At 45.2% G+C, this 115343-nt stretch carries 114 protein-coding genes and 1 tRNA gene (1 of these 115 running past the window's edge); 69 read left to right on the forward strand and 46 right to left on the reverse strand.

The features are described 5' to 3' along the window. Positions 1 to 253 (reverse strand): hypothetical protein (locus HMPREF0980_RS18880; protein ID WP_147629794.1); only part of this gene is annotated, 253 nt, incomplete at its 3' end. Positions 254 to 421: 168 nt separating this feature from the next. Continuing rightward, positions 422 to 1039, reverse strand: a complete 618-nt coding sequence (locus HMPREF0980_RS06490; protein ID WP_049728361.1) for a recombinase family protein — start codon at positions 1037 to 1039, stop codon at positions 422 to 424. Positions 1040 to 1378: 339 nt separating this feature from the next. Here HMPREF0980_RS06490 and HMPREF0980_RS06495 point away from each other — a divergent pair, with 339 nt between their 5' ends. Beyond that, positions 1379 to 2152: a DeoR/GlpR family DNA-binding transcription regulator gene (locus HMPREF0980_RS06495; RefSeq protein WP_049728362.1), complete on the forward strand. Its 774-nt coding sequence runs from the start codon at positions 1379 to 1381 to the stop codon at positions 2150 to 2152. 12 nt (positions 2153 to 2164) lie between these two features. Here the strand turns inward: HMPREF0980_RS06495 and HMPREF0980_RS06500 are convergent, their stop codons facing one another. The 8 genes from HMPREF0980_RS06500 to HMPREF0980_RS06535 all read right to left on the reverse strand — a co-directional run bounded on the left by HMPREF0980_RS06500 (position 2165) and on the right by HMPREF0980_RS06535 (position 11060). Next, the gene (locus tag HMPREF0980_RS06500; protein WP_049728363.1) at positions 2165 to 2983 is read right to left on the reverse strand and encodes an alpha/beta fold hydrolase; all 819 of its coding nucleotides are present in this window, start codon (positions 2981 to 2983) and stop codon (positions 2165 to 2167) included. Between the two features lie 10 nt (positions 2984 to 2993). Beyond that, complete coding sequence (locus HMPREF0980_RS06505; protein ID WP_049728364.1) at positions 2994 to 3821, reverse strand: sugar phosphate isomerase/epimerase family protein; 828 nt, start codon at positions 3819 to 3821, stop codon at positions 2994 to 2996. Further along, positions 3821 to 4900 carry a Gfo/Idh/MocA family protein gene (locus HMPREF0980_RS06510; RefSeq protein WP_084002678.1) on the reverse strand — a complete coding sequence of 360 codons (1080 nt, stop codon included), beginning with the start codon at positions 4898 to 4900 and terminating at the stop codon, positions 3821 to 3823. The genes HMPREF0980_RS06505 and HMPREF0980_RS06510 overlap by 1 nt, the downstream gene beginning before the upstream one ends. A 16-nt stretch (positions 4901 to 4916) precedes the next feature. After that, positions 4917 to 6398, reverse strand: coding sequence for a xylulokinase (xylB, locus tag HMPREF0980_RS06515; RefSeq protein ID WP_049728365.1), 1482 nt, complete (start codon positions 6396 to 6398; stop codon positions 4917 to 4919). Positions 6399 to 6473: 75 nt separating this feature from the next. Further along, positions 6474 to 7352, reverse strand: coding sequence for a D-psicose 3-epimerase (locus HMPREF0980_RS06520; RefSeq protein WP_049728366.1), 879 nt, complete (start codon positions 7350 to 7352; stop codon positions 6474 to 6476). Between the two features lie 15 nt (positions 7353 to 7367). Further along, positions 7368 to 8333 (reverse strand): ABC transporter permease, encoded by a 966-nt coding sequence (locus HMPREF0980_RS06525; protein WP_049728367.1) that lies wholly within the window; start codon positions 8331 to 8333, stop codon positions 7368 to 7370. Then, positions 8330 to 9832: a sugar ABC transporter ATP-binding protein gene (locus tag HMPREF0980_RS06530; protein WP_198146204.1), complete on the reverse strand. Its 1503-nt coding sequence runs from the start codon at positions 9830 to 9832 to the stop codon at positions 8330 to 8332. Before HMPREF0980_RS06530 ends, HMPREF0980_RS06525 begins: the two co-directional genes overlap by 4 nt. 106 nt (positions 9833 to 9938) lie before the next feature. Continuing rightward, positions 9939 to 11060, reverse strand: coding sequence for a sugar ABC transporter substrate-binding protein (locus HMPREF0980_RS06535; protein ID WP_049728369.1), 1122 nt, complete (start codon positions 11058 to 11060; stop codon positions 9939 to 9941). Between the two features lie 245 nt (positions 11061 to 11305). Between HMPREF0980_RS06535 and HMPREF0980_RS06540 the strand changes: the two genes are divergently transcribed. Genes HMPREF0980_RS06540 through HMPREF0980_RS06555 form a run of 4 tightly spaced genes read left to right on the forward strand, consistent with a single transcriptional unit; the run spans position 11306 to position 14923 of the window. Continuing rightward, positions 11306 to 12340 carry a zinc-dependent alcohol dehydrogenase gene (locus tag HMPREF0980_RS06540; RefSeq protein ID WP_084002680.1) on the forward strand — a complete coding sequence of 345 codons (1035 nt, stop codon included), beginning with the start codon at positions 11306 to 11308 and terminating at the stop codon, positions 12338 to 12340. 25 nt (positions 12341 to 12365) lie between these two features. Then, positions 12366 to 13037, forward strand: coding sequence for a deoxyribose-phosphate aldolase (gene deoC, locus HMPREF0980_RS06545; protein ID WP_049728370.1), 672 nt, complete (start codon positions 12366 to 12368; stop codon positions 13035 to 13037). A 12-nt stretch (positions 13038 to 13049) separates the two neighbouring features. Continuing rightward, a complete protein-coding gene (locus HMPREF0980_RS06550; RefSeq protein ID WP_049728371.1) occupies positions 13050 to 13889 on the forward strand; it encodes a transketolase in 840 nt (279 codons plus the stop codon). Next, positions 13889 to 14923: a transketolase family protein gene (locus HMPREF0980_RS06555; protein WP_084002681.1), complete on the forward strand. Its 1035-nt coding sequence runs from the start codon at positions 13889 to 13891 to the stop codon at positions 14921 to 14923. The genes HMPREF0980_RS06550 and HMPREF0980_RS06555 overlap by 1 nt, the downstream gene beginning before the upstream one ends. Before the next feature lie 99 nt (positions 14924 to 15022). Here HMPREF0980_RS06555 and HMPREF0980_RS06560 read toward each other — a convergent pair whose 3' ends face one another. The 7 genes from HMPREF0980_RS06560 to HMPREF0980_RS06590 form a co-directional block, all read right to left on the reverse strand. Next, positions 15023 to 15928, reverse strand: coding sequence for an amidohydrolase family protein (locus tag HMPREF0980_RS06560; RefSeq protein ID WP_049728372.1), 906 nt, complete (start codon positions 15926 to 15928; stop codon positions 15023 to 15025). A 34-nt stretch (positions 15929 to 15962) separates the two neighbouring features. After that, a complete protein-coding gene (locus HMPREF0980_RS06565; protein WP_049728373.1) occupies positions 15963 to 17003 on the reverse strand; it encodes an autoinducer 2 ABC transporter substrate-binding protein in 1041 nt (346 codons plus the stop codon). A gap of 31 nt (positions 17004 to 17034) precedes the next feature. Further along, a complete protein-coding gene (locus tag HMPREF0980_RS06570; protein WP_049728374.1) occupies positions 17035 to 18006 on the reverse strand; it encodes an ABC transporter permease in 972 nt (323 codons plus the stop codon). Continuing rightward, on the reverse strand, positions 18003 to 18953 hold the full coding sequence (locus HMPREF0980_RS06575; RefSeq protein WP_198146206.1) for an ABC transporter permease: 951 nt from the start codon (positions 18951 to 18953) through the stop codon (positions 18003 to 18005). Before HMPREF0980_RS06575 ends, HMPREF0980_RS06570 begins: the two co-directional genes overlap by 4 nt. 20 nt (positions 18954 to 18973) lie before the next feature. Next, positions 18974 to 20455, reverse strand: a complete 1482-nt coding sequence (locus HMPREF0980_RS06580; RefSeq protein ID WP_049729142.1) for a sugar ABC transporter ATP-binding protein — start codon at positions 20453 to 20455, stop codon at positions 18974 to 18976. 31 nt (positions 20456 to 20486) lie between these two features. Beyond that, positions 20487 to 21890 (reverse strand): M24 family metallopeptidase, encoded by a 1404-nt coding sequence (locus HMPREF0980_RS06585; protein WP_049728376.1) that lies wholly within the window; start codon positions 21888 to 21890, stop codon positions 20487 to 20489. A gap of 82 nt (positions 21891 to 21972) precedes the next feature. Then, positions 21973 to 23034 (reverse strand): LacI family DNA-binding transcriptional regulator, encoded by a 1062-nt coding sequence (locus HMPREF0980_RS06590; protein ID WP_049728377.1) that lies wholly within the window; start codon positions 23032 to 23034, stop codon positions 21973 to 21975. A 322-nt stretch (positions 23035 to 23356) separates the two neighbouring features. Here HMPREF0980_RS06590 and HMPREF0980_RS06595 point away from each other — a divergent pair, with 322 nt between their 5' ends. After that, the gene (locus HMPREF0980_RS06595) at positions 23357 to 24439 is read left to right on the forward strand and encodes an aldose epimerase family protein (protein WP_049728378.1); all 1083 of its coding nucleotides are present in this window, start codon (positions 23357 to 23359) and stop codon (positions 24437 to 24439) included. On the opposite strand, the gene HMPREF0980_RS06600 is transcribed toward HMPREF0980_RS06595, so the two are convergent. The 3 genes from HMPREF0980_RS06600 to HMPREF0980_RS06610 are packed head-to-tail and all read right to left on the reverse strand — an operon-like array spanning position 24417 to position 26574. Then, a complete protein-coding gene (locus HMPREF0980_RS06600) occupies positions 24417 to 25148 on the reverse strand; it encodes a lysophospholipid acyltransferase family protein (protein ID WP_049728379.1) in 732 nt (243 codons plus the stop codon). The genes HMPREF0980_RS06595 and HMPREF0980_RS06600 overlap by 23 nt on opposite strands. Beyond that, positions 25148 to 25696 carry a Fe-S-containing hydro-lyase gene (locus tag HMPREF0980_RS06605; protein WP_049729143.1) on the reverse strand — a complete coding sequence of 183 codons (549 nt, stop codon included), beginning with the start codon at positions 25694 to 25696 and terminating at the stop codon, positions 25148 to 25150. The genes HMPREF0980_RS06600 and HMPREF0980_RS06605 overlap by 1 nt, the downstream gene beginning before the upstream one ends. A gap of 35 nt (positions 25697 to 25731) precedes the next feature. Next, positions 25732 to 26574 (reverse strand): fumarate hydratase, encoded by an 843-nt coding sequence (locus tag HMPREF0980_RS06610; protein ID WP_049728380.1) that lies wholly within the window; start codon positions 26572 to 26574, stop codon positions 25732 to 25734. A 223-nt stretch (positions 26575 to 26797) separates the two neighbouring features. Here HMPREF0980_RS06610 and HMPREF0980_RS06615 point away from each other — a divergent pair, with 223 nt between their 5' ends. The 5 genes from HMPREF0980_RS06615 to HMPREF0980_RS06635 all read left to right on the forward strand — a co-directional run bounded on the left by HMPREF0980_RS06615 (position 26798) and on the right by HMPREF0980_RS06635 (position 30541). Then, entirely contained in the window at positions 26798 to 27238 is a 441-nt protein-coding gene (locus HMPREF0980_RS06615; RefSeq protein ID WP_049728381.1) for a C-GCAxxG-C-C family protein, read from the forward strand. A gap of 56 nt (positions 27239 to 27294) precedes the next feature. Next, positions 27295 to 28446: a GGDEF domain-containing protein gene (locus HMPREF0980_RS06620; protein WP_242847352.1), complete on the forward strand. Its 1152-nt coding sequence runs from the start codon at positions 27295 to 27297 to the stop codon at positions 28444 to 28446. A gap of 130 nt (positions 28447 to 28576) precedes the next feature. Then, positions 28577 to 28945, forward strand: a complete 369-nt coding sequence (locus HMPREF0980_RS06625; protein ID WP_049728383.1) for a GntR family transcriptional regulator — start codon at positions 28577 to 28579, stop codon at positions 28943 to 28945. Then, a complete protein-coding gene (locus HMPREF0980_RS06630; protein ID WP_049728384.1) occupies positions 28942 to 29790 on the forward strand; it encodes an ATP-binding cassette domain-containing protein in 849 nt (282 codons plus the stop codon). Before HMPREF0980_RS06625 ends, HMPREF0980_RS06630 begins: the two co-directional genes overlap by 4 nt. A 13-nt stretch (positions 29791 to 29803) precedes the next feature. Next, positions 29804 to 30541 (forward strand): hypothetical protein, encoded by a 738-nt coding sequence (locus HMPREF0980_RS06635; protein ID WP_049728385.1) that lies wholly within the window; start codon positions 29804 to 29806, stop codon positions 30539 to 30541. Between the two features lie 52 nt (positions 30542 to 30593). On the opposite strand, the gene gyrA is transcribed toward HMPREF0980_RS06635, so the two are convergent. The 6 genes from gyrA to dnaA form a co-directional block, all read right to left on the reverse strand. Beyond that, positions 30594 to 33083: a DNA gyrase subunit A gene (gene gyrA / locus HMPREF0980_RS06640; RefSeq protein ID WP_049728386.1), complete on the reverse strand. Its 2490-nt coding sequence runs from the start codon at positions 33081 to 33083 to the stop codon at positions 30594 to 30596. Between the two features lie 10 nt (positions 33084 to 33093). Then, a complete protein-coding gene (gene gyrB / locus HMPREF0980_RS06645; protein ID WP_049728387.1) occupies positions 33094 to 35028 on the reverse strand; it encodes a DNA topoisomerase (ATP-hydrolyzing) subunit B in 1935 nt (644 codons plus the stop codon). A 10-nt stretch (positions 35029 to 35038) separates the two neighbouring features. Then, positions 35039 to 36124 (reverse strand): DNA replication/repair protein RecF, encoded by a 1086-nt coding sequence (gene recF / locus HMPREF0980_RS06650; RefSeq protein WP_049728388.1) that lies wholly within the window; start codon positions 36122 to 36124, stop codon positions 35039 to 35041. Then, entirely contained in the window at positions 36114 to 36323 is a 210-nt protein-coding gene (locus HMPREF0980_RS06655; RefSeq protein ID WP_049728389.1) for an RNA-binding S4 domain-containing protein, read from the reverse strand. The genes recF and HMPREF0980_RS06655 overlap by 11 nt, the downstream gene beginning before the upstream one ends. Positions 36324 to 36359: 36 nt before the next feature. After that, positions 36360 to 37466: a DNA polymerase III subunit beta gene (dnaN, locus tag HMPREF0980_RS06660; protein ID WP_049728390.1), complete on the reverse strand. Its 1107-nt coding sequence runs from the start codon at positions 37464 to 37466 to the stop codon at positions 36360 to 36362. A gap of 247 nt (positions 37467 to 37713) precedes the next feature. Further along, entirely contained in the window at positions 37714 to 39102 is a 1389-nt protein-coding gene (gene dnaA, locus HMPREF0980_RS06665) for a chromosomal replication initiator protein DnaA (RefSeq protein WP_049728391.1), read from the reverse strand. A 392-nt stretch (positions 39103 to 39494) separates the two neighbouring features. Between dnaA and rpmH the strand changes: the two genes are divergently transcribed. The 8 genes from rpmH to rsmG all read left to right on the forward strand — a co-directional run bounded on the left by rpmH (position 39495) and on the right by rsmG (position 46321). Beyond that, positions 39495 to 39629: a 50S ribosomal protein L34 gene (rpmH, locus tag HMPREF0980_RS06670; protein WP_049728392.1), complete on the forward strand. Its 135-nt coding sequence runs from the start codon at positions 39495 to 39497 to the stop codon at positions 39627 to 39629. A 49-nt stretch (positions 39630 to 39678) separates the two neighbouring features. After that, complete coding sequence (rnpA, locus tag HMPREF0980_RS06675; protein WP_049728393.1) at positions 39679 to 40032, forward strand: ribonuclease P protein component; 354 nt, start codon at positions 39679 to 39681, stop codon at positions 40030 to 40032. Positions 40033 to 40046: 14 nt separating this feature from the next. Then, positions 40047 to 40259, forward strand: a complete 213-nt coding sequence (gene yidD / locus HMPREF0980_RS06680) for a membrane protein insertion efficiency factor YidD (RefSeq protein ID WP_049728394.1) — start codon at positions 40047 to 40049, stop codon at positions 40257 to 40259. 39 nt (positions 40260 to 40298) lie between these two features. After that, the gene (locus tag HMPREF0980_RS06685; protein WP_084002684.1) at positions 40299 to 41369 is read left to right on the forward strand and encodes a YidC/Oxa1 family membrane protein insertase; all 1071 of its coding nucleotides are present in this window, start codon (positions 40299 to 40301) and stop codon (positions 41367 to 41369) included. 12 nt (positions 41370 to 41381) lie between these two features. Beyond that, positions 41382 to 42203: an RNA-binding cell elongation regulator Jag/EloR gene (gene jag, locus HMPREF0980_RS06690; protein ID WP_049728396.1), complete on the forward strand. Its 822-nt coding sequence runs from the start codon at positions 41382 to 41384 to the stop codon at positions 42201 to 42203. A gap of 91 nt (positions 42204 to 42294) precedes the next feature. Next, on the forward strand, positions 42295 to 43731 hold the full coding sequence (gene mnmE / locus HMPREF0980_RS06695; protein ID WP_049728397.1) for a tRNA uridine-5-carboxymethylaminomethyl(34) synthesis GTPase MnmE: 1437 nt from the start codon (positions 42295 to 42297) through the stop codon (positions 43729 to 43731). Continuing rightward, positions 43697 to 45598 carry a tRNA uridine-5-carboxymethylaminomethyl(34) synthesis enzyme MnmG gene (mnmG, locus tag HMPREF0980_RS06700; RefSeq protein ID WP_049728398.1) on the forward strand — a complete coding sequence of 634 codons (1902 nt, stop codon included), beginning with the start codon at positions 43697 to 43699 and terminating at the stop codon, positions 45596 to 45598. Before mnmE ends, mnmG begins: the two co-directional genes overlap by 35 nt. Before the next feature lie 9 nt (positions 45599 to 45607). Beyond that, positions 45608 to 46321 carry a 16S rRNA (guanine(527)-N(7))-methyltransferase RsmG gene (gene rsmG / locus HMPREF0980_RS06705; protein ID WP_049728399.1) on the forward strand — a complete coding sequence of 238 codons (714 nt, stop codon included), beginning with the start codon at positions 45608 to 45610 and terminating at the stop codon, positions 46319 to 46321. 63 nt (positions 46322 to 46384) lie between these two features. Here rsmG and HMPREF0980_RS06710 read toward each other — a convergent pair whose 3' ends face one another. Next, complete coding sequence (locus HMPREF0980_RS06710; protein ID WP_049729144.1) at positions 46385 to 47347, reverse strand: alpha/beta fold hydrolase; 963 nt, start codon at positions 47345 to 47347, stop codon at positions 46385 to 46387. Positions 47348 to 47708: 361 nt separating this feature from the next. Between HMPREF0980_RS06710 and HMPREF0980_RS06715 the strand changes: the two genes are divergently transcribed. The 9 genes from HMPREF0980_RS06715 to HMPREF0980_RS06755 all read left to right on the forward strand — a co-directional run bounded on the left by HMPREF0980_RS06715 (position 47709) and on the right by HMPREF0980_RS06755 (position 54500). Beyond that, a complete protein-coding gene (locus HMPREF0980_RS06715) occupies positions 47709 to 48470 on the forward strand; it encodes a ParA family protein (RefSeq protein WP_049728400.1) in 762 nt (253 codons plus the stop codon). A 17-nt stretch (positions 48471 to 48487) separates the two neighbouring features. Then, on the forward strand, positions 48488 to 49396 hold the full coding sequence (locus HMPREF0980_RS06720; RefSeq protein ID WP_049728401.1) for a ParB/RepB/Spo0J family partition protein: 909 nt from the start codon (positions 48488 to 48490) through the stop codon (positions 49394 to 49396). 6 nt (positions 49397 to 49402) lie between these two features. After that, a complete protein-coding gene (locus HMPREF0980_RS06725; protein ID WP_049728402.1) occupies positions 49403 to 49945 on the forward strand; it encodes a DUF4446 family protein in 543 nt (180 codons plus the stop codon). 25 nt (positions 49946 to 49970) lie between these two features. Beyond that, on the forward strand, positions 49971 to 51257 hold the full coding sequence (gene serS, locus HMPREF0980_RS06730) for a serine--tRNA ligase (protein WP_049728403.1): 1287 nt from the start codon (positions 49971 to 49973) through the stop codon (positions 51255 to 51257). Between the two features lie 25 nt (positions 51258 to 51282). Further along, positions 51283 to 52158, forward strand: coding sequence for a DUF3881 family protein (locus HMPREF0980_RS06735; protein WP_049728404.1), 876 nt, complete (start codon positions 51283 to 51285; stop codon positions 52156 to 52158). 234 nt (positions 52159 to 52392) lie between these two features. Then, positions 52393 to 52465, forward strand: a tRNA-Arg gene (locus HMPREF0980_RS06740). 287 nt (positions 52466 to 52752) lie between these two features. After that, positions 52753 to 53007: a hypothetical protein gene (locus HMPREF0980_RS06745; protein ID WP_049728405.1), complete on the forward strand. Its 255-nt coding sequence runs from the start codon at positions 52753 to 52755 to the stop codon at positions 53005 to 53007. 238 nt (positions 53008 to 53245) lie between these two features. Continuing rightward, positions 53246 to 54022 carry a hypothetical protein gene (locus HMPREF0980_RS06750; protein ID WP_049728406.1) on the forward strand — a complete coding sequence of 259 codons (777 nt, stop codon included), beginning with the start codon at positions 53246 to 53248 and terminating at the stop codon, positions 54020 to 54022. 34 nt (positions 54023 to 54056) lie between these two features. Next, positions 54057 to 54500, forward strand: coding sequence for a hypothetical protein (locus tag HMPREF0980_RS06755; RefSeq protein ID WP_049728407.1), 444 nt, complete (start codon positions 54057 to 54059; stop codon positions 54498 to 54500). Positions 54501 to 54637: 137 nt separating this feature from the next. Here the strand turns inward: HMPREF0980_RS06755 and HMPREF0980_RS06760 are convergent, their stop codons facing one another. From HMPREF0980_RS06760 to HMPREF0980_RS06805, 10 genes are all read right to left on the reverse strand, one after another. Continuing rightward, positions 54638 to 55696 (reverse strand): type IV pilus twitching motility protein PilT, encoded by a 1059-nt coding sequence (locus tag HMPREF0980_RS06760; protein ID WP_049728408.1) that lies wholly within the window; start codon positions 55694 to 55696, stop codon positions 54638 to 54640. Between the two features lie 12 nt (positions 55697 to 55708). Beyond that, a complete protein-coding gene (locus tag HMPREF0980_RS06765; RefSeq protein ID WP_049728409.1) occupies positions 55709 to 56188 on the reverse strand; it encodes a hypothetical protein in 480 nt (159 codons plus the stop codon). A 13-nt stretch (positions 56189 to 56201) separates the two neighbouring features. Next, complete coding sequence (locus HMPREF0980_RS06770) at positions 56202 to 56639, reverse strand: type IV pilus modification PilV family protein (protein WP_049728410.1); 438 nt, start codon at positions 56637 to 56639, stop codon at positions 56202 to 56204. Continuing rightward, positions 56636 to 57121, reverse strand: a complete 486-nt coding sequence (locus HMPREF0980_RS06775) for a DUF4860 domain-containing protein (RefSeq protein ID WP_049728411.1) — start codon at positions 57119 to 57121, stop codon at positions 56636 to 56638. The genes HMPREF0980_RS06770 and HMPREF0980_RS06775 overlap by 4 nt, the downstream gene beginning before the upstream one ends. Further along, positions 57118 to 57309, reverse strand: a complete 192-nt coding sequence (locus tag HMPREF0980_RS19415) for a hypothetical protein (protein WP_242847353.1) — start codon at positions 57307 to 57309, stop codon at positions 57118 to 57120. The genes HMPREF0980_RS06775 and HMPREF0980_RS19415 overlap by 4 nt, the downstream gene beginning before the upstream one ends. A gap of 165 nt (positions 57310 to 57474) precedes the next feature. Further along, complete coding sequence (locus HMPREF0980_RS06785) at positions 57475 to 58524, reverse strand: type II secretion system F family protein (RefSeq protein ID WP_049728413.1); 1050 nt, start codon at positions 58522 to 58524, stop codon at positions 57475 to 57477. A gap of 56 nt (positions 58525 to 58580) precedes the next feature. After that, positions 58581 to 59504 carry a transglutaminase-like domain-containing protein gene (locus HMPREF0980_RS06790; protein WP_049728414.1) on the reverse strand — a complete coding sequence of 308 codons (924 nt, stop codon included), beginning with the start codon at positions 59502 to 59504 and terminating at the stop codon, positions 58581 to 58583. A 19-nt stretch (positions 59505 to 59523) separates the two neighbouring features. After that, positions 59524 to 60249 (reverse strand): hypothetical protein, encoded by a 726-nt coding sequence (locus tag HMPREF0980_RS06795; protein ID WP_049728415.1) that lies wholly within the window; start codon positions 60247 to 60249, stop codon positions 59524 to 59526. Then, on the reverse strand, positions 60242 to 60832 hold the full coding sequence (locus HMPREF0980_RS06800; protein WP_049728416.1) for an RNA polymerase sigma factor: 591 nt from the start codon (positions 60830 to 60832) through the stop codon (positions 60242 to 60244). Before HMPREF0980_RS06800 ends, HMPREF0980_RS06795 begins: the two co-directional genes overlap by 8 nt. Before the next feature lie 19 nt (positions 60833 to 60851). Continuing rightward, complete coding sequence (locus HMPREF0980_RS06805) at positions 60852 to 61538, reverse strand: GGDEF domain-containing protein (protein ID WP_049728417.1); 687 nt, start codon at positions 61536 to 61538, stop codon at positions 60852 to 60854. 242 nt (positions 61539 to 61780) lie between these two features. Between HMPREF0980_RS06805 and HMPREF0980_RS06810 the strand changes: the two genes are divergently transcribed. The 11 genes from HMPREF0980_RS06810 to HMPREF0980_RS06860 all read left to right on the forward strand — a co-directional run bounded on the left by HMPREF0980_RS06810 (position 61781) and on the right by HMPREF0980_RS06860 (position 82922). Continuing rightward, the gene (locus HMPREF0980_RS06810) at positions 61781 to 69907 is read left to right on the forward strand and encodes an InlB B-repeat-containing protein (RefSeq protein WP_049728418.1); all 8127 of its coding nucleotides are present in this window, start codon (positions 61781 to 61783) and stop codon (positions 69905 to 69907) included. 21 nt (positions 69908 to 69928) lie between these two features. Further along, on the forward strand, positions 69929 to 70120 hold the full coding sequence (locus HMPREF0980_RS06815) for a hypothetical protein (protein WP_049728419.1): 192 nt from the start codon (positions 69929 to 69931) through the stop codon (positions 70118 to 70120). A 132-nt stretch (positions 70121 to 70252) separates the two neighbouring features. Next, positions 70253 to 70819, forward strand: coding sequence for a signal peptidase I (lepB, locus tag HMPREF0980_RS06820; protein WP_049728420.1), 567 nt, complete (start codon positions 70253 to 70255; stop codon positions 70817 to 70819). Positions 70820 to 70837: 18 nt separating this feature from the next. Next, entirely contained in the window at positions 70838 to 72199 is a 1362-nt protein-coding gene (locus HMPREF0980_RS06825; protein WP_049728421.1) for a D-alanyl-D-alanine carboxypeptidase family protein, read from the forward strand. 198 nt (positions 72200 to 72397) lie between these two features. Continuing rightward, positions 72398 to 74062 (forward strand): thioester domain-containing protein, encoded by a 1665-nt coding sequence (locus HMPREF0980_RS06830; RefSeq protein ID WP_049728422.1) that lies wholly within the window; start codon positions 72398 to 72400, stop codon positions 74060 to 74062. A gap of 466 nt (positions 74063 to 74528) precedes the next feature. Then, complete coding sequence (gene ileS / locus HMPREF0980_RS06835) at positions 74529 to 77678, forward strand: isoleucine--tRNA ligase (protein WP_049728423.1); 3150 nt, start codon at positions 74529 to 74531, stop codon at positions 77676 to 77678. Positions 77679 to 77688: 10 nt separating this feature from the next. Further along, a complete protein-coding gene (locus HMPREF0980_RS06840; RefSeq protein ID WP_049729145.1) occupies positions 77689 to 80151 on the forward strand; it encodes a glycogen/starch/alpha-glucan phosphorylase in 2463 nt (820 codons plus the stop codon). A gap of 2 nt (positions 80152 to 80153) precedes the next feature. Next, positions 80154 to 80750, forward strand: a complete 597-nt coding sequence (locus HMPREF0980_RS06845) for a hypothetical protein (RefSeq protein WP_049728424.1) — start codon at positions 80154 to 80156, stop codon at positions 80748 to 80750. Positions 80751 to 80790: 40 nt separating this feature from the next. Further along, positions 80791 to 81681: a SpoIID/LytB domain-containing protein gene (locus HMPREF0980_RS06850; RefSeq protein WP_049728425.1), complete on the forward strand. Its 891-nt coding sequence runs from the start codon at positions 80791 to 80793 to the stop codon at positions 81679 to 81681. Between the two features lie 46 nt (positions 81682 to 81727). Continuing rightward, the gene (locus HMPREF0980_RS06855) at positions 81728 to 82483 is read left to right on the forward strand and encodes a M23 family metallopeptidase (RefSeq protein WP_049728426.1); all 756 of its coding nucleotides are present in this window, start codon (positions 81728 to 81730) and stop codon (positions 82481 to 82483) included. A 148-nt stretch (positions 82484 to 82631) separates the two neighbouring features. Then, positions 82632 to 82922 carry a GIY-YIG nuclease family protein gene (locus tag HMPREF0980_RS06860; protein ID WP_049728427.1) on the forward strand — a complete coding sequence of 97 codons (291 nt, stop codon included), beginning with the start codon at positions 82632 to 82634 and terminating at the stop codon, positions 82920 to 82922. A gap of 36 nt (positions 82923 to 82958) precedes the next feature. Here HMPREF0980_RS06860 and trhA read toward each other — a convergent pair whose 3' ends face one another. From trhA to HMPREF0980_RS06880, 4 genes are all read right to left on the reverse strand, one after another. Next, a complete protein-coding gene (trhA, locus tag HMPREF0980_RS06865; RefSeq protein ID WP_049728428.1) occupies positions 82959 to 83621 on the reverse strand; it encodes a PAQR family membrane homeostasis protein TrhA in 663 nt (220 codons plus the stop codon). A gap of 537 nt (positions 83622 to 84158) precedes the next feature. Beyond that, entirely contained in the window at positions 84159 to 84695 is a 537-nt protein-coding gene (gene rbr / locus HMPREF0980_RS06870; protein WP_049728429.1) for a rubrerythrin, read from the reverse strand. A 100-nt stretch (positions 84696 to 84795) separates the two neighbouring features. Continuing rightward, a complete protein-coding gene (locus HMPREF0980_RS06875; protein WP_049728430.1) occupies positions 84796 to 85338 on the reverse strand; it encodes an NADH peroxidase in 543 nt (180 codons plus the stop codon). A gap of 108 nt (positions 85339 to 85446) precedes the next feature. After that, positions 85447 to 85845 carry a Fur family transcriptional regulator gene (locus HMPREF0980_RS06880; RefSeq protein WP_049728431.1) on the reverse strand — a complete coding sequence of 133 codons (399 nt, stop codon included), beginning with the start codon at positions 85843 to 85845 and terminating at the stop codon, positions 85447 to 85449. A 274-nt stretch (positions 85846 to 86119) separates the two neighbouring features. On the opposite strand from HMPREF0980_RS06880, the gene HMPREF0980_RS06885 reads away from it, so the two are divergent. Together HMPREF0980_RS06885 and HMPREF0980_RS06890 are read left to right on the forward strand one after the other, a co-directional pair. Beyond that, complete coding sequence (locus HMPREF0980_RS06885; RefSeq protein ID WP_049728432.1) at positions 86120 to 87022, forward strand: C40 family peptidase; 903 nt, start codon at positions 86120 to 86122, stop codon at positions 87020 to 87022. A gap of 460 nt (positions 87023 to 87482) precedes the next feature. Beyond that, positions 87483 to 87686, forward strand: coding sequence for a DUF1858 domain-containing protein (locus tag HMPREF0980_RS06890; RefSeq protein WP_006443542.1), 204 nt, complete (start codon positions 87483 to 87485; stop codon positions 87684 to 87686). Between the two features lie 146 nt (positions 87687 to 87832). Here HMPREF0980_RS06890 and HMPREF0980_RS06895 read toward each other — a convergent pair whose 3' ends face one another. Then, positions 87833 to 88561 carry an adaptor protein MecA gene (locus tag HMPREF0980_RS06895; RefSeq protein ID WP_049728433.1) on the reverse strand — a complete coding sequence of 243 codons (729 nt, stop codon included), beginning with the start codon at positions 88559 to 88561 and terminating at the stop codon, positions 87833 to 87835. 471 nt (positions 88562 to 89032) lie between these two features. Between HMPREF0980_RS06895 and HMPREF0980_RS06900 the strand changes: the two genes are divergently transcribed. From HMPREF0980_RS06900 to HMPREF0980_RS06925, 6 genes are all read left to right on the forward strand, one after another. After that, positions 89033 to 89296 carry a hypothetical protein gene (locus tag HMPREF0980_RS06900; RefSeq protein ID WP_049728434.1) on the forward strand — a complete coding sequence of 88 codons (264 nt, stop codon included), beginning with the start codon at positions 89033 to 89035 and terminating at the stop codon, positions 89294 to 89296. Positions 89297 to 89350: 54 nt separating this feature from the next. Then, positions 89351 to 91345 carry a glycosyl hydrolase family 18 protein gene (locus tag HMPREF0980_RS06905; RefSeq protein WP_084002686.1) on the forward strand — a complete coding sequence of 665 codons (1995 nt, stop codon included), beginning with the start codon at positions 89351 to 89353 and terminating at the stop codon, positions 91343 to 91345. 107 nt (positions 91346 to 91452) lie between these two features. Then, positions 91453 to 92133, forward strand: a complete 681-nt coding sequence (locus tag HMPREF0980_RS06910; protein WP_049728435.1) for an N-acetylmuramoyl-L-alanine amidase family protein — start codon at positions 91453 to 91455, stop codon at positions 92131 to 92133. Between the two features lie 20 nt (positions 92134 to 92153). Next, positions 92154 to 93206, forward strand: coding sequence for an L-threonylcarbamoyladenylate synthase (locus HMPREF0980_RS06915; protein ID WP_049729147.1), 1053 nt, complete (start codon positions 92154 to 92156; stop codon positions 93204 to 93206). A 20-nt stretch (positions 93207 to 93226) separates the two neighbouring features. Next, positions 93227 to 93856, forward strand: coding sequence for a uracil phosphoribosyltransferase (upp, locus tag HMPREF0980_RS06920; RefSeq protein ID WP_049728436.1), 630 nt, complete (start codon positions 93227 to 93229; stop codon positions 93854 to 93856). 30 nt (positions 93857 to 93886) lie between these two features. Then, the gene (locus HMPREF0980_RS06925; RefSeq protein WP_049728437.1) at positions 93887 to 94375 is read left to right on the forward strand and encodes a deoxycytidylate deaminase; all 489 of its coding nucleotides are present in this window, start codon (positions 93887 to 93889) and stop codon (positions 94373 to 94375) included. Between the two features lie 136 nt (positions 94376 to 94511). Here HMPREF0980_RS06925 and HMPREF0980_RS06930 read toward each other — a convergent pair whose 3' ends face one another. Continuing rightward, positions 94512 to 94748, reverse strand: a complete 237-nt coding sequence (locus tag HMPREF0980_RS06930; protein ID WP_049728438.1) for a YaaL family protein — start codon at positions 94746 to 94748, stop codon at positions 94512 to 94514. 122 nt (positions 94749 to 94870) lie between these two features. Here HMPREF0980_RS06930 and HMPREF0980_RS06935 point away from each other — a divergent pair, with 122 nt between their 5' ends. The 12 genes from HMPREF0980_RS06935 (at position 94871) to HMPREF0980_RS06985 (ending at position 104080) form a co-directional block, all read left to right on the forward strand. Next, complete coding sequence (locus tag HMPREF0980_RS06935) at positions 94871 to 95080, forward strand: pro-sigmaK processing inhibitor BofA family protein (protein WP_049729148.1); 210 nt, start codon at positions 94871 to 94873, stop codon at positions 95078 to 95080. Between the two features lie 229 nt (positions 95081 to 95309). After that, positions 95310 to 96230: a P-loop NTPase family protein gene (locus HMPREF0980_RS06940; RefSeq protein ID WP_049728439.1), complete on the forward strand. Its 921-nt coding sequence runs from the start codon at positions 95310 to 95312 to the stop codon at positions 96228 to 96230. Continuing rightward, the gene (locus HMPREF0980_RS06945; protein WP_049728440.1) at positions 96227 to 97429 is read left to right on the forward strand and encodes a TadA family conjugal transfer-associated ATPase; all 1203 of its coding nucleotides are present in this window, start codon (positions 96227 to 96229) and stop codon (positions 97427 to 97429) included. The genes HMPREF0980_RS06940 and HMPREF0980_RS06945 overlap by 4 nt, the downstream gene beginning before the upstream one ends. Beyond that, entirely contained in the window at positions 97386 to 98141 is a 756-nt protein-coding gene (locus tag HMPREF0980_RS06950) for a type II secretion system F family protein (protein WP_084002687.1), read from the forward strand. The genes HMPREF0980_RS06945 and HMPREF0980_RS06950 overlap by 44 nt, the downstream gene beginning before the upstream one ends. Beyond that, on the forward strand, positions 98078 to 99349 hold the full coding sequence (locus HMPREF0980_RS06955; protein ID WP_242847354.1) for a hypothetical protein: 1272 nt from the start codon (positions 98078 to 98080) through the stop codon (positions 99347 to 99349). The genes HMPREF0980_RS06950 and HMPREF0980_RS06955 overlap by 64 nt, the downstream gene beginning before the upstream one ends. 14 nt (positions 99350 to 99363) lie before the next feature. Then, positions 99364 to 99540, forward strand: a complete 177-nt coding sequence (locus tag HMPREF0980_RS18590) for a Flp1 family type IVb pilin (RefSeq protein WP_084002688.1) — start codon at positions 99364 to 99366, stop codon at positions 99538 to 99540. 141 nt (positions 99541 to 99681) lie between these two features. Then, positions 99682 to 100929: a DUF5702 domain-containing protein gene (locus HMPREF0980_RS06960; RefSeq protein ID WP_242847355.1), complete on the forward strand. Its 1248-nt coding sequence runs from the start codon at positions 99682 to 99684 to the stop codon at positions 100927 to 100929. A gap of 85 nt (positions 100930 to 101014) precedes the next feature. Next, positions 101015 to 101818: a TadE/TadG family type IV pilus assembly protein gene (locus HMPREF0980_RS06965; RefSeq protein ID WP_049728441.1), complete on the forward strand. Its 804-nt coding sequence runs from the start codon at positions 101015 to 101017 to the stop codon at positions 101816 to 101818. After that, a complete protein-coding gene (locus HMPREF0980_RS06970) occupies positions 101797 to 102237 on the forward strand; it encodes a prepilin peptidase (RefSeq protein ID WP_242847356.1) in 441 nt (146 codons plus the stop codon). Before HMPREF0980_RS06965 ends, HMPREF0980_RS06970 begins: the two co-directional genes overlap by 22 nt. A 1-nt stretch (position 102238) precedes the next feature. Further along, positions 102239 to 102640: a TadE family protein gene (locus HMPREF0980_RS06975; RefSeq protein WP_049728442.1), complete on the forward strand. Its 402-nt coding sequence runs from the start codon at positions 102239 to 102241 to the stop codon at positions 102638 to 102640. A 4-nt stretch (positions 102641 to 102644) separates the two neighbouring features. Next, positions 102645 to 103379, forward strand: a complete 735-nt coding sequence (locus HMPREF0980_RS06980) for a DUF6382 domain-containing protein (RefSeq protein WP_049728443.1) — start codon at positions 102645 to 102647, stop codon at positions 103377 to 103379. 74 nt (positions 103380 to 103453) lie between these two features. Next, a complete protein-coding gene (locus HMPREF0980_RS06985) occupies positions 103454 to 104080 on the forward strand; it encodes a rhomboid family intramembrane serine protease (RefSeq protein WP_049728444.1) in 627 nt (208 codons plus the stop codon). Here the strand turns inward: HMPREF0980_RS06985 and HMPREF0980_RS06990 are convergent. Next, positions 104009 to 104746, reverse strand: a complete 738-nt coding sequence (locus HMPREF0980_RS06990) for a sensor histidine kinase (protein ID WP_049728445.1) — start codon at positions 104744 to 104746, stop codon at positions 104009 to 104011. The genes HMPREF0980_RS06985 and HMPREF0980_RS06990 overlap by 72 nt on opposite strands. Positions 104747 to 104831: 85 nt before the next feature. Between HMPREF0980_RS06990 and HMPREF0980_RS06995 the strand changes: the two genes are divergently transcribed. Further along, a complete protein-coding gene (locus HMPREF0980_RS06995; protein ID WP_049728446.1) occupies positions 104832 to 105239 on the forward strand; it encodes an HIT family protein in 408 nt (135 codons plus the stop codon). Positions 105240 to 105259: 20 nt separating this feature from the next. After that, positions 105260 to 105802, forward strand: coding sequence for an RNA polymerase sigma factor (locus HMPREF0980_RS07000; RefSeq protein WP_084002689.1), 543 nt, complete (start codon positions 105260 to 105262; stop codon positions 105800 to 105802). Between the two features lie 55 nt (positions 105803 to 105857). Here the strand turns inward: HMPREF0980_RS07000 and HMPREF0980_RS07005 are convergent, their stop codons facing one another. Next, a complete protein-coding gene (locus HMPREF0980_RS07005; protein WP_049728447.1) occupies positions 105858 to 106925 on the reverse strand; it encodes an undecaprenyldiphospho-muramoylpentapeptide beta-N-acetylglucosaminyltransferase in 1068 nt (355 codons plus the stop codon). Positions 106926 to 107092: 167 nt separating this feature from the next. Here HMPREF0980_RS07005 and HMPREF0980_RS07010 point away from each other — a divergent pair, with 167 nt between their 5' ends. Together HMPREF0980_RS07010 and HMPREF0980_RS07015 are read left to right on the forward strand one after the other, a co-directional pair. Further along, complete coding sequence (locus HMPREF0980_RS07010) at positions 107093 to 107920, forward strand: DUF4367 domain-containing protein (protein ID WP_049728448.1); 828 nt, start codon at positions 107093 to 107095, stop codon at positions 107918 to 107920. A gap of 71 nt (positions 107921 to 107991) precedes the next feature. Then, on the forward strand, positions 107992 to 108474 hold the full coding sequence (locus HMPREF0980_RS07015; protein WP_049728449.1) for a DUF6147 family protein: 483 nt from the start codon (positions 107992 to 107994) through the stop codon (positions 108472 to 108474). Between the two features lie 283 nt (positions 108475 to 108757). Here the strand turns inward: HMPREF0980_RS07015 and HMPREF0980_RS07020 are convergent, their stop codons facing one another. Continuing rightward, positions 108758 to 109000: a TIGR03905 family TSCPD domain-containing protein gene (locus HMPREF0980_RS07020; protein WP_049728450.1), complete on the reverse strand. Its 243-nt coding sequence runs from the start codon at positions 108998 to 109000 to the stop codon at positions 108758 to 108760. A gap of 223 nt (positions 109001 to 109223) precedes the next feature. On the opposite strand from HMPREF0980_RS07020, the gene HMPREF0980_RS07025 reads away from it, so the two are divergent. The 6 genes from HMPREF0980_RS07025 to HMPREF0980_RS07050 form a co-directional block, all read left to right on the forward strand. Next, entirely contained in the window at positions 109224 to 109916 is a 693-nt protein-coding gene (locus HMPREF0980_RS07025; protein ID WP_049728451.1) for a 5'-methylthioadenosine/adenosylhomocysteine nucleosidase, read from the forward strand. Positions 109917 to 110046: 130 nt separating this feature from the next. Then, complete coding sequence (locus tag HMPREF0980_RS07030; protein ID WP_049728452.1) at positions 110047 to 110949, forward strand: hypothetical protein; 903 nt, start codon at positions 110047 to 110049, stop codon at positions 110947 to 110949. Positions 110950 to 111014: 65 nt separating this feature from the next. Further along, positions 111015 to 112364, forward strand: coding sequence for a glucose-6-phosphate isomerase (locus tag HMPREF0980_RS07035; protein ID WP_049728453.1), 1350 nt, complete (start codon positions 111015 to 111017; stop codon positions 112362 to 112364). 62 nt (positions 112365 to 112426) lie between these two features. Continuing rightward, positions 112427 to 113884 (forward strand): aminotransferase class I/II-fold pyridoxal phosphate-dependent enzyme, encoded by a 1458-nt coding sequence (locus HMPREF0980_RS07040; RefSeq protein WP_049728454.1) that lies wholly within the window; start codon positions 112427 to 112429, stop codon positions 113882 to 113884. A gap of 53 nt (positions 113885 to 113937) precedes the next feature. Continuing rightward, positions 113938 to 114927 (forward strand): DNA polymerase III subunit delta', encoded by a 990-nt coding sequence (gene holB, locus HMPREF0980_RS07045; RefSeq protein ID WP_049728455.1) that lies wholly within the window; start codon positions 113938 to 113940, stop codon positions 114925 to 114927. A gap of 4 nt (positions 114928 to 114931) precedes the next feature. Next, positions 114932 to 115343: the beginning of a PSP1 domain-containing protein gene (locus tag HMPREF0980_RS07050; protein ID WP_049728456.1), read on the forward strand. It continues 500 nt past the right edge of the window; 412 of the gene's 912 nt are visible here — the first part of the coding sequence; it begins with the start codon at positions 114932 to 114934; the stop codon falls past the right edge of the window.

Below are 115343 nucleotides of genomic sequence, written 5' to 3' on the forward strand. Positions count from 1 at the left end.
TTGAATTCATCCAGTTAATAATATATTCTTTTGCTTCTTTCTTTGTCTTTATTCCATCTAATACGCTTAATTCTGTGTCAGTAAGATAAGAAGTGACTTCTTTCCAATCACTGAATACATATTCATCTATATTGATGTTTTCCAGTATTTCAATGATTCGGGGTGCCCATTGCTCCTGTCTGAGCCGCAAATCCGACAGACAGTCACATCCGGCTTCTTGTGCCAGATATTCAAGAAAACTTCTCTTTTCCACACCTGTCCCTCCTTTATATGTGAAAGAATACTGTTTATAAAAGTAGACTTTATTGAACAAAAAGCTTTCATTCATTTTATTGTATATGTATTCGCAATTCTTCTGTTTCTCAACAAAATTCTCTTTTTTTACCGATAATTTTATTATATATGAAGCGTACAATAAAGTCTACTTTTTTATTCTGTCAGAAGTTCTTTCCACGTAACCACCCCATTTCATGAAGGTGGTATAAGAAACGCCAAGCTGCCTGGCCGCCTCTCTGCCGCTTATCTTGCCATACCGCCATCGGCTGTATACTTTATAGAAATTATGTGGAACCTTTTTGTTAGGCCTGCCAAACTTTACGCCTCTTGCTTTCGCAGCAGCGATACCTTCTGCCTGCCTTTGTTTTATGTTTTCCCGTTCCGTCTCTGCAACATAAGATAGAAGCTGTAGTACGATATCTGCAATAAGCGTACCAATCAGATCATTGCTTTTTCTCGTGTCGAGAAGCGGCATGTCCAGCACAACGATATATATCTCCTTTGTCTTAGTAAGATACCTCCACTGGTCGAGTATTTCTTTATAATTCCTGCCAAGGCGGTCTATCGATTTGATAACAAGGATATCCTTTTTTTTCAGTCTTTTAAGCAGCTTCTGATATTCCGGACGATTGAAATCTTTACCACTTAACTTGTCCATATATATGTTTTCAGGCAACACGGGAAAATTATGCAGTGCAATAATCTGTCTGTCTTCGTTCTGTTCTCTCGTTGATACTCGTACATATCCATATGTCTTGTTCATTCCTTCACCCCACTGATTTTGAAATTGCATAAATTGATACATCGGCTGTATTAAAAAGAGAGGATGGGCATCCTCTCTTTATAATCTTATCATTACCCTTTTATTTCATTTTCATAAATCGTCTGGCTGACCCACCTCTTTAACTGTTCTGCGATAACTTTATGTAATATACTACTATTACTATAATACAATAAAAGGAAAAAATTACAATACATTTATACTTTTTATGTACTTTTTGCTTCTTTTTGTTCTTTTATGCTCTTTTTTGAAATTTTCTATTGACCCTATTTCATTTTTCATATTATAATTAAAAAAATACTTTTAGTCTGGAGAACTTTTATGTTAGCATCAGAACGGGAAAAAATGATATTAGAGTATCTGAATACCAATGAAATAGCTACGACAAAATTTCTATGTGAATTGACGGGTGCATCTATCGCCACCATACGAAGGGACTTGAATCAGATGGATCAGCGTGGGTTATTAAAAAAAACACACGGTGGTGCACAGAGCATCTCTCCCCGGTCTTATCACGGATATCCGAGTCCGTCATTGGATTATGACCCATTTTTGAAATCAAAAGAGCAGATTGCCAAAAAGGCGGCCGAGTTTATCTCCGCAGGAGACATTATATTTATCGGGGCCGGCATGACATGCAATCTGCTGAGTAAATATATCAATGAGAAAGAGAATATCACTGTCGTGACAACAAATTTAACTGCCGTTATGCAGCTCGTTTCCAATCCGAACATCTCTATACTGCTTCTGGGGGGAAATGTGCACATTGGAACGAACCATATCGAGACGCTGGACGAGTATACGGTCCAGGCACTGGACAAGCTATACTTTGACAAGGTGTTTTTTACAGTGGACGGTATTGAACTTAACAATGGATATTCGATCATCAGCAGAGCACAGCTTCCACTTTATAACCATCTGATTTCCAATTCAAAGCTCATTTATCTTCTCGCCGATGAAGGTAAGTTTGACAAACGTACTTTTACCCACCTGTGCAACCTGGATGAAATACCGAATATTATAACAAACGCCACTACAGACCAAAAATATATCTCCTATTATAAGGAACATGAAATAGGGGTGTTTACAGTATAATCAGACTTAAAATCAGATGCCAGGCGCTCCTGTCTTTGATAGGAATCTCTCTGTCTCCACCTGTACGCTCTCGTAATGTTTTCTTATGCCCTCGCTCTTTGGGATGATTTCGACAAATTCTGCGTCTGGTATGTAATCTCTATAATACTGTCCATACTGTAATCTATGAATCGGGTCTTTTGCGGTCGCGAGAACCAAAGTCTTACAGCCTATCTGCTTGAGCTGGCCCGGATTATGAAATGGCGACTGCTCCGGCAGCACACGGAACTTTTCGCTGTTGTCTTCTATCTTATATTCTGAGAAATGTTTCAGCAATGATTTGGCGGCCTCGGGCGCCTTCTTTTTTAGTGAACGGTATTTCTCCCATTCCACATATATGCCTGCTGCCTCTTCCAGACTATCGGAAGTCTCAACCAGTTCCGCAATACGATGGTATAGCTCACGCACTTCTACTTCCATCGGGAAATGTGTCCAGGCAGGACGGATCAGCACCAATCCGATCACCCGGTCATGATGTTCAACTGCATACCGGACGGCAACTGCCGCCCCCATGGAAACGCCTCCCAGAATAAAACGTCCTAGCTTCAGATAATCCGCAAGCGCTTCAACATCCTCTGCCATCACGTCAAACCGCAGCTTTTTCAACGGGCCGATCTCCGTGTATCCATTCCCCCGCTGATCCATGTATATCATCTGAACTCCTTCCGGCGGTTGAAACAATCTTCGGACCTGCCTCGTATCGCCTCCCATACCGTGCAGCATAATAAAAGGAATCCCCTTCCCTGTCGTCCTATAATAGAATCTCATTCCTTGATGTTCAAAATATCCCATGTCCGCTCCTTTATTGTAGAATCTGTTTCTTTAAAAATAGGATACTGTCTTTCGCCTCGCTTTCCGCAAGACCATGCAGTACCACACTGCCGGTATAGCCGGCTTCCCGCAGACAGGAGATATAATACTTGAAATCAATGTCCCCTTTTCCCGCTGCTTTATATATAATCTGTCCGTTAGTCTTACAGTCTTTCGCGTGCACAAGGACAATCTCATCTTTCAGGAGCGCGACTGCTTCGCGGATTTTATCGTTCATCAGCGCTTTCTCCCCGGGCCGAAACAGATTAGCCGCATCCATGATAATACGTATGGACGGATGGCGGTACTCATCCAGCAGGCGTCTGGCTTTTGCCGCGGATGATACGATGTTGGATACTTCCGGCTCCACGCCCAGGCTGACAGGATACTTTTCCGCGATGGAAAGCAGACGGCCCAGATGTTCTTTCATCTCATTCCAGCTTTCTTGCGAATCATTGTCCGGATGCCATGTCCACATACCCTCTCTGCTGTTAGTTCCTGTACAGATGGACAGGACCGGTATAGAGAGCTCTGTACATATTTCCAGCAGAATCTCTGACTTTTCCAGATATTCCTCAATCTTGTGCTTTTCCATCAGGTTGAACGTCCCCGACATAGCCGCCAGTCCTATACCGTATCTATCCGCCAGATACGATATCTCACCTACAGTTCGAACGTCATATCTGTCCGGCAGAGTTTTTCCTCCTGCCAGGCACATATTAAACTGGAAGCTCTCAATCCCATATGTACGGGCTGTCCGGAACACGGTCTCCAGACTGTCCCTCCCGGCCCATATCTTTGCAAATATTCCAGTCTTCATTACAGCCCTCCTCTGACATCTTTCAGATAGATTTTCCTGCCGTCTTGATGGACCGAGTCATAGACAGCCTTCATAGCACGCATGGCAGCGGTCCCGTCTGCGGCATCTGCCCCATTTTGACAAACGCCTTTTAAGATTACGTCAGCAAAGCCTTCCAGCTGTCTCCTGTAAAAGTGCCCATCCGCAGCCATCGGCCGAAAATACTCATCCCGCTCAAGAGAGTAGGCCTCCGCCTCCGTTGACTGGAACAGCCATGGATTAAAGGTCTTTGCAATTACGCTGCCTCTCGTACCGAATACTTCGAAACCCTCATACCAATCACGGCGTACTGCGATGGTCAGATTCAGCATACCTGCTGTTCCAGCCGCAAGTTCCGCCAGTATAATCCAGGAATACATCTCTTCCTTCTGCACTAGTTTTGCCTCAATGCTGATAATGTCTCCCAGAAGATATCTTACGGTATCAAACAGATGGCTGGAGTGTCCGAGCAGATAATAGTTTTCCCGGTTCTCTTTCGGATTGTCTGCTGGCTTTCTGGAATGTGGACTAGTAAAGATATATGGCTGTACGTTGTCAGTCAGTGTGTAACGGGACGTCCCATCACAATACCATGCCTTCATCGTAAGTACATCACCGATTTCTTCCCGTATAAATCTCCTGGAAAACTGGATGCCTTCGTCAAACCGCTTCATAAACCCTACTTGCAGAATCAGACCCGTCTCTTTGACAAGTCTTTCCATCTCCAGGCACTCTTCTACCGTAACGCCCATCGGCTTCTCCACAAATACGTGCTTTCCTGCCAGAAGAGCCTGCACTGCACATGATGCATGAAACTGGTCGCCGATGCCAATCAGCACTGCCTCTATCTCTTTATCCTCCAGCATCTTCTCATAGGATGAATATCTTTTTCTGCTGCCGTACATGCCGGCCATTCTGTCCAGCAGGTCCTCTGCCACGTCACATATAGCGTACAGCTCAACATTTCTTGCTTTTAAGGCAGCTTCAAAATGAGCCGCCTGGCAGATCATGCCGCAGCCGAGTATACCTAGCCGGAGACACCTTTTTTCTTTCCTATGCAATTTTCCTGCCCCCTTTTTATCTCATCAGCTCTTTTGTAGTCTGGTACAGCTGTTGATATTTCCTGTACTGTTCACGGTACAACTCTTTCAGATACCTTCTCGGCTCATAGGTGTCTCCGCGAAAGCTGACAAATCTCTTTACTCCTTCTTCCACGCTCTCCAGTATCCCCGTTCCGGCACCCGCCAGGATGCACGCACCAAGACATGCCTGTTCCTCCACTCCACTCACACAGATTTCCTTTTCCAGAATATCCGCCTGCATCTGCAGCCAGAGCGGGCTCGACGCACCACCGCCGGACGCTATGATACGGTCTGCCCGAAGGCCCATCTGTTCAAATATCTGAAGAGAATCCTTGAGCGAAAATACGACCCCTTCCATCACGCTCCGTACGAAATGTCTCCGGTCATGCATAAGCCGCATACCGAAAAACATGCCGCTGGCGCCCGTGTCCATATACGGCGTTCTCTCTCCTGTCAGATAGGGTAGATAGAGCAGCCCTCCGGCACCAGGCTCTGTCTCCGCCGCCGCATTGCTCAGTTCCTGGAAACTTCCCGCTTCTAGAATCTTGTCCTTCAGCCAGTTCAGCGACATTCCGCTGCAAAGCGTAGCCCCGAATATAGTATACGCCCGGTTAAGCGCATGGCAGAACGTATGGATGCGCAGTTCTGGATCGTAGATGTCTGCAGCCGAATAGGCGGAAATCTGCCCTCCTGTACCTATATTGCTGATGATAAGCCCCTCCTGCACCGCACCGTTTCCAATGCTCTGCGCCGGCTGGTCCCCACTTCCGTACACGACCGGTATGCCGGCCGGCAGACCTGTCTCACAGGCGCATTGCGCGGTAATGTATCCGGCAGTGTCTTCTGCTTCATGCACGTCTGGAAATATATCTTTCGGTATGTCATAACGTTCGATTATATCATAAGCCCAGTCCCTTTTTCCCGTATCCAGAATACAAGAGGATGACGCATCCGACGCGTCCGTCCCAAGCTCCCCTGTCATGCGGAAACGGATATAGTCTTTGGGCAGAAGTATCTTATTAATAGTATCAAATACGCCGGGCTCCTTTTCCTTCACCCAAAGGAGAGAAGGGAACGCAAAGCCGGAGAACGCCCGGTTATGGAAGATCTTTCCCATTCGACCCATACCGATTTCTTCCTGCATCTGTTCTGCCATATGCTCCGACCTCTGATCCAGCCAGATGATGGCAGGTCTCAGCACTTCTCCGCCTTTTCCGGTCAGAACGAGGCCGTGCATCTGCCCGGAAAACCCTACAGCCCGGATGCTCTGTAACATGGACGGACAATCCGCCTTTAATTCCTGTATCGTCTGCTTTACGGCATCCCACCAAACTTCCGGTGACTGCTGTGCATACCCCGGCTTGGGGATATCCACGGCATAAGCACATGCCGCCGTTTGAACCACCCCGCCCTCTTCATCGAGCAGCATAGATTTGACACTCGATGTACCAAGGTCTATTCCTAATATACAAGCCATGATATTTCCTCCTTGTCTCAGACAGAAAACGCTGTCTTGTGATTATGACAGCGCCCTCTCCTTTTCTTCGTGTCCCTATCCAAAGATAGACTGGATATATTGAAGACCCTTTTTCAATTCTTGACTGATGTGCTCCTGTGACACGTCAGCCATGAGATTCCTCCAAATATTTACATCCCGGCCCACCGGTCCGCCCTTTATGACAAACGGTTCCATAACGATCCGGCCTCCGTAACCGATATCCTCCACTGCCTGACCGACTGCTTGCCACGGAACGTTGTCACAGGGCGCGGGAATCTCTCTGTTGTTCTGACAGACATGCAGATGTGCCAGACTTTTTCCTGCTTTACGGATTGCATCAGGCGTACTCGTCTCCTCGATACCCATGTGGAACATGTCCAAGAGCAGAAGGCAGTTCGGTGAATCCACCTGTCCTATGAACCTGAGTCCTTCCTCCACACTGTTTAATACAAACTGCTCAAAGCGGTTGACCATTTCTATGGCGTACACGATGCCATAGTCTTCTGCCGTCTTTACACATTCCCTTACAGATGCAAGCGCCAGTTCCCATGTACGTTCCTTATCAGGAAGATTGCCGAAATCATACGGCCAGCTTGAGTAAAGAATCCCGCTTAAGATCTTTCCGTCCAGCATATGGATGGCTTCCAGCATGTGCTTCGTATATTCAATGCCTTTTCTTCTCACCGAAGGATCTTCGCTGGCCATGTCGTATTCCTTTGGAAAGCCGATGCACCAGCTCATCTCGACACCATAATCCCCGGCACATTTTTTCAAGTCTTTCATCTTCTCGATATCCATAGCCGGAACATAGTCAGGAGGAGTGACCTCCAGATCGTCAAAACCAGCCTCTGCGGCCAGACGGATTCTCTCCTTTATATCCACGTCCCACTCATTTCCCCATGCGGCGTAGTGGACTCCATATTTATGCTTCATAGCACAATTACCTCCTTAGTGGTTTGCCTTGTATTTATTCTTCAACGCATCGATGATGACTGCAATCATAATCATCGAACCTCCGGCCGTATTGATCAGATATGGATTGATGCCAAGTATGTTCAGCCCTACCTGGAACAGGGTAATAAGCAGCACGCCGCCAAGAACCCCGTTCACTTTCCCGACGCCGCCCGTCAGGCTGACACCGCCGATAACTGCTGAAGCCAGGGCATACATCTGCATGTTGTCTCCAAAAGAAGCCGGGACAGCACCCATGTAAGCGGAATACATCCATCCGGCGAGCGCACACAATCCGGAGGAGATGACAAAGGCCATAATCTTGACCCAGTCGACATTGATGCCGCTTGCCTTCGCACAGCTGATATTGCCCCCCACGGCAAAGAGGCTCCTTCCAAACGTCGTCTTGTTCCACAGGAAACCGATGCACAGGAATACGAGGACAAGCAGAATAGACATGAGCGGTATGCCTGCTATGCTTCCTTTCCCAACATAATTATATTCCTGTGGAAAATTGGTAAATGTACGGCCCGCTGTAAGTGCGAGCAGCCCTCCCATGAGAATCAGGTTCATCGCAATCGTCTCAATGAGAGAGGCGGCCTTCAGTTTTGTAATAATAAGGCCGTTGACGAGTCCGATGAGGCAGCCAAAGATTAATATAAAAAGGATGGCAAGCCACCACGGCAGGATATTGTTCTTCATCAGATATGTGCCAAGCCCTGCTGAAAATGCCATGCTTCCCACGATGGAAAGGTCTATTTCGCCAAGCAGCAGTACATGGGCAAGACCGACGGTCATTATGCCAAGGGCGGAGGCCTGTATCATAATATTTTTGATTATGGTCATCGTAAAGAACGCCGGCTGGTAGATTCCCATCACGATCAGTGATATGACAAGCAGGAACCATACGATATTATTGCTCAGCAGCTCTATCATATTTCCTTTGTAGTTTTTACGTTTCATCTGTCTGTTGCTCCTTTCAGCGAATCCCGGATATCTGTAATCTCCTCTACGGTGAGATTCTCATTTGCAATCTGTCTGGCAAACCTGCCCTCATGGAAAAAACAAATCTCATCGCAAATCCGCAGCATTTCTGAATAATCACTTGTATGGTAAACGATGGATATCCCTTCTGCCGCCAGCTCATCTACCAGGCTCAGAATCTCTTCCCTGCTCCCGATATCGATGCCGATGGTCGGCTCATCGAGGAGCAGGAGCTCCGGTTCAGTACAGAGCGCTTTTGCAAGGACTACTTTCTGCTGGTTTCCTCCGCTCAGCGTCCGTGTAGGTTCCTTTGCATTCTGCGCCTTGATTTCCAGCCTGTTATAGTATTTCATCGTATTCTCCAGTTCCAGCTTGTTCTGGATATATCCCATCCGGCTCAGCTTGTCCTTCATCACGCAGATGCTGATATTGTGCAGGATAGACATATCCTGTACGAGCCCTTCCGCGTGCCTGTCGAAGGGCACATACATAATTCCGTGCCGGATAGCACTTTTCGTATCCTTCACCGATATATCCCTTCCGCTGCCGTCCGTTAGTTTCCCGGATTGCAGACGCTCCAGTCCGCCGAGTACCCTCAGCATTTCCCGCGCCCCTGATTCGGGGAACCCTACAAAACCGACAACCTTGCCCGGATACATCTTCATAGAGACATGATCCACACAGTCAGCCACAAGATCCCGGCACTCGATCGTACAGGTCCCTTGAGGCTGCTCCAGGTTCTTCTTCCTGCAGAACAGGTCTACGCTTTCCCCGATAATCATTTTTGACAGTTCCAGTTCTGTCTTTCCCTCTTTTAAGCTGATGGAACCTGCATATCCATCTTTAAATACGGTAATATTGCTGCAGATTTTCAAGACTTCATCCAGATAATGGGATATGAATATAAAACTGACCCCTTTTGCGCTCATCTCTTCAATGAACTGGAACAGGTTATTGCGTTCCTCCTTTGTAAGCGATGTAGTCGGTTCATCCAGTATGATCAGCTTTGCCTGGCTGAACAGAGCCCTTATGATATTTAACTTCCGCTGTTCAACAAGGCTCAGCCTTCCTGCCTTCGTCTGCGGAGAGACGTGCAGGCCGTACACTTCCAGCACTTCTTCCGCCATGTCGTTCATCTTCTTCCGGTCTACCGTGCCATTTTTCTTCCTGGGCCACACGCCGATGAAAATATTTTCAGCTACCGAAAATTCAGTCACAATTGATGAATGCTGCGGTACGAGGAAGAGACCTGACTTCTGCCTGTGCAGTACGGACTCCCTGTCGATATTCCTTCCTTCAAAGATGACTTCTCCCTGATAGTCTGCAATCAGTCCGGTGATGATATTTACAAATGTACTTTTTCCGGCTCCGTTTTTTCCGACAAGTCCGTGGATTTCACCTTCTTCTACCTGAAAATCAATTCCGTTCAGGACTTGCTTGGTATGAAAACTTTTACATATATTTTTCGCTTCCAGCAACAATGTCTTCATCTCCTTATGAATGGAATGAGCATATGACAATCTGCCACATGCTCATCCAAACCGTGTTAATTACCTATTTGGCTTCCAGCATGACCCATCGGGATTAATACTCTATACCGAGAACATCCGCTGAATAACGACCGGAATTGTTCGGATCCTGCGCGTTGTCTTTGTTTATCTTATGTGTTGGAAGGCTGATCCATGGGCCTTTCCACTCTGTCGCATCTTTAATCTCCGTGCTGTCCCAGGAGAACTTGAAATATGAGTCCTTTGCTTCATATGTATCCGGCAGGTCTTTGCCTTCAAAGATATACTTATCCATCATCTCCAGGCAGATTGCAGCAACCGCATGCCAGTCGAGGTTCACCGTACCATCCATATATCCTTCTGAGATACGGTCCAGCGCCGCCGGTTCGCCGTCAAGCGAAACCATGATGATGTGCCCTTCTTCGCTGACTTTCTTGAGCTTGCCGGCTGCTTCAACTGCCTCATATACACCGTAGAACGCATTGTCACACGGGGCATGCACTGCTTCGATATCCTCGTTTGCCGCCAGCGCGTTGGAGGCTGCGTCCTGAGATAAGAGACGGTCGCCTTTGCCACTTGCCTCGATGACTTCGATATTCGGATATTTTTCCATCACATTGTCAAATCCCTGCTTTCTTTCCTGCATAACCTGGCTTGCCAGATCACCAAATACATTCAGGACTTTTCCTTTTTCTTCACCATTCTTCTCTTTCAGCTTCTCAACGATGATTTCTGCTGCCTGCTGTCCTGCCATAAGGTTGTCACAATCTACGGTAATATCGATGTCGCCGCCGGTTATGGGCGTATCATATACGCCAACTGGAATGTCAGCGTCATTCGCCTCTTTTACGCAGTCAATCAGACTCTCTGAGTCAATAGCCGTGACGATGATTGCCTTCGGGTTCTGGGTAAGAACGGTTTTGAACTGTTCCACTTGTTTGGAGACATCGTTCTCCGCATTCAAGATCTCATAGTCACAGCCAAGGTCTCCTGCATACTTGTCAAACGCTTCCTGCATAGCCGCCCATGCATAGTAGTCAAGTCCTTTGTGCAGAAGGTATATCTTTCCGTCCTTGTCCTCGCTGCCGCTCTCCGTCTTCGTGGAATCGTCTTTTTTCTCTTCCTTAGCACCACATCCGATTACCATAGCCGCTGTCATTGCTACGCAGAGAAGCACACTTAATAACCTCTTCTTCATATCTGTTCCTCCTTCTTTAGATAAGATGATTTGTTTTTGATTGAACACTTTTATACGGAAATTATATGGAAATCATTTCCAATCGTTTTCAATCATTTATTTTAGTTTAAATTACCATACTTTTGTGCATTTGTCAATTATTTTTCTCTTTTTTGATTGTTATTTATTCATTTTATTGACTTAACAATCATAACATGGTAAAATAAGCTCAAAATTTCTCATACATTTAAAGGAGGTTTATATTTATGAGTCCTATCATGAAGCAAGTTGTCTTAAATGAAACGAAATCATTTGTTTTTCAAGATGTAGAAGTGCCTGTACCAGGCGTAGGGCAGGCACTGCTGAAGATGAAGGCAGTCGGAATCTGCGGATCAGATATCCATACTTATTTTGGAAAGCATCCATTCGTACATGCTCCTATCGTACTTGGACACGAAGCGAGCGGCGAAATCGTATCCTTCGGTCCGGGCGCACATGACGGCCTTAAAGAGGGAGACCGTGTCGTCATCCGCCCTCAGCGTACATGCGGCAATTGCCGGCCATGCAGGGAGGGGCGCTACAATATCTGTGAGCGTCTCAACGTGCTCGGATGTCTGAGTACCGGAGGATCTTCTGAATATTTTGCGGTGGAGCATTCTATTCTATATAAGATACCAGACACGCTCTCCTATGCGGAAGGCACAGTGCTCGAGCCTCTCGCTGTCGGCGTCCACGCGGTAAAACGGGCCGGCGATCCGTCAGGAAAGAACATTCTCGTCTGCGGCGCCGGAACGATCGGTAATGTCGTGGCACAGGCAGCCCTTGGCCTTGGAGCCAGGAATGTAATCATTACCGATATCTCGGATTATAAGCTGGACCTTGCGAGAAAATGTGGTATATCCAACACGGTAAATGTAAAAGACAGCAGTCTTCGTGAAGCAGTAGACAAGATTCTGGACGGGGAGCAGCTCGACCTGATTCTGGAATGCTCTGCCGTGGAATCTGTGTTAAACGATGCGATAGATATTGCGCCAAAGGGCATCAGCATCGTCATCGTAGGTGTCTTTGAAGACATGCCGAACGTTGACATGGCGGCCGTTCAAGACCGGGAGTATGCGCTGCTCGGTACTCTCATGTATACCCATGAAGATTATGTGGATGCCATCCGCCTCGCAGGGGAACAGAAAGCAGATTTAAAGACGCTGATTACAAAGACGTACCCGTTTGAACAATATGCAGAGGCTTTCCAATATGTAGAGCATAACCGGGCAACGGCTCAGAAAGTTATTATTGAGCTATGAATATGAAGAAAAAGGAGGATGAAATATGGACAAAAAGACTTACACACAACAGGAAATGGCTTCTTATATCGATCATACACTTTTAAAGCCCGATGCAGCAAGGGAGGATATCCTGCAAATCTGTCAGGAGGCAGTGAAGTATCACTTTGCATCTGTATGTGTCAATCCGTCATGGATTCCGCTTGTGTCAGAACAGTTGAAAGGGACAGGGGTAAAAACGTGCTCTGTCATCAGCTTTCCACTAGGAAGCGAGACACCTGAAATGAAAGCGATGGAAGCTACGTATGTCATCAGCCAGGGCGCGGATGAAGTCGATATGGTCATCAATATCGGTGCGGTCAAATCCGGAGACTGGAATCTGGCGGAAAGAGACATCCGCGCTGTGACAGAAGTGAAACAGGATGCGCTTGTCAAAGTGATCATCGAGACCTGCCTTCTGACAGAGGACGAAAAGGTTCGGATATGTGAGATTGCAAAAAGGGCCGGGGCCGATTACGTCAAGACTTCAACCGGCTTCTCAAAAAGCGGGGCTCATGTCTCAGATGTGGCGCTGATGCGTAAGACCGTGGGGCCGGACATAGGCGTAAAGGCATCCGGAGGTATCCGCACCCTTGAGGATGCACAGAATATGCTGGCGGCAGGGGCTACCCGCCTCGGGGCCAGCGCGGGAATAGAAATTATCAGCTCACTTACTTAAGGAGGCGACATCATGGAACAAGATCTGAAACAATACTCTGCCAGAATCCGCACCGTCCTGCTAAAGCTGCTGAGAGCCAAAAACGGCGGCCATCTCGGCGGTTCCATGTCCATCATAGAAGTGCTCTCTGTATTATATGGCAGGCAGATGAAGTATGACCCTAAGAATCCGGAATGGGAAGAACGCGATCTTCTCGTCCTGTCAAAAGGCCATGCGGGACCCGGTCTCTATGCCGCCCTCTGCACGGCTGGTTTCTTCCGGGAACAGGAACTATACTCGCTGAACGACGGAGGCACCTGCTTTCCCTCCCATCCGGACAGGTCCAAGACCCCGGGCGTGGACGCGACGACCGGCTCGCTCGGCCAGGGAACATCTGTCGCGGCCGGACTTGGCTACGGACTCAAGCTCAGCGGATCCGGCCGCTTTGTATACCTCATCGCCGGAGACGGAGAGCTGAATGAAGGACAGTGCTGGGAAGCCTTCCAGTTCATCGCACACCATAAGCTTAACAATGTCATCGTCCTGATCGACAATAATAAGCGGCAGCTTGACGGTTACACGACTGATATTCTCAACCCGTTTTCCATCGAAGATAAGATGAAGGCATTTGGTTTTCACACGGAGACTGTCAGCGGGAGCGATGAGGATGCCATCTCACATGCCATTGACCGTGCAAAATCAGTAGAAGGCTCGGCAGCCTGCATCGTCCTGGATACCATCAAAGGGCAGGGAATCACGTATTTTGAGCAGATGGAATCCAACCATTCGGTAAAATTCAACGAGCAGGACTTCCGGGAAGTGGATGCTGCTCTGGCCGACCTGGCTGAGGCTTATGGATTGGAGGTGTTGTAATGTGGAGATTATGTAAGGAGACGGAAGAAAAAAGCAGGGAGCTGAGGCAGATTTTTACGGAGACGCTGCAGGAGATGATGTCCGAAAACAACAAGATTCTGGCCTTGGAAGCAGACCTGGGCGGTGCGTCCGGCTTTCTGGCCATAAAAAAGTCACATCCGGCACAGTTCCTTGACGTAGGCATTGCGGAGGCAAATATGATCGGGGTGGCGGCAGGGCTGTCCATGCTCGGTTATATTCCCTATGTACATACCTTCGCGCCGTTCGCCTCCCGGAGGGTAGAAGACCAGGTCTTCTTATCCGGGGCTTATGCCGGAAACACCATGAACATCTATGCTTCCGACCCCGGCATCTGCGCTGCGACCAACGGGGGTACACATACCTCGTTTGAGGACCTGGCCTTCATGCGTGCACTGCCGGAAGCACTTGTATTCGACCCGGCTGATGACGTACAGCTTAGATGGCTCGTTCGGGAGCTGGCCTCCCATAAGGGAGTTCACTATATCCGTGCCAGCCGGAAGTCCGCAGACCGGATATACGAGTCAGGCTCTTCATTTGAAATCGGAAAAGGCAACATCATAAAAGAGGGCGGTTCTGTACTTCTCATCGCAATGGGCGAAGTGCTCGGCGACGCGCTGAGAGCTGCACATGAGCTGGATCAGGACGGCATCTCTGTAGAAGTCATCGACATGTTCTCTGTAAAGCCCCTTGACGTAGAATTAATACGGCGGGAATCTCGTGGTAAACAACTTGTCGTTACCTTCGAAAACCACAGCGTCATCAATGGGCTCGGTTCTGCCGTATCCGATGTATTGTCTGAGTTAGGAGCAGGAATACCCTTAAAGAAAATCGGGGTAAATGACCAGTTCGGTCAAGTGGGAAGTATCCCATATCTGAAGGAAGCCTACGGGTTGACAAAAGAACATGTCAAAGAGGTGATAGCCTGCTCTTTAAGTAAATTTGAGGCCGGGCGGAAGGTACGTGGCATCTGCTCCGATACGTCCGGAAGCTCCGACTGTCACACAGAGCCATAAGCCCGCTATCTACATACCGGCAAGAGCATTGCAGTCGAAAAGACCTCTGAGGGGAAGTAGTTCAAGTTCTCTCCCCTCAGAGGTCTTTTTATGGATGCGTCAGATCTCCAGTTCGTACAGCCGTGCCGCGTTGCGGTACATGATGCCCTCTATCTCTTCCTCTGTCAGCAGCGGCCATCCGCAGCGTCTGTTTATCTCGTTGAATCCGGTGCGTACTTTTTCGATATGACCTATTATTTCAACGGAAGGGTCTTCAGAGAACGGATAATTATCCGGTGCCACAAAATCAGTAGCGAACATGATCTTATCAAGTACACCGTACTCCCTGGCCTGTACGAGATTCCACGCGATCGTCATTTCCCGGTCATAAGCCATTGAGAGATCTGTGTACATCCGGTCTGAGTTGGCCATCAGTATGAACAGCTGCTCCGTGTGGGGATATCCCATATGTTCTACTACTATCTTCATCTTTGGGAAGTCCATCATCACATCATTGAGATGCTCCGGCTTGTAATATTTCATCGGGGCAAAGTAAGGAGGGCATTCGCTCATTGCCGAGTGATGGTACTGGACGACGATGTCGTGCTTCTGTGCCAGCTGATAGAACGGATAGACCGTCTTGTCGTTGGCATTGTAATGTCCGCACGGCGGCGTGAGCAGCACGCCGCGTATCCTGTCGTTCAGGACATCTTTCTCAAATTTATCAAATGCAGCCTGGTTGAAGCGGTTTATTTTATCAATTGGTTCCACGCTCGCAAATGGAATGATGAAGTCAGGATATCTGTCATAGGCTTCCTGAACGTAGTTCTCCGCCATATCCGTATTCCATATCCGGTACATGGCCTGTCCCATGGCGACTACTTTTTCGATTCCCATGCCCTTCCACATCTGAACCAGTTCATCCAAATCCATGTTCTCGGGGATTCTCCAGTTATCCAGCCACTCGTAACGTTCCTTATCAAAGTTTTCTTTTCTGATCAAATGCATATGTGCATCAATAATCATCCTGCACGCCTCCTTTATTCTGCCTTTCCTTCATTTAGAAATTATAGTCGTCAACCGTGTCCTTGTCAAATTCCAGCACTGCATTGAACGTGATGTTCGTTCCGATTACAGAGGATTCTGGATATCCTTCCACAGTATCACCTTCTTTATATTCTTTTCCGTCAGCCAGACAGCTGTAAACGATATTGACCGCTTCTTTTCCAAGCGTCATAACATCCCACAGGCAGCCTACTACATTCAGGTTGTCTTTCATCATATATTCCTTGATATTGTTCGGCTGTTCTGCTCCGTACACGATTACTTCGCTTCTGCCGGACGCATCCACAGCCTGTGCCGCCCCTAAAAGCCCCGGCGTGGCAATAACCGCGATGAGGTCAAGGTCTGGGTTCGCTGTCAGCAGGTCCTGGCAGAGTGCGTATGCCTTCTGCTGGTCGCCGCCGTGATATACCGTAGGCGTCACCTCGATGTCAGGGAACTCATTCTTCAGGACATCTTGAAGCGCTTCTTCCTTAAGCGTCAGTGATGTGGCGGTCATATTGCCGTTTACAACTCCTATCTTGCCTTTACCTTCCAGCATCTCGCCGATAGTCTTGCCCATCTGTTCCCCATATATCTTATCTCCGCACATATTGATAAAATACTCGCGGGCTGTTTCGTCTACCACGTCATCATCCCATGTATATACATGGATTCCAGCATCCATAGCCTCTTTCAGTACCGGAACGAGCGCCTCCCCGTCTGCCGGACATATAAGCAGCGCATCTGTGTCACCCCCGCTGATGAGATCTTGTACCAGGTTCACCTGCTTGGATGCGTCAAGTTCTGACGGTCCGATGTAGTCCAGCGTAATACCCAGGTCGTCTGCCTGTTCTTTGGCCGCGTTATAGTAGGATTCAAATATAGGCATGCCCATGACCTTTGGCATCATGACTACCTTAAGGTCCTCCGCCTTCTTTGTCTCTGCCGATCCGGACTTGCTGTCCTTTTCGCCCGCTCCGCCTCTTGTACATCCGGCAAGTCCGAATACGAGAACAAATGCCAGAATGACCGCTGTCAGCTGTTTTACTTTTTTCATAGTTCTTCCTCCTTACATTGAATTGGTTTTTTTATTTATTTTGACCGCTTATCATCCGTCTCTCCTTCAGTTTTCCGGAAAACTGCCGGATAAGCAGGACGGCAAGCAGGACAATCCCTATGAGCATCTGCCGTTTCAGGGAAGATATCTTATTCAGGTTAAGCCCGTTCCCTAATATGGCGAAAACGAGCACGCCGATTATCGTACCAGAGACTTTACCGCTCCCTCCGGCCAGGTCAGTTCCCCCAAGCATGACAGCCGCTACGCCTTCAAACATATAGCTGGCTCCGGCGTCGGCTCTCGCCGTCGCAAGCCGGGAGGTCACAACCACGCCTGAAAGCCCGGCCAGAAGCGCAGCAGATGCGTAACAGAGGATTATCGTCTTCTTAACATTGATGCCGGCGAACCGGGAGCCGACCGGCCCTGATCCGAGCAGATACACCTTCCGCCCGAACCGGCCCTTGTTCATCACGACAGACATCAGGATGACCAGTCCTGCCAATAGGAAGAGCTGGAGTGGAATGCCTGCCAGATACCCTTGTCCAAGCATCAGAAATCCTTCCGGAAATCCTGAGATTGCATCTCCTTTGGACAGTGCAAGTGCTATACCCTGGTAGAGCGTCATCGTTCCAAGCGTCGCCAGCATGGGCGCTATCTTAAGCTCTCCCACGAGCCAGCCGTTGAAGAATCCGGCCAGAAGGGCTGCTGCCAGGCTTATCAGGACCGAGGCCCAGATGTTCAGGCCGCCTTTGAACAGGACGCCTACCATGACCGACGTCATCCCGATCATCGCAGAGCTGGACATGTCAAATCCACCCGTCAGTATGACAAGCATGATGCCAAGGGATACGATGCCAAGTTCGCACATCTGCTGAAGAATCCTCATCAAGTTACCAAATGCCAGGAATTCCGGTGTCGTCACAGTAAGAAATATGGTCAGTCCCAGAAATACAATCAGAAGCAGTCTGTCATTTCCATCTAAATTTTTTGTGATTTTCTTCATCTGTACTCCCCCTGTTCTCTTTTCGTATTGACCGCATCTATGATAACCGGTATGACGATGCATATTCCATTCAGGATGTTCTGCCAGTATGCCTGTACGTGAGCGAGTACAAGTGCATTCTGTATGAGTCCCAGAAGCAGGACTCCAAGCAGCGTGCTCAGGACATTTCCTTTTCCTCCGTTGATGCTGGTACCTCCAAGCACGACACTGGCAACGATAGTCATTTCGAGCCCGTTTGCCGCCGTCGGAAGGATAGCGCCGCTCGGTGAGAAATAGACGATTGCGGCTATGCCGGTGAGTGCTCCCAGAGAGGCGAATACGAAGATATATACTTTGCTCAGGCTGACCCCCATGCGGACCGCAGCCGTTTTATTGCCGCCTACCGCATATATCTGACGCCCAATCTTCGTATACCTCAATATGAGATGCATCGATAGCGCCGCCACAGCCAGTATGTAGATGCTGATCGGGAGCCCAAGCCATTTTCCAGTGCCAATCGTCAGGAAGTATTTTGGCAGACCCATCAGCCAGCTTCCCCGTGTCCAGTCCAGTATGAATCCCCGGAAGATATTCATCATAGCCAGAGATACGATGATGGGAGGCAGATTCGTCTTGGCCACAAGCGTCCCGTTGATACCCCCAAGCAGGCCCCCGATTACTAAAAATGCCAGAAACATCGTAAATACGTTCAAGACCTGCATCTGCATAAGCTTTCCTGCCAGCACGCCGACCGTGACAAGCTGTGCGGATACGGATATATCGATGCCGCCTACGATCAGGACTGCCGTCATCCCCACTGCCATGATGGCATTCGCCGCGTTAGTGGAAATGATATTGATAAGATTGAACGGTGTCAGGAACTGAGGATTGATCACCGTAGTGATAGCTGCTACTATCACGATTGCTATCAGGAGCGTCGTCTCCCGCTTTGCGAATATTTTCTTCATCTCAAACCCCTTTCCGCACATCAGAGCGCTTTCTCCAAAATCTTTTCCTGCGTAGCCTCTTCCGCTTTCATTTCGCCGACTATCCTGCCCTTCTTCATGACGACAATCCGGTCAGATACTTTCAGAATCTCAGGAAGTTCGGAAGATATGACAACGACTCCCATCCCTCTTTTGGCCAGATTCCTCAGAAGCCTGTGAATCTCTGTCTTTGCTCCGATATCGACACCCGCTGTCGGTTCATCTACGATAAAAATCTTCGGATCTGTGGACAGCCATTTTCCTACGACTACTTTCTGTGCGTTTCCGCCAGACAGATTTTCGATATTCATCTCCGGCAGCCGTGGCCGGATGTCCAGCTTCTCCATATATTCATCAACGAGCTCATCTTCCCTCTTCTTGTCCAGAAGGCCCATCTTACCTGTTATCTTATCCAGAACCGTGGCTGTCAGATTGGCCCTCACGCTTTGCTTTACGATGATGCCCTGGGTCAGGCGGTTTTCCGGCAGATATGCGAGTCCTTTCTTAATGGCGCTCTGGGGATTTCTGATATCCGTTTTATCCCCTCCTATGAACAATTCTCCTGTATCAGGCTTCGTAATGCCGAACACGCTCTGGAACAGCTCGCTTCTGCCGGCGCCTACAAGGCCGGTCAGTCCCACTACTTCCCCTTTATAGAGTGTAAAATCCACATCTGCATAGTTTCCTTCTTTGGAATACCCTTTTAGTTCCAGAAGCTTTACCCTGCGCTCCACTGGCTTCTTCTCTTCTATCTCGTCGATTTTTCTGCCTACCATGTGGACGACCAGCTTGTCCTCAGACATCTCTTTTGTCTGGAAAGTGCCGATATAATTTCCATCCCGGAGGATGCTGATCCGGTCAGATACGCGGAATACCTCTTCAAATTTGTGGCTGATATATAATATAGAAATATTCTTTTCTCTCAGCATCTCGATAATATGATAGAGCTTATCTACCTCGCCGCTTGACAGCGACGCGGTCGGCTCGTCCATGACTATGACTCTGGACTCGAAGTATACTGCTCTTGCAATCGCCACCATCTGCTGTACACCAATGCTCACATCTTCCAGCCTCTTCCTCGTATCGATCTCAATATCCAGAAGCTTCATGGCCTCGGCTGCCACCTTTTCCTGCCTGCTGTGGCTGATGAACCTTTTATTATCCTTTCCCATGCAGATATTCTCGGCGATGGACAGGTTCGGGTACAGGCTGATATCCTGATAGATAATGGATATGCCCTGCCGGATAGCGGAATACGGGTCTGTGATGGTCTCTTTGGTCCATCCGAGTCTTATCTTCCCGCCTTCATCCGGGTGGTATACCCCGGCAAGTATTTTTATCAACGTAGATTTTCCGGCACCATTTTCCCCGACGAGCGCATGTACTTCTCCCTCTTTCAATTCCAGGTTCACATCATTTAATGCCTTTACACCGGGAAATGTCTTGCTGATATGCTCTAATTGAACTGCGATTTTATCTGCCAATCCTTCACTCCCTTTCCTCTCTGGCACGTCATTATGCTTCCAGCGCAAACATCTCTTTCCTGTCCAGCAGGAACGGGAACATCACTCCGTTGTGTCCGCTCATGGGAAGCACATCCTCATGAAGTGCGATACCAAGTGTCTCTCTCATAAACTGCTGCCGTTCCATGATTCTTGCATATACTTCCGGGTATTGGCACTTTAGCTCGTTTCTGAGCTTTTTATCTGCGATTACGACCGTGTCTTCGCAGATAGCCGTCATCACAGGCCGGTTCATACAGGCTACGATATCACACTGGAAGTGGAGACCGCTGCCAAGCTTAAGCTGCGACTTCTCGCTCACCGGAGAATTGCTCCACTCGTCCATTCCGATACAGTGCCCGGGATTCAGGCCAACTCCGAACTTTTCAGCGCCAACGTACCGATGCACCGTTTCAAAGATTTCTCCGCCCGTCACTCCTTCTGTCACCGTGCCATACCATGAGGCAATGGCATGCCAATAATTTTCATAAAATTCATCAAACTCTTTTTTCTCGTCTTCTCCGAGCTTATCATACCCGGTTGACGCCATTCCTGATCTGGCGCACATGGAGCCTCTTGTGGAATAAGAGATGGTCATCGGACTTCCATCCTCAAGCACCGAGAAATCATCCGGACTCTTAAGTCCAAGGCTTACCGAACGTTTACCTGCCAGAATATTTGCATAGGTCATGCTCTCCCTGAGGTCGGCTCCTGCCTGGCATGAAATTTCCATCTCGGTCATGCCGGCTTTTGCACTCCTCAACATGCTTCTAACGCGGTTGGCAGCAGTCACAGACTGGTATTCGATAAATGCAATCTCGTTGGCATCCCGCACCGTCATACGCAGCCCGTCCGGAAGCCCCGTCAGCTCTCTTGTAAAGTCGGTTATCTGGTCTTCCCCTGCGGCCTTATGAAGAGAGCGGACGATATAGTATGGGACATCGAATGTGTACGCCTCTTTGTCCTCTGTTGCTTTCTCATAATATTTGTAACCGGCAAGCCCTACCTGGCAGCCTTTGCGTATGCCGATGGCCTCCATCATCTGCGACAGGGTGGTGCTGTTGTTCCTCGGCTGCCCCTGCAGGCTGAAGTTGCCATAGTACAGCCGTTCTATCTCGTATGGAACGATGTAGCTGTAAGCCATCCCTTCATTACCTACCAGAATCCAGGCCTTTCCATCCTTCCTGACGATGAGAAGTGTCTCTTCGAACCTGCAGTCATACCGTGTAAAATATTCTATATTTGCAAAATGTTCCCTGTCTCCATAGAGCACCGCGAAGTCCAGATTCTTCTCCTGGATTCTTTTCGTGAGAAGGTCCTTCCTCCTCTCGTATACGCTGTCCTCCAGACGTACAGGCTTTACCTGCTCTTCATTTAGAATCCCCTCCGGGCTTGCTATCCTTACTACTCTGCTCATGTCATTCTCCTCCTGCATGCTTAATTATTAAATGTTTTATTTCTTCGTATTGTTCAGTGTATATGCTCTTATATAAACGGCTCTACGTGTGAAAGAATATGGAATCGTTCGCTTTTCCTGTCGATTTCCTCTCTACCCTCCTGCATTTGAATACGGTATTTTCTATCTGGTGTTCTGGATTGCTTATCTTAGACAGCAGCTCCTCAATCGCCAGCTCTCCCATCTTCTTAAGCGGCATCTCCATCGTCGTCAGATTAGGTACGACCGCTTTTGATACGATGCTGTTATCGACACCCATCACGGAGATATCCTCCGGTACCCGGTATCCACTTCCCTGTATCTGCTCTATCATTCCTACCGCCATATTATCGTTGCCGCATATGACAGCAGTAGGAGGCTCCGGCAGTGCCAGCAGCTCCTTCGCACAGCGCCGTCCGCTTTCTATTGTGAAATCCCCATCCCTTACATATTCTTTATTTAGCTGGAACTCGTACTTGGTGATAGCCTTGATATATCCCCTGTATCTCAGCCGGATGTGCTGCTGGTCACTCTTTACATCCACAAACGCTATTTTCTCGTGTCCGAGGGCCGCCAGATAATCCACCATGCCGACTGTCATTTCTTCATTGTCAAACAATATACATGCATGGTTCGTAAAATCGCTCCTGTTTTCCAGCAGGACATATGGGAAATCTTCTTTGAGGAAGAGCTTCAGCAGATCATTCGGCACTTCCCATGCTGACAAGATTGCCGCGCCGTCTATGATACGTCCCTGTATACAGTCTTTCATATATCCCAGTGTGTAATCCTCCTCCCCTATCTGACCGATTTTAATCTGCAGATTATATCTTGTCATATGCAGGCGGTCATTGATGGCCTGTATGAGAGGAAGCTGATGCAGCCATGTGGAATCTCCGATTTCACGCTCCGACAGTATGTACAGCAGGATAGTATTCGTCCTTCCGCTTGCCAGGCGCTGCGCCATCGTATTGGGAGTAAAGTGCAGGACCTTGATGGCATCCTCGATCCGTTCCCTGTTCTTCGGCTTCACCCCTTCAGGATTATTCAGATAATTAGAGATGGTACCGACTGCCACGCCGGCTAATTTTGCCACATCCCGCAGTGTTGGATTATTTTTACTCATACGTCACTCCTGCTGTTGAACTTGAACCAGTACAATTTGATTATCCTATACGGATATTCAAAATGATATTGGTAATTATTGGCTGTACCTGTTGTAAGTATGAACCGGTTCATTTACAACTCTAATTCTAATGTTGGACATGTTCATTTGCTATTGACGAAAGCACATAATTTACTTTTTCATTTTTATTACATATCACAGTTTATCGTAAACGGACCTTCCATTTTATTCCGTCCGGTTGACATGTTCCGGGCCGCTCTATAATATGGGGCTCAGACAGAGAGTTCTGTAACTGTATCTCATAATGCCAGGAGGTAATTGGATGAGCATCCTAATGAATGGATTTTTAGAAAGTAGAGATAAGAAAAGAAGGGTACCGGTCTATACGCTTGATAACGGGAACATGTCCGTTAGTGTGTGCCCGTATGGAGGATATATTACATCAATCATGGTACCGGATCTGAACGGGACTTATGGCGATGTCGCCCTTGGATTTGACAATCTGGATGATTATGAGCGTACTGCTTTTGCTCCTTGCGGGATTGTAGGCAGATATGCCAACCGGATTAAGGACGGAAGATTCGTATCAGATGGTAAAGAGATCCAGGTCACCCGGAATGACGGCCCGCATCATCTTCACGGTGGAAAAAAAGGATTCCACCGTTTCATGTGGAATCCTTCTGTATGTGTGGATAACTACGGACAGGAATATGTGCGGCTCCAACGTCTGAGCCCGGACGGTGAAGAAGGGTTCTCCGGTAATCTGTCGGTCTCAGTCCATTTTGCCTTAAATAAAAGGAACGAGCTTTCCATTCATTTCCTCGCAGCCTGTGACAAGGATACGGTATGCAACCTCTCCAACCATATGGCTTTGAATCTGGATACGTGCCGTTCCTCTACCTGCCTGGACCACCGGCTGAAAATATATGGCAGCACCTTTGCGCCTGCTGGCTGTGACGGTATTCCTGTGGGTGAAGCGCTTTCCACTAGGAATACGAACCTGGATCTGCGGACGGAACAGCTGATAGGAGAGCAGATTGCCATGCCCTCAGCCTATACAGAGGCTTTCGGCGGGTATGACCATAACTGGTTCCTGGACGGCGGTCCCTCCCTGCGTCCATGTCTTGTCCTCACTCATCCGAAGAGCGGGCGGACGTTAGAATGCTTTACTACTATGCCCTGTGTCCATGTCTACACCGCCAACTCTCTTACCGGCAGTGAAACTGGAAAATATGGCGTTTCCTATAAGAAGCATGGCGCCTTTTTCACCGAGACCCAGTACGCTCCCGACAGCGTGAACCACCCGGAATGGACACAGCCTTTCCTAAAAGCAGGTGAACTGTATGACCATACGACTGTCTATAGGTTTTCTTCACCGTACTTTACAGAAGAGAGCCCCGTCTAGAATCCTGTTCCTGTATCGTCTGCCGGATAGCGTCCCTTACCTGTCCGGCTATCTCTGTCGTTTTCTGATCTTTATAATCGTCATAGTACAGCGGCTTTAAAAAATGGACCTGAACGGTGACCGGCTTCGTCGTACTTGAGTCGAAAGGCACGAACGAATTGACCAGGGCCACCGGGACAATCGGACACCTTGCTTTCGTGGCTGCCTTAAAGCTGCCCCCTTTGAACGGCTGCACTTCGTTTCCATTTCTGGAGCGGGTTCCTTCCGCAAATATAAGGTAGTTCCTCCCGTTCTTCACTTCATCCGCAACATCAATGATAACCTGCATCGCCTGACGTACATTGTCTCGGTCAATCATATATGCCTTCATACATGCGAATACCTGCTTTAAAAACTGTATATTGGCAACTTCTTTTTTCGCCACGACGGAAAACGGACGCGGACAGGCCTGTATGATTGCCAGTACGTCATATAATCCCTGATGGTTGGGAAAAAACATAAATCCATCTTTTTCTGGTATGTTTTCTCTCCCATGTACTTCAATCGTAACATTCCCGCCTTTGTTCGCCCGGGTCGTTATGAATTTCAGCATTTCAAACCGTTTTTCTTCCGAATACTTGTCCACATGAGAGGCATAATAACATAATTTGACCCACATAAACGGTACGAGGACAATATTCCTGCATACCATTAGCAATATTCTCTTCATTATCTTTCATACTCCTTAATAGCAGTTTCGTACAGATCATTGCCCGCGCAGTCTGCCACAACGATAACCGGAAAGTTCACCACGGTCAGCTTCCGTATGGCTTCCGTTCCCAGATCGTCATATGCTACGACTTCAGACTCTTTGATACATTTAGAAAGCAGTGCTCCGGCACCGCCTACCGCAGCAAGGTAAACACTTTCGTTTCTTACGATAGCATCCAGTACCTCCCTGCTCCGTTTCCCCTTTCCAATCATGGCTCCGAGCCCCATATCAAGAAGTCTCGGGGTATATCTGTCCATACGGCTTGCAGTCGTAGGCCCGGCAGAACCGATGGGACGGCCTTCTCTCGCCGGAGACGGTCCCATATAGTATATGACCTGGCCTCTTAAATCAACAGGAAGCTCTTCATTTCCGGATAATGCTGCTTCCATCCTTTTGTGTGCAGCGTCCCTTGCTGTATATATTGTCCCGGTCAGATAGATATATTCCCCCGCCCGCAGTGTGCGGGCAACATCCCTTGTTATGGGCGCTGCAATATGCTTTTTCATCATAATATAATTCCTTTCACGTACTTTGAATAAACTTATATTTCCCTGATTACATGTCTGTTCACATGGCAGCATATATTGACCGCAACGGGAAGGCCTGCGATGTGGGTCGGGTAAGTATTCACATTGACTGCAAGTGCTGTCGTCGTACCCCCAAGTCCCCCGGGGCCGATGCCAAGGCAATTGATCCTTTGAAGCAGTTCTTCTTCCAGTTCGGATACCCATGGAATCTCTGAGTGTGAGCCGACCTCCCTCGTAAGTGCCTCTTTGGACAGAAGTGCACATTTCTCGAAGGTCCCTCCTATGCCGACTCCTACTACCATCGGAGGGCAGGCATTTGGTCCCGCGTCTCTGACAGCCGTCAGGACGGCATTTTTCACCCCGTCTAATCCATCCGCCGGCTTCAGCATGAATACGCGGCTCATATTCTCACTTCCAAAGCCTTTCGGGGCAACCTTGACGGTGACCTTGTCTCCAGGCACGATATTGTAGTGGATAACTGCCGGGGTATTGTCCTTTGTATTCTCTCTTATAATAGGGTCACTTACGACAGACTTGCGGAGGAAGCCTTCTGTATATCCCCTTCGCACCCCTTCATTCACCGCCTCTTCCAGGCTTCCGCCCGTAAAATGGACATCCTGGCCCGCTTCGATAAAGACGACCGCCATGCCCGTATCCTGGCAGATGGGAATCATGTCATCAGCCGCAATCTTAAGATTCTCCTGCAGCTGCTCCAGGATCTGCCTTCCCAGCAAAGCTTCCTCATCCCTGGCCGCGTCCTTCATCGCCATATCCATATCTTTTGACAGAAAATGGTTCGCTTCTATACACATTTCATTGATATTATCAGTAATAATACCTACATCAATTGTACGCATACTTTCCCTCCCGGATAAAATTTGGATAGTTTTTACTCGTTATAGTATAAAGGTTTTAACGTCACATGTCAAAAAAGCAAGGTTGGGGACGGGGGAAATTTAGATTTCCCCCGTCCCCAACTCAAATTTACCCTGTCCCTGATTGAACTTTTCCACAAGTAAGGCTATAATATGACCAAGAGATTCAGAAAATTCTATATATATGAAATGGGAGGTTTTTAACATGACTACTGATATCAACATGGAGCTGCTGCAGAAGGATGCTGTGGATATCTTTCATTCCGGGTTCGCCTGTTCGGAATCTATCATCTATGCGATCAAAAAGCACTTTGAGCTGGATATGTCTGACGACGCTATAGCGATGAGCTCCGGTTTTCCCTGGGGACTTGGGGGAGGGGGATGTATCTGCGGTGCCCTTGCCGGGGGTACGATGTGTATCGGTTATTTTTTCGGGCGGACCACGCCGGGGGATGAGAAGATCAACCGTTGCTTTGAGCTTACAAATGAACTTCACGACTATTTCAAGTCAGCCTGCGGCGGTACATGCTGCCGTGTCCTGACACGGGGGATGGAACGGAATTCTCCTGAGAGGAAGGCACAGTGTACGCAGTTCGTGGCCGACACGGTAAAGAAGGTTGCTGAGATTATAATCAGAGAATTATAATCTCCCTCAGCAAAACCGTCAAAGAAAGGAACGAAGGAGTGGGAACAGGGAAAAACTTGAGAAAAAAAATAAGACGGGTAGATGTCCAGGTATCAGTCCTGATTATTATTACAACGATATTCTGTACTTCGGTAGTATTTTACATAGGCTATTCCCTTACATACAAGGACATGATACTGAATCTGGAGGACAGAGTAACCGCTATCCACGACTATCTGGAAGACAGTCTGGATAAAAGTACCTTTCTTGATATCAATACGAGGGAAGACATGGACAAGCTCTCTTATATTTCCATGAAGAAAGTGCTGGAAGACGTCAAGATGTCATCCGATGTACGCTATCTTTATACTGCAAAAAAAGACAGCAACGGAAATTTTGTCTATGTGATTGACGGTCTGGATTACAAAGCGAAGGACTTCCGTTATCCAGGAGATATGATAGAACATGAAATATATGGTGATATGGAGCGTGCCCTGAATGGGGAAATCATACTGCCAGATGAGATAAAGAAGACAGATTGGGGCGATATCTTCATTACGTACTTCCCCATACACGACAATCATGAGGTCGTGGGCGTGCTCGGCATAGAATTTGAAGCATCCCACCAGTATGACACGTTTCGCAAGATGAAGCTTTTCCTGCCATTTATTATCTTCATTACTTGCATCGCCGGGACTGCCGCAGCGGTCCTCGTCTTTCGGAGAGTGTCCAATCCGGCCTATCAGGATATGGCTAATACAGATCACCTGACGGAACTCAAGAACCGTAATTCTTTTGAAACGGACTTGAATAATATGGATGCCAGGACAAAAAAAGAGGGGATTGGCATTGTCATTGCCGATCTTAACAGCCTGAAGCTCGTCAATGACCGGTTAGGCCACAGCACCGGCGATATATTTATACTGACGGCAGCCAGGGCTATAAGGTCTGCGGTTACAAACAACAGTACAGCCTACCGGCTTGGTGGGGATGAATTTGTCATCCTCTTCTGGGATACGGATGCAGGGGAGATAAAAGACTTTATAGAAAATGTCAACTGCAGGCTGGTAGAATTTTCAGCAGAACTTGCACGGGATATCCCCCTGTCGCTTTCCATCGGTTATGAACTGTTCCATCCTGAAAAAGACAAAAATCTGAAGGACCTGTTCAAACGGGCAGACGCAGCCATGTACAGACAGAAAAGAGAATTTCATGATACTGAAGCATAATAAAAACTGCCTCTTTACAGGGGCAGTTTTTTAATGAGATAAATAATGTTGACATAAATGTAAATCTGTGTTTTAATACATATATAGTTAATTAGTCGAGTAATTAACCAAATAAGATAGGAGGGACATTATGAAGCAGGAACTAGACCAGGAAAAGCCAATCTTCATACAGATTGCAGAGACTATAGAAGATGGCATACTGACCGGTGCTTTTCACGAAGAAGAACAGATTCCTTCCATCACGGAATTTTCCGTTACTTATAAAATTAATCCAGCGACAGCACTGAAAGGAATCAATCTACTTGTAGATGAACAAATCTTATTTAAAAAGCGGGGTGTAGGAATGTTTGTATCAAAAGGAGCCGTACAGAAATTAAAGGATAAGAGACAGAGTCATTTTTATGACAGCTATATCTGTAAGCTGATAGAGGAGGCTAAAAGGCTCGGTATCACAAGCGATGACATTATTGCAATGATTGAAAGGGGATTTGTACAATGAAAGGAATAGAAATAAATGGAATTTCCAAAACCTTTAAGGATACAAAAGCTTTGACTGATGTAAATCTTCAACTGGAAGAGGGTAAGATCTACGGGCTTTTAGGGAGAAACGGGGCAGGCAAATCTACGCTTCTGAATATCATCAATAACCGGATATTCCAGAATGAGGGAACCGTAACGCTGGACAACGAGCCTGTAAAAGAGAATGAGCAAGTGCTATCCCGCTTTTTTCTGGTAAATGAAAATAACCTGTACCCGGAAGGTATGAAAGTAAAAGAAGCCTTCTTCTGGGGCAAAGAATTCTATCCTGATTTCGATATGGAATATGCAGATAAGCTGTGCAAAGTATTTGAACTTCCTAAAAAAAAGAAAATAAAAAACTTGTCTACAGGTTATCAGTCTATATTTAAGAATATCATGGCTCTTTCCGTTAATGTTCCATATGTATTTTTAGATGAGCCCGTTCTTGGCCTTGATGCATACCACAGAGAGCTTTTTTACAGACTTCTTATCGAGAAGTATGCCCAAAACCCATTTACCGTGGTAATTTCTACCCATCTGATTGAAGAGGTGACTAATATTGTGGAACATGTCATCATTATAAAAAACGGACAGATTATCAAAAATGAATCAAGAGATGATATTCTGAACGACGGCTATTGTGTATCCGGTCCGGCTATGATGGTCAATGCATATATATCAGGCAGGGAAACGATAGGGGAAGATACGATTGGGGGCCTGAAAACCGTATATCTTCTTGGTAAGCCGGATGATGTACTCCCTGACGGACTGGAGATATCGTCTATGGATCTGCAGAAATTATTTATTCAGCTGACAGGCGTATAAGGAGGGGATTGGAATGAAAAAAGCATTAAAATATCAGTTATCTGAATTAAAACTAGTATTTATCTGTTATTTTGCCATCTTATTATTCATTTTTGCAGCAGGCTTCATCGGTCTAAGTATTGTAAAGATTAATATTGGCAGTGGATCTGTATCTATAGGAATGAGTGGCGCGTTTGTATGCCTGATAACCGGCATCTGCATATTCAGCGAACACTTCCTCATGCTGATGCAGAATGGTTTCAGCAGGAAAATATATTTTAAAAGCAGCCTTTGTACGATAGGTATATTCAGCGTCGTTTTTGCCGTTGCAGAGGGGCTTATGACTAAGTTGATTCAGGTTGCGGCACTATCATATAAAAATATAAAAGTTAATACTTCCATCCAGATGATTTTCCCTTCCCTCCATGAGAAGCTGGACGGGACAGCGGGATTCTTGATGAACATGCTGCTGACTACCCTCATGACCGGATGCCTTTTTCTGCTCGGCTATCTTGTGGCAGGCATCTTCTACCGGCTTCCCAAGCATTTCAAGACACCGTTTGCAATCTGCCTGCCGGTAACGTTATTTGTCATACTGCCATTAATCTGCGGGTTATTCCCATCAGCATGGAATACATTTGTAGATATGCTTTTAACCGTTATGGGGATTAACTCCAATAATCTGATTCTTACTTTCCTGTTCTTTATCATTACTTTTATACTATTATCTGCGGCAAGCTTCGCTGTCGTAAGACGGGCAGAAGTAAAATAACATAATGTACGAAAAAGGTGGAACCTGAACTGTTGGTTCCACCTTTTACTACTTACTGCTCTTCTGTGTTTTCTTCCTGTTCTTCTTCCGTATCTTCATCGTCCCCCTTACGGACTTTTGCGATACTGGCGACCGTGTCTCCGTCAGGCAGGTTGATAAGCCGTACTCCTGACGTCACCCGGCCGAGGGAAGATATATTATCACATTTCATACGGATGATGATACCGCCCGTATTGATAATCATAATCTCGTCATCCAAGTCTACTGCTTTTACACCGACGACATTTCCTGTCTTTTCGGTAATCTTATAGCATTTTACACCTTTTCCTCCGCGGTTCTGGCTTGTAAATTCTTCCATCCCCGTTCGTTTTCCCATGCCTTTTTCAGATACGATAAGCAAGTGTGTTCCCTGGGAATCCAGCTGCATTCCGATAACTTCATCGCGATCGGCCAGGTTCATTCCACGTACTCCCATGGATGTCCTTCCTGTGGAACGTACATCTCTTTCGTTAAAGCGGATGCACTGTCCATATTTTGTCACAAGGATAATGTCCCGCTCATTGTTCGTATACTTGACCTCTATGAGTTCATCTTCTTCCCTGAGCGTAATCGCGGCAAGTCCTGTTTTCCGTACATTTGCATAATCTGTTATCGGAGTCTTCTTTACAAGGCCCTTCTTCGTACACATGAACAGATATTCGCCCTCTTTATATTCTTCAATCGGAATCACTGCAGTTATCTTTTCTTCCGGCATGAGCTGCAATAGATTGATGATTGCCGTACCTCTCGATGTCCTGCTGGCTTCCGGAATCTCATATGCCTTCAGACGGTATACGCGGCCGGTATTTGTAAAGAACATGATATAATGGTGCGTATTCGTCATAAAGAGTTCTTCTACATAGTCCTCCTCCAGCGTCTGCATTCCTTTGATACCTTTGCCTCCCCTGTGCTGCGCCTTGAACGTGTCATTCGACATACGCTTGATATATCCAAGCTTTGTCATAGTAATAACTACGTCCTGTCTCGGTATCAGATCCTCCATAGAGATGTCGAACTCATCAAATCCGATGGACGTCCTTCTTTCATCACCATATTTGTCCCGGATGACGATAATTTCTTCTCTTATGACGCCAAGAAGCAGTTTTCTGTCTGCCAGAATCGCTTTCAATTCGCCAATTTTTTCCATGAGTTCTTTGTATTCATTTTCAAGCTTCTCCCTCTCCAATCCTGTAAGGGCACGCAGACGCATGTCCACGATAGCCTGTGACTGAACATCGGATAAGCCGAAGCGTTCCATCAATTCCGCTTTGGCGGCCTGGACATTATCTGAGCCCCTGATAATTCTGATAACCTCGTCGATATTATCCAGAGCTATCAACAGTCCTTCTAATATATGAGCACGTTCTTCTGCTTTGTTAAGCTCATATTTTGTCCGCCGCGTCACGACTTCTTCCTGATGTTCCAGATAATAGTTCAGCATATCCAGAAGGTTCATGACTCTTGGCTCGTTATTGACAAGAGCAAGCATTATGACGCCGAACGTATCCTGAAGCTGTGTATGTTTATACAGCTGATTTAATATTACATTTGCATTGGCGTCCCGCCTCAGTTCAATACATACGCGCATACCTTCCCTGTTTGACTGGTCGCTCAAATCTGTAATTCCGTCAATTTTCTTATCACGCACCAGTTCCGCTATCTTTTCGATAAGCCGGGCTTTATTGACCATGTAAGGCAGTTCTGTCACGATGATACGGCTCTTTCCATTCGGCATCGTCTCTATGTCTGTTACCGCGCGGACGCGAACTTTGCCACGGCCGGTGCGGTACGCTTCCTCTATTCCTCTGGTACCGAGAATCATGCCTCCTGTTGGGAAGTCAGGGCCTTTAATGACTTTAAGTATATCTTCTATCGTCGTCGCCTCATTCTCTTCTATCTCGTCATCAATGATTTTGACAACCGCATTGATCACTTCGGCCAGGTTATGAGGGGGTATATTCGTTGCCATTCCGACAGCGATGCCGGATGTACCATTTACGAGCAGATTCGGGAATCTTGCTGGCAGTACGGCCGGCTCCTTCTCCGTCTCGTCGAAGTTTGGCACGAAGTCTACCGTATCTTTATTGATATCTGCCGTAAGTTCCATCGATATCTTGCTCAGCCTTGCCTCCGTATAACGCATGGCCGCGGCGCCGTCGCCGTCTACAGATCCAAAGTTGCCGTGTCCGTCCACGAGCGGATATCTTGTAGACCATTCCTGTGCCATATTGACAAGCGCTCCATAGATGGAACTGTCGCCGTGGGGATGATATTTACCCATCGTATCACCGACGATACGGGCACATTTCCTGTGCGGCTTGTCCGGACCATTGTTCAGCTCAATCATGGAATAGAGAATTCTTCTCTGTACTGGTTTCATACCGTCTCTTACATCAGGCAGTGCACGTGAAGCGATTACGCTCATGGCATAGTCGATATAGGAGGTCTCCATCGTTTTTTTCAAATCCACTTCATGGACTTTATCAAATATATTATCTTCCATCGTTTACCTCCTACACATCCAGATTCTGTACATATTTTGCATTTTCTTCTATAAACTCACGTCTCGGTTCTACTTTATCGCCCATAAGAGTGGTAAATGTAAGGTCAAGTTCAGAAGTAGTCTCGTCATCCATCGTCACACGGAGCAATATGCGGTGCTCAGGATCCATTGTCGTCTCCCAGAGCTGCTCTGCATCCATTTCACCAAGTCCTTTATAACGCTGTATCTTGTTGCTTCCGTCACGGCCTACTTCTTTCAGTATTCCGTCCAGTTCCTCATCACTGTAGGCATACCATACCTTCTTATTCTTCTCCAGCTTATAAAGCGGCGGCTGTGCAAGATATACATATCCCTCTTTAATCAAATCGGGCATAAAACGATACAGGAATGTCAACAATAAGGTACTGATATGAGCGCCGTCTACATCGGCATCCGTCATGATGATAATTTTATGGTAACGTAGTTTTGATATATCAAAGTCATCATGTATTCCCGTACCGAATGCTGTAATCATGGCTTTAATTTCAGCATTGGCATATATCTTATCCAGTCTTGCCTTCTCTACATTCAGTATCTTACCTCGCAGGGGAAGTATGGCCTGTGTGCCTCTGTCACGCGCAGTCTTTGCAGATCCGCCCGCGGAATCACCCTCTACGATGTAGATTTCACAGTTTTTGGGATCTTTGTCTGAACAGTCTGCAAGCTTTCCCGGCAGAGACATGCTGTCGAGAGCAGATTTTCTTCTTGTCAGATCCCTCGCTTTTCTTGCTGCTTCTCTTGCCCGCTGCGCCATAACGGATTTTTCAACCGTCATCTTTGCCACGGACGGATTCTGTTCTAGGAATACTTCCAGCTGGCTGCTTACGACGCTGTCCACAGCTCCTCTTGCCTCGCTGTTGCCAAGCTTCTGCTTCGTCTGTCCCTCAAACTGGGGATCTTCTATCTTTACGCTGATAATTGCTGTGAGTCCTTCCCTTATGTCCTCACCTGACAGATTCGGCTCACTGTCTTTCAATAGCTTATTTTTTCTGGCATAGTCATTGAACGTCTTAGTCAGTGCATTACGAAAACCGACAATATGGGTACCACCTTCGGGAGTAGTTATGTTGTTGACAAAACCATACGTATTGTCACTGTAAGAGTCGTTGTGCTGCATAGCCACTTCAACAGCCACATTATTTACAAGTCCTTCACAGTAGATGATATTTTCATAGAGCGGCGTCCTGCTCCGATTCAGATATTCAACAAACTGCTTGATACCGCCCTCATAGTGGAATACTTTTTCCACCGGCTCATCTTCCGGCCTGTCGTCGCGCAGGACTATCCTGAGACCTTTCGTGAGGAAAGCCATCTCTCTGAACCGCTGCTTGAGCATATCATAGTCAAATACAGTCTCCTCGAAAATAGTATCATCCGGAAAAAATGTAACTTTCGTGCCTGTCTTTTCGGGTTCACACTCACCTATTACAGCCAGCTTCTTTGCAACTTTTCCGCGCTCATAGCGCTGCATATATACTTTTCCTTCGCTGTAGATTTCAACTTCCAGCCAGTCTGACAGAGCATTTACAACTGAAGCACCTACACCGTGGAGACCGCCGGACACTTTGTATCCTCCTCCTCCGAATTTTCCGCCCGCGTGCAGGATAGTGAATACGACTTCAACAGCAGGCAGTCCTGCCTTGCTGTTGATTCCCACAGGAATACCCCGGCCGTTATCCACAACCGTTACAGAATTATCTTGATTTATCGTTACGTATATGGTATCGCAGAATCCTGCCAGGGCTTCGTCAACTGCGTTGTCCACAATCTCATAGACGAGATGATGGAGCCCGCGGGCTGATGTACTGCCGATATACATACCGGGCCGTTTTCTGACAGCTTCCAGACCTTCTAATATCTGAATTTCGTCCGCGCCATATTCGTGCTGCACCTTTTCTGTACTCATTCTAATCCTCCTAGTTCTCTTTTGCTACTTGTCCATCCTGGACATGAAATACTTTGTTTATAGAAAATCGATGATTCACAAACTCATCCACACCGGTACACGTGATTAACGTCTGTATATCATGAATACTATCTAATAAATAGTTTTGCCTGTGTTTGTCAAGTTCAGACAATACATCGTCAAGTAAAAGGACTGGCGTATCATGTATCGACTGCCTGACCAGCTCTATCTCTGATAGCTTGAGCGACAGCGCGGCAGTCCTCTGCTGTCCCTGGGAACCGAATCTCCGGATATCAAGGTTCCCTGCCATAAAGCATATGTCATCCCGGTGGGGGCCTACCGAAGTGCTTTTAATCTTCATGTCTCGTTCTCTGTTTTTGGCCAGAGCCTGTTCAAGCGTAAGGTTCCCTATGCTTGGCTCGTAAATCAAAGTAATATCTTCTCTTTGTCCTGTCAATTTTTTATGTATATTAGAAATTATTTTGTTTATTTCTTTCACAAACTGCTTTCTTCTCTCTATAATCTTATTACCATACTGGATAAGCTGGATCTCCCATACATCCAACGTTTCCATTAATTTTCTCTGTTGGGTGATATCTTTTAATAAATGATTTCTCTGATTTACAATTCGATTATAATTAGATAAATTATTAAGATATACCTTATCAAGCTGTGATAATTCAAGATCTATAAATCTTCTTCTCTCTGATGGCCCGTTTTTTATGATGTTCAGATCCTCGGGAGAAAAAAATACGATATTGATGATTCCAAACAGTTCGCTTGCTTTACGTATAGGAATCTTATTGATAGCGATTCCCTTAGGGCTGTTTTTCTTCAGATGCATGTCAATCTGATACGTGATGCCGTTTTTTTCCACAACTGTCTCTATATGGGACTCTTCTTCCCCAAATTGAACCAAATCCCTGTCTTTTGTTCCTCTGTGGGATTTGGTCGTCCCTGACAGATATATAGACTCCAGAATATTAGTTTTTCCCTGTGCATTGTCCCCATAAAATATGTTGGTAGCATCATCAAACTCTAATTTTAAAAGATCATAATTTCTAAAATTCTTTAACTTTAAAGATTTAATCTTCAATTTTTATTTCTTCCCCATTAAAAGATACCACATCGCCGACATGGAGTTTTCTTCCACGTCGGGTATCTGTCTCTCCATTGACCCGGACAAAACCGCCCTGAATCGCTTCTTTGGCTTCAACGCCGGAACCCACCAGGCCGGCAGCCTTGAGCGCCTGGCCGAGCTTGATGAATTCTTCTCTCAATTTTATAATCTGCATATTAATTTCCTTACTTGCATTGTTCTGCATGTTTATTTATGCTGCATTAAAGTTTACCGGAAGTATCAGATAGATATAGTTCTCCCCGTCATCTTTTATGAAGCACGGAGCCTTTGCATTCATCAGATAAAGTGTCACTTCTTCATCGTCGATGACACGAAGCGCATCTATGAGGAACTTGGGATTAAATCCGATGAGAAGATCCTTCCCTTCTTTTTCAATCAATATTTCCTCATTCATGGAGCCAATCTGTGATTTGATTTTAAGCTCCATAAGCTCATCGCCTATATTGATGATGATTGGCTTCTTGTCTCCTTCTTTTACGAGAAGAGTTGCCCTGTCGATACAATTTAGCAGCTCTCTTTTGTTCATTCTTACTTTTGTCTCGTAATCGCTGGAAAGCATCTGGTCGATTTTGAAATATTCCCCTTCTATGAGCCTTGAGACGACAATTGTCTGGTCAAACTCGAATACGATATGGTTATTCGTATATGAGATATTAACCATGCTTTCAGCCTCCCCGGACAGTATCTTGCTTACTTCCGTAAGTGTTTTTCCGGGAACTACGAGCTTCTTGTCTGCCACTTCATTCTTCAATTCTATCCTGCGGATTGATATTCTGTGTCCATCAAGGGATACGACTCTTAAAATATTATCTTTTATTTCGAACAGCTCACCTGTCATTAATTTGTTGCTTTCCGTATCGGCAATGGAAAAGATAGTCTGCCTGATTACTTCTTTCAAAGTAAACTGAGATATTTCTATCGACTCTTCTTTCTCTATGATGGGCAGGTATGAAAATTCCTCTCCTGGCTTTCCTGACAAATCGAACTTTGCTTTTTCACAAGTAATTACTGTCTGAAGATTTGCATCTGTTTCGATTACGATATCATTGTCTGGTAGTTTTCTTACGATTTCTGAAAAGATTCTTGCATCGATAGCTATCATTCCACGTTCTGCAATCTCTCCCTCTATCTCTGTCTGTATACCAAGCTCCATATCATTTGCTGTCAGTTTGATAATGTCAGTAGTAGCATCAATAAGGATACACTCCAGTATTGGCATTGTCGTCTTTGAAGGAACAGCTTTGGAGACGATGCTGACTCCTTTTACAAGGTTTGATTTGCTGCATATAATCTTCATGTGTATAACTCCTTTCGTGCGGCGCTAATATATAAATATATAAAAGATTTCCGTATTCTTCTTATTAGGGGCTGTGGAAAAGAGGAAAACCGTCCTGAGCCCTCTGGCTGCCATTGTTCTGGCATCTAATAACTGTGTGGAATGCGGCGGGGTTACGTGTGGATGATGTTTGGATAACTTTTTCTAAATTCACTATTTTATTTCTGTTACCGAAGATATCCATAGATTGTCCACAATTTTATTAACATTAAGCCGGATTAATTTTCTTCTTAATGATACTTACCGTATTGGATAACGTTTCATCAGTCATCACTTCTTTTGTTATCTTGTCAACTCCATGCTTTACCGTAGAATGGTCTTTTCCTCCAAGGAAGATGCCGATTGATTTCAACGGGGTGTCCGTCATAGATCGGATAAGATACATCGCAATCTGCCTTGGATTAGATATATCCGCATTTCGTTTATTGCTTTTCAAATCAACAATAGATACGCCGAAGTGTTCGGAAACGATATCAAGTATAAGTTCGGGCGTCACTTCTCTGTTATTTTTGGATGAAATGATATCTTTCAGTGCTTCTGAAGCAAGCGTGATATCTATTTCTGTAGCGTTGTTATTCAGCTTGTACAGTGCTATCAGCTTATTCAGGGAACCTTCCAGCTCCCGGATGTTTGTCTTTATATTAGTGGCAATATATTCGATGACGTCCTGAGGTATATTGTATTTTTCCAGCTTGTCTAATTCAATCTTCTTCTGGAGGATTGCCATCCTCGTCTCATAATTCGGAGCTGAGATATCGGCAATCAGCCCCCACTCGAACCGGGTGCGGAGCCGTGCCTCCAATGTCTCGATATCCTTCGGAGGCTTATCACTAGAGATGATAATCTGTTTACCGGATGTATGGAGATGGTTGAAGGTGTGAAAAAATTCTTCCTGTGTACTTTCTTTTCCTATTATAAATTGTATGTCGTCTATCAGGAGAACATCATTATTTCTGTACTTGTCACGGAATTTTGACATGGCGGATTCATTGCCGGCTGTCTTTCCATTCTTCAGCGCATCAATCAGTTCATTCGTAAAAGTTTCACTCGTAACATACAATACCTTTTTCTTCGGACTCTTTTCTAATATAAAATGTGCGATTGAATGCATGAGATGGGTCTTTCCCAGTCCTACACCACCGTAAAGGAACAGTGGATTATAAACTTCCCCAGGTGATTCCGCGACCGCCAGGGAAGCTGCATGGGCAAAATTGTTGTTGCCGCCAACCACAAACGTATCAAACGTGTACTTTGGATTAAGTCCGGCCTTCTCAGCAGCAGACTTCGTCTTTTTCTTCTGGCTCGCTTCGATGGCCATATTCTGAATCTCATCAATTCTTTCATCATCTTCAGATAAGAATATAACCTCATATTCTGTTCCCGTAATCTCTGCGATACAGACCTTGAGAGGGAGCAGATACTTCTTTTCAATATATTCCACACTCGCATTCATATTGACAAGTATGAATACGGTGCTGTCTATAACGTCATATACCTTTAAAGGCTGGATCCATGTAGAGAAAGATACGTTGGACAACTCATGCTCTATTCTCAGATGCTCTATAATCTCCTGCCACTTTTCCTTCACAATGTTCATTCCGATAAACTCCTAATCTTTCCATTTAAAAGGGTTTTAAGCATAAACCCGCTCTTTACATTTTACATCAAAATCACTATTTAAGCAACGATTATTCATGTGGATAACTTTATCATAAGCAGAAAATACCACATATACGGTACAAAAAAAGAAAAAAACTTGAATATCCACAGTCTATCCACCTAAAATCCACAGGTTATCCACAAAATGTGGATAATATGGAAAAAAATTGGGGACGGAGGAAATTGAAAAAACCTCCGTCCCCAAAGAAAAAAATGACAAAATCCTAGCTTTTGCTTGACGTACAGGCTTTTTTTTAATATAATCTTAACTGATGTCTTTAGAAATATGTGGGAGTATATCCCTTGTAAAATATAAGGAGGTGGATATCAATGAAAATGACATTCCAGCCAAAAAAGAGACAGAGATCTAAAGTTCATGGTTTCAGATCAAGAATGAGCACAGCAGGTGGAAGAAAAGTACTTGCAAGCAGAAGAGCAAAAGGAAGAAAGAGATTATCAGCGTAGGCCGCATATATGTGGCCTTTTCTTCTCTAAAAATTAGGAGATCCACTGTATGAAATATTCCGAATATTTAAAGAAAAACAAGGATTTTCAGACTGTCTATAATAATGGAATTTCTTATGCGAACAAGTATCTTGTTATGTATGTGATGGATAATCATACGAAGAAAAACAGATTAGGTATATCAGTAAGTAAAAAAGTAGGAAATAGTGTAGTGCGACACAGATTGACAAGGTTGATCAGGGAAAGTTATCGACTACAAGAAGATAAGTTCAGATGCGGATTAGATATTATTGTGATAGCAAGAATAGGCGCTAAAGAAAAGAACTACAAAGAAATCGTCAGCGCATTGCTCCATCTTGGACATCTTCATGAAATTATAGATGTGGGAAGCAATTCCCATTAGCGGGGTGACGTATCATGAAAAGAATTCTGCTGGGATGTATCAGATTCTATAGGAAATATCTTTCAGGACTTAAGAGATATTCCACATGTATCTATTTTCCCACATGCTCCGAATATGCGGTTGAGGCAATTGAAAAATATGGAGCATGGAAAGGAAGTCGTCTGGCCATCTGGAGAATACTGCGTTGTAATCCATTTGCAAAAGGCGGATATGACCCCGTACCCTGATAATTTACATTAATTGTTATTACAATGGAGGAAAGAAGTATGACAGCAGCTGCTTTATTAACCACTGCTAACTGGCCTATTGTAGGACAGATTGCGTGGTTACTAGGTAAAGTAATGAACTTTATCTACACAGTGTTAGATAACATATTGCCATCGGACAACGGCCTGGTGGGCTTATCTATTATATTTTATACAATAATCGTATATACGATTATGCTTCCGCTTACTATCAAGCAGCAGAAAACAGCAAAGATGTCTTCTGTTATGAACCCTGAGATTCAGGCAGTTCAAAAGAAGTATAAGAATAAAAAGGACCAGGCTTCTATGATGAAGCAGCAAGAAGAGGTTCAGCAGGTATACGATAAGTATGGAACATCTATGACCGGAGGATGCCTTCCTTTATTAATACAGATGCCATTGCTTTTTGCTCTGTATCCAGTTATCTATGATATGAAGAACTATGTGCCCGCTATCAAAAATGCGGCAGTGGATGTAAATAAGTTTATTACGATACCGGATCTTACACTGTCACCTGTTCAGATGATCAAAGAAAGTGGCTCTTTCGGCATAGCACCAATTATCATTATTATAACAGCCATACTGCTCCCTGTTCTGTCAGGACTGACACAGTTTTTAAGTATCAAGCTTTCACAGTCTATATCAGGCCAGCAGATGGACAAGGATAATCCGATGGCCGGAACGATGAAGACGATGAATATGACGATGCCGATATTCTCAGTATTCATGGTATTTACATTATCTTCAGGTATTGGCCTCTACTGGATTATAAGTGCGGTAGTACGTTGTGTTCAGCAGGTACTTATCAATAAGCATTTGGGTAAAGTGTCTGTAGAAGATATTATTGAAAAGAATAAAGAAAAGGCAGCTGAGAAGCGCCAGAAGAGGGGCGAGAAAGCTGAGAAAATAAATACGATGGCACAGACAAATACCAGAACTCTAAAAGATTCTGCAAACCGCGGTACTTCAGGTCTGACAGAAAAGGAAAGAGAAGAGAAAGTAGCAAAGGCACGTAACAATGCTGGAAACGCTAAGGAAGGAAGTCTGGCGTCAAAGGCTAACATGGTTAAAAAGTTTAACAAGAATGATTAGGGGGCATGGGTTATGGAATATATTACTGTATCGGCAAAGACGCTGGATGACGCAATTACAGAGGCTTTAATCCAGTTAGGTGTGACAAGTGACCAGTTGGATTATGAAGTAATTGAAAAAGGAAGTGCAGGATTCCTCGGTATTGGAATGAAACAGGCAGTAATAAAAGCCCGCAAGAAGATAACAGAACCAGTAATAGAAGAGCCTGTCAAAGAAACAAGATCGGAAGAACCGGTTAAAAAAGAAAAGTCAGAAGTAAAAAAAGAATTTAAAAAAGATTTCAAAAAAGAAATTAAGAAAGAAAAAGCTCCTGTAAAAATAAAAGAAGAAAAACCGGCTGCAGAGAAAAAAGAAGCAGATCTTGCGAAAGTTGAACAAACGACCATCAACGCATGTGAGAAATTCATATATGATGTACTTCAGGCCATGGATATGGAAGGCGTAAAAGTGACATCAAAAGTAGATGAAGAAGGTGCGCTGAGCATAGATATGGATGGTAAAAATATGGGCATACTCATAGGTAAGCGCGGACAGACACTTGACTCACTTCAGTACCTGACTAACAGAGTTGCCAATAAGACGCAGGATGGATATGTAAGAGTAAAACTTGACACAGAGGATTACAGGCGCAGAAGAAAAGAAACTTTGGAAAACCTTGCAAAAAATATAGCAAGTAAAGTAAAAAGAACGAGAAGAACCGTATCCCTTGAGCCGATGAATCCATATGAAAGAAGAATAATCCATTCAGCTTTACAGGCAGATTCGGCAGTATCCACACATAGCGAAGGTGAAGAACCTTACAGAAGAGTAGTAGTTACATTAGTACGTAAGTAAATAAAAAGAAAAAATAGGGGTTGGAATTGCCCCTATTTTTTGTATATTTTCATAGGGGTCAGACCCCTAACGCCAAAGGGGTCTGACCCCTATGAAAACGGAGGTAATTGTTGTGAAAACTCAAACTATTGCTGCAATATCGACAGCAATGTCTGATTCTGGAATTGGTATTGTACGTATGAGCGGTGATGAAGCTTTTACGATTGTGGACAAGATATATGAGGGGAAGAATGGCAAGCGGCTTTCGTCTCAGAAGTCGCATACGATACATTATGGTTTTATCAGGGACGAGAATGAACTTGTAGATGAAGTGCTTGTAATGATTATGAAAGGTCCTCACAGCTATACTGGGGAAGATACGGTAGAAGTGAACTGCCACGGCGGTGTTTATCTTGTCAAACGCGTGCTTGAAATTATGATTGAAAATGGGGCAAGACCTGCGGAGCCAGGAGAGTTTACGAAACGTGCGTTTCTCAATGGCAGGATTGATTTGTCCCAGGCTGAAGCAGTTGGAGACTTGATTGCCTCCCAGAATGAATATGCGTTGAAGAGTTCAATAGGACAGCTAAAAGGAAATGTAAAGTCAAAGATAAGTGATATTAGAAATAAAATAATTTACCATACAGCTTTTATTGAGACTGCGTTAGATGATCCCGAACATATCAGTGTAGACGGCTATGGTGAGGAGCTGAGAGAGACTGTTGTTGAACTTCTGTCAGAGATTAAGGCGTTGCTTTCAACATGTAATGATGGGAGAATAATAAAGGAAGGTATAAAGACAGTCATCGTTGGCAAACCAAATGCTGGTAAGTCTTCCCTTCTGAATGTGCTTGTAGGTGAAGAGAGAGCTATCGTTACGGAGGTGGCAGGAACAACCCGGGATATATTAGAAGAGCACATTAATCTTCAGGGCATTTCGCTTAATATACTAGATACCGCAGGCATCAGGGAGACGGATGACATCGTGGAAAGGATTGGCGTAAATAAGGCAATTCTACATGCTGATGAAGCAGATTTGATTATATATGTGATGGATGCTTCTGCACCGCTTGATGAGAATGACGAGCAGATTTTAAAAATGATATATGGAAAACCAGTTATTATATTGCTAAATAAGTCCGATTTAGATATGATGATTAGTAGGGAAAATGTAATAGACGCTTATTATGCAATTAATCCTTCAAAAAATGAATCTGATCAAAGTAAGGAAATCCAAGTAATAGAAGTATCTGCTAAGAATCAGTACGGTATTGACAAATTTGAAAATATTGTAAAGGATATGTTTTTTGAAGGAAATCTTTCATTTAATAATGAAATATATATAACAAATGTAAGACATAAGGCGGCGCTGCAGGATGCCCGTAACTCACTACAAAAGGTTATAGAGTCGATTGACAGCAAAATGCCGGAAGATTTTTATTCAATTGATTTGTTAGATGCTTATGAATCTCTGGGCAATATTACGGGAGATACGATGGGAGAAGATTTGATAAATGAAATATTCAGCAAATTCTGTATGGGAAAATAAAGACGAATACGATATTGCGGTTATTGGTGCAGGCCATGCAGGGTGTGAAGCTGCTCTTGCGTCAGCCAGGCTTGGTTTCCAGACGATTGTTTTTACAGTGTGTGTAGACAGCATAGCTCTGATGCCATGTAATCCCAATATAGGAGGAAGTTCCAAAGGACATCTTGTCAGGGAAATAGATGCACTAGGCGGTGAGATGGGGAAGGTAATAGATCAGACTTTTATACAGTCTAAGATGTTGAACAAATCAAAGGGCCCTGCCGTTCATTCGCTCCGCGCACAGGCCGACAAGCTACATTATAGCAGAACAATGCGTCAGGTGTTAGAGAGCCAGGAAAGGCTGGAAATAAAGCAGGCAGAAGTTGTAAATATCATAACTGAGGATAAAAAAGTAACAGGAGTACAAACTTATTCCGGCGCCGTCTACCGGTGCAGAGCTGTCATCCTCTGTACAGGGACGTACCTGAAAGCGCGCTGCGTATATGGTGATGTAAGCCAGAACACAGGGCCGAATGGGCTTCAGGCAGCAAACTATCTGACAGAATGCCTGAAAGATCTCGGTATTAAAATGTATCGATTTAAGACAGGCACTCCGGCCAGAATAGACAGGAATACAGTTGACTTCAGCAAAATGGAAGAACAGTTTGGCGATGAACGGATTGTACCTTTTTCCTTTACTACTGCGTCAGAGGATATACAGATTGATCAAGTATCCTGCTGGCTGACTTACACAAATAACAGAACACACGAAATCATCAGGAAGAACCTGGACAGGTCGCCTTTATATTCTGGAATGATAGAGGGAACAGGCCCAAGATATTGTCCATCCATAGAAGATAAGGTAGTAAAGTTTGCAGATAAGGACAGGCATCAGGTATTCATCGAGCCCGAAGGACTAGAGACTAATGAAATGTATATAGGTGGTATGTCAAGTTCACTTCCGGAAGATGTACAGTATGATATGTACCGTACGGTTCCCGGTCTTGAGCATGTTAAGATAGTAAGGAATGCTTATGCAATCGAGTATGACTGTATTGATGCAAGGCAGCTTAAGCCATCATTAGAATTCCGTGCGGTAGAAGGTCTGTTCAGCGGCGGGCAGTTTAATGGCAGTTCAGGTTATGAAGAGGCGGCTGCGCAAGGACTTGTTGCAGGTATAAACGCGTCTCGTATGCTTCAGGGGACGGAGCCATTGATTATAGACCGTTCACAGGCATATATTGGTGTGCTGATTGACGACCTTGTCACAAAAGAAAGCCATGAGCCATACAGGATGATGACATCACGTGCCGAATACCGGCTGCTGCTCCGCCAGGATAATGCAGACCGGAGGCTTACGAAAATTGGTTACGAGATTGGTCTGATAGAAGAAAAACGTTACAAAAGATTTCTTCTTAAGGAAAGATGGATAGCTGATGAAATAGATCGGCTGAATCATACACATATAGGTGTAAACGAAAAGGTACAGGATTTACTTTCCACGTATGACAGTACTCTTTTGAATTCAGGCACTACTCTTGCAGAACTTATACGCAGGCCTGAACTTTCATATGAAATTCTGAAACCGATTGATAAAGGTCGTCCAATTATGCCAAAAGATTTACTGGACGAAGTTATAGAGCAGGTAAATATATCTATCAAATATGAAGGATATATCAGACGTCAGGAGAAGCAGGTTGAACAGTTTAAAAAGCTGGAGAAGAAAAAGATACCGGCGAATATAAACTATGACGAAGTGAAAAGTCTGCGCATTGAGGCGGTCCAGAAATTAAAGGAATACCGCCCTGTATCCATTGGACAGGCTTCCAGGATATCTGGCGTATCTCCGGCAGATATCTCAGTGTTGCTAGTGTATCTTAATGCATAGGAGTTTATCATGAGCAAATTATTAGAGTCAAAACTGCAACAACTAAATATTACACTGAATGACAGGCAGTCAGAGCAGTTCAAAATATTTTATAATCTGCTTATAGAGTGGAATAAGGTAATGAATCTGACTGGAATTACAGAATATGAGGAGGTTGTTGAAAAGCATTTTGTAGACAGCCTTGCCCTCATAAAAGCTGTCGATATACAAAAGATTCATAATATTATAGATATCGGTACAGGTGCAGGCTTTCCCGGTATTCCATTGAAGATAGCATTTCCTCAATTAAATGTGACGTTATTAGACTCTTTGAATAAAAGGATACGTTTTTTAAATACAGTTATAGAAAATACTGGTCTTAAAGGTATAGAAGCTATACATGGACGTGCTGAAGATTATGCAAAACAACCGGATTATAGAGAAAACTATGACCTTTGTGTTTCACGGGCCGTCGCAAATCTGGCTACATTGTCAGAGTATTGCATACCATATATACGGATAGGGGGTATATTTGTGTCATACAAGTCGGAGGATGTAGAACAAGAAGTAGAATGTTCTAAAAATGCGATATCTTTACTAGGCGGCAATATCAAAGAAACAGTTAGATTTCAACTTCCAGGAACAGACATAGGAAGGTCATTTATAATAATTGAAAAGGAAAAAATGACTTCTGAAAAATATCCGCGCAAAGCAGGTTTGCCATCAAAAGAACCGTTAATATAATAATCTGTAAAAAACATACTAGGAACATTTAATGTTCCTAGTATGTTTTTATGTATTCTTCTTTTACTCTTCGGCAGACAACAATATGTTAATCTGCTCAAGAAATTCATGTGCATTTTCTAATTGAGGCAGATAGTTAGTTTCGTCCATCTCTACAATTTCAATAGATGGAAGTATTTCTTTATACTCATTGGCAAAATCAATATTATCACGGTTAGATTTACCTGTTATTATATATATGCTGTTAGATAATGATTCCAGACAATGAGGAATATTTATAGTTGTGTAATATCCTGTCAAACTTGCAAATAAATATTTCGATGATGCATTTCCGGAGTGAGCACTTTCATAATATGTGCGTACTATGTTATCCTCAACTTTATCGAAATCATAATAATAATCCATCTGGAACAATGCTTGAATATCACTCCGCTTCGTAAGCATGTTATAAACAAAAGTACCTATTATAGGTGTATTTATTAACCAGCTCAGGCACTTACTTCTTTTAGTAGGTATCTTGCCAAGTAATTCTATACTAGCCGGATTTACTAATACAATTTGATTTACTATAAAATTGTCATTTTGACATGCAGCTAAAACAAATGAACCTGATTCCCCAGTTGCTATTACATCAGTCTTGTCACCAATTACATGTTTTATAAAATCCGTTATAAGCTGTACATACATATAATTAGTGTAAGTGAGATTTGGTTTATCTGAACGGCCACAGCCTAATAAATCTATGCTAAATACTGTATAGTTTTTAGATAAATGTTCAATTACTTTGTTCCATTCATATGCAGAACTATATGTAGTCAAATCGTGGATGAGAAGTAAAGGTTTGCCTTCCCCTTTTTTTGTATAATAAATCTTACCAAATCTCCATTCATAATAAGAACCGGATGGATTTGTCAATAAATCGTCCAATGTGGCAGAAAAGTATATAAATTTATTTATCATATGTAGTGTAACAGCAGATACTCCAGCTAAAGCGGTTCCTGCAGCAAGTTTCTTTTTCCAGCTCATATAAACCCCACTTTCTTTCAAGATAACGTCCCCTTGTTATTGTTTAAGTATAGCTCATTAATTATATAGAACCATTGTCCATAAAAATATTATACTACAATAAAGACAATATATAAAGCTAAAAAGTAAAAATGTTTCACGTGAAACATTAACATTTATTACAAGTATCTATATACTATTTTTGTTCTTTATGCAGTATGCTTTAGCAGTAATTATAACAAGTTCAAATACGATACTATTATATTGTATAATGTATTTGATAAAATATGCAAAATAAAATGTTTCACGTGAAACATTTAGTAGATATAATATCAAAAAGGTGGTATACTAAATCTATGCAAAAAACAGAAAGGTGATTAAAATGGGAAGAGTTATAGCCATCGCCAACCAAAAAGGTGGGGTTGGAAAGACTACGACAGCGATTAATCTATCCGCTTGTCTGGCAGAAAAGGGTCAAAAAGTACTTGCAGTGGACATGGACCCCCAGGGAAATATGACAAGTGGACTTGGTTTAGATAAAGAATCAGTTGAAAAAACAGTATATGATTTAATTATTGGTAACGCTGACGTAGATGAAGTATTACAGAAGGATGCACTTGAAAATCTTGATATATTACCTACAAGTATAGATTTGTCTGCTGCAGAGATTGAACTTATAGGTGTGGAAGAAAAAGAGTATATTGTCAGAGATGCGATTAAAGATATAAGGAATAATTATGACTACGTAATAATAGATTGTCCGCCGTCTTTAAGCATGCTTACAATCAATGCAATGACTACAGCAGATACAGTTTTAGTTCCTATACAGTGTGAATACTATGCCTTAGAGGGGTTAAGCCAGCTTATACATACCGTTGAACTAGTCAAAGAACGCCTGAATCCGGAACTTGAGATAGAAGGTGTCATATTTACTATGTATGATGCTAGAACGAACCTATCACTTCAAGTTGTTGAAAATGTAAAAGATAACCTTCAACAGGCTATCTATAAAACGATTATACCACGCAACATTCGTCTGGCTGAGGCTCCAAGTTACGGTATGCCTATAAGCCAGTATGATCCGAGGTCCGCAGGCTCCGAAAGTTATATGAAACTGGCAGACGAAGTGATGAATAAAAAATAATTAATTTGGAGGATAATATGGCAGTAAAAAAGAAAGGACTTGGTAAAGGTCTTGACAGTTTAATTCCTGATAAGCCTTTGAAGGCAGCTATGACTAATACCGGTAACCCCTTGGATGATAATGAAACGGGTATGGGGGAACGGATGATGAAGATTAATATGGTAGAGCCTAACAGAGAGCAGCCGCGTAAAAATTTTGAAGAAGATGCATTACTCGAGCTTTCGGACTCTATAAAACAGTTTGGTGTATTACAGCCGCTTCTGGTCAGAAAAAGAAAAGATTATTACGAAATAATAGCAGGAGAAAGAAGATGGAGAGCCGCTAAAATGGCCGGTGTAAAAGAAGTACCTGTTATTATAAAAGACTATACGGAACAGGAAATAGTTGAAATCTCACTTATAGAGAACATACAGAGAGAAAACCTGAATCCAATTGAAGAAGCGATGGCATTTAAAAAGCTATTGGAAGAATTCAACTTAAAACAGGATGAAGTGGCCGAAAGAGTATCCAAGAGCAGAACAGCCGTAACAAATTCGATGCGTCTTCTTAAATTAAATGAAAAAGTGCAGCAGATGATTATAGATGATATGATATCTACAGGGCATGCAAGGGCTCTTTTAGCGATAGATGATTATGAACAGCAGTATATGCTGGCAAACAAAATATTTGATGAGAAACTAAGTGTGCGTGAGACTGAAAAGCTTATAAAAGAAATAAAGAATCCTAAAAAGCCAAAGGAAAAGAAGATAATAGATAATCAGTTCATATATACAGATTTGGCCGATAAATTAAAAGAGGTAATGGGTACTAAAGTAAGTATAGCATCCAAAGGAAAAGGAAAAGGTAAGATAGAAATAGAATATTATTCAGACAGCGAATTAGAACGTGTGTTCGATTTAATGATGAGTGTCAACAAAGGAGAATAGACATATATGGAAAGTAAGATACTGAATGCATTGGGAATAGATCCGGCTTTTATCTTCATTTTTATGTTGATATTGTTTATCGTATTGTTTATATTATATGTAAATGTCACTATGAAGTATAACCGGTTAAAAAGCAGCTATGCAACGTTTATGAGGGGAAAAGATGGTAAAACTCTAGAAGAAGGATTTAGGGACAAGTTTGCAGAGATAGACACTATACTTAAGGTTACAAAACAAAACAGGCAGGATATAAGAGAAATAAATAAAAAGATGGAAGGTGACTATCAGAAGCTTGGCATTATCAAATATGACGCATTCAACGAGATGGGCGGGAAGCTCAGTTTTGCATTGGCTATGCTTGACGGCAATAATAACGGCTGGGTTATCAATGCAATGCACAGCAGAGAAGGCTGTTATACTTATATTAAAGAAATCGTCAAAGGCGAGAGTTATGTAGAATTAGCCGAAGAAGAGGCCGAAGCTCTTGACAGAGCTATATTCAGCGAATCATATGACAGAGAAGTCAAAGATATCGTAGCGCAAAAATAAACATAAGAATAATGAGGTGGAAATTATGTTAGATATTAAATTTGTAAGAAATAACCCTGATACAGTAAAAGAAAATATTAAAAAGAAATTTCAGGATGATAAACTTCCTCTCGTAGATGAGGTATTACAATTAGATCAGCAGAATAGAGATATTAAACAGGAAGTTGAAGCTCTGCGTGCGGACAGGAACAAGATATCCAAGCAGATCGGTGCATGTATGGCACAGGGAAAAAAAGATGAGGCTGAAGAACTTAAGAAAAAGGTGCAAGAGAATGCAGACAGAGTAGAGGCTTTGTCCTCTGATGAGAAGCAGGTAGAGGAAAGAATCAAAAAGATTATGATGACTATACCTAATATCATTGACCCGTCCGTACCTATAGGAAAAGATGACAGTGAAAATGTTGAGATACAAAAATACGGAGAACCTGTAATACCAGATTTTGAAATACCATATCACACGGAAATCATGGAGAATTTTAACGGTATAGACCTCGAAAGTGCAGGAAAGGTTGCAGGCAATGGGTTCTACTACCTGATGGGTGATGTCGCAAGGCTGCATTCAGCAGTAATCACATATGCAAGAGATTTTATGATTAACCGCGGCTTTACTTATTGTATTCCTCCATTTATGATTCGCAGTAATGTCGTGACGGGAGTAATGAGTTTTGCGGAGATGGATGCCATGATGTACAAGATTGAAGGTGAAGACCTCTATCTTATCGGAACGAGCGAACACTCCATGATTGGAAAATTCATCGATACAATGCTTACGGAGGATCAGCTGCCGCAGACATTAACGAGTTATTCTCCTTGTTTCCGGAAGGAAAAGGGCGCCCACGGGATTGAAGAACGTGGCGTTTACAGAATCCATCAGTTCGAAAAACAGGAGATGATAGTTGTTTGCAAGCCGGAAGAGAGCAAGATATGGTATGATAAACTCTGGCAGAATACAGTAGATTTATTCCGTTCTCTTGATGTGCCGGTACGTACACTTGAGTGCTGTTCAGGAGACCTGGCTGACTTGAAGGTTAAGTCCTGTGACGTAGAAGCATGGTCTCCGAGGCAGAAGAAGTACTTTGAAGTAGGAAGCTGTTCCAACCTTGGGGATGCACAGGCGAGAAGGCTTGGTATCCGCGTAAAAGGTACAGACGGAAGCAAGTACTTTGCACACACGTTAAATAACACAGTAGTAGCACCACCTAGAATGTTGATTGCATTTCTGGAGAATAACCTCCAGGAAGACGGCTCAGTCCGTATACCAGAAGTATTGCAGCCATACATGGGTGGCATGACAAAGATTGAAAAGAAATAAAACATTAAAATGTAAGGAAAACCCCATGCATAAATTTTTACAGGCCATAGGTTATGGCAATATAACTTCAAAAAGACAATTGAATGAATTCCTGAAAGACACAGAGGAGTCATTCACCTGCCATGAGCTCGTAGAAATCGAAAACGAACTTGATTTCTGCGAGTATCAGCGGGAATGCGGCGCCGGGATAGGAGTCTCTGTATGTGGAGATATGGATATAAACGAGCATTTTGAACGACAGTATTATTATCCATATTTTATCGGCAGCGGACTGACATCTTACGCAGATGTCGTTGTAGAGAGGAGGATGGGTGAAGAGGCCTACGTAGGTATATGTGAAGATGTAAAAGTAGGTATCAGCCTTATCTTTTATCTGCAGAATGCAGTAGAGTTTATCAAAGAAAAGCAGATGTCCGGCAAAAAAGTGAAATATGGTTCTGTAACACTTTCAGGACTATGCAATAAAGGTACAATTCTGCTCCCCGTATTAAAAAACGCAGAACTGGAAAAGAAGAGACAAGAAGAGTCCAGAAACAGGATGATGCTATTAAGCGCGGCTAAAAACGGCGATCAGGCTGCGATGGAAAGTCTGACGCTGGACGATATAGACATCTATTCAAAAGTATCAAGACGCCTCATAACAGAGGATGTATTCAGTATAGTAGATACATGTTTCATGCCATACGGGATAGAATGTGACTGCTACTCCATATTAGGTGAGATACTGGATATACATACAATAGAAAATGAAGATACAAAAGAACAGCTGTATATCATGAAACTTGATGTAAATGAACTGCAGTTCGATATCTGTGTGCCCGTAAAGAGGGTGACAGGTGAGCCTGCCGTAGGGCGGCGATTTAAAGGAGATATCTGGCTGCAAGGCAGAATTAACTTTTAAAGGTAATTGGGGACGGGGTTTTTCTAGAAAAACCCCGTCCCCAATTAAAAAAAGGGTGTCCCAATTTCGTTATTGATTTTTTCCTCATAAAATGATAGAATATAAAAGCTGACAACTTAATATGTTTCCGTAGCTCAACTGGATAGAGCGACCGCCTCCTAAGCGGATGAATTTGCTCACCAGAATTGAATAAATTGTTTATAACAGTCGAATACACTGTTATAATATATAAGTGTCTCTGTAGCTCAGGGGATAGAGCATTCGCCTCCTAAGCGAAGGGTCGGACGTTCAAATCGTCTCAGGGACGCTGAAAGTGCTGAAAATTCAAGGATTTTCAGCATTTTTTTTATGCAATTAAATGAAAATGCCCATCTGTGTAGTTTTTAATGTTGCTTTTGCTATTTTGATTTATACAAAAAAATCTGAAAAACAAACGCTTGCTTATATAAGTTAATTACAGATTTCATGACAATTGCTTACAGAAACAGCATTGTTTATTCAATTGCTCAACATAGGGGTTAATTCCGGAGATATTTCTTATAATGATACAAAATTTTAAATTGATGGCATCAATCAGGAGAATCTCAGGAACTCATGGAGTACAGCGCAAATGATGGGGTACGTCAGGCATACACTTATGGAGATGCATGGTTAAGTGTTGCTAAAGCAGATGAAACCAGTTATTATATGAATGACGGACGATTTAGCGTGACCGGGCTGGTCACAGAGACTAATGCTCTAACGAATAGTTATCGTTATGACCCATATGGAAATCTTATATCAGGAACTGCCGATGCAGTGAACTATTATGGCTGGAAAGATGCCAAGAAGTTAATAAAAAAGTTGTAAAAACTGCAAAAAATTAGTTAAAAAGGCAATCAATACAGTTAAAAAGGTAACTAAATTGGTAGTCAATGCAGTAACTCATCCAACGCAGACGATACAGAAAGCGAAACAGACCGTAAACAAAATATATCAGAAAGCATCATCTGGGGGTTCTCAAAGTCGGTAGAGTCGCTTCAGGAGGAGTAGCTGGGGGTGTTGCGGGTGATATTGTGTCAGGAGCATACTAAAAAGGGAGGAAAAGATGTTTCTTCAAAAGCTTTTATTTTACGTTCTTTTGTTTTCGGCAACGTTATTAAGCATCAGACTTACGGAGGCCGTAAGAGGTGATGTTTTTTTCCCAAATGAACGATTGAAGGAACTAATGAACTTAATCAATAAAAAAACCATGATTTTGTTCTATGTTTCTTTCTATACATTCTTTGTGATTGGTGGTGCATATTATATTATCTCAAGTGCACCATGCGTTATGAATAAAGATTTTGCAATAAAAAGGGGAAAAATACAAAACGTCTCTTTGTATGAGAAGAATAACATAGGGACCAAATATAATATCACTCTCTTAGATGAAAACGGAAACTATAATCAAGTTGAGCATGTTTTCTCAGAGGCCTTAAAAGAAGGTGATGAGGTGGAAATCGCTGAGTCTTCGCAGAGGTTTCTTGGCCGGATAGTAAAAACGATAAATGGTAAAGAGACAGAATATTACCAGAGTATTGAGAATAGCACAGGAATTGAAAAGATAATCGTATGTATTTATATTATATTCACTATAGTTATGCAGACCCGATTTTTGAAAAGAGAAAAAAAGAGTATGTCCATAAGCAAAGTTCAGTTATTGCTATTGCAGTTTTGGGAGAAAGGGGTTTGGATTTATTGTATCATAATGGCGATCAGTCTATTTAATTTAGTTGACAATAAAATATGGGGTATTACTGGTGCTTTAGTATTTGTGATATACACATTTAGCTCATTTTTGTCTTTAATGCTTGAAGGGAAAAATGTACAAAATAAAACATGAATAAAAGGAGAGATTTGTGACGGAAGTTCATTGTATGGATAATAATCAAGAAGAAATTTTGCAAGCGTTAGAGGAGTTAGATGTAACAGAGTATTTAGCTAGAAAAAATAAGAAAAATATTGTAAATATAGTAAAATATACTGCAGCTGCCGGTTTGACTTCGTTACTTTTATTTATAGGGGTTCTTCCAGAAATGCGTATATTTGCAATTTTGTTTTATTGTGTAATTTTTTTTCCTGGCCTTTTTACTTTTGTGTACGTATGGTATATAGGGACTAAAAAGAAGAAACAAATCCAACATGTTTATAAAGGACAAGCAATAATAATTTGTGAAAACCCACTTGAATTGATATATATTAATAGTGATAAGAAGTGTAAAAAAATAAAATGTCAGGTTCCTCTTAAAGTAAAGGCTCATGAAGGCATCAAGGTTGATATTGTAGTTGAAGACGAAACTATTGTGGAGATTAATGTGTAAATATTTTTATGAAAGTTAAAAACACTAGAATCAAGGAAATTCAAAACGTTCAGTATACGTAGTATATCATCGAGACTATATGCTTTAAACAAAAAGGATTAGATGGTGCTTCTTGGCACATCTAATCCTTTTAAACCTTATCTCAATTTCTTCCCAAGCATATCCGGGTTTGTCGCAAAAGTAAGTGCGGTCTCTTCTGAGATGGTACCAGCCTTATACAGGCGCAGAAGGCTGGTGTCCATCGCTATCATATCATCGCTGGCGGAAGAATAGATGATTCCGTCTATCTGGGGAATCTTATTATCCCGTATCATGTTGCGGATGGCCGGTGTTACAGTCATAATCTCAAAGGCAGGAACCATGCCGCCGCCCAAGGAAGGGACAAGCTGCTGTGATACGACGGCCTGCAGTACCATGGACAGCTGCACGGCAATCTGCCGCTGCTGGTTAGGCGGGAATACGTCTATGATACGGTCTATCGTATTTGCACTCCCAATCGTGTGCAGGGTCGAGAAGATGAGATGCCCGGTCTCTGCGGCTGTCATGGCGACCTGCGTCGTCTCATAATCCCGCATCTCGCCTAGCAGTATGACGTCAGGGCTCTGTCGCAGCGCGGCACGTAAGGCTGCCACGTAACTGTCCGTATCTACATTGATTTCCCTCTGGCTTACAATACTTTTATCGTGCCTGTGCAGATATTCAAGGGGATCCTCCAGGGTGATGATATGCTTTTCAAAGTTGTGGTTGATATCATCTATCATACAGGCAAGTGTCGTTGATTTTCCGCTGCCGGCGGGTCCAGTGACCAGAACAAGCCCCTTCGGGAAACGGTCCAGCTTCATAATAGTGTCAGGGATACCAAGAGAAGCCGGATTCGGAAGTGTAAAGGTTATGATACGTATAACAGCCGATAAAGCACCCCTCTGCTTGTACGCACTCACACGGAAACGTGACAGACCTGCGATGGCAAAAGAAAAGTCATCATCACCCGTTTCCAGAAGCTTGTCCATGGAACGTTCTCCCGCCAGCTCATATATCTGGCGGAGCAGGTATTCCGTGTCATCAGGGAGAAGCCGGTCATCGTTGATGCGTACAATCGTATTATTGACCCTCATAGAAGCAGGAAGACCTGCAATGATAAAAAGATCTGACGCTTTTTTCTCTATGGCGTTTTCAAAAAAATCTGTTGCATTCATTATGACAATCTCCTATTCTATTAATTTTAAACGATCATTCCCCTCCCATCCTGCAGTTGATATCTCCTGCCAGGACGTGACGCGGTAGAAACCGCCGGAAAGCTTGTCAGGGCGATTCAGAGCCAGAACAATATTCAGTGCTTTCTCTTCATTGACCTTCTCTTCAAAGGTCAAAACCGGTTCGTCAGATGTAAAGTCCAGAGTGGTTCCTTCCATCGTTTTAAGCAACGCGGCCGCTTCTGCATAGTAATCACCAGGCCTGTTACTGTAAGCTGTCTCTAATATATCGTCAATCTCCTTCAACTTCCGTTCAGCTGCATTGCACGCATTATAATAATCCGTATTATGCCGGGCAGTATCTCTGCTGTACTTGTAATCTCCGGCAGCGCTGGACAATGACAGGGTGGCAAAGGTAACAAGGCAGAGTATGATAAACACCATAAGCAAAGATACAGAGCCTATATTGGCTACAGGATACGTATTTTTCTTCATAGAGGCTCCTTTCCTACGGTTTCAATTGCTTATATATCACGATTTCTAATTCATAAATGTGTGAAGCAGAACCAGTTTTATCAACGGAAAGTCTGTACTCGGTGATACCACTGTCAGAGCTTCCTTTCTCTATCTCCAGATAATAACCTGCCTCCGGTTCACTGCAAGGCTTGAATTCTTTATCATAGTAAATATATATGTTGCTGTCCTCCGTGTTCATATGGGGATAATATTCCCGGAGGGCAGTTTCGGCATCTTCTGTGCCACGGATGATATCAGCAACGGAGGCGGCCTGGTTTACGGCGGTATCCAGCTCTTCCGTATCCCGGCTGATTGTATGTGACTTAACAAACAGCTGCAGGCAGATGGCGCTGATAACAGAAAAGAAGAGGATAGCTATGATTATTTCCATAAGAAGCAGTCCGGAGCGGTTGGAAGTCTTTTTTTTCATGGCACGCTCCTTTCTGAGATAATAAGAGAGTCCTCGTCACCATTTCTGTCTGTCGATGTAAATTCAAATAGCCCGGTCCCGGCCTTATCCATATCCAGGCTGTTGATTTCCATGATTGTCTTTCCATTTTTCAGGAGTATATCAACTCCGTCATTCAAGAAGAGTTCTTTTAAAAAACCGTCATATTCATATATATATGTAGTACAGGCTACGCCGTTATAATTGCCGCGCAATGACAGACACTCGGTTCCTTCGATGTCTCGGATGGAAACAGCTCCGCCACTGTCATTTTGCCGTATCTTTTCAGAAATATAGGAAAGACATGTCCGGTTCTGGTCATTTGCCTGAATCTGCCCTGTCGTAGAGCTGTATAAATTTGCGGCCAGAAGCAGAACGGCAAGCGATGATGCCGCAAAAACAAAGAAAAGAGCGATTGGAAATACAAGATCAATCATATGTTTCTGGCGAGTCTGGAATTTCATTGCCCGTCCTCCTTATCAATAATGGTCACGTCAGGCATAATATTAGAACCAAGAATCTGATAGTCTATAAAAAAACGGTCTTTATCGTAGATAAGTCCATAATGCGCCTCCAGATACTGAAGGCTTTCCGGATAGGCACCCTCTATAGCATAGCAGTGAGCTATGCCACGGCTGACCGCCGTCTCCAAAGTCTGCTTCTCCTGATCGGAAGCTTTATCAGAGAAGGAAGATATACCGTACCAGAAACAACCAAATACTATAAAAAACACTATAATAGAAACAATTATGTTTCTACCGTTTGCTTTGGACTTATTGGATACAAAACGTTGTTTCATTTATATTACCCCAATCTTTTATATGCTAGACATGATTCCCATTAATGGCAGCATCACAGACAATAATATCATCCCTACGATAAGGGATAGTATGATGACAAGTGTAGGTTCAAGAGTTGCAATAATGTTCGTGAACCTCTGGTCTATCTCCTCCTGGTATCTGTCTGCAATATCGCCCATAACTTCATCCAGTACACCTGCTTTGGAACCAATAGAAGCCATGCGGGCATATATTCCGGAAAAAACGTCCATATCAAGCAGCACCTGGGAGAGATCTTCCCCCTCCTGCATCTTTGTCTGGCACTGTTCCAGCTTCTGGCGGAAGTTATCATTATCTGTAAGTTTGGAGGTGAGTTCCAGACATTCCGACTGTGTCATACCGCTGCTCAAGGTCAATGCCATTCCACTGGCAAATCTGCAGGCGGCCATTTTCTCAGAAACGGAACGGGTCCAGGCAAACCTGGCGGTGAACCTGCCAAACCACGCGCGTCCACTTTTTGTGCGCGTAACTAGGATGATAAAAACAATGAGAACGGCCAGCACAGATATGAACACGACGGAATACCGATTCAGCGCGCTTCCCAGATTAAGAATGGCTTTGGAAAAACCGGTCATCTCACTCCCAAGCTGCCGGAACACCTGGTTGAATATAGGCATTACCTTTGTTATAAGCACGACGATAACGAGCAGCATCATACATATCATGATGAGAGGATATGTGACTGCATTCTTTACCGACTGGGCGATTGTCGCCTCGCGGTCATAGTGCTCCGCAAGTGATTTCATCACATCGTCCAGCTTACCGGTCTGTTCGCCTATATTTACCATTTGCAGCATATAATCGGGAAAGGACTCTGTTGAGACAAGTGCTTCATAAAAACTTCCAGTTTCAAACAAAGTTTTCTGCATGTTCATAAGAAGTTCCTGTTCATCAGAACTTTTGCTTTCTTCCAGCATCAGAGTAACCCCCTCTATCGATGAGATGCCGGACTGTAAGATCATTGCCATCTGAGAACAAAAGGCAGATATTTCCATGTTGGAAAGAGGGGTAAATATTTGCTGCGCCATAAGAACTCCTTTCTTATATAATAAATAATAATGAATGTATCATAATTGATACGTAATTAATACGTATACTTTAACACATAGTTCGTACCGTCTCCGACGGCCTCTTTCAAAGACTTGTTGTCACTGTTAGCGGCAAAGGTAGGATCCATCAGTTCCCATGATGTGCCATCAAATTCGATAATACTGTCAATCCATCCCTTATCATCCACATATGTGCTGATCCAGGAGTGATATGCGTCTCCAGCATAACCTATGTCCAGCTTAGTTGGGATACCTTGTGATCGGAGCATTGCCGCCATCAAAGAGGCATAATCGAAGCAGATACCTTTTCCGGTGTCAAGTGTCTCATCAACAACGGGTAGATACCCATAAGTGACGGAAGATGCTTTATCATTGTCATAAGAAACATTTTCAATTACGTAATGATATATGTTCTCCACGACCTCCAAATCAGAATGTGCGCCTTTTGCTAACGCTTCCCCCTTTTTGACAGCCTTTGAATCAGGGGTAAAATTGACATATTGATTCGGGTAGAGGAAAGGGGCAAATTCATCTGCAATCTTTACTTCGATATCCTGGGCAAAAGCGATGCTATACATATCGTCCTGCACATTTTCCAGCAGGCTTGCTGAATATGTGCCGTTTCCGGCTGAGAACGGGAATGTCTCGTAATCTCCGCTCTGGGACAGCAGATAAGTGTAAGTGGTACCGTCAGGGGCGGCAAACTGCAGCTTGACCTTCCCGTTGGTGCCCCTGTACTGCACCATCATATATCCCTGGTCCGTGTGCGATGCGTCAAATGTCACGATATCATTACCATATGTAGTTGTCCCGCTCGCCTCCGGCACGAGGGCCTGAGGAGTATTGTCACGTACGGGTCCTGATTTGGAAGGCGAACTTTTTTTCCCCCCGCAGCTGCAAAAAAGGATACAGCACAGGAAGAGCAACAATACGGATTGAAAAATTGCCTTCTTATTCATGTGCTGTATCCTCCTTTAACTATTCAGTAGGCGATATTAGTATTTCCAGCGTATTCCCTGAATGGTCAGGTATCATGATGTTCACCGGCTGGCTCGGTATTTTAAAGGTTATGGTCTCGTTATCTTTATCGACGGACTCTGGTTCCACCGTATTGCCGTCAGACCCGGTTCCGGTTATGCCGTCATAATCTATGCCCGAATAAGTGTCACGCACAACTATATTAATATAGCCATTCTCTGTGTATGAGCGTATCAGTTCCGGTTTGTCCATATCAAGATGTGTCACTTCATATTTTTTAACCGAATACTGCCCGTTCATGGAGGTAGCTTTGATTAACAACGTACCGTTCTGCGGTATCGCCACCATGTAGTTTTTAGAATTGACCTTTTCCAGGGAGACTGGAGTACCGTCTATCGTTGCCGACACGCCGTCCACGGGAAGCAGCGTCCTGACCTGTATCTCATAGACGGCATTGTCTGTGGAATCTACATTTGTCCTCTGCGCGATGATCGTAGGGCGGAAGAAGAGAAGCGGCAGCAGGACAAGTATTACGAGTACAACGTAAGAGATGACCCTGCCGAGGCGAAACTCTGTCTTTTTAAAATTCCCCCATGACTCGAGTGTTTCGAGAGGAATGGCATTCGGTACAACTTCACATTCTGCAAAGATATTATTAAGGAGCTGGTTGGCAGTTTCAGAATCCAGTTCGGGTATTTTGTCAGGATTGGTGTTCGTATTATCCAATGTTGATTCCTCCTTTCTGTTCTCCCAGTAATTTTTCAAGACTTGCACGCCCATGGGCAAGATACCGCTTAACAGTGCTGCGGCTGATGTCCATAGCGCTGGCGATTTCCTCAAGTTTCATCTCATTATAATACTTCATGATTATAACCTGGGATTCCTGGGGAGGGAGAGAAAGGATTTTTTCCATCAGCTCTTCATTGGCATTTTTCCGTGCGAACTCCTGCTCGGGATCCAATCCGCCATCGGCCTGTGTTTCCATAAGGGATTGGCCGTCGGCAGCGCCTCCGAGTTCCTGAACCTGTTGACGCCGTTTCTTGCAGGCGTTCAGGCATATACGAAAATTGATCTGGTTCAGCCATGATATAAAAAGCCTTGGGTTCTTTATCTTTGTGATATTTTTTAATACGAGTATGTATACTTCCTGCAGAATGTCCTGTGCAAGATAGGCATCTTTAACATACTGATATGTGAATTTATACTGCTTCTGGTAGGTAGCCGCATATATTTCGGCAAAAGCATCACTGTTTCCTTTTTGGGCCTTTTTAACCAGACCGGCAATATATTCATAATCTAATTCTGCCATAAGCTTGATTTCCTTTTCTTTATTCGTATACCCGCTGGTTGGCGAGAGCAATAAGCCTGGTTATCTGCAGGAATTCTTCTTCGCTGTTCAGTGCGAATCCGGCTTTGTATTCGATAGGCAGTGCTTTCGGAGAGGCGTTGTGCCTCTCTACTTTCCTTTCGACACTTTCCAGGAAATTATTAAGTTTTGCCTGATCGCAGTCTTCAAAGATAGCTAGAAACTTATTTCCACCGTTTCTTCCTACAAAACCGTGATTGGCTGCTGCGGAAGACAGCAGCGTGGAAAATTCGGATAACAGCTTATTACCGGCAGCGTGGTTGTACTTGGAATTGATTTCCGGCAGATTCGTCAGATCCAGTACTGCACAGCCGATGCTGGCAGGAAGATTCTGATCAATGTACTTTTCAATCAGTACGTCACAGCTGAACCGGTTTGGTATGCCTGATAACGGATCGGAATAAGCGACCTGATACAAATTGTGGTAGTTCAGCTTCATTTCAGAGATAACACTAAAATCCATCAAAAGAAATATAAAACTTGCCATTAAAATTATCCAAACGACCGCAAACAGTATAGTGGCAGCCATATTGGAAAAAATATACTGCTTGATATCCGAATTCAGCAGCAGACAGATACTGACCAGGGTCAGGATGACAAGGACAGTGAGCTGGACCATTTTTAAAAGGCTTAATTTTTTCATTTGCATAACGCAAGACTCCTTTTCCCCTTTATGTTACGAGAACATATAATTATAGTCTATTATATCATGATCATATGAAATGGAACAGAAAATTATTTTTTCAAAAAATATGCAAAATGTGAGCCCTTTTTGACCTGACAACGCTCTTAATAAATATAGGATAAATATTGTCTAATTTATTAGTACACATAGTAAGAATGAATCAGAATGAGATATTGAGGATTTAGAAGCGGGAAGGAGAAGCTGATATGAAAAAGTTTAAAAGATGGCTGGCATTGATACTTGCTGTCGTATTGGTTGGTTCCAATGCGTTGTATTCGATGAGCAGCGCGCTGAAGGCAAACGAGATGGATGCCGCACAGGAGACATCTGCCCAGGCGGCAAGCGAGCCGGCGCCTCAGGAGCCGGAGAGTAATAATGAAGGGGTGGACGTCAGCGTAGTCGACCAGGGTAGTACGGCGCCTGCACAGAAGCCGGCCCAGCAGCCTGTACAGCAGGAACCGGCGCAGCCGACAGGGCAGAATTCGGAACCGGCGGCCTCTGTGACGGAGCCACAGGAAAACGAGTCAGAACAGCCCCAGGGAGAGACTCCCGAGGAGGCGAAATATGGCGTTGTAATACACAAGCCAGAAGCAGACGGCGGCGTTGTCAAAGTGTGGACGGCAGGGGATAAGAAGACAGTCTCATATGATGGCAATAATATATATAAGGAAGAAGTAGCGGAAGGTACTACATACAATATCGAGATAACAGCGAACGATGGCTACGTAGTAGAGAAAGTAACCGACAAGAACGGAACGGTTATCAATCCTGTGGGTGTAAACGGAAATGTTTACACATATTCTCTTACAGAGGTTGCGGAAGATAAAGAAGTTTCTATATTATATAAGGAAGTAAAAGCGTCAAACAAGTCTGAAGATAAGGACGATACAAAAGAGGACGATAGAGAAGGAACGGCAGTAGAGACTACGGAAGCCAGACCTGCAAAGAAAGTCAGCGAGACCGTGGACGGGACAGTTATCACGGTAGAAGCGCCAGAAGGCGTGCTTGCAGAAGGATGGACCTTGTCTGTGAAGCCGGTTTCCAAGAAATCTGTAGAAGCCGCTATAGAAAATGCACTGGAGGAAGAAAGAGAGATTTCCGGTATCAAAGCATTTGACATAACGATACTTGATAAGGACGGAAAAGAAATACAGCCGGATGGAAATGTTAATGTTACATTTAGCAATGTCGGCATAGACGGCGAAGTCCTTGAAGTCTATCATGTAAATGATTCTAAGAAGAAGGCGGAGCTTGTCGGCCAGGCCGTTGGGAGTTATGCCGTAGGATGTGAGGCGGAGCATTTTTCAATCTATACGATAGTAGGGACAGATTGGATTTATGCCCGTGAAGCGTCTCAGGCATATGAGATGTATGTAGGTGATGAAATCACACTCAAAAGTACAGGGAACGAACAGTGGTATTATGACACGAAAAATAATGAATGGGGAGTGCAAGACTCTGTAAGCGATAAGATTAAATTATCGAAAGAGAAGGAGTATTCTGTTCTGCTGAGCGCTCTGAAAGCGAGCGATTCGGTTATCAAGATAACGCATAAATACGATTATAAATATGATGCAAGCCAGAAATGGAAAACATTAGAAGAAAACTTTTACATTCAGATAAAAGACCGGCAGACGGTAACCGCTGTCACGGTTACAGGTGAGTCTCAAGTGTTGACAACAGCGGATGAGCCACTTCAGCTTACAGCTACGACGGATCCTGCCGGTGAGGAAGTGACATGGGCTTCCAGCAACCCGAAGGTTGCCAGCGTATCCAAGGATGGAAAAGTCACAGCGTTAAATACAGGAAGTGCCGATATTACAGCGAGCGCAGGCAATGTAGCGTCAGACCCTTATGAAATCACGGTTACACAGCCATATACGCTGACATTCAATAGGAATGGCGGAACAGGCTCGGCGGCGCCCGAAGCGATACAGACAACGGAAGGTTCTTATATAACACTGCCAGATTATAAAGGGACAAACGGGACAAAATTATTTGTCGGATGGAGCACAGACAGTAAAGCTACAGGTGAGGGACCCGATCACTATAAATCCCCTGTATATGAAGCAGGAAGCAATTATATGATGCCTGCAAAAAATGTAACGCTATATGCAGTATGGGCAGCCCAGAATCTGGATGCAGACTTTTTTATACGGAAGGACGGGACGATTCCTACAGAGCCTCAGGGGCATGCGGCAGCTGAATATACCAAGGCAATAGGTATAAAAGGTGCAATAAAGATAGGGGCATTCTATACGAACAGTACGGTTCCGGGAGTTACCGACAGACTGAATAAGGTTCCGGACGACAGCCAGATTAAAAACGCCTATCCGCAATATAACCCTTCCACACAGTATGTCTTGTGGTATGTTATCAAACATCAGGACAACTGGCATGTAGACGGTGTACTATTGGATAAGGATAAAGTGAATCTCTCCTACAACGCTAATGCTCCGGCGGGATGGAGCAATATGCCGGACGGAGAGCAATATGTAAAAGATTCTTCTGCTACAGTAAGTACAAAGGAACCCGTGCGTGAGGGATATAGATTTGGTTCCTGGAATACAAACGCAGATGGGAGCGGAACGACATACGCAGGTGGTGAACGATTTAAAATAAGCGTGGATACTACGCTTTACGCGCAGTGGGAACCGAAAGGGGACACAAAATATACGATTGAGTATTACCTGCAGAACGATGATGGAACCTACCCGGATAGCGCATCCGAAACAGATGTAAGAGAAGGAACGACAGGTGCCACTGTCAATTCCGGAGACAGAGGAATACAAGGTTACACCTATGACGCGGAGAACAAGTCGAATATCTTCGAGGGCGAAGTGAAAGCAGACGGAAGCCTTGTCTTGAAGAGATATTACAAGAAGCAGTTTACCGTTACCTACGATCCGGGATCTCATGGAGACTTTGAGGCTCAGGTATATGACAAACAATATTTCGGTGATGCGACGCCAAAATTTGACGGTGAACCGAAGGCGGAAGGCGGTTATACGTTCAAACGCTGGACTCCGGAAGTAAAGGATAAGATTTCCGGCAATATAACGTATACGGCAGAATGGGTTGCAAATAAAGCTAAAGTATCGGTGTGGTTCTATAAAGTACAGGAGAACAGCCCGGCATATGTAATCACTAACAGTAATGAACTGTCAACAGATGGAGCGCAAAATAAATATGTCAAAAATATAGATTCCGATAATAAAGAAGGCTACAGCACAGAGCAGATCAAAGCATATGCAGAGGAAGCCTATGGCATAACAGAGGAAGTAGACCGATATCAGACATATGAGATTCAGGTGCGCCACACGGGCAATGGCGATTGGGATATGATAGATAGTCTTGATACGTATGTCATACAGGAAGGCGATGATATCAGGTACCATGTTATACCTGAAGCAGCCAATACGTTGACTTATGTGGCTGGTGAACACAGCAGCGGAATATCATATGTTGACGGCCACTATTATAAGGGAGAATCAGCGGAAGTAAAGACATTTAATGAAACAGGACTTGTGGCAGATACTGGTTATAAATTCGACCACTGGGAGAACGAAGCAGGTGAGACCGTAAGCGGCACTTATAAGATGGGATCCAAAGATGCCACGTTAAAAGCTGTATGCGTCAAGGATGAGCAGAGCACCCATAAGCTTAAGTACACCGTAGAGTATTATAAAGACGGTGCCCCCGTATCGGAGGATACGAGAGAAATAGTAAGAGATGTCTGGATTAATGACGATGTGATACCGGTGCTTGATGGCGATATCGATACATCAGATGGAAGATACCAGGGATATCATTTTGCAGGAACAAATCCGAAAGAAATCGGAAAAACTGTAGAAGCGGGAACAACCATAAAGGTATACTACGAAGCAAATAATGATACTGCATATACCGTAGAACAGTACTACCAAAAGTCTGGAAGCTACAGTGCTGATCCGGATAATACGATAATCACCACGACAGGAACGACCGGTCAGCTTGTTGACACATTGGCGTTCAGAAACCCGGACAAAGAAGGATATGTGTACGATGCGGACGCTCCGGGAAAGATTGAGACAGGAGTGGTACTGGGCGATGGCAGCCTCGTGCTGAAAGTATATTTCAAACAGCAGTTCAGCGTGACATATAAGCCGGGAGAGCATGGAACGTTTGATGACAAGACGTACAGCGGTCTGGATTATGATGAAGATACGCCGTCATTTACTGCAACAGGCGAAGAAGGCTATGAATTTGCTGGATGGGCACCGGATGTTTCAAATAAGGTAACAGCATCCGTGGAGTACGTAGCGCAATGGAAAGCCAGAAATAATACGGAATATAAGGTAGAGTATTACTATCAGAGCGAAGGAACATATCCGGATACTACGAAAATGAATAGAAAAGGAAACGGTACCACCGGAGATACGGCTAAACTTATTGAAAGCGATATGCAGACATCAAGGGACGGCTACGTATACGACGCGACAAATCCAAATAACGTAACAGAAGGTACGATAAGTGGAGATGGCTCTCTCGTATTGAAAGTCTACTTTAAACAGCAGTTTTCCGTAATGTACAAACCAGGATCGCAGGGAACATTCCAGGAAAAGACGTTCTTAGACTTAGATTATGGTGTCGACACGCCGGCCTTTGATGGAGAAACGACTGGAAATCCAGGATATACGTTTGTCGGATGGGGCAAATTCGAGGAAAAAGTGACCCAGAGCATGCAGTATGTGGCACAGTGGAAAGCGAATACCGATACGGCCTATACGGTGGAACATTATCAAGAACAGCTGAACGGCGGGTATCGCTTGTTTGAAAGAGAAGATACTCTGGCCGGTACGACCGGAGAAACTGCTACAGCTAATGCAAAGACTTATATAGGATTCTACCAGGACCCTGAAGTAGCGGGTACGATTGAATCGGGAACGGTTGCAGGAGATGGTTCGCTTGTTTTGAAACTGTTCTATACGAGAGAAGAGCACACGGTGACGTACCTCGTGGACGGAGAGCAATATGGAGAGGTAGAGAACTACAAGTACGGCGAGGCCATCGACCCGCTGAGGGAAGCGCCTGTGAAGGAAGGATACAGTTTCAGCGGGTGGGACAGAACCCTTCCAGAAGTTATGGGTACGGAGGATTTGGAGGTCAACGGAACATTCACGATTAACACCTATAACGTGACCTACGTGCTGGACGGCGCGCAGTATGGAGATGTAGAACCCTACGAATACAACAGCGACGTGACCGTAAGGCCAGCACCGGGGGTAGCGGCAGGCTATCACTTCAGCGGCTGGAGCCAGAAAGAAGACTTCAAGATGCCAGCCAGCAATGTTACGATTGAAGGAAGCACGATAGCGAATCCGGATACGGAATATAAGGTGGAACATTATCTGGAGGGCCTCGACGGAACCTACGGCGAACCGGAAGAGACAGAGACATTCACAAAAACAACAGATACCGCTGTAACTGCAGAACCGAACACCTACGAAGGCTTTACGTATGATCCTGCGGTAGAAGGAACGCTGACATCCGGAACGGTTGCAGGAGACGGTAGTCTGGTACTGAAGCTGTACTACACAAGGAACAGCCATAAGGTGACTTACAGCTATACCGGAGCGATACCGACAGGGGCAAGCGAACTACCGGAGGAGGCTGCGTACAAGTTCGGGGAAGAGGTAGGAATCGCAGAGGCGGCAGCCGCATCGGGCTACACGTTCAGCGGCTGGAGCAGGACGGAAGCGTTCACGATGCCGGATAAGGACGTGGAGATTACCGGAACATTCACGGCCAACGGCGACACGAAGTATACGGTGGAGCACTATCTGGAAGGCCTGGACGGGAAGTATACGGTAGGCCTGACGGAGGATGAACTGTTCGGAGAGACGGATACGCTGGCGACGGCGAACCCGACGACGTTCACAGGGTTCACATATGACAAGGACTCCGAGAAGAACGTGACGGAAGGAACGATAACAGGAAACGGCAAGCTCGTGCTGAAGCTTTATTACACGAGGGATGAGCATACGGTAGAGTACCTCGTGGACGGAGAGCGTCACGGAGCGATAGACACCTACAAGTACGGCGAGACCATCGACCCGCTGAGGGATAGGCCGACGAAAAAAGGTCATACGTTCCATGGCTGGGAAGGCACGCTGCCGTCAACGATGGGAACCGAGGATATCGTAATCACCGGAAGGTTCTCAATCAACAGCTATAAGGTGATTTATGAACTGAACGGTGAGCTATATAAAGAAGATAGCTATAATTATGGAATGAATGTAAAGATAATGGAAGCGCCGGTGGTAAAGCCAGGCTATAGCTTCAGCGGGTGGACGCCGGACAGCGATTTTACAATGCCAGATCATGATGTAACCATAACCGGGAAGGTAACAGCCAATGAAAATACCGAATATAAGGTAGAACATTATCTGGAGAACCTTAACGGAACGTACGGTGAACCGGAAACGACAGAGACATTTACAAAAACGACAGATACCGTTGCAACTGCAGAACCGAACACTTACAAAGGTTTTACGTATGATCCTACGGTAGAAGGAACGCTGGCATCCGGAACGGTTGCAGGAGACGGAAGCCTGGTACTGAAGCTGTACTACACAAGGAACAGCCATAAGGTGACTTACAGCTATACCGGAGCGATACCGACAGGGGCAAGCGAACCACCGGAGGAGGCTACGTACAAGTTCGGCGCAGAGGTAGGAATCGCAGAGGCGGCAGCTGCACCGGGCTACACGTTCAGCGGCTGGAGCAGGACGGAAGCGTTCACGATGCCGGATAAGGACGTGGAGATTACCGGAACGTTCACGGCAGACGGCGACACGAAGTATACGGTAGAGCACTATCTGGAAGGTCTGGACGGGAAGTATGCAATAGGTCTGACAGAGAATCTGACCGGAGAGACGGATACGCTGGCGACGGCGAACCCGACGACATTCACAGGATTCACATATGACAAGGACTCCGAGAAAAATGTGACGGAAGGGACGATTACGGGAGACGGCAAGCTCGTACTGAAGCTGTACTACGCGAGGGATGAGCACACGGTAGAGTACCTCGTGGACGGAGAGCGGCATGGAGCGATAGACACCTACAAGTACGGCGAGACCATCGACCCGCTGAGGGATAGGCCGACAAAGGAAGGCTACACGTTCCATGGCTGGGAAGGCACGTTGCCGTCAACGATGGGAACCGAGGATATCGTAATCACCGGAAGGTTCTCAATCAACAGCTACAACGTGATCTATATGATAGACGGAGTACGGGATTCAGTGGAACCCCATGAGTACAACAGTACGGTAACTTTGAAAAACCAGCCGGCAAAAGAAGGCTACACCTTCAGCGGATGGCAGCATCCGGATAACTTTACGATGCCGGCAGAGGATGTTGTGATTAACGGAACCTTCAAGATTAACAGCTATAGATATACTGTGAATTATTTCTATGACAATGACCAGGCGAAGGATGAGACCGTCAATGAGAGTGCATCATTCCTGTCGACAGTAAAGGCCGATACGCCTGACACGAAGACGAGAGAAGGCAGGAACTATATGCTGAAGGATACAGGCATGGCATATGAGACAACTATCGGCACGGATGAAGATATGAATGTAATTAATGTATATTATGTGCTCGATAACAACGGGCCGGATGAAGCACCGGATGGCATACCGGATGCGGAAGAATATGGTATTATCTATAACGCAAACGCACAGAACGCGACAGGCGAGACAAAAGATAACGCTATCTATCCGGTAGATTACCAGGTTACTCTTAAGGACAATGGATTTAGAAACGACGGTTATGTATTTGACGGCTGGAGCAGCGATGCAGATAGCGGAAATGTCTATAATCCGGGCGGCTGGATTAAAATGTCTAAGGGCGGACTTGTGATGAACGCCCAGTGGAGCGTGGCGCCCGTGACACCAGGCGGAACGACGCCTGACGGTACGACCCCGGGCGGAACGACGCCTGACGGAGATGGAACGGCTACACCAGCTAACGCCGGACCGGTTACACCTGCTGCAGTAATTCAGACTATCGTAGAGCCGGTTGCCGCATTTGCCCAAGATGTGGGCGACGCTATAGGCGCGAATATCCAGCAGCTTGTGCAGTCCGATGATGAAGGAGTGCCGTTGGCGAACCGGGCGTCCAAGGACCACAAGTGCTGCATACTTCACTTCTTGCTGCTGCTGCTGGCACTGCTGGTTGAACTTGGATACACAAGGAGCATGAAAAAGCGCCAGGAGAGGATTTTCGAGCTACGGGAAGAGTTAGCCATGGCAGACAAAGAGATTGATAAAGATGAAGCAGCTTAGTAGGATAAGGAGGAAGGGAACATGCTGAACTATATGTTTTCGCACAGTGTATTGGGATTATGTGCATGGGATCTGCCGGCACTCATCGTCCTCATTGTGATGATTGTGGTCTTTGCAGTACACAGACATAAGCAGAAGAAGAGAGAAAAAGACTTTGAAGACCAGTTGGCCGATAAGCTGGCACAGGAAACTGTAGATACGATGCAGTCATAATATTTTAAGGAGAGCCTCCCGGATGATGGATCCGGGGGGCTTTTCCGATATAAAAATCCTTTGTTCTTGTTAATTTTCCATATATCATTTATAATGTTAACTAGATAAAATTATCAAAGAAGGTTATGCTATATGGATGCAGACGAAATAAAGCAGATGAAGCAGAAGGTGCTGGAGGATGTAGACCCCCCGACCAAGAAGAAAAAGAAGCATATGCGCAGGATGAGCTGGCTCCGCACCATACTCGAATTTGCTGCTATCATTGTAGTCATATGCGGCCTGTTCCAGATTGTAATGGGTATATCATACGTGGAAGGACAGTCCATGTATCCGACGCTGCATGATAAAGATATGGTCGTATACAAGCGCAGACAGAAGGCGTATGTACCCGGAGATATCATAGCGATTGAAAGGCCTAACGATGAGGAGTTTGTGAAGCGTGTCGTGGCAGTGGCAGGCGACACGGTCAATATCGAAGGAGGCAAGCTGTATGTAAACGGAAAAGAGCCGGAAGAGCCGTGGGCTTTGGGAGAGACCAAAGCCGTCAAGAGCGGTATCGTATTTCCGATTACTGTCACAGATGGGGAAGTATTTGTACTGGGGGATAACAGAGAGGATTCTGAAGATTCCCGGATGTTTGGTCCTGTCAAGATTTCGGATACGAAAGGCAGGCTTGTCTGGTATATCGGAAAATTGTAAAACTGGGAGGACAGACATATGAAGCGCAGCAGGTGGAACCTGATTATCTTACTGTCGCTTGCGATAGCATTAACCAGCGTATTTAACACCGCATATGCAGCGGAGCCAGAGGAAGTAAATACAGCCGAAGAAGAGACTCCGGAGCAGAAAGCAGAGCGGGAAGCCTACGAGATGCCCGTACAGACGAATGAACTGAAGAAGTGGCCCAAAGGCCCGTCCACATACGGAGAAGCAGGAATCGTCATGGATGTGGGGACAGGTGCCATATTATACGCCAAGAATATCGACGAGCATGAATATCCCGCGAGCATAACAAAGGTACTGACCGCTCTCGTAGCGCTGGAGAACGGGCAGCTTACAGATGAAGTGACGTTTACCCATGAAAGCGTAGCATTTCTTCAACCGGGCGACTCGTCTATCGGTATGAAGGAAGGGGACGTCGTCAGCCTGGACGAAGCGCTGCACGCCACATTGCTTGCGTCGGCCAACGAGGCGGCATACGCGGTAGGAGAGAGCGTGGGCAGAAATGCCGGGCATGATTACAGCTGGTTTCTGGAGCAGATGAATGCCAGATGTAAAGAGCTTGGCGGTGAAAATTCCAACTTTGCCAATACAAACGGCCTGCACGATGAGAACCATTATACGTGTGCCCGGGACATGGCGCTTATCGGAAGAGAGCTGTTCAGGCATCCGGAATTTTTTGATATCGTCCAGACACTGAATTATGAGATTCCGGCTACAGATACATGTGAAGAACACATTTTCCAACAGAAGCATAAGATGCTCATACCGGACAATTCCAACTATTATGAATATGCGGTCGGAGGGAAGACAGGCTACACTTCTGACGCGTTGTCTACTTTGATTACCATGGCTGAGAAGGATGGAACGCAGCTCGTCTGCGTAGTGCTCAGGACACACGGGTCTAATATCTATTCCGATACAAAGAATCTGCTTGACTATGGATTTAACAGTTTCAAAAAAGAAGAAGTGGCGGGAGCCGAGAAGTCCAAGGATGTAGAGGAGATTATAGAGGGTGATGAGGGCGGATATGTCATGCTCCCGGATGGAATTGATTTTAAGGATCTGGATATGAAGCTTAAGGCAGATGAAAATGTACGGGGCGAGGCTGTCCTTACCTATTCGTATAAAGGATATACACTCGGGTCCGCAAGGGCTAAGCTCAGCAAGTCTTATATCAAGGAACATTCAGCGAAGATAAAAGCATCTGGTACCAAAGATAAGAATGAAAAGAGCAGTAAGAAAAAATCGGTATTTGCGGCTGCTGTTTTAGTGGCGGGCGTATTGATACTTGCATTTTATATCAGCAGAATTATCAAAAAGCAAAGAAGACGCAGACGGAGAAGGCGCCATAGATAGTTATAATATGATAAAAGAGAACACCGGGGCGTAGGCCGCCTACGGGATTATGAAGGGAACTGGAGCGAAGCAGCATATTACTGCAGACGCTGCGGTTCCTTTTTCTGATTGTCTGACAGGGAACCAGCCGAGGAATGTAGCATATGTTAATTATGTAAGAGCTTCTTATTACAATCTAATAAGTAAGGAGGAATAATCATGATTGATATAGAAGAATTAAGGGCGTCACGTCCTTTTACCATCTATTCCGGACGGGATGTCAGCGGAACCGTAGGCGGAAATCCGAGCGTAGAAAGCTATTGTTCGCTGGATTATACTTCTGCGTCCAGATACCGGCTGAATAGAGCTGACCACAACCAGATATTTCAGTTTTTTGGTACTTTGCTCGGCAGCACGGATAAGCTCGTCTACTGTCTCGATAAATTTGCCGACGGGCCATACAATGACGTGCCGTATGAGAGCCGGCCTTTTGAAACAATCTTTCCGGCGGCTACAGAGCGGCAGAAAGAAATGCTAGGCTGGATTCTCGCCAATGCTTTTCCTGCTGTAAGCGCATCAGCTACATTTGCGCTGGCCGGGGTCGATTCGGCAGCCAGTCCGGTACTGGATAACAACGATGCCTATGCCGCCGTTCAGATTGCGCTTTGGGTGCTCCTTGGCCAGATAGCGCCGGATGAGGTGTATTTTCTTGACTGCACCACTGGTGCGACACATCCAAAGTCGGACAGGATGCGTGCAGCGGTTCTTGGGCTTTTGAGGCTTGCGGGAGAATATGTGGATACTGAACCGGAGCGGCCGGAGCCGGCAGCGGGAACCGGATGCTGCAAGGAGAGCACGGGCATAAAGTGCTGCAATAAGAGTACGCTTCCAACGGATACTACTGCTCCGTATTTTATATTCAAGGGCTGTCCGGATGAGGTGCGTACCGTCTGCGGGCGGATGCTCGTAGGTCCGTTTCGGGTACTTTCCAGCTTTGACGGAAGTCCCGAGATTACTGTAACGCCGTTCTGCGGATGCGGGGAGGACTATTCTGCCACCTTCATGGATTTCTGCGGGAATCCGATATCTGATCCGATGATTGGGCAGGAATTCTATATTGCACTGCGCACATGTGAAACATACGCGTGTTTTACCGTGAGGGCTGCTTTTACGGGCACGGTGACGCGTGTCATAACGCTGGAGCCACAGAGTACTGCACAAAATTATCAGCCTATCGGCACATCTTTTGATGATGAACAAGTCAACCTGTCAGCCGAACTGTGTATATGTGCGGAATATCCGTCTTCTGACTGCTATATCGCTAAAGAAAAAGAACGATACCAGGGAATTAATATAAATAACAATAACAATAATAATAACAATAATTCAAATAATAATTCAGGCGGATCAGGGGGCTATCCGATTCCATTTCCGTGTATGATACCTTGTTACCCGGACTGGGGACGCCCACCGTACCCACCGTATCCGCCATACCCGCCGGAACCGCCGAGGCCACCGTATCCGCCATACCCGTCGGAACCGCCGAGGCCACCGTATCCGCCATACCCGCCATACCCACCGGAACCGCCGAGGCCGCCATATCCACCGGAACCGCCGAGGCCGCCATATCCACCGGAACCGCCGGAGCCGCCGTGCAGACCGGAGCCGCCGTGCAAACCGGAGCCGCCGTGCAGACCGGAGCCGCCGTGCAAACCGGAGCCGCCATGCAGACCGGAACCGCCATGTAGGCCGGAGCCACCGTGCAGGCCGGAGCCGCCATGCAAGCCGGAGCATTGCTGCCCGCCTTGTCAGCCGTGTAAACCGGAGCCACCGTGTCAATCGGAGTATTGCGGTCCATCGTGTCATTCTAAAACAGAGTTCTGATTAGAACAAGAATATTAGCCGGCATTTAACGGTGGAATAAATAAAACCCTAGAAAACCCTTGACTATCAAGGGTTTTCTTACTATAATAAAGCAGAATATAAAAAATGTTGACGAAGACAGTAAGATATTTCCAAACGCAATAGAGAGCCGGGGATGGTGGAAGCCCGGCGCAAGTAAGTTATATCTGAATATCACTTCCGAGTTGCGGATGTCGAAAGGTGCCAAAGCCCAGTAGATGCCGACGGATTTCCCCCGTTACAGGGAAGGCATATGGCAGTATGTTTAGGTGGTTTATAAACGAAGCTTTAGCTTTCGTCCTATTCAGGACGGAAGTTTTTTTTGACCCAAATTTAAATTATGAAAGGGGACACCCTGAATTCAATTTGGGACGGAGTTTTTCTAGAAATACTCCGTCCCCAACCGGGAGATAACGTGTCCCTGATGGATGTCTAAGGAGGAAGAGAAATGTATAAAAAAGTTTCAACGGATTTGAATTTTGTTGAAAGGGAGAAAGCGACTGAGAAGTTTTGGGCGGAGAACGATATTTTTGAGAAGAGTATGGAAGAAAAGGACGGTAATGATATCTACATGTTCTATGATGGCCCTCCGACTGCGAATGGCAAGCCTCACATCGGCCATGTGCTTACCCGCGTCATCAAGGATATGATTCCGAGATATCGTACGATGAAAGGGTATGAGGTACCGAGGAAGGCAGGATGGGACACACATGGCTTACCGGTTGAGCTGGAGGTGGAGAAGCTGCTCGGACTGGACGGCAAGGAGCAGATTGAGGAATATGGTTTAGAACCCTTTATTGATAAATGTAAAGAAAGCGTATGGAAATACAAAGGGATGTGGGAGGACTTCTCCAGTACGGTCGGTTTCTGGGCTGATATGGATCATCCATATGTGACCTACCACAATGACTTTATCGAATCCGAATGGTGGGCATTGAAGAAGATATGGGATAAAGGACTCTTGTATAAGGGATTCAAGATTGTGCCTTACTGTCCGCGCTGCGGGACTCCGCTTTCTGCACAGGAGGTGGCACAGGGATACAAGGATGTGAAGGAGCGCTCCGCGATTGTGCGTTTTAAAGTGAAGAACGAGGATGCGTATATCCTTGCATGGACGACCACGCCATGGACTCTGCCGTCCAATATCGGCCTCTGCGTGAACCCTGCAGAAGAGTATGTGAAGGTTAAGGCTGTTGACGGTAATGTATATTATCTTGCTGAGGCGCTGCTGGATAAAGTGCTCGGCAAGCTCGCGGAAGAAGGCGGGACTGCGTATGAAATCCTGGAAAAATATAAGGGACAGGATTTGGAATATAAAGAATATGAACCGCTCTTTTCCTGCGCGGCGGAATGTGCACAGAAACAGAATAAGAAAGCGTTCTTTGTTACCTGCGACTCCTACGTAACACTTACGGACGGTACAGGAGTCGTCCATATAGCACCGGCTTTTGGCGAGGATGATGCCAAGGTGGGACGCAAATATGACATGCCATTTGTGCAGCTCGTGGACGAGAAGGGCAACATGGGAGAGACGACCCCGTATCCCGGCATATTCGTTAAGAAAGCAGATCCTCTCGTGCTGAAAGACCTGGAAGAACAGGGACTTTTATTTGAAGCACCTAAGTTTGAACACAGCTATCCACACTGCTGGAGATGTGACACACCACTCATCTATTATGCACGTGAATCGTGGTTCATCAATATGACGGCAGTTAAAGATGATTTGATTGCGAATAACAATACGATAAACTGGATTCCGGAAAGTATCGGCAAAGGCCGCTTCGGCGACTGGCTGGAAAATGTTCAGGACTGGGGTATCAGCCGTAACCGGTATTGGGGAACTCCTTTGAACATCTGGGAATGTGACTGTGGGCATCAGCATTCTATCGGCAGCATAGAGGAACTGAAGTCTATGTCTGACAACTGCCCGGACGATATAGAGCTGCACCGCCCATATATTGATGAAGTGACGGTGAAGTGTCCGAAGTGCGGCAAGGAGATGCACCGCGTGCCAGAAGTCGTCGACTGCTGGTTTGACTCAGGTGCGATGCCGTTTGCACAGCACCACTATCCATTTGAAAACAAAGAACTATTTGAAAAGCAGTTTCCGGCGGACTTCATTTCAGAGGCTGTGGATCAGACGAGGGGATGGTTTTATTCTCTGCTGGCCATTTCTACTTTGATATTTAATAAAGCTCCATATAAGAATGTTATCGTGCTTGGGCATGTGCAGGACGAAAATGGACAGAAGATGAGCAAGTCGAAAGGAAATGCTGTGGATCCGTTTGACGCCCTTGATAAATATGGCGCGGACGCAATCCGCTGGTATTTCTATGTGAACAGTGCCCCGTGGCTTCCGAACCGTTTCCACGGAAAAGCTGTGACAGAGGGACAGCGCAAGTTCATGGGTACATTGTGGAATACGTACGCGTTCTTTGTACTGTATGCGAATATTGACGAATTTGATGCGACAAAATATGCACTGCAATATGACAGATTGTCAGTCATGGACAAATGGCTGCTTTCCAAGATGAACACGCTCGTCAAAGAAGTAGATAATAACCTGGGGAACTACCGTATACCAGAGGCTGCAAGAGCACTGCAGGATTTTGTAGATGACATGAGCAACTGGTATGTCAGAAGAAGCCGGGAGCGTTTCTGGGCAAAGGGCATGGAACAGGATAAGATCAATGCCTATATGACATTGTATACAGCGCTTGTTACAGTCTGCAAGGCAGCTGCCCCGATGATACCGTTTATGACGGAAGATATATATCAGAATCTAGTGAGAAGCATCGATAAGGAGGCGCCGGAAAGCATTCACTTATGTAATTTCCCGGTTGCAGACGAAAGCTGCATCGACACAGAACTTGAATCTAATATGGAGAAGGTGCTGAAGCTTGTCGTCATGGGCCGTGCATGCCGTAATACAGCCAATATCAAGAACCGCCAGCCTATCGGGCAGATGTATGTAAAGGCTGATTTCCAGCTTCCGATGTTCTATCAGGACATCGTTACGGATGAATTGAATGTAAAAACTATGATATTTACACAAGAGGTTCGTGAGTTTACTTCTTATAGTTTTAAACCGCAGCTAAAGACAGTGGGCCCCAAATATGGTAAAATGTTAGGAGGCATCAAATCTGCACTAGACTCTCTGGATGGAAATACCGCCATGGATGAGCTGAATATGGCAGGCGCATTGAAGCTGGATATAAATGGCCAGGAGGTCACTCTGTTCCGCGAAGACTTGCTGATCGAGGCTGCACAGATGGAAGGGTATGTGTCTGAAAATGACAATGGTATTACAGTGGTGCTGGATACGAACCTTTCTGAGGAACTTCTGGAAGAAGGATTTGTCCGTGAGATTATCAGCAAGATACAGACGATGCGTAAAGAAGCTGATTTTGAAGTGATGGATAAGATAGAAGTAACCTATGAAGGTACAGAAAAAGCAGAAAAAGTATTTGCCGACAATGCAGATGTCATTGCGGAGGAGACGCTTGCGCTGAATATGACAAAGACGACTCCGGCGGGCTTTGTAAAAGACTGGAAGATTAACGGAGAAGAGGTAAAATTAGGTGTTCAGAAGAAGTAAAGGGGAAAATATGTATAATCCGATATTTGAAAAGGAAAAGTTTAAGAGAGAGGTTACGAACAATGTAAAGACTTTATTCCGTAAGGCTGTCGACGAGGCGACTCCTCAGCAGCTGTTCCAGGCAGTTTCTTATGCGATAAAGGAAGTCATCATAGATGACTGGATTGCAACACAGAAGGCTTATAAAGAGCAGGATCCGAAGATAGTGTATTACATGTCTATGGAATTTCTTATGGGCAGGGCACTGGGAAATAACCTGATCAATATGACCGCATATAACGAAGTGGCAGAAGCGCTGGATGAGATGGGCATTGACCTGAATTCTGTAGAAGATGAAGAGCCGGACGCGGCCCTGGGCAACGGAGGTCTAGGCCGTCTAGCCGCATGCTTTCTGGATTCCCTGGCAACGCTCGGGTATGCCGCATATGGGTGTGGCATCCGTTACCGCTATGGGATGTTCAAACAGAAGATTGAGGACGGCTATCAGATAGAGACACCTGACAACTGGCTTAAAAACGGCAACCCTTTTGAGCTTAGACGTCCGGAATATGCCAAGGAAGTGCGCTTTGGGGGAAATATCCGTGTCGAATATGACGAGGAAGGAAAGACGCATTTCGTACAGGAGCATTATGAATCTGTACGTGCGGTTCCCTACGATATGCCGATTGTCGGCTATAACAACCATATGGTCAATACGCTTCGTATCTGGGATGCAGAGCCGATTGTTGACTTCCAGCTGGATGAGTTTGACCGTGGGGATTACCACAAGGCTGTAGAGCAGGAAAATCTTGCCAAGAACATTGTCGAGGTGCTGTATCCGAATGATAACCATTATGCGGGAAAAGAGCTGAGGCTGAAGCAGCAGTATTTCTTCATATCTGCAAGCATACAGCAGGCGATAGCGAAGTATAAGACGACGCATGATGATATCCATAAGCTTCCGGAGAAAGTGACATTCCAGATGAATGACACGCATCCGACCGTCGCAGTCGCGGAGCTGATGCGTATCCTTCTTGACGAGGAGGGGCTTGGCTGGAACGAAGCATGGGAGATTACTACACATACTTGCGCATATACGAACCACACGATTATGGCAGAGGCTCTGGAGAAGTGGCCGATTGACCTGTTTTCAAGACTGCTCCCTCGTGTCTACCAGATTATACAGGAAATTGACCGCCGCTTCGTAGAACAGGTCCGGCATCAGTATCCGGGTGATGAAGGCAAGGTAAAGAGAATGGCTATACTCATGGATGGGCAGGTTAAGATGGCCCACCTTGCGATTGTCGCAGGATATTCCGTGAACGGTGTGGCAGCGCTTCACACGGAGATACTCAAAAAGCAGGAGCTGCGTGACTTCTACGAGATGATGCCAGCGAAGTTCAACAATAAGACGAACGGCATCACGCAAAGGCGGTTCCTTATGCACGGCAATCCTCTGCTTGCGGACTGGGTGACCGACAAGCTCGGTACGAAGGACTGGATAACCGACCTATCACTTATGGACGGACTTAAGAAATGGGCCGATGACGGGGAAGCTCTTAAGGAATTCATGAGCATCAAGTATAAAAATAAGGAGCGGCTGGCACAATATATACTGGAACATAATGGGATTGAAATCGATCCCCGCTCGATATTTGACGTACAGGTGAAGCGCCTTCATGAATATAAGCGCCAGCTTTTGAATATCCTACATGTGATGTATCTGTACAATCAGATTAAGGAGCATCCGGAAAAGAGTTTCTATCCAAGGACCTTTATATTTGGGGCTAAGGCGTCTGCAGGATATATACGTGCAAAGCAGATTATCAAGCTCATCAACTCAGTGGCTGATGTCGTCAATAATGACCGCAGCATCAACGGGAAGCTCAGGGTAGTGTTTATTGAGGATTACCGTGTGTCCAACGCTGAACTGCTATTTGCAGGAGCGGATGTGAGTGAGCAGATATCTACCGCGTCCAAGGAGGCTTCGGGTACAGGTAACATGAAGTTTATGCTGAATGGGGCGCCCACGCTTGGCACGATGGACGGGGCTAATGTTGAGATAGTGCAGGAAGTGGGGATTGAGAATGCCTTTATCTTCGGACTGAGCTCAGATGAAGTTATCGGTTTTGAACAGAATGGGGGCTATAACCCAATAGAGATATATAACAGTGACCATGATATCCGCCGTGTGGTCGACCAGCTGGTTGATGGAACATACGGATACGGCAACCGTGAGATGTACCGCGACTTGTATAATTCACTTCTGAATACGAAGAGCAGCAGCAGGGCAGACATGTATTTCATCCTGAAGGATTTCAGGGCTTATGCGGAGGCTCAGGAAAAGGTTGAGGCAGCATACAGAGACCGTGACAGATGGGCCAGGATGGCACTTCTGAATACGGCGAGCTGTGGGAAGTTTTCATCCGACCGAACGATTGAAGAGTATGTAAAGGATATCTGGCATCTCGATAAACTGACTGTGGAGGTATAACTATGCATGAAAGCAGTGGTCTGGCAGTAGTATTGTTGATGTATCTTCTGATTCTGGGCGTTATAGGCATTGCCGCGCTGGCATCCTATATATTGCAGGGAATCGGTATGTATACACTCGGTAAAAAAAGGGGGATGAGATACCCGTGGCTTGCATTTGTTCCTTATGCGAGAGTTTACTATCAGGGAGAGCTGTGCGGCACTCTGGAATTCAAGGAGCGGAGGATGGATAATCCAGGCATATGGCTTCTTGTGATACCGATAGCATCGGGAGTCATAACCGGAATATTTACCGTGATCGTCTGGGCGGGAATGCTGGCCAATATCGTTCGTCTGTCCGACTATGCTTATAATTCTTACTATACTTTTTCTGATATATTTTCAGGCTTCGGGAGTGGTATTATGCTGCTGGCGGTCCTGGGACTCAGCCTTTTTACTCTGATTGCGGCGGCGGTGCAGAAGACGCTTACGGTGCTTGTGAACCGTCAGATATATGAAAGATACACGGATGGGAACTATGCTGTGACACATGCGGTGCTCGGTGTATTTGTCCCCCTATATACGGCAGTTTACTTCTTTATTATCAGAAACAGGGAATAAATCTTCCTACCCTTCCATACAGTGTATGGGAGGGTTTTTTATGCGGCAAAGACTGAAACAATGGGGATGTTATCTTATCATCATAATACTATTACCGTATGTAGTGACCGTATTTTTAAATGGGCCAAGCATTACGGCAACCTCCCATGTGGACAGCACGTATGTCAAAGTAAAGACAGCGTCCGGAGAGGAAGTTAAGATGCCGATTGAAGAATACTGTATCGGTATTCTGGCGCGGGAGATTCCTGCGTCGTATAAAGAAGAAGCGCTGAAGGCCCAGGCCGTACTTGTACGTACGGATGTTTACAAAAAGATAAGGGAAGCAGGCAGCGATACCGTGCTGTCGGATGAGTTCTGGACGACAAAGCAGATGGAAGATGCATGGGGAGTGAGCAAATATTCCAAGTATTATGACAGGCTGAAAAAGGCTTGGAATGATACCGAAGGCCATATACTGATGTATGGAGAGAATCTGGCCGTGACTCCATTCTTCCGTATCAGCAACGGAAGTACGCGTGACGGGAAAGAGGCGCTTGGAAGTGAGGATTATCCTTATCTAAAAATCGTAGACTGTCCGCTTGACATTGAAGCGGAGGAGCAGATACAGACGGTGACGATAGACGATATGGATGCTGAAGTGACCGCCTTTGACACAGCCGGATATGTTACAAGTGTCCGCGTAGGTCAGGAGAACATAAGCGGAGAAGAATTCCGCACTACATACGGACTGGCATCTGGCTGCTTTACTCTGCAGAAATATAACGGGAAGCTCAGGATAACGACACGGGGAGTAGGCCACGGACTTGGCATGAGCCAGTATACTGCTAATGAGATGGCAAAAAAGGGAAAAGACTATAAGGAAATACTTCAAAAATTTTTTGAAGGGACAGAAATAAAAGAAGTAGCAGAAATATTAATAGACACGGAATAAGTATATCACTATCTGGCAAAAATATAGTCAGAGGTGGTGATAAAAAATGAATAAGAGGCAAAGACCAGCAAAGAAAAGAAAAGGTGCTACCGCCGCAGTAGTAGTATGCTTTGTGGCAGCGATTGCAATAGTTGGAACATATACATTCAGGGATTATAGGAAAACCCAGGAGGAACAACAGCTCGCACAGGCGGAAGAAACCGATGACACAAAAGAGGAAAAGACGGAAGAACCAACCGAGACAGCGAACAATGATCTTGTCATTAATACAACAGAGAATGATAAGCAAGACGAAAGTGACAGCTCGGATGATACGGCAGACGGAGCGGCCGCAAATGAAAATCAAAATACCCAGACGACGGCTGGATCAGGAACATCTGTACATTTTACAGAAGACAGCCAGCTGCTGTGGCCGGTAAACGGCAACATCCTGATGAACTACAGCATGGATAAAACAGTTTATTTTTCAACACTGGACCAGTATAAATACAATCCGGCGTTGGTAATATCAGGTGCGGAAGGTGACCAGGTCATCTCAGCAGCACCGGGAATCATCAAATCCATCGACGTGAGCGCGGAGACAGGAACAACAGTAAACGTAGATATCGGGAACGGATACGAACTTTTCTACGGACAGCTAAAAGAAGTACCGGTTAAAGTAGGTGACTATGTAGAGGCCAAAAGCGTGCTCGGCTATATAAGCCAGCCGACAAAATACTACAGCGTAGAAGGCAGCAACGTATACTTTGAAATGAGAAAAGACGGACAGCCAGTAAACCCGATGGAATACCTCGCAGAATAAAAAGATGATGGGGACGGAGGAAAATAAAAAAACCTCCGTCCCTAATTCGATTTATGGTGTCCCTTTTAAAAATATACGTGTCCCCAGTGTTGCCAAGTAAAAAGGCTAAGCTTATAATATAAGGCAGAAGAAGAAAGGATTCAGCTCTATGAATTATACATACATATTAAAGTGTAAGGACGGTACATTGTATACTGGATGGACAAATGACTTAGAAAAGCGTCTCAGCGCCCATAACTGCGGAAAGGGAAGCAAATATACCCGGATGCGGCGGCCTGTGGAGCTAGTATATTATGAAGAGTACAGAACAAAAAATGAAGCGATGAGCAGAGAATATGCAATAAAACATATGAAACGGAAAGAAAAAGAAATGCTGCTGAAGAACGCCGAAGAGCATAAAGGGACAGGGAAAATTGAAATGGGGACGGAGGTTTTTTAGATTTCCTCCGTCCCCATTTCAGTTTTTCCCGTCCCTTTATAGTATAAATACATACATAAGTATAAAGTGGCATACGCTTCCCCCCATAACAAACAGGTGGAATATTTCATGGCTTCCAAAATATTTATGCTTTGTGTTAAATATAGGAAGTTTCAGTGCATAGATAACGCCCCCTATAGTATATATGATACCGCCAGCCAATAGCCACCCGAATGCGGCCGGGGTCAATGAATTCAGTATCTGAGTGAATGCAAGTACGCAAGTCCATCCCATTCCGATATATAATACGGATGATATCCACTTTGGGCAATATACCCAAAATGCTTTGATGAGTATGCCGACTATCGCTATTCCCCATACGACAGACAAGAGTATAACTCCGAGTTTTCCTTTCAACACTAACAGACATATTGGGGTATAGCTGCCAGCTATCAATACGCTAATCATCATGTGGTCAATCTTTTTCAAAATAGTATTTATTCTTTCAGATTTATTAAATGTATGATAAATAGTGCTTGCTGCATATAGTAATATCAAACTGATTGCATATACTGTAATTGATATGATATAAATTCTGCTCGGCTCATTAGCCGCCTTTATCAATAAAGGTACAGCTGCGAAGACTGCCATCAGCATACCTATAAAATGTGTTATTGCACTTCCTGGATCTTTAATATGTGATTTGATTACTTCTGCCATAATACTGCCTCCTGAAATATTGGTAAATCAATATGTAGTAATGAAAACTACATATCCTATATGAGTATATTATACCCATTATAATAAAATTGCAACCCTGAATTAAAAAAAGGGACAGGGAAAAACGAGTTGGGGACGGAGGAAAATTAAAAAACCTCCGTCCCCAACTCGTTTTTCCCAACTCGTTTTTCCCTGTCCCTTTTTAATATTACTGGTTTATTTTGACATATCCTATTAACAGGAACAACAGGACAATTGTAAAATTAGCGCAGATGATTAATTTTTTTGGTGATATTCAGTTTTGTATCAAAGGAGGACGTAGTATGAAAACAGCGCCGGAATGTAAGAGATATGCCCATCGGATCCAAAACAAGAGCCCGTCGAGCTCTCCTGGAATCAGGTGCATATTATGTGGACCGCAATGGAAAGACAGACAGCCACACCGGGAATATGGTGATTGGCGAAAGAACCAGCTAAACCCAAAAAATTGGGGACGGAGTTTTTTTCAATTTCCTCCGTCCCCAACATTATTAATGATTAATAGTTCTCGACTTTGCGTTCAAAATGTGCTCTTGGATGTGCACAGACCGGACACTCTTCCGGAGCTTCCTCTCCGTAGTAGATGTATCCGCAGTTGTTGCATTTCCAGCCAAGCGGAGCGTCTCCCTTGAAAGTCTTGCCAGCCTTGAAGCTTTCGAGCAGCTTTCCATAGCGTTTCTCATGGGCAGCTTCGACTTCGGCTACGCCTTCGAACCTCTTCGCAAGATCCTCGAATCCTTCTTCTCTTGCTTCTTCAGCCATACGTTTGTACATGTCTGTCCACTCGAAATTTTCACCTGCAACAGCGTCTTCAAGGTTTGCTTCTACATCGCCGATTCCGTGAAATTCTTTAAACCATAATTTGGCGTGCTCTTTCTCCTGATCAGCTGTCTCCAGGAAAATGTTAGACATCTGGACAAAACCAGCCTTTCTTGCAGCGGAAGCATAGTATGTATATTTGTTGCGCGCCTGTGATTCACCTGCAAAAGCCTCCATAAGATTCTTTTCAGTTTTTGTTCCTGCATACTTTGACATATCAAAATCCTCCTTTGAAATTGAGGACGGTGAAATCTCAGATTTACACCGTCCTACGTTAATATTCCACAGCATAAGCTGCCTTTTACTCTATTATATCTTATCCAAAGTATCTCTTCAATAAGCCTTCGAATGCTTTTCCGTGACGTGCTTCATCTCTTGCCATTTCATGAACTGTATCATGAATTGCGTCCAGGTTAGCAGCTTTAGCGCGTTTTGCAAGATCAAATTTACCTGCAGTTGCTCCATTTTCAGCATCTACTCTCATTTCGAGGTTCCTCTTTGTGCTGTCTGTAACAACTTCGCCTAACAGCTCTGCGAACTTAGATGCATGCTCAGCCTCTTCATAAGCAGCTTTTTCCCAGTATAAGCCGATTTCCGGATAGCCTTCTCTGTGAGCAACTCTAGCCATTGCAAGATACATGCCTACTTCGGAACATTCACCCTCGAAGTTAGCTCTTAAGTCAGCAAGGATGTCTTCGCTTACGCCTTTTGCTACGCCTACAACGTGCTCAGCAGCCCATTCTCTGTCACCTGTCTGCTCCTTGAACTTCTCAGCCGGTGCATGGCAGACTGGACATTCAGCTGGTGCAGCCTCTCCCTCGTGAACATAACCACATACTGTACATACAAATTTTTTCATGATAAATCTCTCCTTTTCTTTTATGTTATTTTTATTTTTTAATATTAGTAATAGTTACTGATATTAATTTAGCATATATATTATCTTTTGTCAATCCTAATTTTAAATTTATTTTTCTTTTTCCAGGCATTCTTTGCAGGTACCATAGAAAAGGGTGCTGTGAGATGTAATCTTCCCGTCAAAGATCGAATCTGCCGCATCATTTATAGAAGCAATTTCTTCAGACGACATCTCAAGATCTTCTACTTTACCGCATGATCCACATACTACATGGTAATGAGGCTCCGTCCGCCCGTCGAAACGGTCGCCGCCGTCAGGGGTCGTAATTTTGACTGCGTCGCCTATATCAGCTAGTAGATTGAGATTACGGTAAACAGTACCAAGACTGATATTGGGAAACTCTTCTTTGACGTGCATATATACGGTATCGGCTGTAGGGTGTTCCACAGTGCCGGCCAGATAGTCTTTAATAGAGGCCCTCTGCCTGCTGTATTTTAAATTTGCCATCTACGCATCCTCCTTTCAATAATAATAACAATTACTATAATTAGTATAAAGCAGGGAAGTACATTTGTCAACTCCAAAATCATGTATGTAACAATTTGTAACAATTATAATGATATAATAGCTAGAAAATGGTAAAAAAAGGAAGAAACATGGCGACAAAAACACAGTAAAATAGCCTTGACATTGGTGTACAGCATTGATATAATATCACCGTAACATATGTAACAATTCTGTAACAATTACAAAAGATAAGAAAACATAAAGGAGGGAGTTTATGGATTCTATTCTTAGAAAGGGATTGTTCCTAGTTACTATTACAGGAGCTATAGCATCTTTTCCTGTCACAGCATCGGCTGCAGATACGGATGCTTCAGGAATAATGCCGAGCGTTGGAATTGAGGAGGTACTGAATGATTGCTATACTTCACAAAATGATATAGAAGTAGAAGACTATCTCGTACCTACACGTAAGGGTGAGTATTTAGATATGGCGTTTGCCAATGTTCAGTCATTTCTTTATATAAGGAGTGAACCAACGAAAGAAAGTGAGTGGGTAGGTAAGTTATATCCTGATTATGCGGCCAAAGTCATAGGTCCGGTGGGAGAATGGACGAAGATCCAGTCCGGTTCTGTTACAGGCTATGTATACTCTGAGTACATTATAATAGGAAATAACGCAGAGCAGAAGGCACAGGAAATGGTGCAGAGCTCGGAGGCCGAGGCCCCAGAAGAGGCATTTACTTACGCGGAATCAAAAGAGGAAGAGGAGGCAAGGCTGGCCCAGGAAGCAGCAGAAGCAGCAGCTAAAGCGGAAGAAGAGGCTCAGGCGAAAGCCGGAACGGGACAGGCTGTTGTAGATTATGCATGTCAGTTCATCGGAAACCCGTACGTATGGGGTGGTACAAGCCTCACAAACGGTGCCGACTGCTCCGGGTTCGTACAGTCGGTATATGCCCACTTCGGAGTCAGCCTGCCAAGGACGACATGGGATATGGAAAATGTCGGAACGCCTGTCAGCTATGACCAGGCCATCCCGGGAGATATCATACTCTATGACGGACATGTGGGAATCTACATGGGAGACGGACAGATTGTGAATGCGATCAACAGTGCCAGAGGAATCGGCATCCTGCCGGCCACTTACACGAACATTCTTACTGTAAGACGACTAATTTAGATAGATACAAAAGCATAGGAAAAGCCCCGCGGCAGAGAGGGGCTTTTTCTTTTGAGGACAAGATTAACCTATAAATTCCGACATGGAAATTACTGGAAATGGAGGTTTTTGTCGACTGGGTGTACAATTTACACAAAAATGTAAAAAATAGGGAAATAATGTAAAAAGGACTTATCCAAGTTATCCACATCAAAACAAGTGAAAAAGGTGGAAAAAGTGCAGTTTTTCAAAATTTATCCACATTATCCACATAAAAAGATAGTATTTTGGTGGATTACTCAAGGCAAATAAAAGAACAGACGTTTTGTGAAGTTATAATAAAAATTATATTTTGTCGAAAAAAAGTGAAAAAGATGTTGACATTTGAGAAGTCAAATTTTAGGAATTAATTGACGGAAAATGTTTACACAATGATAAAATGCGTATATAATGGAGACACTTAGAGAGAAAAGGAGGCGTCATGATGGCAAAAGTCAGTAAAGATATGACTATTGGGGAAATCCTCAGCATCAACCCGGATGTTGCACCAATACTCATGGAAATCGGAATGCATTGTCTTGGCTGCCCGTCCGCGCAGGGAGAGTCTCTGGCTGAGGCGGCTATGGTTCATGGCATAGATGCAGACTTATTAGAAGAGAAGATTAATGCGTTTTTGAATGCTTAATGAGACAACGCATATAAAAAGTGCTCCGGGACAAGCCGGGGCGCTTTTTTTTCGAACAAAAAGGATAGCGGTCGTATTACATATCCCCTTGGAAAAGACACCGCCCGGCAGCTGGAAAACCAGATGACGGGCGGCAGACTTCGTTATTAAATTACAGCAAGCTTCTGTACTGCATCGGCAGATATCAGAATCTCACAATGTTCTTCCAGAAACGCCAGCGTTGCACCGGAAGCCTTTTCCAAAGAGCCATATTCCGACAGCATATTACATATGCGGTTAAAATCATTCGTCTTATGGTCTGATTGTGTCAGAGCCAGAATGTATACGTCTTCGCCATGGTCTTTGTACAGGGTGTTGGAACCGTTGTACATGCCGCTAAGCAGGCGCGCAGCCTGAATGACACTGTCCATTGTTGCAAATGAGAATAAGCGGAGGCTTGTTTTCTGGACTTCTTTTGTATCTTCGCCGGAGTTCTCCTCCTGTGTGCCAATCTTCTCTTTTACCTTGCCAAGCAGATCTAAGAGCGTCTCGGCGCCATCCAGTTTGTCAGGGGCCTCATTTTTCTTTGAATCCCAGTCACCACCCGGAGATGGTGAAAATTTTGAAAATCGGGTATCGAGTTCCTCAGGGTCCTCGACTTTAGTAATTATCAGCACGATAGAATCGGAAGAAGCAGGTATAGCCTCAATCATTAAAGGTATATCCTCTGCCTCAAATCCAAATTCAAAGGCTGCCTGTTGCATCATATCATGGAAAAGTGACTTAGCTTTCTCGGTTCCATAGGCAAGCTCACTCAATTGAAGCTGGCGGGCTGCCAGATCGGCACGCGTTAAAGTACAGCGTATCTGATTGTCATTGAGTTTTTCAATCTTCATATTCATCACTTCCTTCTAATTTAGTATAGCATAGAAAACGCGGGATGTTCAATAAAATAAGTATAAAATAAAAAAGTGCTTGCGTTTGCAAAATCAATCATATATAATGACGATACTAGAAGATAGTTTTCCCTGATAGCTACGTTCTTAGAACAAAGGAGGGAGACTTTTTTAAGTATTTACAAATAATTCTCAATGTAAGCTCTATTTAAGAATCTATCAACAGCAAATCAGATAAGTTACATTGCCGGTTCAGGCAGACATTTCACAAACAACCAGAATAGAACTGATTCAGACAATCACGAGGAACAATTTAATTTTAACAAAATGCAGAACTATCTTCTATTTTTTACGCAGCGGGTCCGCATATACGGCCTATGTATCACGAAGCATTTCCTCTGGCCGCGTATTAACAGTATATGCGCATACAGCCGTAGCTATCATCGCAATGTTATCGGAGGATACGAAGAGATGAAAAATGAGATTTATAAATATCTATATCATGAGCTTGCAGATTATGAGAAGGAAGGTGTCAGCCTGTCTATGGAAGGCGATCCCGCCAGTCCGATGCAGATTGTAGAAGCTCATATGATAAGGGAAGATATCGCGTATATGAGAGATTATGTACTGAACGAGGAAGGGGACATTAAAGAAGTATGCTTTCATCACGTTGAGCTGCAGGAGGAAACCGCAGCCGTAGATACCCCTCAAAATAATAAGAAAATGTCGAAATAGTTAATGACGAGTGTCGCAATTATTGCTATAATAGGGTCTAGTAGGAGGTGCAGCATGGATGAAAGACAAAGAAGAAGCCGCACAGCTTCGGACCGGTCTGGGAGTACAGAACATCCGGACAGGCAGCGGGCCCAGAGGAGCGAGACAGCGAGAGGGCAGGACATAAGAGGACAGAGCTCCAGGCCTCAGGGGGCGAGGAGCCAGTCGGGAAGAAGCCAGGCTTCGAGGAATCCTAACAGAAGACCGCAGACGGGAAGACCGGCCAACAGAAGGCCGGCAGCCAGAAGACCGCAGACAAAGAGACGGAGACGGAGAAACCTGGGCATACGGATATGCCTTACCGTTATTTTAATAATAGCAGCGATAGCAGCAGTATTTTTGTGGAAGAGGTACAGCCCTTCCAAAGAAAAGGCTAATTTGGATAAATATTATGGAATAGAACAAGAAGGACAGCTGGCTATTGTAGTCAATAACGAAGTGGTGGCGCCAAAAGGCATGATTGCAGACGGCAAAGCCTATATCCAGTATGAGATTGTCCGTGACTATATCAACAGCAGATTCTACTGGGACCCTAACGAGAATATACTCCTTTACACGCTGCCGAAGGATATGGTATCGGTAGAAGTGGGAAGCAAGGATTATACTGTCTCCAAAGATAAGAACAGCGAAGACTACGTCATATTAAAAACAGAAGGAAGCACGGCTTATATAGCCCTGGACTTTGTCCAGCAGTATACCAATATCGACTATGAAGTGTATGATAATCCTGAACGTGTCGTCATTGTCGGCGACTGGGGCGAACATACGGTAGCTGAAGTCAAGAAAGACACACAAGTAAGATATCAGGGCGGAGTCAAAAGCCCGGTCCTTACTGAGATGAAAAAGGGTGAGAATGTCACTGTCGTAGAAAACGAAGATAACTGGAAAAAAGTCCGTACGAAAAACGGATTTATCGGTTATGTGAAAAACAGTGCGCTCAAAGACGCTGAGAAGAAGAACGTAACGAGAAAGTTTGAAGAACAGGAATTCACGAACATTTCCAAGGACTACACAATCAACATGGCATGGCACAACGTGACCAACAGTGACGCCAACAGCAGCGTGCTGCAGAAGATTGCAGAGAGCAAGGGTCTGACGACAATTGCGCCGACATGGTTCCATGTGAAGGATACGGATGGAAATATGGATTCTATAGCTTCGACAGATTACGTCAACTACGCACATCAGGCGAACATAGAAGTCTGGGCGACGATACGGGATTTTGACGGCGGCATCAACTCTTATGACGAAAGCTATGCTTTGCTGAGCTATACGTCCAAGCGGGAAACGTTGATCAACCAGCTTGTTGCGGAGGCGCTTCAGTCCAATATCGATGGAATCAATGTGGATTTTGAAAAGATATCCGAAGAATGTGGGGAACACTATATACAGTTTATCCGCGAGCTCTCCGTACGCTGCAGGCAGAACGGGCTCGTGCTTTCAGTGGACAACTATGTACCGAAGGGCTTCAATATGCAGTATGACCGCAAGGAGCAGGGAATCGTGGCAGATTATGTCGTAATCATGGGTTATGATGAGCATTACGCCGGTTCACCGGAAGCGGGCTCGGTGGCGTCTTATGACTTTGTGAAAGAAGGGATAACAGAGACGCTGAAAGAAGTGCCTGCAGACAAGGTAATAAGCGGTATTCCGTTCTTTACAAGGCTCTGGGAGGAGACTCCGAAGACAGAGGAGGAGCTTGCCAGCCAGAAAGGCACAGAAGAAGGCGAGTATGCCATGAAGGTCGAAAGCAAAGCTTATGGAATGACAGAAGCCAAAGAAGTCGTAACGCAAGCTGGTGCAGAGATTACATGGGATGATACAGCTAAGCAGAATTATGCCAGATGGGAAAGCGAAGGCGTGACATACGAAATCTGGCTGGAAGATGAAAAATCGCTGGAGACGAAGCTGGAACTTATGAAGCAGAACAAGCTTGCAGGCACCGCCGCATGGGCGCTAGGTTTGGAAGATCCGAACGTATGGCAGCTGATACTGAAGTATGTAAATTAAAATTGCAATGTAACAGGAGATTTACAGACGATTTTCCTGTCACATAAAAATAAAATACCTCGGTCAGTCATATATTTAACCAATATAGACTGACAGGAGGTATTTTATTGCGCAAAAAAGTAGAGTTTCTTCTTCTCGTGCTGCTGCTTGCAGGACTTATAACGGTCAGCAGAAATATCGGAAAATATGTATCGGGAGACAAGGTGGAGAAAGGGAAACAGGTGGTAGTGGTCGACTCCGGCCACGGTGGGAATGATCCCGGCAAGATAGGAGTAAATGATGCGAATGAAAAAGATATAAACCTGGCTATAGCCAAAAAAGTAGAAAAAAGACTAAAGAAAAACGGAATCGAGGTCGTCATGACCCGTAAAGACGACACGACACTGGCAAAAGAGGGGGACTCTAACAAAAAAGTTCAGGATATGAAGGCAAGGGTACAGCTGATTAACGAGACTAAGCCCGCCATGGTAGTAAGCATCCACCAGAACAGCTATCAGGATGCGGATATCCGGGGGGCCCAGGTATTCTACTACAGCCATTCCGAGGATGGCAAAAACACGGCAGAGCTGATGCAGAAGGCACTGCTTGCAGTAGATAAAGACAACACGAGGCAGGCGAAGGCCAATGATACATATTATCTGCTAAAGAGGACAGAGGTTCCCACAATTATCGTGGAATGCGGGTTCCTGAGCAATCCGGATGAGGCTTCGAAGCTCGTTACGGAAGAATACCAGGATAAGCTGGCTGACGCGATTGTACAAGGAATCCAAACTTGTCTGTCACAGTAGAGTGTAGTATAATTATCTTCATGAGGACAAAAATAATAAAAATTGATAAAAACCAAATGAATAAAAGTATGATTCAGGAAGCCGGGGATATTCTAAAAAAAGGCGGACTGGTAGCATTTCCTACGGAAACAGTCTATGGACTTGGAGCAGATGCGCTCAACGAAGAGGCAGCGGAAAAAATCTATGCGGCGAAGGGCCGCCCGTCGGATAACCCTCTCATCGTCCACATAACCCATATGGAAGCGCTTGACAAGATTGCCAGAGATATTCCGCCGGCGGCGGTAAAGATTGCCGGTAAGTATTGGCCCGGCCCGCTGACGATGATATTCCGGAAAAAGGATATCGTGCCTTATGGGACGACAGGCGGTCTTGAAACGGTGGCAGTACGGATGCCGAGCCATGAGATAGCAAAGGAAGTGATTGATGCAGGCGGCGGCTTTATCGCTGCGCCTAGCGCAAATACCTCCGGGCGGCCGAGCCCTACGACGGCGCAGCATGTGGAAGAGGACATGGATGGAAGGATAGAGATGATAGTGGACGGCGGCCCTGTCGAGATAGGGGTGGAATCTACCATTCTCGATATGACCGTAGAGCCTCCCATGATACTGCGTCCGGGGGCTGTCACAGAAGAGATGCTCAGGGAGCTGGTAGGTACGGTAGCAGTAGACCATACACTCATAACAGCTGACAGCAGCAAGGCACCAAAAGCGCCGGGAATGAAATACCGGCACTATGCCCCCGATGCGGAGCTCGTCATTATAGAAGGCCCGGTTGAAAAAGTGGCGGAAGAGATTAACAGACTTGCGGGCACCAGGCAGGCAGAAGGATATAAGGTCGGCATCATCGGCACAGAAGAGTCAGTTTCGGCCTATACGTCGGGTGATATCAAGAGCATAGGAACAAGAGAGGACGAAACCACCATTGCCAGCCGTCTGTACGCGGTTCTGCGGGAATTTGACGATGACGGGGTGGACTATATCTATAGCGAATCATTTGCCACAGGGGGAATCGGAAGCGCTATCATGAACAGGCTTCTGAAGGCCGCCGGGCATCATGTGATAAATATTCAATGACGAATGAGGAGGAAAGCAACATGTCAAATGTACAGGTGATGGACCACCCGCTGATTCAGCACAAAATAAGCTATATACGCAGAGAGGATGTGGGCTCCCGCGACTTCCGTGCCGTTGTCGGAGAGATTGCGGCGCTGATGTGCTATGAGGCCACGAGAGACTTGAAACTGAAAGACGTGAAAATTAAGACACCAATCTGTGAGATGACAGGCAAAGAGCTGAGCGGAAAGAAAATGGCGGTTGTTCCGATTCTGCGGGCGGGCATCGGTATGGTGGATGGCATACTGAACATGATACCGGCCGCTAAAGTAGGGCACATCGGCCTTTACCGCGACCCGCAGACGTTCGAACCGGTGGAGTATTACTGCAAGCTTCCGGCGGACTGTGATGAGCGGGAAGTGTTTGTAGTGGATCCGATGCTAGCGACAGGAGGCTCCAGCGTAGCTGCGATACGGATGCTGAAGGATAAGGGCGTGAAGAATATCCGCTTTATGTGTATTATCGCGGCCCCCGAAGGTGTGGAGCGTATGACAAGGGAACATCCGGACGTAGACTTATATATCGGTGCGCTGGACGACCATCTGAACGAACAGAAATACATCGTACCTGGTCTTGGAGATGCAGGAGACCGTATATTCGGCACAAAATAAAACGTATGCGATACGAGGAGGATAAGCCGTATGGGAGACAAAAGAAAAGACTATATCAGCTGGGATGAATATTTCATGGGAGTGGCCATGCTCTCCGGCATGCGTTCCAAGGATCCGAATACCCAGGTCGGATGCTGTATTGTGAGCCAGGACAATAAGATTCTGTCCATGGGTTACAATGGGCTGCCCATCGGCTGCTCTGACGATGAATTTCCCTGGGACAGGGAAGGAGAAGACCCGCTTGAGACAAAATACGTATACACGGTCCACAGCGAGCTGAACGCCATACTCAACTACCGGGGCGGCAGTCTGGAAGGCGCAAAGCTATATGTGTCCCTGTTCCCGTGCAACGAATGTGCAAAGGCGATTATACAGAGCGGAATCAAAGAAGTCATATTTGACTGCAATAAATACGAAGGCACCGCACCAGTAAAAGCGTCCATGCGCATGTTCGACGCCGCCGGAGTCCGGTATCATCAATACCACAGGACAGACCGGGAAGTGACAATAAAATTATAAAAACGCTATAGGGGAAAAGACAGCCCGGTACCGATTGATATTCAAAAAGGTACAGGGCTGTCTTCATTTTGGTACACCATAAAGTTGAATTTGGGACGTAACCCTTTTGAAAAAGATCACGTCCCAAATTGACAAATTAAATCATTTTTGCCTGCCGCAGGAGAAAGCGGTAACGTTTCCATGCTGCGTTGCCTTTGTAGATATAGCAGTCAATCAGGTCCGGATCGGAAGCGTTCTGGAAATTCTCGTACGCATCTTCAATCTCCTGTCTTGCCTGGGCGATTTCTTCCACAAGAGTATTGCTGTCGGGGTCAAAGGATAGTCGTTTGTAGACATTTTCCTCTGCGCCCTTCCCTCGTTGAAAAAGTTTCATAGGTCACCTCCAACATAAGGTTTTATGTCCTCTTTTTACCTAGTATAGACATTATTTGAGAATAAAATACCATCTTGGCGGATATATATGAAAACAAGAGAAGGAAAAAAGGGGCTTTTGACATGCAAGAAGAAAGGCCGCATTTTGTCGTTAATTTTATCATACGGGCAATTCTTGGAATCGCTATCATATTTTTTGTAAATGAGTTTCTTTCAGGCAAGGGGATTTCTCTTCATGTGGGAATGAATCCGGTGACGTTTTTGACATCCGGAGTCCTTGGTATTCCTGGGGTTGCGCTCCTTTACGGCATCACCTTTTACCAAAATTTGTAAGGATTGCACAAAGTTTAAGTATTTTTAGAAAAGAGATGGACAAGAGAAGAAAGTACAGTTATAATCGTCCTACAAGTCAAATCTGATGGCTTGTATCTGATTGTTTTAGTTCTGGTTGATAGATTCAAATTATTTATACCTGTTGGACAGCTTATTTCAACAGGTCATGTAATTCAAAGCCGTTTCGGCAAAGAATTTCTTAAAGAGAAATGAAAACAGGGAGGTATTGGTGGGCAGCAAGCGTTTGGTAATCTGCGACCCTGAAGAAGGATATGCATCCGCACTCGCATCGTATTTCATGAAGAGAAAGGAACTTGCTTTTCAAGTATATATATGTAGAAGTCTTCAAAAAGTCCAGAAGATGCAGGAAAAAGAACATATCGATTATCTAATCATCTCGGCAGATTGCAATCCCGAAGAAAGAGGCCGTATAGCGGCGGACAGAAAATTTATACTGACGGTAAGCGGACAGGAACGAATGGAAAAAGATGAGATACCGGTATTGAAATATCAGCCGGGGGAAGCAATTCTGACAGAGATTATCCGTTGCTGTGGCTCGGATGTACAAACCGGAGAACTATATTTCCGGACTGCAAAAAGAGCCAAGGGCACATTGATAGGGGTATTTTCGCCGGTGCACAGGATAGGGAAGACAAGCTATGCAATTGAACTCGGACAAAGGCTTGCCTTAAAGTCGGACGTATTATATGTAAACATGGAGTTATATGGCGGCATAGGAGGGCTCTTTGAGGAGAATCCAAGCTACACGCTAGCAGATGTTCTGTATTATTCCAGGCAGGAGAGTAAGAATCTTCCGCTCGTGCTGTCGACGATGACCGGACGTATGAGGAATCTCGATTACTTAAACCCGATGCCCGTATCTAACGATGTGAAAGAAGTCGCACCGCAGGAGTGGACAGGCCTTATCCGGCAGATTGTGGAAAACAGTATCTATGAGACAGTTATTCTTGATGTAGACGAAGGGCTGCGGGGAGTATATGATATACTGCGGCTCTGCACGGAAGTACATATGCCGGCAGCTGAAGATGATGTGAGCTGTGCCAAGGTACGGCAGTTTGAAGCAGAGCTTCAGCTGCTCGGCTATGAAGATGTATTACAGAAACTGAACAGAAAGGAACAGAAGGGATGATACAGGCAGAGCAGTTACATGCCAGAATAATGGAAGAACTGGATATGACGAAAGAGATAGAAGACGAGGAACTTACCGATCTTATCCATAGAGTACTTCAGGAAGCCTGCATGCAGGAATACATCACACTGAGAGAGCGGACCGCGTTAGGCAAAGAACTATTCAATGCGTTCCGCAAGCTGGATCTGCTCCAGGAGCTGCTGGAAGACGAAAGCATTACCGAAATTATGATAAATGGAACGAAGAACATATTTATCGAACAGGATGGGAGGCTGTCCCTGACAGATAAACGCTTTACATCCAGAGATAAGCTGGAGGACGTAGTGCAGCAGATCGTGTCGGGTGCCAACAGGGTAGTCAACGAGGCATCCCCCATCGTGGATGCAAGGCTGCCGGACGGGGCGCGGGTCAATGTAGTGCTCGCGCCGGTGGCCCTTGACGGACCGATAGTCACAATCCGTAAGTTTCCAAAGGATACGATTACGATGGAGCAGCTTATCGCATGGAATTCTGTCAGCCGCGATGCGGCAGACTTTCTCACACTTCTCACCGCCGCAAAGTACAACATCTTCATCAGTGGCGGAACCGGTTCAGGTAAGACAACCTTCTTAAACGCACTGTCACAATACATTCCCGGAGACGAAAGAATTATAACAATCGAAGATAATGCAGAGCTGAAAATAATGGATATACCTAATCTGGTGCGTTTGGAAGCGCGTAACGCAAATGTGGAAGGCACTGGGGAGATTACAATCCGCAATCTTATAAAAGCAGCGCTCCGCATGCGGCCGGACAGAATTATCGTTGGAGAGGTCCGTTCAGCCGAGGCCATAGACATGCTGCAGGCGCTCAACACCGGACATGACGGAAGCCTCAGTACAGGGCATGCCAACAGTCCAAAAGATATGCTGAGCCGTCTGGAAACTATGGTGCTCATGGGAATGGACCTCCCACTTCCGGCCATACAAAGACAGATAGCTTCGGGAGTGGATATTATTGTTCATCTTGGAAGGCTGAGGGATAAAAGTAGAAAAGTGCTCGAGATTGTGGAAGTGCTCGATTATCAGGGAGGTGAGATAATGCTTAGCCCGTTGTTCGGATTTGAAGAGACGGGAGTGACAGAGGGAAGCATACAGGGTGAGTGGAGGAAGATTCATGAAATTACACACAAAGACAAGCTGCTGGCAGCAGGATATTAGACCGGCAGAGTATGTGCAGGGAACTTTGAAGAGTACGCTGCTGACAGTGGTGACGGCCTGGCTTTACTATCGCTCTGTATTCGCCGTCCCGCTGCTGGCCCCGGTATGGCTATGGCATTACAGCATATGGAAGAGGGCATGTCTGAGGAAAAAAATTGGCAGTTTCCAGCTTCAGTTCAAGGATGCCATTCAATCCTTATCGTCGGCGCTCAGCACAGGCTATTCCGTAGAAAATGCATGGAAAGAGACAGAGAAGGAGTTGAAGCTTTTATACAGTGACGATGACAGAATACGGAAGGAGCTCCACATCATCGTATCCCAGATAAGGATTAACGTTCCCATGGAGCAGATTATGGGAGACTTTACGGAGCGGGTGCGGCAAGAAGATGTGCGGAACTTTGCGGCAGTATTTACCGCGGCAAGGAAGAGCGGCGGCGATATGGTTGCCATCATTCAGAATACAGCCGGTCAGATAGGCGATAAGATAGAAGTGAAAAGGGAGATAGACACCATTCTGGCGTCCAAGGAATACGAGTTCAAAGTGATGTCCGCTGTCCCGTATGTCATTATCGGATATATGTCGTTAAGCTTTCCCGAATTCATGGGAGCTTTATATGGAAATGTAATAGGAACAGGGGTGATGACGATATGCCTGGCAGCATATATAGGAGCCTGCTGTCTTGGACAAAAGATAATAAGTATAGAAGTCTGACTGTTTTCGCTGTCATCTTGCTGCTTGCTTCAGGAATTGTGCTTCTCATATTAGACGGAAAGGCATATGCCACTGAGACAGACGGGACGATAGCAAGAAACCAGTATGGCAAGGGCGGTAAGACGGAGGATTTGGAAATTGGAATCCAGGGAGGCAGGGACAGGATACCTATACAATTAGAAGTACAAGAGCAGCAGTATAGCACAAAGGAGATAAAAAAAGTATTCGACCGGGCCATCAGCCAGATGGAGCGGCGGATTCTCGGCACCAATCAAAGTCTGGACCATATCGAAGAAGATATGGAGCTGATTCAGGAGATACCAGAGGAACCAATAGCGGTGGAATGGGAGCTTGACAGATATGATGTCATGAATATATACGGCGAGTTACAGCACGATGCTCTCGACAAAAAAGGGACCATTATAAATATGAAAGCCGTTCTTACATATAAGGTAAACCCTCAGAACCAGGCCCTGTACCAGTGTACTGCGATAATCTACCCGAAAGAGTTAAAAGGCGTCGCCGGTTTTGCAGAAAAAGTAAGAGTTGCGGCAGAGCAGATAGAGAAAGATACAAGGACGGAAAAGAAACTGAATCTGCCAGATACGGTAGACGATAAGGCAGTATCATATTACCGGGGTATGAATATGAGAGGAGCCGTAGTGGCCATAATGGCGGCGCTCGTAGCGATTCTGCTATACGCGCGGGAAAAGCAGAATGGATTTAAAAAGGAGAAAGAAAAGAGGCTTCAGATGCTGCTGGACTATCCCGAGCTGGCGAATAAGTTTACATTGCTTCTCGGAGCTGGACTGACAGTGAGGAATACATGGAAAAAGATGGTGAGCGATTATGAGGAGCAGATAGAAGAGTGGGGCATCCGGTACGCCTATGAAGAAATGAAGGTTACGCTGAACGAGATGCAGAGCGGAATTACAGAGGCCGAGAGTTATGAAGGGTTTGGAAGGCGCTGTAAAGTGCAGGAATATGTAAAGTTTGGAGCGCTCTTGTCACAAAATCTCAGAAAAGGGACAAAAGGTCTCGTACAGCTGCTCAGGATGGATGCCCTTCAGGCATTTGAAGAACGAAAGACAAGAGCCAAAAGGCTTGGTGAAGAGGCCGGGACAAAGCTGCTGCTGCCGATGTTCCTCATGCTTACGGTAGTGCTTATCATTGTTGTCGTCCCGGCATTTTTATCTATGCAGATGTAGAAAGGAGAATGAGGATGTGGAGGATACAGTATATCATGCATGTGTTAAAGGATAAAAAGGGAATCGGCGTAGTGGAAGTCATATTGATTCTGGTCGTATTGATAGGTCTCGTTATAATCTTCAAATCTCAGCTGACAAGTCTTGTCCAGACAATTTTTGAGAAGATCACAAGTGAAAGTTCCGGCATCTGAATGCAGCAGGCAGGAAAACATATGAAAAAAGGCGAAGTGACAGTATATTTAAGCCTTGTCTTTATTCTTCTGGTCTCTTTTTCAGGAGCTTTGCTCGAAAGCGCTTCGATACAGAATGCAAAAAACTACAGGAGGGCGGATATGAACAGAGCTGTGGAGTGTCTGTTTGCGGAGTACCAGAAGGAGCTGCTTGAAGAATATGACATCTTTGCACTCGAAGGCAGTTATGAGACGGGCGATTATTCAGAACAGAACATTAAGGAGCGGCTGACGTACTATAGCGCCGGGCAGATGGATCATACCATCAAGAGAATACAATTTCTGACAGATAACGGCTGCCAGTCATTTTACGGACAGATGGCAGCCTATATGCGCCACAAATACGGAATCACGGCAACGAAAGACAAGACTGGAATGACCTCGGTATGGAGGCAGCAGGAAGAGAAGGCCAGAGAGTACGAACAGGAGGACGAGGAGGCGCAGAATACGCTGGACGGCCTGCTGGCGGAAAATGAGGCAGAGCTGCCACAGGAAGAGAATCCACTGGAACATACAAGGCAATTAAAACAGACGCCGCTGTTAGACCTCGTATGCCCCAAAGACATGCAAGTGTCGGAAAAGACGGTCCAAACAGACAGCCTGCTTTCAAATAGAAAACGAAATAAAGGCTTTGGAGATTTTTCGGATATTGATCAGAAGGACGGTACACTATCCAAGCTTCTCGTTGGAGAGTATATGCTGGAACATTTTGACTGCGCTTCAGATAGAGATGAAAAGACAGGGCCGCTTGATTATGAGCTGGAATACATTTTAAACGGACAGCCCAGTGACAGAGAAAATCTGGAGAAGACGGCCCGAAAACTGCTCTTGCTAAGGTTTGTGCCCAATTATACATACATTCAGACGGACAGTGAAAAGAAGGCAGAGGCGGAGGCAGCAGCACTGGCGCTGTGCACGCTTATCGCGCTGCCAGCGGTGACTAAGGCGGCCGCCCAGGGAATCTTGCTTGCCTGGGCCTTTGGAGAGACGCTTATAGATATACGTGCGCTGCTGAAGGGCAGCAGAGTTCCTACAGTAAAATCAAAGGAAAGCTGGCAGCTACAACTATCTGCACTGCTGACTCTTGGTACGGACACCGACTACACAGAAGGCAGAGATGCAGAAGACGGGCTGGATTACCGGGAATATATAAGGATGCTGCTGTTTCTCGGTGACAGAGAAAGTATGGGGATGCGGGCGCTTGACATGATGGAACAAAACCTGCGCCAGAAGAAAGGCCTCACTTTTTTCCAGGCTGACCAATGTATCAGCAGGGTGGAAATCGAAACAGACTGCGCGTTAAGAAGAGGAATTACCTACCGGTTTGGCACTTATTACGGCTATCGATAGAGGTGAATGCAGATACCCTTCCGGTTCTCATCCATACACAGAGAAAACAACCACAAAATATTTAGAAAGGAGAAGGATTCGTACCATGAATAATAGACTCCCCTCACAAAAAATCTATGATAATCACACCGGGAGGGTATCTGCATTCATCTCTATGAAGGCAAGTATTACAGTCGAAGCGGCCATGGCCGTTCCTGTTTTCTTTCTTGCAGTCGTCTGCCTCTTCTACCTTATGGAAATGTCCGTGGTACAGACCGCAGTCAGGTCCGGCGTGCAGTATGCAGGAAAGGAGCTTGCAAAAGAAGCGTACATCCTTCCTGCTGCGGTTCCATCGAAGCTGGAGGCAGATATCGTTAATGCAGTGGGTGCTGACAGGCTGAACAGAAGCATCGTCGAAGGCGGGAGCAGCGGTATCAGCTGCCACAAGTCATGGATGTCACCGTCAACGGGAATCTGCAGCCTGACAGCAGAATATAGGATAAAGATTCCGATTCCTTTATTTAAGATTCCGTCTCCATCCTATGAAATAAAAATGAAGATTAAAGGATGGACCGGATTCGAGAAAACCGGATTGGGCAGTGATAGAGAGAAAACAGTATATGTTACGGAGACCGGAATTGTATATCATGAGGATTATCACTGCACCCATCTGGAACTATCGATTCGTCCGGTACAGGCAGCGGATATTCCGGGACTCAGAAATGAAGGCGGGGGCAAGTACTATCCATGTGAGCACTGTGGCGATTCCGGATCCGGAGCTGCATATATAACAGATTCCGGGAATAGATACCACGGCTCTCTTGGGTGCAGCGGGCTGAAGAGGACGATATACGCTGTCCCGGTGTCGGAGGCAGCGGGGAAGGGGGCATGTCAGAGATGTGGAAAGTGAGCCAGATTATCTGTATCGGGGCGATGGCAGGAATGTCAGTCACTGATTTGATGTTCCGAAAGGTTCCTGAGGCATTCCTGATACTGGGAGGAGCGGCGGCCATATTGTATCAATGCATATTCAGAACGGTTGAAGTGTGGCTTGTGCTTGGAGGGGCAGGTATCGGCTGCTTCTTCCTGTTCATGAGCAAAGCAACAAGAGAGGGAATTGGTTATGGTGACAGCTGGGGGATTCTCGTGCTCGGCTTATATATGGGCATGTGGAATCTGCTTGGCGTACTTATGGGAGCCTTAACGCTCCTGCTCTTAGCCGCGATGATATTGTTAGTAACGGGGCATTTTAAAAAGAATGCTTCTCTGCCGTTCTATCCTTTCCTTACAGGAGGGTATGTTCTCGTACTATTGACAGGAGTTGGCTAATATGCTGAAAGAGGGAAAACTAAACGGAAGCATGACAGTTGAGATGTCCTTTATAATGCCCGTTATACTGCTGCTGGTCATGCAGTGCATTACCGCAGCATTTTATTTTCATGACAAGAATATCATTTCAGGAGCAGCTTATGAGACTGCCGTAGTCGGTAGCACGAAAGCGCGCGAGGAAGGCGGTGCAGAAGAGGGAGAGCTTATGGCGCTCTTTCAGGAGCGGGTTGGAGGAAAATGTATTTTGTTTCCGGGAGCAGATGCAGGTATCAGCGTATCGGATACGGCAGTCGTAGTCACGGCCAGCGCATCCAGGAAAAGGATGGGGATATCTGTAGTCAAAAAAGCCCGGATTACATATCCGGAAAAATATATAAGAGATATGAGGAGAATAGGAAAATAGGCATATGGAACGGAAAATATCAATTGAGTCAGAGGGTATATATAGGGAAGACTATCAGATAAGAATGCTGAAAGCAAATACAGTTCCGGGATTCTTAAAGATACAGGGACAGGGTGTTGACGGCATGACAAGATACGATTATGAAGTAAGCGGAAAAGTATCTATGAAAGCAATGTACGAGCGCGGTAAATTAAACAGCAGAGATTTGGAATTGTTTCTGCACCAGCTTCTTGCAATTATAAAAGAGACGGAGAAGTACCTGTTGAACATACACTGTATCCTGTTGGAACCGGAATATATCTTTTATGAGGATGCGACATTTTATTTCTGCTATTATCCTGCGGAAGAGCACGACATATGGGAGGCTCTTAAGCTGCTTGCCGATTATTTTGTAAAGCATGCGGATTATAAAGAGGCTGCCTGTGTACAGATGGTATTCGCTCTGCACAAAGGTGTCCTGGAAGAGAATTACAGTCTTGAAAAGCTGGCCGAAACGTGTATGGAAGCAGCTAAAGAGCTTACTTTTGATGAATGGAAGCAGGAAAAGGATCAGCCGGACGAGATGACGCCCGCATATGACAGAAAGGAACACGACTGGATTGCAGAACAGGAGATGGCTGGCACTATCATGGAAGAGACCGAAAATCTATGGACTCCGGTCAAACGGTTTCTGAACAGGCACAGAAAACCAAAATGGGGAGATTTTGACGGATTGTACATCGAGGAAGAAGAATTATAAAATACACTAGTTACTATTTAGAAAAGGTATGTTATACTAGGAATGATATTAAAAAAGGGAAAAATTACAGTATTATGAAGAAGACCAGAATTGATGCGCCCTGTACGGCCGTAATTGCTGTAGCAAACGTAATCGTATTCTTCATCCTCACAATGGGAGGCATGACGGAGGATGCGGAGTATATGCTTGGACATGGCGCGATGTATGTGCCATATATAATGGAAGGCGGAGAGTGGTACAGGCTGTTTTCGAGCATGTTTCTGCATTTTGGCTTTGAACATCTCATGAACAACATGGTAATATTTATACTGCTTGGCTGGAATCTGGAAGTTGAGATAGGTAAGATCAAGTACTTGATTATATATCTTGCCAGTGGGCTATGTGGAAACCTGTTGTCTATGTTCGGTGATTTGCAGACGGGGGAATATGTAGTATCAGCCGGCGCGTCAGGAGCAATCTTTGGGGTGATTGGAGCGCTTCTCTATGTTGCGGTCCGCAACCGCGGCCGGATAGGAAATGTATCCGGCCGGGGCATACTGTTCATGGTGATAGTAAGTCTTTATTACGGCTTCACCAGCGGAGGCGTGGACAACCTGGCACATATCGGAGGCCTCGTGTCAGGGTTCCTGTTAGGCGTCCTTCTCTATTGGAAGAGAAAGGGTAAACGTAGTCGTTCTGCCGGGAACAGATATGACAGTTAAGGAACCTCCGTGTGCCGAGGCAATGCGGCGGCCGATGGCAAGCCCAAGCCCTGTTCCTCCTTGCTTATGCGTAACGAACGGTTGAAAGATATCTTCGATATCATCCTGTGGAATACCACACCCATCGTCCGTGACATCGATACGCAGCATAGTATCTTCCACAAAAGCATGAAAATAGATAGAGCCATCGGAATCTACGGCCTCTTTCGCGTTACGAAGAAGGTTGAGAATTACCTCTCTCAGCTTTACTGCGTCACCGTTGATAACCGGCAGGTCAGGCTCAAGCCTTGACGTGAATTCAATATCGCATTCAGCCAGAGAGGCGGCGAAAGAGAGTACGACCGGCCTTAGAAATGACGTGCAGTCAATTTCAGCGGACAGCAGCCTTTCACCATTGTTGTAAGAGGAAAGCTCTTCCAGCAGAGATGTCATATATTCAATATCACCGCGCATACCGTCCCAGTATTTGTATGTAGTGACCTCAGGATGCTGCGACTCTATGAGCTGCAATGTGCTGTACACAAGAGTCAGGGGGTTTCGGATTTCATGGCTGATACTGCTGATGGTCATCTTCTGTGAGTCGAGAAGCTTCTGTATAAGCTCCTTTTTCTCAGGACTTTCGTCCATGATTTGTTGTAATTTGTCGAAGTCTGTCGCTGTAAACATAGTAATTACCGCCCTTTCTGAACTAACAGTTTAGCATTGGCGGTGTAAATAATCAATCATTATTTAAAAAAGGAAGTGTATAATTATGAGAGAAGAAAATTGTATATTCTGCAAGCTCGCAAATGGAGATATCCCGACAGCAACACTGTATGAAGACGAAGACTTCCGGGTGATTCTGGATGCAAGTCCCGCATCCAAGGGACATGCTCTCATTATCCCGAAAGAGCATTACGCGGACCTATACGAACTGAATGATGAGGCTGCAGCCAAAGTGCTGGTCCTTGCCAAGAAAATGATTACGAAGCTTACAGATATACTGGACTGTGACGGCTATAATATCGTGCAGAACAATGGAGAGGCGGCAGGCCAGACAGTATTCCACTTTCACATGCATCTCATTCCGAGGCATAAAGATGACCAGGTAGGACTCGGATGGAAGATGGGAGAGCTCAGAGATGAGGATGTACAGGACATACTGTCTAAGATAAACTAGTAGAAAAGAAGGATGAACACGTGGAAATCGAGTCTATAGGCAGGGTAGCTTTTGGTGCAATCTATGAAGACAATATAAAGATTGTATACAAGACAGCATTACGTTACACCGGGAATCATCACGCGGCAGAAGAAATAGCACAGAATGTATTTGTGAAATTATATACTGTGATGGAACATATCAATCTGAACGCGGTAAGGTCCTGGCTGATTGTGACGACAAGAAATATGTCTCTCAATTTCAAAAGGGATGGCAGGCGAGAGATTCTATCAGACGAAATGTATGAAGGCTGGACGATGGAAAGCTCAGAAGATGAATTTGAGAAAAGGCTTCAGGAAAAAGAATATAGAGAATTTGCTGATCATATCTTTGGAGAACTATACCAGATGAATGAACGCTGGTACGAAGCCGTGACTTTGACTTACTGTCTTGAAAAATCTCAGAGAGAAGTTGCAGAGATAATGGGAGTATCTGTGGAAGTGCTGCATAGTATGTTATACCGGGCAAAGAAATGGATTAGGAAAAACTATGAAGACCAGTTTGAACTCTTGAGCAAAGCATAAAAACAGGTGCCGCAATGACACCTGTTTTCTGCGTTCTGTTACATAAAGGAACGAATTATTTGTTTACAACGGATTCGATCAAATCTATGATTGTATCGATGGAATTTTGCTGGGAGGATTTCTTCATCGCTTTTATGTAAGAATCCCTATGCTCATATAAACGGTTGATAGAGGTTAACAGGATGTCTTTGTCCAGTTCTTCCTCTTCCAGCACGACACTGAATCCCTGGCGTTCAAAAGAACGGGCATTCAGAATCTGGTCACCACGGCTTGCGTTGGCGGAAAGCGGTATAAGCAGGTTAGGCTTGTGAAGTGCCAGCAATTCACATATGGCGTTAGCGCCTGCGCGTGATATGACGATATCCGTGAGCGCAAACAAGTCCTTCAACTCCTCTTTAATGTACTCGAACTGCGCATAACCTTCTAATCCTTTCAGAGATTCATCAATTTTGCCCCGCCCGCACAGATGGACAACCTGATAAGATTTTAAAAATTCCGGGAGCACGGATCTAACGGCGTCATTGACCGCAACAGAGCCAAGGCTTCCACCTACGATGAGTATCACAGGTTTATCTGATTGAAATCCGAGGAACTCGCGGGCCTTGAATCTATCACCAGACAGTAGCTCCTGACGGATAGGGGAACCGGTCAGAACAGCTTTCCCTGCGGGAAGATGCTCTAATGTCTCGGGAAAATTACAACATACTTTCGTTGCAGAAGGAATGGACAGTTTGTTGGCAAGACCGGGTGTCATGTCTGATTCGTGAATAATTGTAGGTACATGGCGCCGCCTTCCGGCCAAAACTACAGGCACGGATACGAACCCTCCCTTAGAAAAGATGACGTCTGGCTTCAATATTTTGACGAGCTTCTTGGCTTCTCCCAGACCCTTAACTACACGGAAGGGATCTGTAAAATTCTGGACGCTGAAATAACGGCGCAGCTTTCCGGAAGAGATTCCATGGTAAGGAATGCCGAACTGTTCAATCAGTTCTTTTTCAATGCCGTTGTAAGAACCGATATAATGTACATCATATTGTAATTCTTTGAGACGCGGAAGAAGGGCGATATTCGGAGTAACATGGCCCGCCGTACCGCCGCCGGTTAAGATGATACGTTTCATAGTGACCTCCCAATCTTGATATATACGTATACTATATCATATTGAACTTACCGTTCAATAAGTATAAATAATGCCCGCAGCAGGCATTTTGTTACCTTTATAATATACGTTTACAGGGGGATTGGTCAAGAGTAAGAGAAAAGGCAGGTATAAAAAGAGGTAAGTATATGAAAGAAAAACTAGATAAGACGGAACAGCTGATACAGAAAGAGTTCCATAAAGAGGCAGACATCATTGAAAAAGACGTAGAGGCAAACTGTGCGGATGAAGTTGTTACGGACAAAATCACAGAAGGAATACGTTCAAATGTAAACAAAAATATAAATGATTACGAAAAGGAAAGGCTATATTCCCTCCTTCCCGAAGAGGACAGAAGGGCGCTTGAGATTGGACGAAAGATACAAATAAAGAAAACGCGAAAAAAGAAGAAAATGTATCTGAGCCTCGCGGCAGCACTTGTCCTTGCAATGGCGATAGGTGTGACGAGTTTGGGTGGACCGGAGAGAATCATTAAATTAATGAGTAGTGCTGTAGGAGATAGAGAAATTTCACAGGTAGATTCAAGCGAAGACAATTATCTTTCAATCGAAGAGAAGGAGGAAAATGCATATCAAGAGATAAAAGATGCATTTGGCTGCGACATTGTTAGAGTAGTTCCATGCATTGAAGGGATGGTATTTGAAAGTAGCGCACTTGATTCACAATTACAAACGGCTGAAATATATTATAAAATAGATAATGAAAAGATTTCTTACTATATCAATGCCTCTTTTAGTGAGGCGTCTTGGGCTATAGATGTTGAAGATAAAGTAATGAATCAGTGGACAAAGAAGATAAAAGGCTGCGATATTAAAGTAAAAGAATATAGTACAGATGGCTCTAAGGCAGAAAGATTTTCTGCCAGTTTTGAGTACAAGGGACTGGAATATTTTCTAAATGGAACATTTGAAAAAGAGGACTTGGAAAAGATTTTAAATTATTTATATTTTTTTTAAATAAGTGCGTCAGTTTTTGTCGAGCTAAGTGTCTTTATATATGAGGGCAAAGGTAAGTATGGAGGTTGAGGATGAAAAAGAAGGTAATATCAATGTGTTTAACTTTGATATTATTCCTGAATCTTTTAGTTGCTAACGTAACTGATACAAAAGCATCATCAGAAGTTCCAATAGTTGATGGTTCCTATCTTACATACGATAATGAATCTATAGGATATGCAATGAAAATGACAAGGGGGATTGACCTCCTGAATGGATATTCTAAAGTAGTACGATTAGGACCTGGAAGTATTTATGCAGGCGGAACAACCGTTGCGGCTCATACTGTAGATAAAGTCAAAATTGCTGTTATTGTTGAAAGGATTACAGGAGATAATGGTTCCTGGGAGTATTGTGCAAATTGGGAAAAGGAAAATCTCAATACCGATAGAGTATCAGCTAACAGACAAGTCACAGTTGATGGTGGATATTATTACAGAGTAAGATGCATTCACTCGGCCAATAATGATGTGAGTAGCTCATTCACTAATGGAATTTTCATCGAAGAACCGTAGGTATTATCAACTTGATTCCAAAATCTCTAAAGTAACAAAACAACATTTAATGCACCGTCCGAAGGGACTGCAGTAAGCACCGCTTGCAGTGCAGGAGAAACTATTAACAATAATTTCGACCTTACATTGAGAAACCGTAGGCTCACGTAACGAGCTAAAGTCGTCGCGAGCGGTGCTTACTGCGGTTCCTTCGGATACCAAAAAGAACTAAAGGACTAATCATGAGAGGATACAAGGCTCCCCGGCTTTGTATCCTTTCCCCGTTACAGGCTGGGTTCCGCTATCATCGACCAGTTGCCAGCCTCAACGCTTTTGCAAGCTGATCCGGGCAGGATGTTCCTTTGCCTCCGCAGTCGATGCCCTCCATACGTTCGATTGCCTCGTCTACCTTCATGCCTTTTACAAGCCTGGAGATTCCCTGGGCGTTTCCGCTGCATCCCCCCACGAACTGCACATTTTGAATTATGTCATCTTCCACGTCTAAGTGGATAAGCCGTGAACAGACACCATGTGGTCTATATTCCATAATACGCTCCTCCTGAATACTATCTAGTATACAATATGTTTATCGAATTAACCTTATTCGATAAGATACACTTATTAAACGACCTGCGTTCAACAGTACATAAGGAATTATAACAAAGATATATTAAAATTTCCATATGTATTTGCCTTACCTTGCAAAGCTGCATCTCATCCACTATAATGAGACAAAACAGGTTAGGAATTATCAGGCCAGGAGGATAGACATGATTGGAATTATTGGAGCCATGGAAGAGGAAGTGGCGGCACTGAAAGAAGACATGAAGATTAAGGAGATCGTTACGAAGGCGTCAATGGAGTTCTGCCAGGGAATCCTGTGCGGAAAAGACGCAGTTGTAGTCAGGAGCGGGATTGGAAAGGTGAATGCAGCAATCTGCGCGCAGATATTGATTGACTGCTTTCATGTTGATTTGCTGATTAATACCGGGGTAGCCGGTTCTCTCGATGCACGGATAGATATTGGGGATATGGTTATTTCTACAGACGCCCTGCACCACGATGTGGACGCCACTGCCGTAGGCGATCCGGCAGGTCAGGTGCCAAGGATGGACACGCTCGCATTCCCCGCAGATCAAGGACTCGTAGACAAAGCCGTGGAAGCAAATCAGAAGGTGAATCCGGATATCCATACATTTAAGGGCAGGATAGCAAGCGGGGATCAGTTCATCTCTTCCGATGGCAGGAAAGACGAGATCAGGGAGAACTTTCAGCCGCTCTGCGTGGAGATGGAAGGGGCAGGGATTGCACAGGCCGCATACCTGAACAAAGTTTCGTATGTCATCATTCGAGCCATTTCTGACAAAGCCGACAAGAGCGCCACTATGGACTATCCCGCGTTCGAGAAGCAGGCAATTGTACACAGCATAAGGCTTGTAAAGCAATTGGTGGAAAATATTTAAAAGGCGTCTCGGGAAGATCTGAATGGATTAGACAGAATCTCCCCTGCCGGGAGGCGGAATATGTAGAATGGTTTTTGACGCCCTCTTTCATGACTTCGGTTATAATCGAATCAAGAAGGAGGGCTTTTTTATGTTAGAATTTATATTGGACAAGCATATTTTATTTGTGCTTATGGGAGTTATGACAGTATTGGGGATTATCAGTAAACTGATTGTGAATGTTACGCTTAAGCGTATGGTGCGTGCGGCCGGAAATATGAATAAAAGTACACATCCGCTCATGCGCCTCGTGCGTGCCAAGTTTGAACACGCATGCATGATCAGCGACACCGTGGAGAATGTCAACGTGTTTGTGGACAAGTATCTGTATGAATACCGTACCGCAGGAATGAAACTTCACAGCTGGAGGCGTATGGAGAAAGCCGCTGCAGGAATGTGCCTGCTCATAGGCGCGGCTGGTGCGGCACTTCAATATGTCGTGAACGGGATGCAGGATATGGTCCTGAAGACAGGTGCGGCCGGAGCAGGGCTTGCAATCCTCGTCTATCTCTTTCACCTGACGACAGATGAGAATTACAGGCTGGACGCTGTAAGAAACTATATGGTAGATTATCTGGAAAATGTATGTCTCCACCGCTATGAAAAGACATATCAGAAGGAACTGAAAGTCATGGCGCCGGAGTCACCGGCTGTAGAGTTCGGGGCCGTTTCCGACAAGGCTATAGAAGCGGAGGAAAAGAAGGAGGACAAGCAGGGGACGCCGGAACGTCCGATGCCGGCGCGGGAAGTGCCGTCTCCATCAACGAAGCCGGAGATTACACCGCCTGTGATGCCGGAACCGTATGAGGTCCCGGATGTGAAGGACCCGATCAAAGCGATGGCTGAAAAGGCGATTGGAGAGGAGATTCAGGAGCCGGTACAGATGAAAAAGGAGCCGGTACAGATAAAGGAAGAGAAGAAGCCGGAGAAGAAGCCAGAGCCGCTGGCTAAGGATGTGCTTATACGTCAGATTCTGGAAGAGTTTATGGCTTGATTAAAACTTCCCGATCTGCTAAAATGAATACGATATATACTTTAAGATAGAAGGGAAGGGTCACTATGGAAAATAAAGTAACATTTGACTATTCGAAAGCAAAGACATTTATCTGCGACCATGAGCTGGAGTCCATGAAGAACATTGCAGAGCAGGCGAAAGCAGAGCTTCTTTCAAGAGAAGGGGCGGGGAATGATTTCCTTGGGTGGATTGACCTTCCTGTTGACTATGATAAAGAAGAATTTGGGCGGATCAAAAAGGCCGCCGAAAGAATCCAGGCTGATTCGGAAGTGTTGCTCGTAATTGGTATCGGAGGCTCCTATCTCGGGGCGAGGGCCGCGATAGAATTTCTCCGCCACAACTTTTATAATATGGTTTCTAAGGAAATCAGGAAGGCACCTGAAATATATTATGTAGGAAACAGCATCAGCAGTACATATCTGAAGCATCTGATTGACGTAATTGGAGAACGGGATTTCTCAGTGAATATCATCTCCAAATCGGGGACGACAACAGAGCCGGCGATTGCATTCCGCATTTTTAAGGAGATGCTGGAGCAGAGATATGGAAAGGCTGAGGCAGGCAAGAGAATCTATGCGACGACGGACAAAGCGAGAGGGGCGCTCAAGAATCTTGCAGACGAGGAAGGTTATGATACCTTTGTCGTGCCGGACGATGTGGGCGGACGTTTTTCCGTGCTCACGGCAGTTGGGCTTCTTCCCATCGCGGTAAGCGGAGCGGATATCGATAAGCTGATGGAGGGTGCGGCATCAGGCCGGAAGATGGCTCTGGATGCCCCGTTTGAAAAAAATGACGCCATGCTTTACGCGGCGGTCCGCAATATACTCCACCGCAAGGGAAAGGCGGTAGAGATTCTCGCAAATTATGAGCCAAGCCTCCATTATGTATCCGAATGGTGGAAGCAGCTGTATGGAGAGAGTGAGGGCAAAGATCAGAAGGGAATCTTCCCTGCGTCTGTGGATCTTACGACGGATCTTCACTCCATGGGCCAGTTTATTCAGGATGGCAGCCGCATCATGTATGAGACGGTGATGAATGTGGAGGAGTCGGCAGAAGAGATTATCCTTCATGAAGAGCCGGTTGATTTGGACGGACTGAACTATCTTGCAGGAAAAGATGTTGATTTTGTCAATAAAAGTGCCATGAACGGTACGATACTTGCTCATACGGACGGCAATGTGCCGAACCTGATTGTCAACATACCGAAACAGGATGAATTTTCTCTTGGCCAGCTGTTCTACTTCTTTGAGTTTGCGTGCGGCGTAAGCGGATACATCCTTGGGGTGAACCCATTTAACCAGCCGGGCGTGGAGAGCTATAAGAAGAATATGTTTGCACTTCTCGGCAAGCCTGGATTTGAAAAAGAAAGAGAAGAGCTGCAGAAGAGATTATAAGACTGCCTTATTGGACTGTAGCGGTCCGGTAAGCATACACGAAGAGAAAGCCACAGCGTTATATGAACACAATTATTGATAAGTTAAGTGAATATAGTGATTCTGATTTCTACGGTTTCCATATGCCGGGCCATAAGCGGAATACGGACATGCTGAAGTCCTCGATTCCGTACCAGATTGATATTACGGAGATCGAGGGCTTTGACGACCTGCATCATGCAAGCGGAATGCTGAAGGAAGCCCAGACAAGGGCGGCATCGGTCTATCAGGCGGAGGAGACGCATTTCCTCGTCAATGGGAGCACGGTAGGAATCTTGAGCGCTGTAGCGGGCGTGACTAAAAAAGGAGACACGGTACTTGTGGCTAGAAACTGCCACAAGTCCGTGTATCATGCTATATATCTGAATGAGTTAGATCCTGTTTATTTATATCCGGGATTCAGCACAGATGCATGTCTGAATACGGAGATATCTGCTGGGGACGTAAAGCGTGCTATAGAGAGGTATCCGCATATACGGGCGGTTATTATCGTCTCGCCGACTTATGACGGTGTCGTATCGGATGTCGAATCCATCGCGGCGGCAGCCCATGAAAAAGGGATTCCGCTGATTGTCGATGAAGCTCACGGGGCACACTTCGGATTCCATCCTTATTTTCCAGACAATTCCAATACAAAGGGAGCGGACATCGTTATGCACAGTCTGCATAAAACGCTGCCGTCGCTCACCCAGACGGCACTGCTGCATATGAACGGGGAGCTTGTAGACCGGGGGAAGGTGAGAAACTACCTGCACATGCTGCAGACGAGCAGTCCGTCTTATGTGCTGTTGGCCAGTATAGATTCCTGCATAGACCTTCTGGAGAGGCGGGGCACGGATATATTCAGCTCCTATGTGGAGCTGCTGGAGCATACGCGGAAGGAGCTAAGTGGGCTTAGATACCTGAAACTGGCAGAGACAGAGCACTTTGACCGATCCAAGATAATCATATCGGCGAAGGATACAGATATGACCGGGAAGAGGCTTTACAAAGCGCTTCTGGAGGATTATCATTTACAGATGGAGATGGCGGCCGGCACTTACGTGCTGGCGATGACGTCAGTGGGAGATGTTGAGGAAGGGATGCACCGTCTTACGTGTGCGCTGCGCCAAATGGATCTGGAAACAGGCCGGCGCATGGATGGAGCGTCATATCGTGGCTGTTCCAGACAGCACGAGCTGCCTTCAGGGGGGACGCTGCCGCGTCTTGAAACGTTCTGTAGCATTTCGGACGCCGCGGCCTTGAAGGAACGGGCGGACGTGTCCGGGAAAAGGCGTACGGGGCCGGTTCCATGGGAGAGAAGCACAGGATGCATTTCCATGGAATACGCATACCTATATCCGCCCGGGAGTCCATTGATTGTTCCGGGAGAAAAGGTTTCGAAAGATGCCGCAGATATGTTACAATGGTATAAGGGCATGGGATTTTCTATAGAGGGCCCGGCCATAGACCGGTATATAGAGGTCTTGATACAGGAATAATAGAACAGTAACTGGCGTACGATTTTCAGAAAAAATACTAGGGGAAATACAAAATGGGAAGTTTTAAAGATGTGGTTGGACACAAAAATATTATCGACTATATAAGAAGTGCGGTGCAGGAGGATAAGGTGTCGCATGCATATATATTGAACGGGGAAAAGGGTGCGGGGAAGAAAATGCTCGCGAACCTGTTTGCAACGACACTGCTCTGCGAGAAGGCAGGGCCGGACCCGTGCAATGAATGTCATTCCTGCAGGCAGGCAGAAAGTGGGAACCACCCGGATATCATCAAAGTGACTCACGAGAAGCCGAGTACGATCAGCGTGGACGATATCCGTGAACAGGTCAACAATACGATTCTGATAAAGCCGTACCAGGGACCTTATAAGATATACATCATCCCTCAGGCGGATATGATGTCTGTGCAGGCGCAGAACGCGCTCCTCAAGACGATCGAGGAGCCGCCGGAGTATGCGGTTATCATGCTGCTAACGGAAAATGCGGACACGCTGCTTCCGACGATAGCCTCCCGCTGCGTGATGCTGAAGCTTCGTAATATCAAGGACACGCTTATCAAAAAGTACCTGATGGAGACGATGGAAGTGCCGGATTACAAAGCGGACATGTGCACCGCGTTTGCCCAGGGTAATATGGGACGGGCGATACTGCTTGCGAATTCCGAGTATTTTAACGAGATTCGTGAGGAAGCGGTCCAGCTGCTGAAATATATCCAGGAGATGGAACTTAGCGAAATCGTAGAAGCGGTGAAGCGGATCACGACTTATAAACTAGAAATCAACGACTACCTGGACATTATCATGGTATGGTACAGGGATGTCTTGTTATATAAAGCGACAAAAGATATGGACAAGGTTGTGTTCAAGGATCAGATTAAGTATATTAAAGAACAGGCAAGAAAGAGCTCATATGAAGGAATCGAGCTGATTCTTGAGAGCCTAGAAAAAGCCAAGACAAGACTGAAGGCAAATGTCAACTTTGAGCTGGCCATGGAGCTTCTGTTCCTTACCATAAAGGAGAATTAGTGATATGACAAAAGTGATAGGAGTAAGATTCCGGCCTGCGGGAAAGATTTATTTCTTCGCGCCGGGAAAGTTCAATATTAAGACGGGCAACAAGGTTATCGTAGAGACCGCCAGGGGCGTGGAATTTGGTTCAGTCGTCACCGGTCCGAAGGAAGTTGCGGATGACCGGATTACGCAGCCGCTCAAGTCTGTTATCCGTATCGCCACTAAGGAAGATATGGATAAAGAGGCGAGAAACAGGGAGAAGGAAAAGGAAGCCTTTGAAATCTGCCTGGAGAAGATCCGCAAGCATGGGCTTGAGATGAAGCTGATAGACGCGGAATATACATTTGACAATAACAAGGTATTGTTCTACTTTACGGCGGACGGCCGAATTGATTTCCGAGAGCTCGTGAAGGATTTGGCGAGCGTGTTCC

It is taken from the genome of Dorea sp. D27 (assembly GCF_001185345.1).
In the GTDB taxonomy this organism is placed as follows: domain Bacteria; phylum Bacillota; class Clostridia; order Lachnospirales; family Lachnospiraceae; genus Extibacter.

Excerpts from the sequence above, each read along its gene's own strand:
- HMPREF0980_RS06490 (WP_049728361.1), bottom strand. The coding sequence starts at position 1,039 with ATGAACAAGACATATGGATATGTACGAGTATCAACGAGAGAACAGAAC.
- HMPREF0980_RS06495 (WP_049728362.1), top strand. The coding sequence starts at position 1,379 with ATGTTAGCATCAGAACGGGAAAAAATGATATTAGAGTATCTGAATACC.
- HMPREF0980_RS06500 (WP_049728363.1), bottom strand. The coding sequence starts at position 2,983 with ATGGGATATTTTGAACATCAAGGAATGAGATTCTATTATAGGACGACA.
- HMPREF0980_RS06505 (WP_049728364.1), bottom strand. The coding sequence starts at position 3,821 with ATGAAGACTGGAATATTTGCAAAGATATGGGCCGGGAGGGACAGTCTG.
- xylB (WP_049728365.1), bottom strand. The coding sequence starts at position 6,398 with ATGGCTTGTATATTAGGAATAGACCTTGGTACATCGAGTGTCAAATCT.
- HMPREF0980_RS06520 (WP_049728366.1), bottom strand. The coding sequence starts at position 7,352 with ATGAAGCATAAATATGGAGTCCACTACGCCGCATGGGGAAATGAGTGG.
- HMPREF0980_RS06525 (WP_049728367.1), bottom strand. The coding sequence starts at position 8,333 with ATGAAACGTAAAAACTACAAAGGAAATATGATAGAGCTGCTGAGCAAT.
- HMPREF0980_RS06535 (WP_049728369.1), bottom strand. The coding sequence starts at position 11,060 with ATGAAGAAGAGGTTATTAAGTGTGCTTCTCTGCGTAGCAATGACAGCG.
- HMPREF0980_RS06540 (WP_084002680.1), top strand. The coding sequence starts at position 11,306 with ATGAGTCCTATCATGAAGCAAGTTGTCTTAAATGAAACGAAATCATTT.
- deoC (WP_049728370.1), top strand. The coding sequence starts at position 12,366 with ATGGACAAAAAGACTTACACACAACAGGAAATGGCTTCTTATATCGAT.
- HMPREF0980_RS06550 (WP_049728371.1), top strand. The coding sequence starts at position 13,050 with ATGGAACAAGATCTGAAACAATACTCTGCCAGAATCCGCACCGTCCTG.
- HMPREF0980_RS06555 (WP_084002681.1), top strand. The coding sequence starts at position 13,889 with ATGTGGAGATTATGTAAGGAGACGGAAGAAAAAAGCAGGGAGCTGAGG.
- HMPREF0980_RS06560 (WP_049728372.1), bottom strand. The coding sequence starts at position 15,928 with ATGATTATTGATGCACATATGCATTTGATCAGAAAAGAAAACTTTGAT.
- HMPREF0980_RS06565 (WP_049728373.1), bottom strand. The coding sequence starts at position 17,003 with ATGAAAAAAGTAAAACAGCTGACAGCGGTCATTCTGGCATTTGTTCTC.
- HMPREF0980_RS06570 (WP_049728374.1), bottom strand. The coding sequence starts at position 18,006 with ATGAAGAAAATCACAAAAAATTTAGATGGAAATGACAGACTGCTTCTG.
- HMPREF0980_RS06575 (WP_198146206.1), bottom strand. The coding sequence starts at position 18,953 with ATGAAGAAAATATTCGCAAAGCGGGAGACGACGCTCCTGATAGCAATC.
- HMPREF0980_RS06585 (WP_049728376.1), bottom strand. The coding sequence starts at position 21,890 with ATGAGCAGAGTAGTAAGGATAGCAAGCCCGGAGGGGATTCTAAATGAA.
- HMPREF0980_RS06590 (WP_049728377.1), bottom strand. The coding sequence starts at position 23,034 with ATGAGTAAAAATAATCCAACACTGCGGGATGTGGCAAAATTAGCCGGC.
- HMPREF0980_RS06595 (WP_049728378.1), top strand. The coding sequence starts at position 23,357 with ATGAGCATCCTAATGAATGGATTTTTAGAAAGTAGAGATAAGAAAAGA.
- HMPREF0980_RS06600 (WP_049728379.1), bottom strand. The coding sequence starts at position 25,148 with ATGAAGAGAATATTGCTAATGGTATGCAGGAATATTGTCCTCGTACCG.
- HMPREF0980_RS06605 (WP_049729143.1), bottom strand. The coding sequence starts at position 25,696 with ATGAAAAAGCATATTGCAGCGCCCATAACAAGGGATGTTGCCCGCACA.
- HMPREF0980_RS06610 (WP_049728380.1), bottom strand. The coding sequence starts at position 26,574 with ATGCGTACAATTGATGTAGGTATTATTACTGATAATATCAATGAAATG.
- HMPREF0980_RS06615 (WP_049728381.1), top strand. The coding sequence starts at position 26,798 with ATGACTACTGATATCAACATGGAGCTGCTGCAGAAGGATGCTGTGGAT.
- HMPREF0980_RS06625 (WP_049728383.1), top strand. The coding sequence starts at position 28,577 with ATGAAGCAGGAACTAGACCAGGAAAAGCCAATCTTCATACAGATTGCA.
- HMPREF0980_RS06630 (WP_049728384.1), top strand. The coding sequence starts at position 28,942 with ATGAAAGGAATAGAAATAAATGGAATTTCCAAAACCTTTAAGGATACA.
- HMPREF0980_RS06635 (WP_049728385.1), top strand. The coding sequence starts at position 29,804 with ATGAAAAAAGCATTAAAATATCAGTTATCTGAATTAAAACTAGTATTT.
- gyrA (WP_049728386.1), bottom strand. The coding sequence starts at position 33,083 with ATGGAAGATAATATATTTGATAAAGTCCATGAAGTGGATTTGAAAAAA.
- gyrB (WP_049728387.1), bottom strand. The coding sequence starts at position 35,028 with ATGAGTACAGAAAAGGTGCAGCACGAATATGGCGCGGACGAAATTCAG.
- HMPREF0980_RS06655 (WP_049728389.1), bottom strand. The coding sequence starts at position 36,323 with ATGCAGATTATAAAATTGAGAGAAGAATTCATCAAGCTCGGCCAGGCG.
- dnaN (WP_049728390.1), bottom strand. The coding sequence starts at position 37,466 with ATGAAGATTATATGCAGCAAATCAAACCTTGTAAAAGGAGTCAGCATC.
- dnaA (WP_049728391.1), bottom strand. The coding sequence starts at position 39,102 with ATGAACATTGTGAAGGAAAAGTGGCAGGAGATTATAGAGCATCTGAGA.
- rpmH (WP_049728392.1), top strand. The coding sequence starts at position 39,495 with ATGAAAATGACATTCCAGCCAAAAAAGAGACAGAGATCTAAAGTTCAT.
- rnpA (WP_049728393.1), top strand. The coding sequence starts at position 39,679 with ATGAAATATTCCGAATATTTAAAGAAAAACAAGGATTTTCAGACTGTC.
- yidD (WP_049728394.1), top strand. The coding sequence starts at position 40,047 with ATGAAAAGAATTCTGCTGGGATGTATCAGATTCTATAGGAAATATCTT.
- HMPREF0980_RS06685 (WP_084002684.1), top strand. The coding sequence starts at position 40,299 with ATGACAGCAGCTGCTTTATTAACCACTGCTAACTGGCCTATTGTAGGA.
- jag (WP_049728396.1), top strand. The coding sequence starts at position 41,382 with ATGGAATATATTACTGTATCGGCAAAGACGCTGGATGACGCAATTACA.
- mnmE (WP_049728397.1), top strand. The coding sequence starts at position 42,295 with ATGAAAACGGAGGTAATTGTTGTGAAAACTCAAACTATTGCTGCAATA.
- mnmG (WP_049728398.1), top strand. The coding sequence starts at position 43,697 with ATGAAATATTCAGCAAATTCTGTATGGGAAAATAAAGACGAATACGAT.
- rsmG (WP_049728399.1), top strand. The coding sequence starts at position 45,608 with ATGAGCAAATTATTAGAGTCAAAACTGCAACAACTAAATATTACACTG.
- HMPREF0980_RS06710 (WP_049729144.1), bottom strand. The coding sequence starts at position 47,347 with ATGAGCTGGAAAAAGAAACTTGCTGCAGGAACCGCTTTAGCTGGAGTA.
- HMPREF0980_RS06715 (WP_049728400.1), top strand. The coding sequence starts at position 47,709 with ATGGGAAGAGTTATAGCCATCGCCAACCAAAAAGGTGGGGTTGGAAAG.
- HMPREF0980_RS06720 (WP_049728401.1), top strand. The coding sequence starts at position 48,488 with ATGGCAGTAAAAAAGAAAGGACTTGGTAAAGGTCTTGACAGTTTAATT.
- HMPREF0980_RS06725 (WP_049728402.1), top strand. The coding sequence starts at position 49,403 with ATGGAAAGTAAGATACTGAATGCATTGGGAATAGATCCGGCTTTTATC.
- serS (WP_049728403.1), top strand. The coding sequence starts at position 49,971 with ATGTTAGATATTAAATTTGTAAGAAATAACCCTGATACAGTAAAAGAA.
- HMPREF0980_RS06735 (WP_049728404.1), top strand. The coding sequence starts at position 51,283 with ATGCATAAATTTTTACAGGCCATAGGTTATGGCAATATAACTTCAAAA.
- HMPREF0980_RS06745 (WP_049728405.1), top strand. The coding sequence starts at position 52,753 with ATGGAGTACAGCGCAAATGATGGGGTACGTCAGGCATACACTTATGGA.
- HMPREF0980_RS06750 (WP_049728406.1), top strand. The coding sequence starts at position 53,246 with ATGTTTCTTCAAAAGCTTTTATTTTACGTTCTTTTGTTTTCGGCAACG.
- HMPREF0980_RS06755 (WP_049728407.1), top strand. The coding sequence starts at position 54,057 with ATGGATAATAATCAAGAAGAAATTTTGCAAGCGTTAGAGGAGTTAGAT.
- HMPREF0980_RS06760 (WP_049728408.1), bottom strand. The coding sequence starts at position 55,696 with ATGAATGCAACAGATTTTTTTGAAAACGCCATAGAGAAAAAAGCGTCA.
- HMPREF0980_RS06765 (WP_049728409.1), bottom strand. The coding sequence starts at position 56,188 with ATGAAGAAAAATACGTATCCTGTAGCCAATATAGGCTCTGTATCTTTG.
- HMPREF0980_RS06770 (WP_049728410.1), bottom strand. The coding sequence starts at position 56,639 with ATGAAAAAAAAGACTTCCAACCGCTCCGGACTGCTTCTTATGGAAATA.
- HMPREF0980_RS06775 (WP_049728411.1), bottom strand. The coding sequence starts at position 57,121 with ATGAAATTCCAGACTCGCCAGAAACATATGATTGATCTTGTATTTCCA.
- HMPREF0980_RS06785 (WP_049728413.1), bottom strand. The coding sequence starts at position 58,524 with ATGGCGCAGCAAATATTTACCCCTCTTTCCAACATGGAAATATCTGCC.
- HMPREF0980_RS06790 (WP_049728414.1), bottom strand. The coding sequence starts at position 59,504 with ATGAATAAGAAGGCAATTTTTCAATCCGTATTGTTGCTCTTCCTGTGC.
- HMPREF0980_RS06800 (WP_049728416.1), bottom strand. The coding sequence starts at position 60,832 with ATGGCAGAATTAGATTATGAATATATTGCCGGTCTGGTTAAAAAGGCC.
- HMPREF0980_RS06805 (WP_049728417.1), bottom strand. The coding sequence starts at position 61,538 with ATGCAAATGAAAAAATTAAGCCTTTTAAAAATGGTCCAGCTCACTGTC.
- HMPREF0980_RS06810 (WP_049728418.1), top strand. The coding sequence starts at position 61,781 with ATGAAAAAGTTTAAAAGATGGCTGGCATTGATACTTGCTGTCGTATTG.
- HMPREF0980_RS06815 (WP_049728419.1), top strand. The coding sequence starts at position 69,929 with ATGCTGAACTATATGTTTTCGCACAGTGTATTGGGATTATGTGCATGG.
- lepB (WP_049728420.1), top strand. The coding sequence starts at position 70,253 with ATGGATGCAGACGAAATAAAGCAGATGAAGCAGAAGGTGCTGGAGGAT.
- HMPREF0980_RS06825 (WP_049728421.1), top strand. The coding sequence starts at position 70,838 with ATGAAGCGCAGCAGGTGGAACCTGATTATCTTACTGTCGCTTGCGATA.
- HMPREF0980_RS06830 (WP_049728422.1), top strand. The coding sequence starts at position 72,398 with ATGATTGATATAGAAGAATTAAGGGCGTCACGTCCTTTTACCATCTAT.
- ileS (WP_049728423.1), top strand. The coding sequence starts at position 74,529 with ATGTATAAAAAAGTTTCAACGGATTTGAATTTTGTTGAAAGGGAGAAA.
- HMPREF0980_RS06840 (WP_049729145.1), top strand. The coding sequence starts at position 77,689 with ATGTATAATCCGATATTTGAAAAGGAAAAGTTTAAGAGAGAGGTTACG.
- HMPREF0980_RS06845 (WP_049728424.1), top strand. The coding sequence starts at position 80,154 with ATGCATGAAAGCAGTGGTCTGGCAGTAGTATTGTTGATGTATCTTCTG.
- HMPREF0980_RS06850 (WP_049728425.1), top strand. The coding sequence starts at position 80,791 with ATGCGGCAAAGACTGAAACAATGGGGATGTTATCTTATCATCATAATA.
- HMPREF0980_RS06855 (WP_049728426.1), top strand. The coding sequence starts at position 81,728 with ATGAATAAGAGGCAAAGACCAGCAAAGAAAAGAAAAGGTGCTACCGCC.
- HMPREF0980_RS06860 (WP_049728427.1), top strand. The coding sequence starts at position 82,632 with ATGAATTATACATACATATTAAAGTGTAAGGACGGTACATTGTATACT.
- trhA (WP_049728428.1), bottom strand. The coding sequence starts at position 83,621 with ATGGCAGAAGTAATCAAATCACATATTAAAGATCCAGGAAGTGCAATA.
- rbr (WP_049728429.1), bottom strand. The coding sequence starts at position 84,695 with ATGTCAAAGTATGCAGGAACAAAAACTGAAAAGAATCTTATGGAGGCT.
- HMPREF0980_RS06875 (WP_049728430.1), bottom strand. The coding sequence starts at position 85,338 with ATGAAAAAATTTGTATGTACAGTATGTGGTTATGTTCACGAGGGAGAG.
- HMPREF0980_RS06880 (WP_049728431.1), bottom strand. The coding sequence starts at position 85,845 with ATGGCAAATTTAAAATACAGCAGGCAGAGGGCCTCTATTAAAGACTAT.
- HMPREF0980_RS06885 (WP_049728432.1), top strand. The coding sequence starts at position 86,120 with ATGGATTCTATTCTTAGAAAGGGATTGTTCCTAGTTACTATTACAGGA.
- HMPREF0980_RS06890 (WP_006443542.1), top strand. The coding sequence starts at position 87,483 with ATGATGGCAAAAGTCAGTAAAGATATGACTATTGGGGAAATCCTCAGC.
- HMPREF0980_RS06895 (WP_049728433.1), bottom strand. The coding sequence starts at position 88,561 with ATGAAGATTGAAAAACTCAATGACAATCAGATACGCTGTACTTTAACG.
- HMPREF0980_RS06900 (WP_049728434.1), top strand. The coding sequence starts at position 89,033 with ATGAAAAATGAGATTTATAAATATCTATATCATGAGCTTGCAGATTAT.
- HMPREF0980_RS06905 (WP_084002686.1), top strand. The coding sequence starts at position 89,351 with ATGGATGAAAGACAAAGAAGAAGCCGCACAGCTTCGGACCGGTCTGGG.
- HMPREF0980_RS06915 (WP_049729147.1), top strand. The coding sequence starts at position 92,154 with ATGAGGACAAAAATAATAAAAATTGATAAAAACCAAATGAATAAAAGT.
- upp (WP_049728436.1), top strand. The coding sequence starts at position 93,227 with ATGTCAAATGTACAGGTGATGGACCACCCGCTGATTCAGCACAAAATA.
- HMPREF0980_RS06925 (WP_049728437.1), top strand. The coding sequence starts at position 93,887 with ATGGGAGACAAAAGAAAAGACTATATCAGCTGGGATGAATATTTCATG.
- HMPREF0980_RS06930 (WP_049728438.1), bottom strand. The coding sequence starts at position 94,748 with ATGAAACTTTTTCAACGAGGGAAGGGCGCAGAGGAAAATGTCTACAAA.
- HMPREF0980_RS06935 (WP_049729148.1), top strand. The coding sequence starts at position 94,871 with ATGCAAGAAGAAAGGCCGCATTTTGTCGTTAATTTTATCATACGGGCA.
- HMPREF0980_RS06945 (WP_049728440.1), top strand. The coding sequence starts at position 96,227 with ATGATACAGGCAGAGCAGTTACATGCCAGAATAATGGAAGAACTGGAT.
- HMPREF0980_RS06950 (WP_084002687.1), top strand. The coding sequence starts at position 97,386 with ATGAAATTACACACAAAGACAAGCTGCTGGCAGCAGGATATTAGACCG.
- HMPREF0980_RS06955 (WP_242847354.1), top strand. The coding sequence starts at position 98,078 with ATGCCTGGCAGCATATATAGGAGCCTGCTGTCTTGGACAAAAGATAAT.
- HMPREF0980_RS18590 (WP_084002688.1), top strand. The coding sequence starts at position 99,364 with ATGTGGAGGATACAGTATATCATGCATGTGTTAAAGGATAAAAAGGGA.
- HMPREF0980_RS06960 (WP_242847355.1), top strand. The coding sequence starts at position 99,682 with ATGAACAGAGCTGTGGAGTGTCTGTTTGCGGAGTACCAGAAGGAGCTG.
- HMPREF0980_RS06965 (WP_049728441.1), top strand. The coding sequence starts at position 101,015 with ATGAATAATAGACTCCCCTCACAAAAAATCTATGATAATCACACCGGG.
- HMPREF0980_RS06970 (WP_242847356.1), top strand. The coding sequence starts at position 101,797 with ATGTCAGAGATGTGGAAAGTGAGCCAGATTATCTGTATCGGGGCGATG.
- HMPREF0980_RS06975 (WP_049728442.1), top strand. The coding sequence starts at position 102,239 with ATGCTGAAAGAGGGAAAACTAAACGGAAGCATGACAGTTGAGATGTCC.
- HMPREF0980_RS06980 (WP_049728443.1), top strand. The coding sequence starts at position 102,645 with ATGGAACGGAAAATATCAATTGAGTCAGAGGGTATATATAGGGAAGAC.
- HMPREF0980_RS06985 (WP_049728444.1), top strand. The coding sequence starts at position 103,454 with ATGAAGAAGACCAGAATTGATGCGCCCTGTACGGCCGTAATTGCTGTA.
- HMPREF0980_RS06990 (WP_049728445.1), bottom strand. The coding sequence starts at position 104,746 with ATGTTTACAGCGACAGACTTCGACAAATTACAACAAATCATGGACGAA.
- HMPREF0980_RS06995 (WP_049728446.1), top strand. The coding sequence starts at position 104,832 with ATGAGAGAAGAAAATTGTATATTCTGCAAGCTCGCAAATGGAGATATC.
- HMPREF0980_RS07005 (WP_049728447.1), bottom strand. The coding sequence starts at position 106,925 with ATGAAACGTATCATCTTAACCGGCGGCGGTACGGCGGGCCATGTTACT.
- HMPREF0980_RS07010 (WP_049728448.1), top strand. The coding sequence starts at position 107,093 with ATGAAAGAAAAACTAGATAAGACGGAACAGCTGATACAGAAAGAGTTC.
- HMPREF0980_RS07015 (WP_049728449.1), top strand. The coding sequence starts at position 107,992 with ATGAAAAAGAAGGTAATATCAATGTGTTTAACTTTGATATTATTCCTG.
- HMPREF0980_RS07020 (WP_049728450.1), bottom strand. The coding sequence starts at position 109,000 with ATGGAATATAGACCACATGGTGTCTGTTCACGGCTTATCCACTTAGAC.
- HMPREF0980_RS07025 (WP_049728451.1), top strand. The coding sequence starts at position 109,224 with ATGATTGGAATTATTGGAGCCATGGAAGAGGAAGTGGCGGCACTGAAA.
- HMPREF0980_RS07030 (WP_049728452.1), top strand. The coding sequence starts at position 110,047 with ATGTTAGAATTTATATTGGACAAGCATATTTTATTTGTGCTTATGGGA.
- HMPREF0980_RS07035 (WP_049728453.1), top strand. The coding sequence starts at position 111,015 with ATGGAAAATAAAGTAACATTTGACTATTCGAAAGCAAAGACATTTATC.
- HMPREF0980_RS07040 (WP_049728454.1), top strand. The coding sequence starts at position 112,427 with ATGAACACAATTATTGATAAGTTAAGTGAATATAGTGATTCTGATTTC.
- holB (WP_049728455.1), top strand. The coding sequence starts at position 113,938 with ATGGGAAGTTTTAAAGATGTGGTTGGACACAAAAATATTATCGACTAT.